Source organism: Pseudomonas sp. NPDC089752, assembly GCF_044748725.1.
Taxonomy (GTDB): Bacteria; Pseudomonadota; Gammaproteobacteria; order Pseudomonadales; family Pseudomonadaceae; genus Aquipseudomonas.
Window position 1 is genome coordinate 1 of sequence record NZ_JBIVGP010000003.1, and the last position, 111,658, is coordinate 111,658.

Genomic DNA, 111,658 nt, shown 5'->3' on the forward strand with positions numbered 1-111,658 from the left:
GGAAACATCGATTCCCAAGAAGGAAGCCATCACCAAAACCTCCTAAACTCAACACAGTGAGAGGACTTTGGCTTGGCCCACGCTTGTGATTCGAGGTCAGAGCCGCATCCAACTGTTCGGGCTCTTGCCAAAGTGGAACGGTGAATGACAGCTTGTGCTCCCACTCGTGCTCGTGGCACCTGCGGCACTCAGCTTGTCATTCACCGCTCTCACTCCAGATTCTAATCCCCCTTCAAGACACAAGCGGCTTCAGCCGCGAACACCGGCGAAGCCGGTGCCATCCACCGCGGCGTTTGCTTCGCGGCTAAAGCCGCTCCCACTGGGTAAGCGGCTATTGAATTTTTGGTTATTAATAAATAGCTTCTTATTCCTTTACGAATATAACCCTCTCCCTATACTTGTCTCCAAGCACGCATACTTACCGGAGGCGTCCCCATGCGCAATGAGTCGATTCGTTACCTGATTGTGCCGGGCTGGCAAGGATCGCCAGACAACCATTGGCAGAGTCACTGGCAGCGCACCCTGCCCAACAGCGCCCGGGTCGAACAGCACGACTGGCTCACCCCACAGCGCCAGGACTGGGTCCAAGCGCTGGAGCAGGCCATCGCCGCTGATGATTCGCCGGTGATTCTGATCGCCCACAGCCTGGGCTGCATCACCGTCGCCCATTGGGCCGAGCAGGCCAACCCGACTTTGCTGCGTCGTGTACGCGGAGCGTTGCTGGTAGCGCCAGCGGACGTCGAGCGGCCAACCTGCGCGCCCGCCCTGCGCAACTTCGCGCCAATCCCGCTGCAGGCATTGCCATTCCCCAGCCAGGTGGTCAGCTCCGACAACGACCCGGCAGTGAGCGTGCCGCGCGCGCTGTACCTCGCTCAGGCCTGGGGCGCCGAAGCGGGTTTGCTGAGCAACGCCGGGCACATCAACGTCAAGTCCGGGCATGAACGCTGGGAGCAGGGTTTCGCCTACCTGTATCGCCTGCAAAGCCGGGTCGAGCAGCGCGCACTGCGCCGCGCCTGATCGGCCCTACTGTTTACCGTTAGCCTGACGCCCGGCCGCTGGAGGCCTGGGGCGGGAGTTCGTCATGACCTTGCAAAACCCATTCGGCCAGCCGTTGCTGACCTTCCCTGAACTGGACAAGAGCCCCTTGAGCATCCGAGCCAAGGCGCTGGTGTTCATCGACCCACGCTCGCAGCAGTTGCGCCAGGCCCTGGAACGGCTGGCGCCGCAGCCGCTGCCGGTGCTGATCCGCGGCGAGACCGGCACCGGCAAGGAGCTGCTGGCCCGGCAAATTCACCGCGCCAGCGACCGTAGCGGGTTGTTCGTCTCGGTCAACTGCGCGGCCATCAGCCCCACCTACGCCGATGCCGAGCTGTTCGGCTACAGCGCCGGCACCCACGGCGGTACCGCCAGCAGCCGCGCCGGCTGGTTCGGCTCGGCCAATGGCGGCACGTTGTACCTGGACGAAATCGCCGACCTGCCGCTGGAAATCCAGGGCAAGCTGCTGGCCGCGCTGGAAAACCGCGAAGTCACCCGAGTCGGCGCCCAGCAGCCGCAACCGGTGGATGTGCGCCTGGTGGCCGCCACCAGCATCGACCTGGCGCGGGTAGTCAAGGCCGGCAGGTTCAACGAGCGCTTGTACCAGTACCTGCGCGAAGGCGCACTGGAGCTGCCACCGCTGCGCGAACGGCGCGGCGATATTCTGCCTCTGGCCGAATACTTCGTCGGCATCTACACCGCTCGCCTGCAGCGCCCGGTGCCACTCATCAGCGAGGCGGCCCAGCAGGTGCTGGAAGCCCACGCCTGGCCCGGCAATACCCGCGAGCTCGAGAACATCATCCACTTCGCGCTGCTGGTCAACGACAGTGAAGAGATCCTGCCGGAGGATCTCGACCTGCCGGACCCCGCGCGCTAGACATCGCTCATAAGCAAAGCCGGTGGTGGCATTTTGTTTTTGGAATAAGTAGCTAATTAAAAGGTATTGTTGCGGAATAAAAAATCTCGGTATCTTCCGCTTCACGCCCGCTGATGAAACGGTTGGGCACCGACTTCGCCATCGCCGATGGCCAGAAACAGAACAAGGACCACCATGAAGAAGACCCTGCTGACCACCGCCCTGGCCGCCGCCCTGTCGTTCTCCGGCCTGGCTGCCGCCGCCGAGAAACTGGTGGTTGCCGCGACCCCGGTGCCCCACGCCGAAATCCTCGAGCTGATCAAGCCGACCCTGGCCAAAGAAGGCGTGGACCTGCAGATCAAGGTCTTCACCGACTACGTGCAGCCGAACGTGCAAGTTGATCAAAAACGCCTGGACGCCAACTACTTCCAGACCCTGCCGTACCTGAAGAGCTTCAACGAAGGCAAAGGCACCCACCTGGAAACCGTGATCGGCGTTCACGTCGAACCGTTCGGTGGCTACTCGAAGAAGATCAAGAACCTGTCCGAGCTCAAGGACGGCGCCACCGTTGCCATCCCGAACGAAGGCAGCAACAGCGGCCGCGCCCTGATCCTGCTGCAGAAGGCCGGCCTGATCACGCTGAAAGACCCGAAAAACGCCCTGGCCACGCCGAAAGACATCGCCGAGAACCCGAAGAACCTGAAGTTCCGCGAGCTGGAATCGGCCATGCTGGCGCGTGTCATCGACCAGGTCGACCTGGACATGATCAACACCAACTACGCACTGGAAGCGGGCCTGAACCCGGCCAAGGACGCGCTGGTAATCGAGGGCAGCGACTCGCCGTACGTGAACTTCCTGGTGGCCCGCCCGGACAACAAGGACAGCGAGGCTATCCAGAAGCTGGCCAAAGCGCTGACCAGCCCTGAAGTGAAAGAATTCATCGCCAAGAAGTACAGCGGTGCGGTTCTGCCGGCGTTCTGATTCTTCACGCTATGAAAAACGCCGACGCATTTGCGTCGGCGTTTTTGTTTGTGGCCGATAGTGGCTGATGTATGCGAATCCCAGTGGGAGCGGCTTCAGCCGCGAACACCGGCGAAGCCGGTGCCATCCACCGCGTCGCTTGCTTCGCGGCTAAAGCCGCTCCCACTTGGCTAATGTGCTGGCACCAGCCTGAGCGTGCTCTGCGCCGGAATCACCCCCATCTGCGCCCGCTGATAGCGCCCCTCGATGTACCCCGCGGCCTGATCCGAGTAGTGCTTGTCGAACGGCACCCCACTCTGTCCGACCGGGTTGCTGGTCAGCGCCTGCCCGGCATCGGCGAAGTCGATCAGCCGCCGTGTCGAAGGCCCATACGTCACCGGCCATGGCGCCGGACCAATCTTCGCCGACAGGTTGTTGGGCACCTCATGCGTCCCCGGTGCGGCAAACGGCCCGACATTGAAAATCAGGTTCAGCGGCATCTTCACACCCAGCGGATGGTTGTGTGTCAGGGTATGGGCCTTGCCCCATTGCCAGCTGGCCGGGTCTTTACCAAAGGTCTCGTCCAGGTGCCTGAGGGTCTGCTGCCAGGCGATGCGCACGACGGCGGCGCGGTCGGTACGTTCATTGGCGCCGCGGGTGCTCCACCACGGCGATTCGGCGTCGGCGGCCAAGCGTGGCAGCGCGGCGTCGATGGCGCGGGTGCTGATCAGTATCGGGAACCAGGTGTCGCCGAGTTCGTCATGTAATGCGGCATACGCCAGCTGATAGAGGAATTGGTTGAACAGTGTGGCGCTGGTCGAGTCCAGCGGGTAGTCACCGCGCCAGGCCGCCAGTTGCTCGACCAGCTCTTTTTCCTCATCGCCCTGGGCGATGCTGCGCAAGGTCGCCAGTAACGGCGCCAGAGTGCGTGGGCCGTAATCGTTGGCAGTGTCCAGTTGCAGCGCTTGGCTGTTGTCGATGTCCCACGTCACGTCCGGGTTGGCCAGGTGGCGGTCCAGCTGTCGGCCCCGGTCCGGCAGGTTGTAGTAGCCCGGGACCGGCACCACGGCGGGCGGCTGGTAGTTGGCCGAAACGATGTAGCCGCTGGCCGGGTTTTCCTGTTGCGGGTTGACGCTGAAGGGGTAGAAGCCCAGCTTGTCGGCTTGTGCGCTTGAGCCATCGAGGATGAACGTCGGGTTGACGCCATCCGGGCGTATCGGCAGTTGCGCGGCAGCCCACCAGCCAATATCGCCCCTGGCATTGGCCCAGACGAAATTGAGCCCCGGTGCCTGAACCTTGGCCGCCGCCTCGCGCATTTTCGCCAGGGTGTCGGCGCGGTTGAGCTGGTAGAAACCTTCGAGGATCGGGTTTTCGGTTTCCAGAAACGCCCACCACATGGCGATCGGCGCTGCGCCAGCAGTTGCGCCCAGCACTTCATTGACGATCGGGCCGTGGGGTGAGCGACGCAGTTCGACGGTGACCGGCTGCTCGCCTTTGACGGCGATCTGCTGCTGAGTCCTTTCCAGTGTTCGCCATTGGCCATCGACCATGACCTGATCGCTGTTGGCCGGGTTGGTCTTTTCCGCGATCAGATCGACATCGTCGTTCTGGAACATGGTCAGGCTCCAGCCGAAGTCGCGGTTGTGGCCGAGCAGCGCGAACGGGTTGAGTGCCTGGAAATAGCCATACAGGTTGAACCCCGGCGCTGACAGTTCGGCCTCGTACCAGACCGCTGGCACCGCAAAGCTGATGTGCGGGTCACCGGCCAGTAACGGCTTGCCGCTGCGGGTGCGGCTGCCGGCCACGGCCCAGGCGTTGCTGCCCTCGAACTGCGGAATGCCGGCATCGCCAAGTGCTTCGTGGCTGAGCCGGGCGAGGGCTTCCAGGCTTTGCCAGTCAGCTGTGGCCAGCGGTGTGCCCAATGCGCCGTCTGGCTGCCAGTCGAGGTCAAAGATTTTCAGGTATTGCGGGCCGAGCTGGTCGCGAATGTAGGTGAGCGCAGGCTCGGTACGGAATGCAGCGGCAAAACTGTAGGCCAGGTAGCCGGCGATGCTCAGGGTGTCTTCAGCCGTGAACGGCCTGGGCGCGATGCCGAGCAGGTCGAACTCCATGGGTTTGGGGTGGCTGGCCTGCCAGTTGTTGACGCCATCAAGGTAGGCTTGCAGGGCTTGCCAAGCGGCTGATTGGCGGTCCAGGCGCTGCACCATCGACGCCGCCTGGTCGCGGATGCGCAGGCTACGGAACAGGGTGTCGGTGGGCAGCAACTTTTTGCCCAGCACCTCGGCCAGTTCGCCACGCGCCAAGCGGCGCATGATCTCCATCTGGAACAGTCGGTCCTGGGCATGCACATAGCCCAGGGCGCGGTACAGGTCCGCTTCGTTCTGCGCCTGCAGGTGCGGCACGCCGCGGGCGTCATAACGCACGCTTACCGGGGCCTGCAGGCCGGCCATCGCTACCTCGCCGTCGCGTTGCGGCAGTTTACCGTGCACGTACCAGTAACCGGCGCCGGCGGCCACGGCTATCACCACGGCCAACAGGGTCAGGCTGCGCTTCATCGTGACTCCTTGTGCAATCGAGCGGAAACTGTGGTCCGATCATCGACGGATTCGCGCACAGAGCATAGTCCCCCGATAGGAGTTTCCATGTCCCTCAGCGAAAAACAGAAAATGCTCACAGGCCAGCTCTATCACGCCAGTTGCCCCGAGCTGCAGGCCGAGCAGATCGCCAACAAGCACTGGATGCACCGTTACAACACCAGCGTCGAGCTGCTCAACGACGCGCGCAACGGTCTGCTCGCCGAACACTTCGGCCATGTTGGCGAAGGCACGGTGATCCGCCCGCCGTTCTTCTGCGATTACGGCTACAACATCAGCGTCGGCCGCAACACCTTCATGAACTTCAACTGCGTGATCCTCGACGTGGTGCCGGTGCGCATCGGCGACGACTGCCAGATCGGCCCGGCGGTGCAGATCTATACCGCCGACCACCCGCTCGACCCCGAGCAGCGGCGCAGCGGGCTGGAAAGCGGGCGGCCGGTGACTATCGGCAACAATGTGTGGATCGGCGGTGCAGCGATCATCCTGCCGGGGGTGACCATTGGCGATAACGCGGTGGTCGGCGCTGGCAGCGTGGTAACCCGCGATGTGCCGGCGGGCGCGGTGGTGGTGGGAAATCCGGCGCGGGTTCGTCAGCCGGCCCAGGGGCAGTAGCAGCCGACGGCCAGGGTGTTCGACGCGGTGACCTGCCGACCATCGAGCAGCGCCTTGAGGATCGGTTCGACGAAGCTGTTGCTGGCGTTGCACACCGCGCCTTCGCTGTAGGGGCCGAAGTAGGCCAGATTCCCCTGGCGATCCCAGATTGCCACGGCGGGGGAGGCGGGCAGTTGTTCGCTGCCAGGTAAGTGGGCGATGGGCTGAAGGCTGGCGAGGTTGGCCGGCAACTGGCCGTGGCTGCCGGGCTTTTGAACCACGTGGAAGGTCACGTCGTTGCCTGCGAAGTGGCTCACCAACTCGCCCAGGTGCTGCTGGTTGCCGACGTTGCAGGGGCAGGCCGGGTCCCAGAAGTGCACCACGCGGATCGGGCCGGGGCCCGCGAGTTCGACGGGCAGGCGCAGCTGGCTGCCGTCGAACAGCGTGGCCTGGTTGTCGAACGGGCGCAGGTAGCGTGATTGGAAGCTGTCGTAGGCCCACCAGAGCACGGCGGCGCCGATCAGCAGTGCCAGAATGGCCGGGGTCGATTTCAAAATGCCGCGCTGCATGGAATTTCCACATTGCTGGATGCGGCGCAAATCCCTTGTGGGAGCGGGCTTGCCCCGCGAATGCGCCAGATCGGATGAAGATGTAGCCGTGACTGACGCGTTCGCGGGGCAAGCCCGCTCCCACAGGGATCTGCGTCGTTCGGCAGCGATATTTCCAAGCTTGCCACGATGGGGCCAAGAGCTGAATATCACAGGTCAATACTCGCTTCGCTGTGGATATACCCGATGCCTGCTGCTCTTCACCCCGACCGCCTGCGCCCAAGCCTTGCGCCGTTCAGCGCTCGCCAGCCGTTGTCTGCCTTGGCGCAGGACTATCAGCGCTTCTATGGCCTGAACCTGCCCGTACAGAGCTGGCTGGGTGGGTTCCAGGCAGCGGGGTTCGATTTGGTCGGGCAAGCCTGGCTACCGGCGCAGCCGATGGCGACGCTGTTTCTACTGCATGGTTACTACGACCACATGGGCCTGTATCGGCACGTGATCGAGTGGGCGTTGAATCAGGGTTATGCGGTCATCAGTTGCGACCTGCCGGGGCACGGGCTGTCCAGCGGCGAGCGGGCCAGCATCACGGATTTTGCGTTGTACCAGCAGGTGCTGGAGGCCTTGTTCGAGCAGGCGCGCCACCTTGAGCTGCCGCGCCCGTGGCACCTGTGCGGGCAGAGCACGGGCGGGGCGATTGCGGTGGATCACTTGCTGCACCAGGGCGCGCAAAGCCCGATCGATGGCCAGGTGATTCTCCTGGCGCCGCTGGTGCGGCCACGGGCCTGGCGCTGGTCGAAATTCAGTTATCGGGTGTTGCGCCACTTCGTCAATGGCATCGAGCGGCGCTTCAGTGAGAACAGCAACGACCCGACCTTCTTGCCGTTTCTGCAATCCGACCCGCTGCAACCCCGGCGCCTGCCGACCGCCTGGGTCGGTGCGCTGATGGCGTGGGTCAAGCGCATTGAAGCCGCCCCGTGCAGCACGCGGCAGCCGTTGATTGTGCAAGGTGAAGCTGACGGCACAGTGGATTGGCCCTACAACCTCAAGGTGCTCAAGGCCAAGTTCAGCGAGCCGCAGATCCTGATGCTGCCCGAGGCCCGTCACCATTTGGCCAACGAGCTGCCGAGCATCCGTCAGCGTTACTTCGACTTCATCGACCAGCGGCTGGGCTGATCACTTGAGGTTGGCGCCGCTCTGGCCGACCGCCAGCCCCGCACGCACGGCGGCGACTGCGGCCTGGTAGTAGGCCTTGCCTTCCGGCGATTCGGCGAACGTGGCGAATTCTTCGAGTTCGGCGTCGGACAGGTCGCGGTAGACATACAGCAACGTATTGTTGAGGTCTTCGCCGATCTGATTCATCAGCCGCTGGCGCTGGCCATCGAGCAGGCCCTGTGCCTGGCCGCCACCGAACAGGCCGGGGATCATCGAGCTGAGGCTGTCGGCGGCCACCCCGGCAATCGCCAGGCTGACTTCGGCACCGGCTTCGCGGGCCGGCAGTGCCTGGGCCAGGTGGCCGATGATCAGCAGGCGGTTGTCGCTGGCCTGGATTTTCGGCAGGCCCTTGGCGTTCTTGGCCAGTTGGTCCTTGCGCGTGGCCAGCAGTTCGGCGGCGACGATCTTGCGGCCCAGCGGTGACTGGAAGAAGGCCAGCGCTGGCGCCGGGTTGGGCAACGCGCTGCGCAGTTGCGCCTGGGCACGGCGGTCCATGCCCTCGGCCTGGAAGCGCTGATTGCTGTTGTTGACCAGCGCCTGGTAAACCGTAGGCGGCAGGCTGTTACGGTAGCGCTGCTGGGCGGCGCTCACGGCATCGTTGAAGTGGGCGCGCTGGTCGGGCCAGCCGGCGGCCTTGTACAGCTGATCGAGGCTGTCTGCCCAGACAGGCATGGTGCAGATCATCAGCAGAAGCAGGGAAAACAGACGGCGCATTCAGGACTCCTGTCGGCAGTGGGCTATTGTCCTTGGCTCGGCGCCGGTTTGTCGAGACGGGCGCGTGATTCTCGGCCAAGTGGCGCTGTGCGAGTGCAGGGCTTATGGATATGATGCGCGCCATGCACATCTCCCTTGAACACCCGATGCTAGCGGCCGTCGTCGACGATCTGGCAACCCATGGTTGGTCGCAGCAGGCTCTGTTCGTGCCTGGCGAACTGGTGCGCGCGCTGGCGACCGAATGTCGGCGGCGTGATGCCGAAGGCCAGCTCAACCCGGCCGGGGTCGGGCGTGGCGTGGCGCAGGAGGTGCGCGAGGCGATCCGTGGCGACCAGATCGAGTGGATCGACCCTGGCCAGGCCGAGGCCTGCGACCGCTACCTGGACGTCATGGACCAGCTGCGCCTGGCCATCAACCAGGGGTTGTTCCTTGGCCTCGAAGACTTCGAATGCCATTTCGCTCTGTATCCACCCGGTGCGTTCTATCGCCGGCACCTGGACCGCTTCCGCGACGACGACCGGCGTATGGTTTCCGCTGTGCTGTACCTCAATGAGAACTGGCAGCCGCAGGATGGCGGCCAGTTGCGCATGTTCCTGGCGGATGATGTGGTGCACGACGTGCAGCCCGTGGCCGGCACCCTGGTGATCTTCCTTTCGGGCGAGGTGCCCCACGAAGTGCTGCCCGCCGGGCGTGAGCGGCTATCGTTGACCGGCTGGTTCCGGCGTCGTGGCAGTGACCTGTTCTGAGAGGCCCACTCTGCTGGTCAGCGCCGGCCTCTTCGCGGGGCAAGCCCGCTCCCACAGATAGGTTAGGGTTCACAATATTGTGGGAGCGGGCTTGCCCCGCGAAAGGGCCGGTACGGGCAATAAATCAACTACTGCCCGGCAGCCGTCTGCGGCACACCCTTGAACCACTTCTGTTCAAGCTCAGCCGTGCGGCCGCTGTCCTTGAGCCGCTGCAGCGCGTTGTTCACCGCACTCTCGAATGCCGGGTTGTCTTTCTGGAACGGAATCACCAGTTTCTTCTCACCAATTGGCAGGCTCACATCGAGCGGGCCATCATTGGCTGGCGATTCGGTCGACGGCGTCAGGGCGACATCGTACTTGCCGCTTTCCACACCCGGCAGCACTTCTGCGGCCGGCGCTTCGACGAACTCCGCCCGCAGGTCCAGCTCGCGGGCCAGCTCCTGGCCGAGTTCGATTTCAAAACCGGTCAGGCGCTCATTTTCCTTGAACGAGTACGGCGCGTTATCGGCCTGCACGGCAATGCGCAGTTCGCCCCGGTCGGCTATTTCGTCTATCAGCTCGGCTTGAGCCAATGGCGTGATGAGTACTGCCAGCAGTACGCCTATGGTCGAACGCATGTAATGCCCCTTTTTTTGGCAAATGAATAACTTTCGCCACGACTTTCTTCCTCGCCGTGGTCGAGCGCAGCCTATGACCTTGAAGCCTTGGCGAGGTTTAACCCTAACTGAAATATTTCTCTTTGTGGGCTATGGTGAACTACCGCCGCCGTAGGATTTTTCTGGTGGTGGCTTTTAAGTGAATCACAGGAGAAGTGAATGAACAGCCTATTTTCGCGTGCTGCCGTTGCCGGTCTGCTGATGGGGGCCTCGGTATTGGCCAGCGCTGCGGATGCACTGAAGAGCCAGGAGCCGCCCAAGGATGCCAAGGTCTTCATCGTTTCCCCCGCCGACGGTGCCACGGTCGACAAGACCTTCACCGTCAAGTTTGGTATCGAGGGCATGGATCTCAAACCAGCGGGTGACCAGACCCCGCACACCGGCCATCACCACCTGCTGGTGGATGTCGACAAGGAACCCGTGGCGGATATGCCGCTGCCCACCAGCCTGATGCCGGAAGCCGGCACCGCACTGCCGGCCGGCCCGCAGGTGCTGCATTTTGGCAAGGCGCAGACCGAAGCTACCATCACCCTGACGCCGGGCAAGCACACCCTGCAACTGGTGCTGGGTGACCAGTATCACGTGCCGTTCAAGCCGAGCGTCGAGTCGAAAAAGGTCACTGTTACTGTGAAGTAGGTGCTGAACCCTTCGCGGGCAAGCCCGCTCCCACAGGGAAAGCACAAGCTTCAAGGGCTGTGCAGTACCTGTGGGAGCGGGCTTGCCCGCGAAGCAGACGAAACCGATTTCGCTGACAAAAAAAGGGAGGCCACCAGGGCCTCCCTTTTTCATCCAGCGATCAAGCTCAGAACAGTACGCGCGAGCGGATGGTGCCCTTGACGTGCTGCAGCTTCTCTTGCGCCAGGTCCGAATACTCGGCATCGACATCGATGACCACGTAACCCACTTTCTCGTTGGTCTGCAGGAACTGACCAGAGATGTTGATCCCGTTCTCGGCGAAGACTTTGTTGATCTCGCTGAGCACGCCCGGGATGTTTTCGTGAATGTGCAGCAGGCGGTGCTTGCCTGGGTGCGCCGGCAGCGCCACTTCCGGGAAGTTGACCGAGGACACCGAGGTACCGTTGTCGCTGTACTTGACCAGTTTCTCGGCGACTTCCAGGCCGATGTTGGCTTGGGCCTCGGCGGTCGAGCCGCCGATGTGCGGGGTCAGGATCACGTTGTCCAGGCCGCGCAGCGGGCTTTCGAACTCTTCGTCGTTGGAGCGCGGCTCGACCGGGAACACGTCGATGGCGGCGCCGATCAGGTGCTTGTCCTTGATCGCGGCGGCCAGGTGGTCCAGCTCGACCACGGTGCCACGGGCGGCGTTGATCAGGATCGCGCCCTTCTTCATCGCACGGATTTCTTTCTCGCCGATCATCCACTGGGTGGACGGCAGCTCAGGCACGTGCAGCGAGACGATGTCGGCCAGGCCCAGCAGCTCGTTGAGGCTGGTGACCTGCACGGCGTTGCCCAGCGGCAGCTTGGTCAGCGGGTCGTAGAAGTAGACCTGCATGCCGAGGTTTTCAGCCAGTACCGACAGCTGGGTGCCGATCGAGCCGTAGCCGACGATGCCCAGCTTCTTGCCACGGATCTCGAACGAGTTGGCCGCGCTCTTGATCCAGCCGCCACGGTGGCAGGAAGCGTTTTTCTCAGGGATGCCGCGCAGCAGCAGGATGGCTTCGGCCAGCACCAGCTCGGCCACCGAACGGGTGTTCGAGTACGGTGCGTTGAACACGGCGATACCGCGTTCACGGGCAGCTTCCAGGTCGACCTGGTTGGTGCCGATGCAGAAGCAGCCCACGGCGACCAGTTTCTTGGCGCAGTCGAAGATCTCTTCGGTCAGCTGGGTACGCGAACGGATGCCGATGAAGTGGGCATCAGCGATCTTTTCCTTAAGCTCGGCTTCGGGCAACGAACCAGTGAGGTATTCGATGTTGGTGTAGCCGGCAGCCTTGAGGGTATCGACCGCGTTCTGGTGCACACCTTCAAGAAGAAGGAACCGGATCTTGCTCTTGTCGAGAGAAGTCTTGCTCATCTGCGTAAACCTGTATCCCGGAGAAAAAATGGCGAGGAGTGATGCTAGGCGCAGCGCGGGCCTTAGCATGAACAGCGGGAGGGCTATGCTAGCATACGCGACACAATCTGAGCTTATCCCGACAGGTGAAGCGTGCTCAGGGTGACTATGAATAAGTCGAGAGTTCCAGCGATGACCTTACCCGCTGCAATTGATGAACTGATGACCCTTGTCGACCCTGGCAAGGTCCTGACTGACGCCGCTTCCCTGGAAGCTTTTGGCAAGGACTGGACCAAGCACTACCCGCCCGCCCCCAGCGCCATCGTGTTGCCCAAGAGCGTAGAACAGGTTCAGGCAATCGTCGCCTGGGCCAACCGCCATCAGGTCGCGCTGGTGCCCTCCGGTGGCCGTACCGGGCTTTCCGGCGGCGCTGTGGCAGCCAATGGCGAGGTGGTGGTCGCTTTCGACTACATGAATCAGATTCTCGACTTCAACGCCTTCGACCGCACCGTGGTCTGCCAGCCAGGGGTGATCACCCGCCAGTTGCAGGCGTTCGCCGAAGAGCAGGGCCTTTATTACCCGGTGGATTTCGCTTCCAGTGGCTCCAGCCAGATTGGCGGCAATATCGGCACCAATGCCGGTGGCATCAAGGTGATTCGCTACGGCATGACCCGCAACTGGGTGGCCGGCCTCAAAGTGGTCACCGGCAAGGGTGAACTGCTCGAGTTGAACAAGGACTTGATCAAGAACGCCACCGGGTACGACCTGCGCCAGTTGTTCATCGGCGCCGAAGGCACTCTGGGCTTCGTGGTCGAGGCGACCATGCGCCTGGACCGCGCCCCGCGCAATCTCACTGCGATGGTGCTGGGTACCCCTGACTTCGACTCGATCATGCCGGTGCTGCATGCCTTCCAGGGCAACCTCGACCTGACCGCGTTCGAGTTCTTCTCCGACAAGGGCCTGGCCAAGATCATGGCCCGCGGCGACGTGCCTGCGCCGTTCGCCACCGACTGCCCGTTCTATGCCTTGCTGGAATTCGAGGCCAGCACCGAAGAGGTGGCCAACGAAGCGCTGGCCACCTTCGAGCACTGCGTCGAGCAAGGTTGGGTGCTTGACGGGGTGATGAGCCAGAGCGAAACCCAGCTGAAAAACCTGTGGAAACTGCGCGAGTACCTGTCGGAAACCATCTCGCACTGGACGCCGTACAAGAACGACATCTCGGTCACGGTTTCCAAGGTGCCCGCCTTCCTGCGCGACATCGATGCCATCGTCAACCAGCATTACCCCGACTACGAGGTGGTCTGGTACGGCCACATCGGCGACGGCAACCTGCACCTGAACATTCTCAAGCCCGAGCACATGAGCAAGGACGACTTCTTCGCCTCGTGCACCAAGGTCAACAAATGGGTGTTCGAGATCGTCCAGCGCTACAACGGCTCGATCTCCGCCGAGCATGGCGTGGGCATGACCAAGCGCGACTACCTGGGCTACAGCCGCTCGCCGGATGAAATTGCCTGCATGAAGGCAATAAAGGCCGTCTTCGACCCTAACGGCATCATGAATCCGGGTAAGATCTTCGCTCCTGAATAAAAAGCAGTCAGAAGGAGTCGGCCATGAGTTACCAGCACCAGTACGTAGACGGCACGCGCATCCACTTCCCGCTGGGCAAGGTGGTGTGCATCGGCCGCAACTATGCCGAGCATGCCAAGGAACTGGACAACCCCATTCCGACCGAGCCGCTGCTGTTCATCAAGCCGGGCAGCTGCGTGGTGCCGCTGGAAGGTGGATTCAAGATCCCAACTGACCGTGGCTCGGTGCATTACGAGGCGGAAATCGCCGTGCTGCTGGGCAAGTCACTGTCCGCGCATGCTTCGGAAGAAGAAGTGCTCGACGCCATTTCCGGTTACGCGCCGGCGTTGGATCTGACCCTGCGCGACCTGCAGTCCAAGCTCAAGGAAAAAGGTTTGCCGTGGGAACTCTGCAAAAGCTTCGACGGTGCTTGTGTGTTACCACCGTTCGTTTCGGCTTCCGCGTTCGAAGACGTGACTGATATCCCGGTGCGCCTGACTATCAATGGTGAGGTTCGCCAGGATGGCAACAGCGCGATGATGCTCAACCCGATCGTGCCGATCATTCAGCACATGGCCAAATGTTTTTCGCTGCAGGCGGGGGATGTGATCCTGACCGGTACGCCGGCCGGCGTTGGGCCGTTCAATGTGGGTGATGAGCTGGTGCTGGAGCTGCCGGGTGTGAGCCGCTTCGAGAGCCGGGTGCTTTGATCTGAGACCGCGTCGCCTGCATCGCGGATGAATCCGCTCCTACCAGCGACTGCGCCGTCCCTGTAGGAGCGGATTCATCCGCGATGCGGACGACGCGGTTTACCGTTTTTTTCACAACCCATCCGGATAATGCGCAAACCCTAGCCTATTTCCCCAGGAATACCCCGCATGTCCAGCGCCTCCGCCTCCCCCAAAATCAAGCGCCGCTTTTACCGGCGCTGGCCCTTCGCCCTGGCCGCAGCTGCGGTGATCGGCTACGGCGTGGCGGTGGCGATGCACTGGGATGACCGTGGCCTGCTATGGCTCAAGGAAGGTTTCGAAAGCACCGCCGAGCGCAGCGAAAGCGTCTGGCTGCCGGACTATCAGGTCGATATCGATGCCAAGCCGTTGCCGGGCATGGATGACGACGAAGCCTCGGACATAGCGTTCAACCCGCAAACCCGCACGCTGTTCGTGGTCATGGGCAAGAACCCGTTCCTGGTCGAGCTGAGCCTCGATGGCGAGGTGCTGCGGCAAATCCCCCTGGAGGGCTGGAACAACCCCGAAGGTGTCGCCGTGCTCGAAGATGGTCAACTGGCCATCACCGATGAGCGCCTCCACGACCTGACCGTGGTCAAAGTGGATGCCCAGACCCAATCGCTGAAGCACGCGGATTTCCCGAGCCACGACCTGGGCCCCTCGGTAAAGAGCAACAAAGGCTTCGAAGCCATCGCCTGGGACCCGATGCGCCAGCGCCTGGTGATCGGCGAGGAACGGCCGCCAAAGCTGTACACCTGGAACACCGATGGCCGCACCCCGCTCAAGGGTGACAAGCAATTGCTGGCCAGCGACGAACTCGACCTGCGCAATCTGTCGGCCCTGGGTGTCGACCCGCGCACTGGCCACTTGCTGGTGCTGTCGGCCGATTCGAACATGCTGCTGGAGCTCGACGAGCAAGGCCAGCAGGTCAGCTTCATGACCTTGCTGGGCGGTTTCAACGGCCTCAAGGACACCATTCCGCGCGCTGAAGGGGTGGCCATGGACGACCAGGGCAATCTGTACATGGTCAGCGAGCCGGCGCTGTTCTATCGCTTCAAGAAGAACTGACTGCAGCATCAGACTATTCTGATGCTGGCATTAAGCTTTACTTCAGTTGAACGTGGTTAGATTCGCCATCCTCAAATCGAGTCTGCCTTTTATGCTTCGCACTGTTCGTCTGCCCCTGGTTCTGGCTGTCCTTGGCCTGCTCGCCGTGCTCGTCCTGGGTGCGGCCGAGCGGCATTTCCGCTTGGCCGAGCGTGGCTGGTTCAACCTCAAGACCTGGTGGCAGCCGGCTGAGCTGAGCATGGGCCTGGAGCGCTACCAGGTGGTGATCGAAGCACAGCCCATCGAAGGGCTGGACGATGATGTTTCCGCACTGACCTACGACCCCGACCGTAAAACGTTGTTTACGGTGACCAACAAGCGTTCCGAGTTGATCGAGTTGTCCCTCGACGGTCGCATTCTGCGCCGTGTGCCGCTGACCGGCTTCGGTGATCCGGAGGCGGTGGAATACGTAGGACCGAACAGCTATGTGATCACCGATGAGCGCACTCAACGGCTGATCCGCGTGCGTCTTGAGGACGACACGATGTTCCTTGATGCCAACGATGCCGAACAACTGAGCCTGGGGATCGGCCTGAACGGCAACAAGGGCTTTGAAGGCCTGGCCTTTGATTCGGCGGGCAAGCGCCTGTTCGTGGCCAAGGAGCGCGACCCGATGGTGATCTACGAGATTCACGGTTTCCCCCACGATAACCCGGAGCAGCCTTATGCCGTGCACGTGGTGCAGGACCGCAAGCGCGATGCGCGGCTGTTCGTGAGGGATTTGTCGAGCCTGCAGTTCGATGAGCGCAGTGGGCATCTGCTGGCGCTGTCGGATGAATCGCGGCTGGTGCTGGAGCTCGATGTGAAGGGCAAACCACTGAGCACGATGTCATTGCGCAAGGGGTATCAGGGCTTGAAACAGACGGTGCCGCAGGCGGAAGGGATTGCGATGGACGAGGCGGGGACGATCTATCTGGTCAGTGAGCCGAACCTGTTTTATGTGTTCAAGCAGCCGGCTGAATGATTGCGGCTGAGGGCCTCTTCGCGGGGCAAGCCCGCTCCCACAAATGATCGGCGTTGGCAGAACCATTGTGGGAGCGGGCTTGCCCCGCGAATGACATCACTCGGCTTTCAGGCTCTTCACACCTTCCGAAGTGCCCAGCAGCAGCAAGTCCGCCGGCCGCGCCGCGAACAGGCCATTGGTGACCACGCCGACGATCGCATTGATCTGCGCTTCCAGCTCCACTGGGTTGGTGATCTGCAGGTTGTGCACGTCGAGGATCACGTTGCCGTTATCGGTCACCACGCCCTCGCGATAGACCGGGTCGCCGCCCAGCTTCACCAGTTGGCGCGCCACATGGCTGCGGGCCATCGGGATGACCTCGACCGGCAGCGGGAAGGCGCCCAGCACCGGCACCAGCTTGCTGCCATCGGCGATGCAGATGAAGGTCTTGGCCACCGCCGCGACGATCTTCTCGCGGGTCAGCGCCGCGCCGCCGCCCTTGATCAGGTTCAGGTGCGCGTCGCTCTCGTCGGCGCCGTCGACATAGAACTCCAGCTCGCTGACGCTGTTCAGCTCGTAGACCGGGATGCCATGGCCTTTCAGACGCTGGGCAGTGGCCTCGGAGCTGGCGACCGCGCCATCGAACGCGGTCTTGTGCTGGGCCAGGGCGTCGATGAAGAAGTTGGCGGTCGAACCGGTGCCGACGCCGACGACGCTCTTTTCATCCAGCTTGGGCAGAATGAAGTCGACAGCGGCCTGGGCGACGGCCTGTTTGAGTTGGTCCTGGGTCATGCGGGCTCCGAAAAGGGGCAGGGCGGTTTGCAATGTGGCCTAGTATAACGGCTCGCATACAGGCTAGGGCGGCTTTGCTGTGGTCGCCCGACGTAGCGCTGGGGTAGACTCGCAGGCCTTGTCCCGCGGCCAGTGATGCTTTCCCGATGCTCGAACAGTACGTCAAGAAGATCCTCACCTCGCGCGTCTACGACGTCGCTGTCGAAACCCCGCTGCAGGCCGCTGGGCAGCTGAGCAAGCGCCTGGGCAATCAGATTCTGCTCAAACGTGAAGACCTGCAGCCGGTGTTCTCTTTCAAGATCCGCGGGGCGTACAACAAGCTGGCGCAACTGAGCCCGGAAGAACTGGCCCGCGGCGTGGTTACCGCCTCCGCCGGCAACCACGCCCAGGGCCTGGCCCTGGCCGCGCGTGAAATGGGCATCAAGGCCACTATCGTGATGCCCAAGACCACCCCGGAGATCAAGGTCGAAGGCGTGCGTTCGCGCGGCGGCAAAGTGGTTCTGCATGGCGATTCGTTCCCCGAGGCGCTGGCCTACTCGCTGAAGCTGGTCGACGAGAAGGGCTTCGTTTATGTCCACCCTTACGACGATCCCCACACCATCGCAGGCCAAGGCACCGTGGCCATGGAAATCCTGCGCCAGCACCCGGGCCAGCTGGACGCGATCTTCGTGCCGGTGGGCGGTGGTGGCCTGATCGCCGGCATCGCGGCTTATGTGAAATACCTGCGCCCGGAAATCAAGGTGATCGGCGTAGAACCGGATGATTCCAACTGCCTGCAGGCAGCGATGGCCGCCGGCGAGCGTGTGGTATTGCCGCAGGTCGGGCTGTTTGCCGATGGCGTGGCGGTGGCGCAGATCGGCCAGCATACCTTCGACATCTGCCGCTTGCATGTGGATGAAGTGGTGACCGTCAGCACTGACGAGATTTGTGCGGCGATCAAGGATATCTACGACGATACCCGCTCGATCACCGAACCTGCCGGTGCGTTGGGTGTGGCCGGTATCAAGAAGTATGTGGAACTCTACGGCGTGAGCGATCAGACCCTGGTCGCCATCGACTCGGGCGCCAACGTCAACTTTGACCGCCTGCGCCACGTCGCCGAGCGTGCCGAGCTGGGTGAGAAGCGAGAAGCGATCATCGCCGTGACCATTCCCGAGCGCCCGGGCAGCTTCAAGGCCTTCTGCGAGGCCATCGGCAAACGCCAGATCACCGAATTCAACTACCGCAAGCACACTTCCGACGAGGCCCACATCTTCGTCGGTGTGCAGACGCATCCTGAGAACGACCCGCGGGCCGCGCTGGTGCAGAATCTCATCGAGCAGGGTTTCCCGGTTACCGACCTGACCGACAACGAACTGGCCAAGCTGCATATCCGCCATATGGTCGGCGGCCATTCGGCCGGTGCCAGCGACGAGATGGTGCTGCGCTTCGAATTCCCGGAGCGGCCGGGCGCGCTGTTCAACTTCCTCAACAAGCTGGGCGGGCGCTGGAACATCTCGATGTTCCACTACCGCAACCATGGCGCGGCCGACGGGCGCGTGGTGGCCGGGTTGCAGGTGCCGGAGGAGGAGCGGCACCTGGTGCCGGCGGCGCTGGCCAAGATTGGCTATCCGTACTGGGACGAAACCGACAACCCGGCCTACAAGCTGTTCCTGGGTTGAGCGGCTAAGCTTGGCTAACTACCCCAAGGACGTGAAGACATGGAACACCTGACCACCCTCAAGGCCTTGCACGTCATCGCCACCGTGCTGCTGCTTCTGGGCGCGCTGGGCCTGGCGATCTGGACCGTCCGCGCCCGTCGCCGGGGCGATGCCGACGCCTACGGCAAGCTGCTGCGTCGGCCACTGGTGTTCGTCTGGCTGTTGATGGGTTTGTGCCTGGTGAGCATGCCGTTCACCGGCTGGTGGCTGGTGCACCTGGTGGGTTGGCCGCTGGGGCAGACCTGGGTGCTGGCCTCCAGCGTCATATATACCTTCGGCGCGTTTGCCGTGTGGTGGCTGCTGGTGCGGCTGAACAGGCTGCGCAAGGCCGAAACGGTGGGGTTGCGGTTTACCTTGGCCCTGGCAGTGTTCAGCGGTGTTTGCTTCCTGTCCATTGCCGGATTGATGGGCGCCAAGCCGGTCTGACAGCCTTGCCGGCCTCTTCGCGGGGCAAGCCCGCTCCCACAATGGTCCTACCAACCCCGAACACTGTGAGAGCGGGCTTGCCCCGCGAAGAGGCCGGCGCAGCAATACATCAATCCCTGAGTGAAACCACCGGCCAGCCACGCCGCTCGGCCTCGGCCTGCAGTTTCGGATCCGGATCCACCGCCACCGCGTGCGTCACCCGCTCCAGCAACGGCAAATCATTCATCGAATCGCTATAGAAATAGCTGTCTTCCAGATCGAAGCCGTTCTCCAGCATCCAGCGCTCCAGCCTCGTCACCTTGCCTTCACGGAAACACGGTATATCGGTACTGCGCCCGGTGTAGCGGCCATCCTGCATTTCGCACTCGGTCGCCAGCAGCACGCGCACGCCCAGGCGGCGGGCAATGGGCGCTGTGACGAAGCGGTTGGTGGCGGTGATGATCACCAGTTGGTCGCCGGCATCGCGGTGCTGCTGCAGCAAGGCCAGGGCCTTGGGCAGGATGATCGGCTCGATGCAGTCGCGCATGAATTCGCCGTGCCACTGGTCGAGCTGAGCGGGTTCGGTGGCCGCGAGGATTTCCATGGAGAAGGCCAGGTAGGCCTGCAGGTCCAGGGTGCCGTTCAGGTAATCCTGGTAGAAGGCGTCGTTGCGTTGTTTGTAGGCGATCGGGTCGAGAATGCCCCGCTCGCACAAATAATCACCCCAGGCGTGGTCGCTGTCGCCACCGAGGAGGGTATTGTCCAGGTCGAATAAAGCCAGGCGCATCGTGGTCACTCGCATCAGCTACTGGGTAGGCCCGCAGAATACGGAGTTTTCACCTCGCTGCACATAAGCTTGGCGGGCGCGTTGCTGCGCTCGCAGGCTTTGTGGAACAATGCGGTGACATGCGTTTGCGAGGTTGCTGCCGTGATCGACCCGGATGGTTTTCGCCCCAATGTCGGGATCATTCTCACGAATGATGCCGGGCAGGTGCTATGGGCTCGGCGGATCAACCAGGATGCCTGGCAATTCCCGCAGGGTGGCATCAACCCTGACGAGACGCCGGAAGATGCCCTGTACCGCGAGCTGAACGAAGAAGTTGGCCTTGAACGCGATGATGTGGAAATTCTTGCCTGCACCCGCGGCTGGTTGCGTTATCGTTTACCCCAGCGACTGGTCCGTACCCACAGCCAACCGCTGTGCATCGGCCAGAAGCAAAAGTGGTTTTTGCTGCGCCTGGTGAGCAATGAGCAACGGGTGCGGATGGACCTGACCGGCAAGCCTGAATTCGACGGCTGGCGCTGGGTCAGCTATTGGTACCCGTTGGGCCAGGTGGTGACCTTCAAGCGTGAAGTGTATCGCCGCGCCCTGAAAGAGCTTGCACCGCGTCTATTGACGCGCGACTGACGACGGAGTTCGACCCCGAGCCATGCTCAATACGCTGCGCAAGATCGTCCAGGAAGTGAACTCCGCCAAAGATCTCAAGACGGCGTTGGGCATCATCGTCTTGCGCGTGAAGGAAGCCATGGGCAGCCAGGTCTGCTCGGTCTACCTGCTCGACCCGGAAACCAACCGCTTCGTGCTGATGGCCAGCGAAGGCCTGAACAAGCGCTCCATCGGCAAGGTCAGCATGGCCCCCAACGAGGGCCTGGTCGGTCTGGTCGGTACCCGGGAAGAGCCGCTGAACCTGGAAAACGCCGCCGACCACCCGCGTTACCGCTACTTCGCCGAAACCGGTGAAGAGAAATTCGCCTCTTTCCTCGGTGCACCGATCATCCACCATCGCCGCGTGGTGGGTGTGCTGGTCATCCAGCAGAAAGAGCGCCGCCAGTTCGACGAAGGTGAAGAAGCCTTCCTGGTCACCATGAGCGCCCAGCTCGCCGGGGTTATCGCCCATGCCGAGGCTACCGGCTCCATCCGTGGCCTGGGGCGTCAGGGCAAGGGCATCCAGGAAGCGCGCTTCGTCGGTGTGCCGGGCTCGCCAGGTGCCGCCGTCGGGCGCGCCGTGGTGATGCTGCCACCGGCTGACCTGGAGGTGGTGCCGGACAAGACCGTCGAGGACATCGACGCTGAACTGAAACTGTTCAACAACGCCCTCGAAGGCGTGCGCGCCGACATGCGCAAGCTGTCGGCCAAGCTGGCCACCCAGCTGCGCCCGGAAGAGCGCGCGCTGTTCGACGTGTACTTGATGATGCTCGAAGACGCCGCCCTCGGCGGTGAAGTGACCGAGGTCATCAAGACCGGCCAGTGGGCACAGGGCGCCCTGCGTCAGGTGGTCGGCGAACACGTCAACCGCTTCGAACTGATGGACGACGACTACCTGCGCGAGCGCGCCTCGGACGTCAAGGATCTTGGTCGCCGCCTGCTGGCCTACCTTCAGGAAGCCCGTTCTCAGTCGCTGGTGTATGCCGACAACACCATCCTGGTCAGCGAGGAGCTGACCCCGGCGATGCTTGGCGAAGTTCCGGAAGGCAAGCTGGTCGGCCTGGTCTCGGTGCTGGGCTCGGGCAACTCCCACGTCGCCATCCTGGCCAGGGCCATGGGCATCCCGACGGTCATGGGCCTGGTGGATCTTCCGTATTCCAAGGTCGATGGCATTGAACTGATCGTCGACGGCTACAAGGGTGAGGTGTTCACCAACCCCAGCGATGTGCTGCGCAAGCAGTACAGCGAGGTGGTCGAAGAGGAACGCCAGCTGGCCCAAGGCCTCGATGCGCTGCGCGAGCTGCCTTGCGTGACCCCGGACGGCCACCGCATGCCGTTGTGGGTCAACACCGGCCTGCTTGCCGACGTGGCCCGTGCCCAGCAACGTGGCGCCGAGGGTGTAGGCCTGTACCGCACTGAAGTACCGTTCATGATCCAGCAGCGTTTTCCCAGCGAAAAGGAACAGCTGGCGATCTATCGCGAGCAATTGGCGTCGTTCCACCCGCTGCCGGTGACCATGCGTACCCTGGATATCGGCGGCGACAAGGCCCTGTCCTACTTCCCGATCAAGGAAGAAAACCCGTTCCTGGGCTGGCGCGGCATCCGCGTCACCCTCGACCACCCGGAAATCTTCCTGGTCCAGACCCGCGCCATGCTCAAGGCCAGCGAAGGCCTGAACAACCTGCGCATCCTGTTGCCGATGATTTCGGGTATCCACGAACTGGAAGAGGCCCTGCACCTGATCCACCGTGCCTGGGGCGAAGTGCGCGACGAAGGCACCGATGTGCCGATGCCCCCGGTGGGCGTGATGGTCGAAATCCCGGCGGCGGTGTACCAGACCAAGGAGCTGGCGCGGCAGGTGGACTTCCTGTCGGTCGGCTCCAACGACCTGACCCAGTACCTGTTGGCCGTAGACCGCAACAACCCGCGGGTCGCCGACCTCTACGACTACCTGCACCCGGCGGTGCTGCAGGCCTTGAACACCGTGGTGCGCGACGCCCATGGCGAAGGCAAGCCGGTGAGCATCTGTGGCGAGATGGCCGGTGACCCGGCGGCGGCAATCCTGTTGATGGCCATGGGCTTCGACAGCTTGTCGATGAACGCCACCAACCTGCCGAAAGTGAAGTGGATGCTGCGCCAGGTCAACATGAGCAAGGCCAAGGAGCTGCTGGCCGACGCCCTGAGCCATGACAACCCGCAGGTGATCCACAGCTCGTTGCAGCTGGCGCTGAAGAACCTTGGCCTGGCGCGGATGATCGGGCCTGGGGCCAACAAGACCCTCTGATATCTGTACCGGCCTATTCGCGGGGCAAGCCCGCTCCCACAATGGTTCTGCCAACGCCGATCATTGTGGGAGCGGGCTTGCCCGCGAAGAGGCCGGAACAATCACCATCAAATCAGTAGCTCGATCTCTCCTAAATGTCCACCAAACGGCCCGAAACTGCGCTCAATCAGCCGTCTTTTCCCCTGATCGTCCACAATCAGCACCGTACTGGCCCGTGTCCCATAGTTCTGACTGGCAATGAACACGCTCGACAGCAGCTTCTCCGTCGCCAACCCCACACCCGTTTCCGGCAATTCACTCTCAGGGGCCGTCTCACCATCGGCCAGCAACGCCAATAGCTGCTGCGGATCCGCTGAATCCAGCAACCCCTCCAGCCCACTGCGCGCCTTCACCAGTTTCGGCCAAGGCGTATCCAGCCCTGCATTGGAAACCCCGTACACCCCAGCCCCCAGCAAGCGTGGCGCCGCTTCGCGGGCGTGCAGATAACCCAGTTGGCCCGCATCACCCACCAGCAGATTGAACCCCGAATACTGTTTGCTGCGGCTGGCGACCTCGTCCAGGTAGGCCTCGACCCCAAGCTCTCCTTGCAGGTAGGCCGCCACCAGCTCGCCGCGCGAGCGCGGCCCTAGTGCTTGCCCAGGGTCACGAATATTGGTCAGCGCGGCAAACCGCCCCTGCGGCCCCACACCCAGCCACGTACCACCGGCCTCCAGGTCGCGCCCGGCATGCACCCCAGGCGCATCTTCCCAGGCCGCCAGGGCCTGGGTGGGCCGGGCATAGAACTCGTCGCGGTTGGCCGCCACGATCAGCGGCAGGGCGTGCCCCGGCCGCCAGGCGAATACGATCAGGCACATCGGTTGGGCCTCTGTGTTTTTCGTCACTGTACCCACTGCGGCGGCGGTGATCCATCCTGTCACAGAGTTCACTAGAGCCTCGTGCCCAGCTTCCGTTACCATGCCGGATTGTTTTTCTCGGGGACGACGAATGGAGTTCGCACTCTATCTGCTGTTGGGCGCCTGCGCCGGCGTGCTGGCCGGGCTGTTCGGCGTGGGCGGGGGCATCATCATCGTGCCGGTGCTGGTGTTCAGCTTCACCTTGCAGGGCTTCGACGCATCCGTACTGACCCACCTGGCAGTCGGCACATCGCTGGCCACCATCGTCTTCACCTCGATCAACGCCGTGCTCGAACACCACCGCAAGGGCGCGGTGCAGTGGCCCATTTTCGCCTGGATGACCGTCGGCATCCTGCTCGGCGCCCTGGTAGGTGCCAAGACCGCTTCGCTGATTCAGGGCCCGCAGTTGCAGAAGATCATCGGCGTGTTCGCGCTGATCATAGCCGTACAGATGGCCCTGGACTTCAAACCCAAGGCCAGCCGTGGCATCCCCGGCAAACCGGTGCTGATCGGCGCGGGTGGGGTAATCGGCTGGGCGTCGGCGATCTTTGGCATCGGCGGTGGCTCGTTGACCGTACCGTTCCTGACCTGGCGCAGCCTGCCGATGCAGCAGGCGGTGGCCACGTCCTCGGCCTGCGGCCTGCCGATTGCCGTGGCCAGCGCGTTGAGCTTCATGTGGTTGGGCTGGCACGAAGAACACTTGCCGGCGCACAGCGTGGGCTATGTCTATCTGCCAGCGCTGGTCGGCATTGCCGTGACCAGCATGTTTTTCGCCCGCTTCGGCGCGCGCCTGGCGCACAAGCTGTCGCCGCGCCTGCTCAAGCGTCTGTTCGCCGCGCTGCTGTTCTGCGTCGGCCTGAGCTTCCTGATTTGAAACGAGAGGAATATCCATGCTGCCTTACCCGCAGATAGACCCCGTGGCCGTGGCCCTCGGGCCGCTGAAAATCCACTGGTACGGCCTGATGTACCTGATCGGCATCGGCGGCGCCTGGCTGCTCGCTTCGCGCCGACTCAACCGCTTCGACCCCACCTGGTCGCGCGAGAAGCTCTCCGACCTGGTGTTCTGGCTGTCGATGGGGGTGATCGTCGGCGGGCGCCTGGGTTACGTGCTGTTCTACGACCTGCATGCCTACCTGGCCAACCCGACGCTGATTTTCGAGGTGTGGAAGGGCGGCATGTCGTTCCACGGCGGCTTCATCGGCGTGATGCTGGCGGCGCTGTGGTTTGGCAAGCGCAACAACAAGTCGTTCTTCGAACTGATGGACTTCGTCGCCCCGTTGGTGCCGATCGGCCTGGGTGCCGGGCGCATCGGCAACTTCATCAATGCCGAGTTGTGGGGCAAGCCCACCGACCTGCCATGGGCGATGATCTTCCCGCCGTTCAGCGACCCGGCACAGCTGCCACGGCACCCGTCGCAGCTGTACCAGTTCGCGTTGGAAGGCGTGGCGCTGTTCGTCATCCTCTGGCTGTTCTCGCGCAAGCCGCGGCCAACCATGGCGGTGTCGGGCATGTTCTCGCTGTTTTACGGCATCTTCCGCTTTGCCGTGGAGTTTGTCCGGGTGCCGGATGCGCAACTGGGTTACATCGCCTTCGGCTGGCTGACCCAAGGCCAGTTGCTGTGCATTCCGATGATAGTCGGTGGCCTCGTTCTGATCTGGTGGGCTTATAATCGCAAGCCTACGGCGAAACCCGCCTGATTAATCCCACGGCAGGGGCGATCCCCTGCCGTTTTTGTTACAGGTAAGCCATGAAACAGTATCTGGACCTGGTCCGCGACGTTATCGAAAACGGCACGCTGCAGGGCAACCGCACCGGCATCCGCACCATCAGCCTGCCAGGCGCCATGCTGCGCTTCGACCTGCAGAAGGGCTTTCCAGCCATCACCACGCGCAAGCTGGCGTTCAAGTCTGCCATCGGCGAGATGGTCGGCTTCCTGCGTGGCGTGAAAAACGCCGGTGAGTTCCGCGAGCTTGGCTGCAAGGTCTGGGACCAGAACGCCAACGAAAATGCCCAGTGGCTGGCCAACCCGTTCCGCCAGGGCCATGACGACCTCGGCGAGATCTACGGTGTGCAATGGCGCCAGTGGCCGGGTTACAAGCGCATCCCGCTGAACAACCCGGCGGCGATCGAGATGGCCGAGAAAGCCGGCTTCCGTCAGATTGCCAAGGACGAGGAAGACGGCCAGGCGTTCGTCATCCTGTACAAGGCCATCGACCAGGTGCGTCAGTGCCTGGACACCATCGCCAACGACCCGGGCAGCCGGCGCATCCTGTTCCATGGCTGGAACTGCGCCCAGCTGGACGAAATGGCGCTGCCGCCTTGCCATTTGCTGTACCAGTTCCACCCGAATGTCGAGACGAAGGAGCTTTCCCTGACCCTCTACATCCGTTCCAACGACCTGGGCCTGGGCACACCGTTCAACCTTACCGAAGGCGCAGCGCTGCTGTCGCTGTTCGCCCGCCTGACCGGTTATACGCCGCGCTGGTTCACCTACTTCATCGGCGATGCCCATGTGTACGAAAACCACCTGGACATGCTCAACGAGCAACTCAAGCGCGAGCCGCTGGAAGCGCCGAAGCTGGTAATCAGTGACCGCGTGCCGGAGTTCGCCAAGACCGGCAAGTACGAACCGGAGTGGCTGGAGAAGATCGAGCCGAGCGACTTCAGCCTCGAAGGGTATGAGCACCATGCGCCGATGACGGCGCCGATGGCGGTCTGATCTCAAGCCTTCCAATCACCGGGCTGTAATTCTTCCCTACAGTCCGGTTGGCTTTTCCTACATCACCAATCTTCGCGCTCCCACATCCCGTTCGGAGCCATATGCTATCGCCACCTTGTTGACTCAGGGACAATTATCCGGCCTGACAGCAAGCGCCACGCCGCTTGCTGTCGGCGGTGATGGCGAGCATTTTTCAAACAGCAACCGCTCGGCGTCCCCCTCCCTTCGATAAAAAAAACGAGGTATCGATATGTACCCACAAGTCGAAACGACCCAAGCCCCACTGGAAATGACCCTGGAAGAAACCCTCGATGTACGAGGCGCTGGTACCTGGGCTGACGTTGGCCAGGCGATCGGCCAAGTGATCGACACGGCCATTGCGGTGGTCGCAACCGTCAGCTGAGGCCTCGACGCCTTCACTGGGGGGAGTGGCGCCGCTCCCTTCCTCACGCTGCCTCGAGGGGCAATTGCCATGTTGGAACTGGGAAGGGTCGCCCAGCGTGCGCCAGTGCGCAGTCTGGTCTTCGGATGGCTGCTGTGCCTGTTTTTTTTTATGCTCGTCATCCTGTTGCTGGTGGGTGAATATGCGCGCAAAGAAGAGGTCCAGGGCCGTATCCTGACCCGCGATGTGGTGCGCATTGCCAGTGAAGGCAGTGTGCATGTCCAGGAGGTGCTGGTAACGGCCGGGCAAGCGGTACACAAGGATCAACCCCTGCTGCGGATTCGCCCGCAGGAGCCTGAGAATTTCAGCGAAGCCAATGGCCAGACCACCGCCGCGCAAAGCGCCGAGCGCCTGGACAGTTTGTTGGCCGACACCCACAGCGACGAGCAGCATGCCCGTGAGCTCTACCAGTCTCAAAGCCAGTCCCTGGCGCTGCAAATCGAACAACTGCAGGCTGACCTCGCGCTGAACGAGCAGATCGAACAGTCGATTCGCCGCCGCGTCGGCATTGCCGCAGGCCTGCAGCGGCGACATGAGCGTCTGGCACGTGAGGGGGCGGTGTCCGAGGCTGCGCTGAATGAAGCAATCGTGCGTCACGAAACCGCTCAGCAGAACCTGGCCAGCAATCAGCAGGCCAATGTGGCGGCGCGCCAACGCTTGCTGGAATTGCAGCAGCGCAGCCGCGACGCCGGCCACCAGCTCACCCTGCGCCTCGGCGAAATTGCCCGCCAACGTCACGAACTGCTGGAGCGGCGGGAAGCTGTTAGCAAACGCCAGCAGTACGTGTTGCTGTCGCCGGTGGAAGGTATCGTCGATGGCGTCTCGGTGTTCGCTGGCAGCCGGGCCCAAGCCGGCCAGCCGATGATGCTCTTGCGAATCGACCAGCCCGAACGCCCTGCACCAACGGTGATGCTCGATATCAGCCCGTCGAGCATCGGTTTCGCAAGCCCGGGGACGCCGGTGATCGTGAGGCTCGACGCATTCCCCTATGAGCGCTACGGCGTGGTGAAAGGGCAAATCGTGCACAGTACCGCCAGCACCTACCGAGATCCGCAACTCGGGGCTGCGGCCAATGCGCAGGGTGAGGCCATGTACCTGGTGGAGGTTGCCCTTGATTTCAGCGATCCGCGCACACGCATCCGCGAAGAGTGGCTCAAGGACGGCATGACCCTGCGCGGTTCGTTGCACCTGCAGTCGCTCAGCCTGATCGAATGGCTTTTCTTGCCACTGCTCAAGGGTAGCCAGCGTAATCCCGACTTTCTCCAGGCGGTGGCGACATGACCCTGTTCGGCGATGCCATGGGGCGCGCCAAGCGTTGGATTCGCCCAAGGGTGCCGATCATTCTTCAGGACGAGATGGCCGAGTGTGGCCTGGCCGCCATTGCCATGATCGCCAGTTACCACGGCCAGGCCACCACGTTGCGGCAGATGCGCCAACGTTGCACGGTGGCGCGCGATGGCATGTCGTTGTTCCAGATCATCAAGGTGTGCGAGGCCTCGGGGTTCGCTTGCCGGCCGCTCAAGGTGATGCTCGACGGCCTGCGCCAGGTACGCGCGCCGTCTATCCTGTTCTGGAACAAGATGCACTTCGTGGTGCTGGAAGCGGTGGACGGGCGCGGCCTGCATATCGTCGATCCTGCCTTGGGGCGGCGCTTCTACACCTGGGAAGAAGCGCTGCCGCTGTTCAGCGGCGTGGCCCTGGAGCTGGTGCCGGGCCTGCAGTTCACCTTGCGCCGCAAAAGCCCCACACGCCAGGCCCTGGGCCTTGGCAGTGTGCTGGCCGCCAACCCCTGGCTGCTGCGTTACCTGATCCCCATGGGCCTGCTGGCCATCGTCATGTACCTGGGTGCGATTGCCGCGCCGAAGCTGTTCTCGTTGACCATCGATGAGGTCGTGGCCAAGAACGATGCTGATTTTCTGTTCTTGATCCTCTATGTGTTCGGCGCCGTATTTCTGCTCAAGTCCGCAGCCGCCTGGGTGCGCGCGTGGCTGGACGCGCAACTGCGCGTCGCCCTCAGCCAGGACCTGGGTATCGGCGTGGTGGCGTGGCTGTTACGCCTGCCGGTGGACTACTTCGAGCGGCGTGCGCCAGGGGATATCTTGCGTCGCACCCAAGTCAGCGACCGCGCCTACATTCAGTTCACCGCTGGCTGGATGGATTTGGCGATCGACGCATTCTTCGGTCTTGCCTTCCTCGGTCTGATGGCACTGATCAATCTGCAACTGGCGGCACTGTCACTTGGGCTTTGCGCGCTGTTTTTCCTGTTTCGCCTGCTGACCCTGCCGATGATGGAGCGGACTCACAAAGCCTCGATCGAAGCCGAAACCGCCAGAAATGTCACCCTGCTCGGCACACTCGGCGCCGTGGAGTCGATGAAGCTCTACCGCTATGAAGGCGCCAAACTGGCCTGCTGGAGTAACCAGCACGTCGAGACCGAAGCCGCCCGCGCCCGCGTGCAGCGCCTGCAGGCCATGAATGGCGTGGTCCATGAAGGCCTGTCCCACGGCCACTCATTGCTGGTCAGTGCCTTGGGGGCTTTTGCCGTGCTGCAGGGTGAAAACAGCATCGGCGACCTGTTCGCCTTCGTGCTCTATAAAGACATGTTCATGGGCTGCACGCTCAAGGTGCTCGACCGATATGCCAACCTGCGCCTGTTGCGGGTGGAGCTGAGCCGGGTGGAGGATATCGTCGACGAACAACCCGAGGTGCTGGACGACAATCTGTATCAGGCGCGAGCCGACCAAGCCGCGCCGATACTACGAAGCCTTCAGGTGCGTGGCGGGGTGTTCCGCTACAGCAGTTTCGAGCGTCCGGTATTCGCCGATGTCGACCTGCACCTGGCGGCCGGCAGCAAGGTCGCCATCTTCGGGCCCTCCGGGTGCGGCAAGAGCACCCTGCTCAAGGTGCTGGCGGGCTTCTATCGGCTCGATGGCGGGCAATTCGAAGTCAATGGTATTGCACTGCAGCGGTTCGGCCTGCAGCGCTTTCGGCAGCAGTTGGCCTATGTCACGGCCCATGACGAAATCATCAGCGCCAGCGTGACCGACAACATCACCCTCGACAGCGACCGTGTCGACGCGGCCTGGTTGCAATCCTGCGTAGAACAGGCTGGCCTGCTGACGGCAGTGCAAGGCTTGGCCAATGGCTTCAATACCAAGTTGGGGCCGGCAGGCGTGCAGCTCTCCACCGGCCAGAAACAACGGTTGTTGATCGCCCGTGCGCTGTACCGGCGCCCGCAGATGTTGCTGCTGGACGAACCTACGTCGCACCTGGATGCCGATGCCCGTGACCGCATCATCGCCACCCTTGAGCAGTTGACCACGCTTTGCGTGATCGTGACTCACGATCCGGAAGTCGCCAAGGCCTGCGATCGCGTGTTGCGCATGCACGCTGGGCAGTTGCGATCGATACCGGCGGGAGAGTCGTATGGCTGAGCCTGCGCGTGTTGGCTGGCGCATGCGCTATTGGCTGTTACGCATGAGCGCCAGGGCCTATCTGGCTCACGGGGTGGCGCGATGCCTGGCATGGATTGCGCGCTTTGTGCCGTTGGGCTGGCTGTTTCGGGTGCTTCCCGCGCTGCTGCAGCGGTTGCCGGCGGCTTGGCGCGGCAAGGACTACAGCCTGTGCCGACAGAACCTCGAAGCCTTGGGCTACGCGCGACCGCAGGCGCAGGCCCTGGCCTGCCGTTATGGTGTGTTGCAGTTGCAGCGGGCCGTGCACGAGCGGCTGTACCCCCGCCGCCAACCACAGGCGCTCAGGGCCTGGGTGAACGGCATCCCCGAGGTCGATCCGCTGGGTTGGCCTGCCGCGAGCCGGCCGGCGCTGTATCTGCTGCTGCACACGGGCGAGTACTGGATGGCGGTGACCAGTGTCATGGCTCGTGAAGCTTCGCCGACACGCTTCGTGATCCCGATCTGGAACTTCGCCGATGCCTACACCCAGGCTTCGCTGCGCCAACTCGAGGGCCTGGGGCATCGCGTGGAGGTGCTCGACGCCGCCCATCCAACCACGGCGCTGACCATGGCCCGTGCACTGAAACGCGGGGAGCGGGTCATTCTGTTCTGCGACCTGCCGGTCAGCATGGGGGCCTTGCGCTTTGGTGAGCCGCTGCCGGGGAGGCTGTTCGAGCGTTGCGCGCAGTTCGTCAAAGGGCCGCTGTTCCTGGCGGCGAAGCTGCAGTGCGATGCCTTGATGGTTGGGCATCGGGCGCAGTTGGGTGGGAGAGGGCAGGTGCGGATTCTGACCCGTGTTCGTGCGGCGCCACTGGCGATCATGCAGCGACAGTGGATGGCAGCGCTCGAGCGGTTCATCGGCGCGGCGCCTGAGCAATGGCTGTATTTGCCCCGACTCGAAGCCTACTACCAGCGCCAGCGGTCGGCGGGGGAACAGCGTGGCACGGCAGGCTTGGACGGCAGACGATGAGAGGTCCGAAGGCTTGGGGAGTGGCTACCTGCCTGGCTTTGGCCGGCTGTTCTTTCGTGCCCACCTATGAGCGGCCTCAGGCTCCCGTCGCGCAACAGTGGCGCGACCAACCCGCGCAACCCGCTGCCGCGCTGTTGCCCGACTGGCAGCAGATGTTCAACGACCAGCACCTGCGCGAGTTGATAGCCCAGGCGCTGGAGCATAATCGAAGCCTGCGAATCGCGGTGCAGCGGATCGACGAAGCCCGGGCTCTGCTCGGTATGGCCAGTGCCGAGCTGTGGCCGGCCTTGGGCGTGCAGGGGGCGACCCAGCGCAGGCAATTGTCGGCGCTGGATTCGCCAACGGGCGAGCGGCAGATCGTTGAGCAGGGTCGCTTCAGTCTGGGCATCGGCATCACCGCTTACGAGCTGGATATCTGGGGACGTGTCAGGGCGCTGCGCGAGAGTGCGGGTCAGCAGCTGCTGGCGACCGAAGAGGATGCCCGAGCCGTGCAGATCGGGCTGGTGGCCGAGGTGGCCGCAGCCTATTACGAAACGCTGGCTTACGTGAATCTGCGCGAGCGTGATGGCCAGTTGCTTACCGCTGGCGAGCGGTCGCTGGCCTTGATCGAGCGGCGGCGTGGGCAGGGATTGGCCAGTGAACTGGAAGTACGTCAAGCCCAGGCATTGGTATTGGGTGTGGCGGGCTCGCAGGCGAATGCCGAGCGGGCGCTGGTGCTGGCGCTCAACCGCCTGGAGTTGCTCACAGGTGCGAGGGTGGCACCCGCCCGGTTGCAGCCGGCAGCGCTGGAAGCCGAGCAGGTATTGGCGCCGGTTGTGGCGGGGCTTCCCTCGGACTTGCTGACCCAGCGTCCAGACATTCGCGCCGCCGAGGCCCGGCTGAAAGCCTACAACGCCAATATCGGCGCCGCGCGGGCGGCCTATCTGCCACGTATTTCCCTGACCGGGCTGCTGGGGTTGAGCAGTCCGCAGCTGAACCAGTTGTTCCGGGGCGGGGCGCGGGCCTGGTCGTTTGTGCCCGATGTGGCGTTGCCGGTGTTCGACTTCAGGCGTCGGGGGTCACAACTGGCCTTGGCCAAGGCCCAACGGGATATTGCCGTAAGCGAATATGAACAGGCCATCCAACAGGGCTTTCGGGAGGTGGCCGATGCCTTGGGGTCCGCTGAGCCGCTGCGCCGTGAGCTGGAGGCGCAGCGTTTGCTGGTGGCGAATGAACGGCGACGGGTGGAGCTGGCAACGTTGCTGTACGAAGACGGCCTGAACAGCTACCTGGAAGTGCTGGATGCACAACGCAGCCTTAGCGCGGCGCAACAAGGCTTTATCCGCGCGCAGTTGGCGGGGCTGGGTAATCGCCTGTCGCTGTACAAGGCACTCGGGGGCGGCTGGAGCTGAAACCTAATGCCCGTGGCTGCGGGCTACGTGAGAGGGCTCGGTTTCAGGTAACGATACCGCCCCGTTCACCTCCAATTGCTGCAATATCGCACATTCGGCCCCTTGTGCATTGCAACGCTGTCGCAGCTCCACCAGCTGCGCCTGCAACGCCACCAGCCCATCGATCCGCGCCTGTACATGCTCGATATGCTCGTCGATCAACGCATTGACGCTGCCGCACGACCCATCAGGGCTGTCCCGCAGGCGCAGCAGGCTGCGGATTTCGTCGAGGGTCATGTCCAGGGTGCGGCAGTTGCGGATGAACGTCAGTCGCTCGACATGGGCCTGGGTGTATAGCCGGTAATTGCCGTCGGTGCGCGCGGGCTCTGGCAGCAGCTGCTCACGCTCGTAATAGCGGATGGTTTCCACGGCGCAGTCGGTGGCCTTGGCCAGCTCTCCAATCTTCATGGCGAAATCTCCAGCAAGTGGCTTGACCCTATAGTGGCTACAGGGTGTTCACTTGGCAACAGGCCACTTTAAGGACGACCCCATGAACCAGCCTGTCAGCCACGAACACCCTCATGCCCACGGCCACAGCTGCTGCGGCGCCGCTGCCGCGCCGGGCCTCGTGCAATTGAGCGAAAAAGCCAGTGACAATGCCCGCCTCAGCCGCTTCCGCATCCAGGCCATGAATTGCCCCACCGAGCAGACGCTGATCCAGGACAAGCTAGGCAAGCTGGCCGGTATCGAGCAGTTGGAGTTCAACCTGATCAATCGCGTGCTCGGCGTGCGTCATACCCTGGCCGGCACTGTCGAGATCGAAAAAGCCATTGAAAGCCTGGGCATGAAGGCCGAGCCTCTGGCCGATGAAGGTGACGTCGCAGCGCTGCAGGCCACCAAGACCCGGTGGTGGCCGCTGGCGCTGTCAGGCGTTGCGGCGATCGCTGCCGAAATCGTCCATTTCAGCGCGCTGGCGCCCGAGTGGGTGGTGGCGCTACTGGCGCTGGCGGCAATTTTGGGTTGTGGCCTGGGCACCTACAAGAAGGGCTGGATTGCCCTGAAGAACCGCAACCTGAACATCAACGCCCTGATGAGCATCGCGGTGACCGGCGCGGTGCTGATCGGCCAGTGGCCGGAAGCGGCAATGGTCATGGTGCTGTTTACCATTGCCGAGCTGATCGAAGCGCGTTCCCTGGACCGTGCCCGCAATGCCATCAGCGGCCTGATGCAACTCACGCCGGACATGGCCACGGTGCGCCAGGCCGATGGCCAGTGGCGCGAGGTCGAGGTGCGCGACGTGGCGATTGGCGCTCATGTACGGGTGCGCCCCGGTGAGCGGATTGGCCTGGATGGCGAAGTGACAAGCGGGCAATCCAGCGTCGATCAGGCGCCGATCACCGGGGAAAGCCTGCCTGTCGAGAAAGCTGCAGGCGACAAACTGTTCGCCGGCACCATAAACCAGGCCGGGGCACTTGAATACCGCGTCACGGCAGCTGCCGGCCAATCCACCCTGGCACGCATCATCAAGGCCGTCGAAGAGGCGCAGGGCGCCCGTGCGCCTACTCAGCGTTTCGTCGACACCTTCTCGCGGGTCTACACCCCTGTGGTGTTCGCCCTGGCCCTGGCCGTGGCGATCATCCCGCCGCTGTTCATGGCCGGTGCGTGGTTCGACTGGGTCTACCGCGCCTTGGTGCTGTTGGTAGTAGCGTGCCCCTGCGCACTGGTGATCTCCACTCCTGTGACCATCGTCAGTGGCCTGGCCGCCGCAGCGCGCAAAGGCATCCTGATCAAAGGTGGCGTCTACCTGGAGGGCGGCCGCAAGCTCGATGTCCTCGCGCTGGACAAGACCGGCACGATTACCCACGGCAAGCCGGTGCAGACCGATGTCATGGTGCTCGACCCGTTGTTCGAAGGTCGTGCTCAAGCCCTGGCTGCCAGCCTGGCGGCGCGCTCCGACCACCCGGTATCCGGTGCCATTGCCCAGTTCGCCAAGGCACAAAACCTCCCGTTGAGTGACGTCAGCCAATTCGCCGCCATTGCTGGGCGCGGTGTTCGCGGCGACATCGATGGCCAAACCTTCCACCTGGGCAACCATCGCCTGGTCGAAGAATTGGGCCTGTGCTCGCCGCAACTTGAAGCGCAACTGGACGCGCTGGAGCGAGAGGGCAAAACGGTTGTGCTGCTGCTCGACCGCTCTGGCCCGTTGGCGCTGTTCGCCGTGGCCGACACGGTCAAGGACAGCAGCCGCCAGGCCATCGCCGAACTGCATGCACTGGGTATCAAGACCGTCATGCTCACCGGCGACAATCCGCATACCGCCCAGGCCATCGCTGCCCAAGTCGGCATCGACCGCGCCGAAGGCAACCTGTTGCCAGCCGACAAGCTGGCCAGCATCGAGCAGTTGTACGCTCAGGGGCACCGGGTGGGCATGGTTGGTGACGGCATCAACGATGCCCCGGCCCTGGCCCGCGCCGAGATCGGCTTCGCCATGGCCGCTGCCGGTACCGACACCGCCATCGAGACCGCCGACGTGGCGCTGATGGATGACGACTTGCGCAAAATCCCGGCGTTCGTCAGGCTGTCGCGCCAAAGTGCGGCGATCCTGACGCAGAACATTGTTCTGGCGTTGGGCATCAAGGCAATATTTTTGGCGATCACCTTTGCCGGCATGGCCACCTTGTGGATGGCAGTGTTCGCCGACATGGGCGTCAGCCTGCTGGTGGTGTTCAACGGTCTGCGCCTGTTGCGCAAATGAGGTCCTGCAATGCTGAGTGCCGAGCTCAAAGCCTTCTACATGGTGGCCCGCCTGGGCAGCATCACCCTGGCGGCGAAGAAGCTCGGGCTCAGCCAACCAACGGTGACCACGCAGATTCGTAACCTGGAGAGCCAGTACGCGGTGGAGCTGTTCTACCGTGGCGGCCGGCGGCTGGTGCTGAGCGAGGAGGGCGTGCGCCTGCTGCCGATGGTCAAGGCGTTGCTGCAGCAGGAGGCCGACATCGAGTTCGAACTGCGCAACAGCGGCCAGCAGCAGGGCAGCCTGCGCATTGCCGCCACCGCGCCGTACTACATTCTCGACTTGATCAAGATTTTCCGCGAACGCCTGCCGCAGGTGGAAGTGGCGGTCGAGATCGGCAACTCGCAGCAGGTGCTGGAGATGCTCGAAGACTACCGCGTCGATATCGCCGCCTCGTCACAGCTGCTGGAGGACGCCCGCCTGATACGCCGCGTATTGGGCACCGACCCGCTGGTGGTGGCGGTGCACCGTAATCACCCGCTGGCACAGCGCCAGGCGGTCTCGATCGACGCCGTGGCAGGGCATTGTCTGCTGATGCGCGAGCCGGGTTCTACCACCCGCAAGCTCACCGAGCAGATGATGCAGGATGCCGGGGTGAAGGCTGGGGCATTGCTGGAGATCGGCAGCCGCGAGTCGATCCGCGAGGCGGTGCTGCGCAATATCGGCATCAGTGTAATTGCCCGGCATGAAGTGCCGCACAAACCCGAGTTGCGAGTGCTGACGCTGGAGAATGCGCCGGTCATGCATGAGTATCTTTACTGCCTCAAGGAGCGGCGCCAGGCCAGGTTGCCGGCGGCCTTTCTCGGGGTGGCGCAAGAGGTGGTGGGGTCGCAGTTCTAGATTTGCAGTGGCTTCTTCGCGGGGCAAGTCGGATCGCCGCACCGCCGCTCCCACAGATACCCCACCGCCCTCAGCTACAGTGGGCTATCTGTGGGAGCGGGCTTGTCCCGCGAAGGGGCCGGCAGCCGTAAGACATTTCTGAACTTGAAACCAAATACTTCAAGATCAGCATGCTTGGGAATTATCCTACGCGCGCTGCTGAAGTGTCGCTGTTGTCGGGGAAATGCCCCAGGGATACCGTTTTCGGGTCGCTTCGGCGACCGGGTGTGAGAACCCGACTGATACAAGGCATCGTCGTTATGGCGGCCGTGCGCGGGCAGGCTTTGTCCTGGCCGAGTTTTGCCTTTGTTCCTCGGTTTCTCACCCCGTGCACGGCTGCCGCCTTCAATCCGTGAGAAAGATCCAGGTGGCAGTTTCCTTGAGCCGAACAGAGGATATTTGCCATGAAGAAAATCGTCCCCGACCCACCTCACCGCAAACCCATCACTACCCCCTTCTTCACCCATCAATCCGACATGAACCCATCCGACGCCCTGGCTCACGTCAGCGAGCTACTGCGTGGCGTCATCGAAACCATCGACGAACACTGCCGCGCCCGCGCAGGCGAACACGGCCTGAGCATGCTGAGCAATGCCATGCATGCCACCGAGATCGCGCATTCACTGGTGGAGCATGTTCATGATCGGCTCTATGGCCAAAAGGCAGAGGGATGAAGACATGACGGACCAAACCCAACCCGTTGCAACCATCGGTGCCGACTTGAGTGCTTTGGCCAAAGCGTTGATGAATGATATCGAGATGGCCAAGAACAGATTGCATTGATCGCACACCACCCTGTGGGAGCGGCTTCAGCCGCGAAACAAACGACGCGGTGAATGGCACCGGCTTTGCCGGTGGTCGCGGCTGAGCCGCTCCTACAGGGTCAGCATGGCCACTACCAAATCTGCCTATACCACTATCACCCGCTTTTGCCTAAACGCCACAGAACCTTCGCACAGCCTTCCTAGCATGGCCCCATCTGCTCGATGAGGCCTTGCCATGAACCACGCCACCCCTGGCGCACAGATGAAAGTGCGCGGTATCCACAAGCGTTTCGGCGCTTTCACGGCGCTGAACGATGTCTCCCTGGACATCGCCGCGGGCGAACTGGTCTGCCTGCTCGGCCCTTCGGGCTGCGGCAAGACCACCTTGCTGCGCTGCATCGCCGGCCTTGAGCGGCAGGACCGTGGTGAGCTGTTCATCGGCGAGCGCAACATCTCCGAGCTGCCGCCACAGGCGCGTGATTATGGCATCCTGTTCCAGTCCTACGCGCTGTTCCCCAACCTCACCGTCGAAGCCAACATCGCCTACGGTCTGACCGGCAGCGGCCGGGAAGCAAGCCGCCAGCGTGTGGGCGAGATGCTTGAACTGGTCGGCTTGACCGGCAGTGAAAAGAAATACCCCGGCCAGCTCTCCGGCGGCCAGCAGCAGCGCGTGGCCCTGGCCCGTGCGCTGGCCCCGTCGCCTTCGTTATTGTTGCTGGATGAGCCGATGTCGGCACTGGATGCGCGAGTACGTGAGCACCTGTGCACCGAGCTGCGTCAGTTGCAACGCCAACTGGGCATTACCACGCTGATGGTTACCCACAACCAGGACGAGGCCATGCTCATGGCCGACCGCATCGCCGTGATGAACAACGGCCAGGTCGAGCAGTACGCCACGCCGCAGGAAATCTACGACCAGCCCGCCACGCCGTTCGTCGCCGAATTCGTCGGCCAGGGCAACTGGCTGCCGTTCCAGCGCACTGGCGACAGCCACGCCCAGGTCGGCGGCATGAACATGCGCCTGGCATCCGGCTCGCCGCGTGCCAGCAGTGGCCGCCTGTTCTGCCGCCCGGAGGCAATCACCGTCAACCCGGTGGTGCATGAGGAAAACCTGTTCCCGGCCAAGGTCCGCGAGATCACCTTCCTCGGCAACCGCTGCCGCATGAGCTTCGAGCTCATGGCCTTGCCGGGCCACGCCCTGCTCGCCGAGCTGGCGCCCGAAGCCATGCCGCGCCTGGGGTCGCAGGATATCTGGGTGGCATTGCCGCCGCAGAGCCTGCAGGTGTTTGCCTGAGATGGCCGCGTCAATGTCCCTGCCGCTCACCCAGGCCAAGCGAGGCGATGTCGCCTTGGGTGACCGCCTGTTCGTCGTCGGTGGCAAGAGCCTGCTGCTGATCCTGCTGCTGCTGGCGGTGCTGATGCCATTGCTGGCGATCTTCTGGCGTGGCTTCAGTGGCGATGCTGGCCAGGGTGGTGGCCTGATTGCCGCTCGTGAGCTTTTCGCCAGCGAGAATTTCCACTGGCTGCTCGGCAACAGCTTGTCGGTGGCCTTCACCGTTGCCGCGATCGTGATCCCGCTGGCCTACCTGTTCGCCTATGCCCTGCAACGCACGCTGATCCCGGCCAAGGGCCTGTGGCGGGGCATCTCGCTGCTGCCGTTGCTGGCGCCGTCGATGCTGCCCGCCATTGCCCTGGTGTATCTGTTCGGCAATCAGGGCCTGCTGCGCGGGCTGCTCAGCGACAACATCTATGGCTTCTGGGGCATTGTCCTGGGCGAGGCCATCTACACCTTCCCGCACGCGCTGATGATCCTGCTGTCGGCCTTGTCGCTGGCCGATGCGCGGCTGTTCGACGCCGCCTCCAGCATGGGCGCCGGGCCATGGCGGGCGTTTCGCAGTATCACCTGGCCGGCCACGCGTCAGGCGGTATTCGCGGCGTTCTGCCTGGTGTTCACCCTGACCATCACCGATTTCGGCGTGCCAGTAGTCGTCGGCGGTGACTATCAGGTGCTGGCGTTGGAAGCCTACAAGGCGGTCGTCGGCCAGCAGCAATTCGGCCGGGGCGCGCTGATCGGCATGGTGCTGCTGGTGCCGGCGTTGCTCAGCTTCGCGGTCGACGCCTGGCTGCGCCGCCGTCAGGGCGAATCCATGAGCGGCCGCGCCCAGGTGTTCGAGCCCAAGCCGTCACGTGGCCGCGATGCCTGCTACCTGGCCATCGTACTGCTGGTGTGCGTGGCGCTGGTGGGAGTGATCGGCATGGCGGTGTACTCGTCGCTGGTGACCTTCTGGCCCTACAACATGACCCTGTCGTTCAAGCACTACATGTTCGAGGACACCGCCGGTGGGGGCTGGTTGGCCTACCGCAACAGCGTGACCATGGCCCTCGGCACCGCGCTGATCGGCAGCATCGTGATCTTCGCCGGTGCCTACCTGATGGAGAAAACCTCTGGCCAGCGCCTGCTCAACCAGGCACTGCGCCTGCTCAGCTTCATCCCCATGGCGGTGCCTGGGCTGGTGCTGGGCCTGGGTTACGTCTTCTTCTTCAACCTCAACGGCAACCCACTGCATGTGTTCTATGGTGGCATGGGGCTGCTGGTGGTGTGCACCATCGCCCACTACCTGACCACCGCGCAGATGACCGCCACCACCGCGCTGCGCCAGCTCGATGGCGAGTTCGAGGCTGCCGCGCTGTCGCTCAAGGCACCGCTGTACAAGCACTTCGTGCGGGTCACTGTGCCGATCTGCCTGCCTGCACTGCTGGACATCATCCGCTACCTGTTCGTCTCGGCGATGACCACCGTTTCGGCGGCGATCTTCCTCTACAGCCCCGACACCATCCTCGCCGCCGTCGCCGTGCTGAACATGGACGATGCCGGCAACGTCGGCGGCGCTGCCGCCATGTCGACCTTGATTCTGCTGACCAGCGCCGCTGCATCGCTGCTGCTGGCCGGTGCTTCCCGCGGCCTGCTGCGCCGCTCCCAGGCCTGGCGCCAGCGCGCGCCAAGCCATTGACCGACTGCCCACTCTGATAGGAACCGCATCATGTTCAAGCCCCTTGCACTTGCCGCTGCCGTATCCGCCGTATTCAGCCTGCAGGCCTCGGCCGCCAGCACGCAGCTGACCGTCTACACCGCCCTGGAAGCAGAGCAGCTCAAGGCTTACAAACAGGCCTTCGAAAAGGCCAACCCGGACATCGAGATCAAGTGGGTGCGGGACTCCACCGGTATCATCACCGCCAAGCTGCTGGCCGAAAAAGACCGCCCGCAAGCCGATGCAGTGTGGGGCCTGGCGGCGTCCAGCCTGGCCATTCTCGACCAGAACGGCATGCTCGAAGCCTATGCGCCGAAGGACCTGGGCAAGATCTCCGCCAACTACCGCGATGCCGCCAACCCGCCAGCCTGGGTCGGCATGGACGTGTGGGCCGCGACCATCTGCTTCAACACCATCGAAGCCGAGAAGCAGGGCCTGAGCAAGCCGATCAGCTGGCAGGACCTGACCAAGCCGGAATACAAAGGCAAGATCGTCATGCCCAACCCGGCGTCGTCCGGTACTGGCTTCCTTGATGTGTCCGCCTGGCTGCAGACCTTTGGCGAGCCACAGGGCTGGGCCTATATGGATGCCCTGCACCAGAACATCGGCCAGTACGTTCATTCCGGCTCCAAGCCGTGCAAGCTGGCGGCGGCGGGTGAGTTCCCGATCGGCATTTCGTTCGAATACCCTGCCGTGCAGCTCAAGCGTCAGGGCGCGCCATTGGACATCGTCTTGCCGAAAGAAGGGCTAGGCTGGGAGATCGAGGCGACCGCACTGATCAAAGGCTCGCCCAAGGCTGACGCCGCCAAACGCCTGGCCGACTTCTCGGCCAGCCCGGCGGCGATGGAGCTGTACAAGGAAAACTTCGCCGTGCTCGCCGCCCCCGGGATTGCCAAACCCCAGACCGAACTGCCGGCTGACTATGAACAGCGCCTGATCAAGAACGACTTTGCCTGGGCCTCGAAGAACCGCGACCAGATCCTGGCCGAGTGGCGCAAGCGCTATGACGGCAAGTCGGAGAAGGTGGCGCAGCAGTAAATGAACAAGTGGGAGCGGCTTCAGCCGCGAACACCGGCGAAGCCGGTGCCATCCACCGCGTTGTTCGCTTCGCGGCTAAAGCCGCTCCCACAGGTCAAATCCCACACCGAGAAGAAAACCGATGCTCAACCCCAAGCAGACCATCGACAACGTCTTCGCCCTCTACCAGCAGCACGGCAGTGACGACTACATCGGCGAAGCCATCACCCAGTTGGAGCACATGTCCCAGGCCGCGCAACTGGCCATGGCCGAAGGCTTCGACGACGAAGTGGTGCTGGCCGCGTTCTTTCACGATATCGGCCACCTGTGTGGCGGTGACGGTGACATGGGTGGTTACGGTGTGGTCAGCCACGAGCGTATCGGGGCTGAATACCTGCGACGCTGCGGCTTTGGCGAGCGCATGGCGCGGCTGGTGGAGTATCACGTCGAGGCCAAGCGCTACCTGACGTTGCGCCAGCCGGGGTATTACGAACGGTTGAGCGAGGCCAGCCGGCGCACGTTGGAATATCAGGGGGGCGTGATGACTGAAGCGCAAGCGGATGCTTTCGAGGGCGACCCGCTGTTCAGCGTGAGCTTGCGCATGCGGGAGTGGGATGAGCAGGCCAAGGAGGTGGGGGTGCCGGTGATTGATATGGCGGTGTTGAAAGGGAAGGCGTTGGCACTGCTCTGAATGGTTGATCGCTTTTACCGGCCTCTTCGCGGGCAAGCCCGCTCCCACAGAATCTCCGCCGTACTCAGGTTCAGCGGGGTTCCTGTGGGAGCGGGCTTGCCCGCGAAGAGGCCCGAATAGACACCCTCAAATCTGCAGCACCAGCGCCTCCAACTGCTCCTGCCGCTCAGCTTGATTCACCCGCGCCCCAGGGTTTAGCGTCGACCACTGCGGATGCGCCCGCGCCTTGTTCAAGGCCTCGGGCAGCTTACCGTCGCGCCAGGCCTTTTCATCCAGTTCTCCCAGGTGAATGCTGTTCTGCGCCGCATGCCCGCGGCTATCCAGCGCCGCCATCAACTGCTGCTGACGTAGGGCGAGCAAGCGCAGCACAGTGTCGTCCACGGTCAGCTCGCGCTGGCCCTTCAACTTGCCCATCAACCGTGAGCCATAGTTGCGCGCGGTCTGAAGCGCCCCCCCGGCAATGGCGCCGGCCAGGGCGGCAGCGCCGAGGGTCAGGCCACCGACCAGCAAGTCGACACCTGCGCCCGCTGCCGCACCCGCCGCCACGCCGCTGCCCAGGCGCACGCCGAGCAACTTCAACGTCTCGGGATTGAACAAGTCATCGCCCCAGCGCCCATCCAGCAACGGCAAGTCCCCGGCATTGGCATCCTCACGACGAAACGCATAGAGCTTGAGCAACGCTTCGACACAGCGCTGCTCACGCTGGCGCACATCCTGACGCAGCGCCTCGATGGCCTTGGCCTCTGCCGCAGGTTCGGCTTCAACGCTGCGCCTGCAAGCGGCGCAATCGAGCAGCAGTTCGGCAATCAAGCGCTTGCCGCTGAGCTGGCGAGCCCGGCGCTGCGCCTGCTGGTCGTCGATCAACCGTTGCAGCGCCGGGCGGGCGTCTTCCAGTAGCAAAGCCAGGCTTTCGTACAATCGGCGCTCGCCGTCTTCCGGGGGCGCCACGCTGTCGAACCGCACCAGCGCATGCAGGCCCAGGCGGGCCAGGGCGTCGCGCCATTCCGGCTCGCGGTGCTGGCTGCTGGCGACGAAGTTGAGCACCGGCAGCAGGGGTTTGCCACAGCTGGCCAGCACTTCAAGTTCGTCCCGGTACTTGGCCAGCACCGGTTCACGGGCGTCGATCACATACAGGCCGGCATTGCTGGCCAGCAACTGGCGCAGCACCTTGGCCTCCTGCTCGAAGCGCTGGCGCGCCTCGCTGCCCTGCAGAAAGCGCTCCAGGCGCGCCGGGCCGTCGAGGCGCTCGCCCGGACGCTCCAGACGCTCCAGATAATCGAGCAGGGCGATCGCATCTTCCAGGCCGGGGGTGTCGTAGAGCTCCAGCAGCGCTTCCCCGTCCACCGACAGCCGCGCGCCTTCCACGTGGCGGGTGGTACTCGGGCGATGGGATACTTCGCCGAAGCCGACATCCCGTGTGAGGGTGCGCAGCAGCGAGGTCTTGCCGACGTTGGTGTGGCCGACCACGGCCAGTTTCAGCGGCTCAGTCATGGCCATGCTCCAGCCAGGTCAGCGGTGAGGTGTCGGCGTGGGGCAGGCCGAGGCGGTCGAGGGCTTCATGCCAGTCGCCCAGGCGCTCGGCGTCCAGGGCCTGACCGGGGGCTGCCTGCAGCAGCCAGATCCGTGTGGCCCCGGCATTGCGCGCCAGCTCGGCGAGCAGCGCGAGGCTGCCACGGTCCGGCGAACGGCGGGGGTCGCAGGCGATGGCCAAGCGTGCCGGCGGGAAGCGGCTGAGCTGCTCAAGCAGGCGGTTGCGCGACTCGCGGCTGTCGAGCACACCGGCGTCGGTCACACCCTTGCTCAGGGCAGGCGGCCACGGGCGCTGGTCGTCCAGTTCCAGCCCGACCAGCAAGGCGCCGCTGCTACCGCTTTCGAGCTGGCCGGCCTGGAATTGTGGCAGTGATTGAGGGGCCACGTCCTGCACGCCGATGCGCTCGCTGCGGGGCATCAGTGCTTCGCGCAGTTGCGCGTAGCCCGGCAGGCTGAGGTCCAGGGCCAGACGTTGGCGGCCCTGGCGCCAGCGCCACAGGCACAGCCCCGCCAAGAGCAGGCGCGGCAGCAGGCCATACACCAGCACCACGCCGAGCAGCCAGCTGGCCCAGGCCTGGCGGGCGATGTCCAGGGCGGGCAGGGTGTCGCCGCTGAGGCGGATCATGCTTTCGTCCGGTACGGCGAAGCCGAGCAGCGAGGGCAGGGCGCCGAGGGCCTGGGTCAGGTGCACGAAGGGTTCGGCGGCGAGCAGCGTGGTCTCCCAGACGAAGCCATAGCGCCGGGTGGCGAGCAGTGCCAGCAACAACGCCAGCGCGCTGAGCATGGCCAGCGCCCACAGGCTGTGGACCAGCAGGCCGAGCAGCCAGCGGTTCAGGCGCTGGCGTTGCAGCAGTACCAGCAGTGCGGGTGCGAGGTGCGCGGCCTTGGCGTCGCGGGCGAAGCGTTCGCTCAGCCACAACCACAGACGCCCGAGGTTGGCGGCATGTTCGCCGCTCAAGGCCAGGCCGGCGGCCCATCCCAGCAGCATCAGCAGGTTCAACCCGAGCAGGCTGCCCAGGGCCCAGAATACGTTGACCGGGCGTTGCCCATCGCCAAGGGCGGCAAAGCCCAGGCCGGCGCCGCTGACCACGGCCAGCAGCAACAACGCCAGCAGCGCCAGGCGTGCGCCTTGTTTCCAGTGTTGCAGGGCGGTGGTGATACCGTCGCGCTCGGCCAGGAACATTGCGCGCGCTTCGATGCGCGCGGCCAGGTCGCCGCCCTGCTGGCGGGCGTGGCGGTTGGCTTCCTGGTCTTCCAGGGGGCCGGCGTGTTCTTCGCGCAGGCGTATCGCTTCGGTGAGCCAGCGCTTGTCCAGTGGAGTCGGTCCAGTCACAAGGTCTTCCATTGCACGGTTCAGGGCAGAAGCATAACCCACCACGGGTTTGCTATCCTCGTCGGCATGACTACCTCACTCCCCCTCAGCCTGATCGCGGCACTCGCCGAGAACCGCGTGATCGGCATCGACAACTCCATGCCCTGGCATCTGCCGGGGGACTTCAAGTACTTCAAGGCCACCACCCTGGGCAAGCCGATCATCATGGGTCGCAAGACCTGGGATTCGCTCGGCCGGCCGCTGCCGGGGCGCCTGAACCTCGTGGTCAGCCGCCAGCCGGGCCTGGTGCTGGCCGGCGCCGAAGTGTTCGCGTCGTTGGAAGAGGCGCTGGTGCGTGCCGAACAGTGGGCGCGTGAGCAGGGCGTTGATGAGTTGATGCTGATCGGCGGCGCGCAGTTGTATGCGCAAGCGCTGGAGAAGGGCCTGGTCAGCCGCATGTACCTGACCCGGGTGGAGCTGGAGCCGCAGGGCGATGCCTGGTTCCCTGAGTTCGACAAGGGGCAGTGGCAACTGGCTTCGAGCGAGCCGCAGGCCGAGCCGGACAAGCCTGCGTATCATTTCGAGGTATGGAACAAGCTTTGACGAAACTGGGGCCGCATTTGCGGCCCTAGTGGTTTCAGGAATGGCTCAGCTCGGCATGCTCATCGCCGGCCAGCACATCCTTGTCAGTCTCTTTGAGCAGCTGACTGGTCACCACGCCCGCCGTCATCGAACCGTTCACGTTCAGCGCGGTGCGGCCCATGTCGATCAGTGGCTCGACCGAAATCAGCAGCGCCACCAGCTCCACCGGCAGGCCCATCGCCGGCAGCACGATCAACGCGGCGAAGGTTGCACCACCGCCCACGCCGGCAACGCCTGCCGAGCTCAGTGTGACGATGGCCACCAGGGTCGCGATCCACAGCGGGTCGAAGGTATCGATGCCCACGGCCGGGGCCACCATCACCGCCAACATGGCCGGGTACAGGCCGGCGCAGCCGTTCTGGCCGATGGTGGTGCCGAACGATGCGCTGAAGCTGGCGATCGACTGCGGCACGCCCAGGCGGCGGGTCTGCGCTTCGATGTTCAACGGGATGCTGGCGGCGCTGGAGCGGCTGGTGAAGGCGAAGGTCAGCACCGGCCAGACCTTGCGGAAGAAACGCAGCGGGCTGACTCCGGTGGCGGCGAGGATGATGCCGTGCACCACGAACATCAGGCCCAGGCCGATGTACGACACCACCACGAAGCTGCCGAGCTTGAGGATGTCATCCATATTGGAGCTGGCCACGACCTTGGTCATCAACGCCAGCACACCGTAGGGGGTGAGCTTCATCACCACGCGCACCAGGCGCATCACCCAGGCTTGCAGGGTGTCGATGGCCGACAGGGCGCGCTGGCCTTTTTCGGCATCGTCCTTGATCAGCTGCAACGCGGCCAGGCCGACGAACACGGCGAAGATCACCACGCTGATGATCGAGGTCGGCTTGGCCCGCGCCAGGTCGCCCACCGGGTTGCTCGGGATGAACGACAGCAGCAATTGCGGGATGTTGAGGTCGGCGACCTTTCCCGCGTAATCGCTGTGGATAACTTGCATGCGCGCGCTTTCCTGGGCCCCGGCGACCAGGCCTTCGGCGCTCAGACCGAACAGGTTGGTCAGGACGATGCCGATCAGCGCGGCGATGGCGGTGGTCAGCAGCAACGTGCCGATGCTCAGTACGCTGATGCGACCCAGCGAAGAGGCGTTGTGCAGGCGTGCCACGGCGCTGAGGATCGAGGCAAAGATCAGCGGCATGACGATCATCTGCAGCAGGCCGACGTAGCCGTTGCCGACCAGGTCTAGCCAGCCAATGGTGGCTTTTAGCACTGGGTGGCCTGCACCGTAAATGGTGTGCAGTACCAGGCCGAAACCTACGCCCAGTGCCAGGCCGAGCAAGACCTTCTTGGCCAGGCTCCAGTCGGTACGGCGGGTTTGCGCCAGGCCCAGCAGCAAGGCCAGGAACGCCAGCAGGTTGAGAGATAGCGGCAGGTTCATTGAAGCTCCAGGAAAAAGCAGAAGAGGCATCGCCTCTGTGAGCGATTGCGAACGTAAATGCTAACAGGCCGAAAACAAACGAATTTATATCTAAAAGGAATTTGCTTAGGTGATTTAGGAATAAAAAGGGGCGGGTTGGCACTCGAATTCGGATTTGCAATCACTGAGAATCGCCGTTAGCCTTGTAAATATTACAAAAACGAATCAAGGAGCTTGCATGCGTGTGGTAACCCACAAGAGGATTGTGGAGGCTTCGGCCAAATGGCCGCAGTCTGCGACAGCGCTGGAAAGCTGGTTCAAGCGAATAAGTCGCGAGGCTCCCGGCAACTTCCCACAAATGAGAGCCTTGTTTCCTGCAGTAGATCTGGTAGGTCGCTTTCATGTGTTCGATATCGGTGGTAACAAGATCAGACTGATTGCCGGGGTGTCCTACAGTACTCAGCAGGTCTACATAAAGCATGTGCTTAGCCACGGCGACTATGACAAAGACAAGTGGAAGGATTGAAGATGAATGCACTCGTACAACGCGCCGTCGACCACTGGTCCTTCGTGGCGCCCCTGCTGACACCGCCCAAGGATGAGGCCTCTTATGATGCTCTGGTCGAGGCTCTTGACGAACTTCAGGAAATCACCGGTTACGATCAAGGGCATCCGCTGGAGAGCATGGTGTACGTCATCGCCAACCTGATCAGCGACTACGATCAAAAGCACTTTCCGATTCCTGAAGCCTCAGGTGTCGAGGTGCTGCGCTCTCTTATGGTGGAGCACGGGGTGAGTCAGCGTGATCTGCCGGAGATTGGTAGCCAGTCAACCGTCTCTCAGCTGCTGTCGGGCAAGCGAAAGCTCAACGTCCGTCAGATCCGGGCGCTGGCCGAGCGCTTCGGCGTCAATCCTCAGGTGTTCCTTGGCTGAAAAAAAACCGGCGCTCAATGCGCCGGTTTTTCATTCACACTGTCAAGGCCTCACAGCCCTTCCAGCATTTCCTTATTGCGCACAGCACCTTTGTCAGCACTGGTCGCCAGCAGGGCGTAGGCCTTCAGCGCGGTGGTCACCTTGCGTGGGCGCACTTCGGCCGGCTTCCAGCCCTTCTGGTCCTGCTCGACCCGGCGCGCGGCCAGCTCTTCGTCGCTGACCAGCAGATTGATCGAACGGTTGGGGATGTCGATCAGCACCTTGTCGCCGTCGCGCACCAGGCCAATGGCGCCGCCCGCAGCGGCCTCCGGCGAGGCGTGGCCGATCGACAGGCCCGAGGTGCCGCCCGAGAAGCGGCCGTCGGTGAGCAGGGCGCAGGCTTTGCCCAGGCCTTTGGATTTCAGGTACGAAGTCGGGTAGAGCATCTCTTGCATGCCCGGGCCGCCTTTCGGGCCTTCGTAACGGATGATGACGATGTCGCCGGCTTTGACTTCGTCGGCGAGGATGCCGCGCACGGCGCTGTCCTGGCTTTCGAAGATCTTCGCGTTGCCTTCGAACACGTGGATCGACTCATCGACACCGGCGGTTTTCACCACGCAGCCATCGAGGGCGATGTTGCCGTACAGCACGGCCAGGCCGCCTTCTTGCGAGTAGGCGTGCTCGAAGCTGCGGATGCAGCCGTTTTCACGGTCGTCGTCGAGGGTTTCCCAGCGGGTCGACTGGCTGAAGGCCGTCTGCGTCGGGATACCGGCAGGGCCGGCCTTGAAGAAGGTGTGCACCGCTTCGTCATCGGTCTGGGTGATGTCCCACTTGGCGATGGCTTCTTCCATGCTGGCGCTGTGCACGGTCGGCAGGTCGGTATGCAGCAGGCCGCCACGGGCCAGCGAGCCGAGGATGCTGAAGATGCCGCCGGCGCGGTGCACGTCTTCCATGTGGTACTTCTGGATGTTCGGCGCCACTTTGCACAGCTGCGGCACTTTGCGCGACAGGCGGTCGATGTCACGCAGGTCGAACGCCACCTCGCCTTCCTGGGCAGCGGCCAGCAGGTGCAGGATGGTGTTGGTCGAGCCGCCCATGGCGATGTCGAGCATCATGGCGTTCTCGAACGCCTTGAAGTTGGCGATGCTGCGCGGCAGCACCGACTCGTCGTTCTCGCCGTAGTAGCGTTTGCACAGCTCGACGATGGTGCGGCCGGCGGTGAGGAACAGCTGCTCGCGGTCGGCGTGGGTGGCCAGGGTCGAACCGTTGCCCGGCAGGGCCAGGCCCAGCGCTTCGGTCAGGCAGTTCATCGAGTTGGCGGTGAACATGCCGGAGCAGGAACCGCAGGTCGGGCAGGCGCTGCGCTCGTACTCGGCGACCTTTTCGTCGGAGGCCGACGAGTCGGCGGCGATGACCATCGCGTCGACCAGGTCCAGGCCGTGGCTGGCGAGCTTGGTCTTGCCGGCTTCCATCGGGCCGCCGGAGACGAAGATCACCGGGATGTTAAGGCGCAGGGCGGCCATCAGCATGCCGGGGGTGATCTTGTCGCAGTTGGAAATGCACACGATGGCATCGGCGCAGTGGGCGTTGACCATGTATTCCACGGCGTCGGCGATGATCTCGCGGCTCGGCAGGGAATACAGCATGCCATCGTGGCCCATGGCGATGCCGTCGTCGACCGCAATGGTGTTGAACTCTTTGGCCACGCCACCGGCGCGTTCGATCTCGCGGGCGACCAGCTGGCCCAGGTCCTTCAGGTGCACGTGGCCCGGGACGAACTGGGTGAACGAGTTGGCGATGGCGATGATCGGTTTCTTGAAATCGTCGTCCTTCATGCCGGTGGCGCGCCACAAGGCACGGGCGCCGGCCATGTTGCGGCCGTGGGTGGAAGTCTTGGAACGATAATCAGGCATGAAGCACTCCTGGCGGCTTAATCAGGTCACAAATAGGGGAGTGAGCTTCTCTTGTCCTTTGCGCCGCAGGCCGGTTGCCACTGGCACGGATGGGGTCGAAGACACTGCGGGATCGCCGCGTGCTCGACCAGAGCTCATAAACCCGCCGGGGATGACTGGCGATGAATAGCCCGATTCTACACCGCTGGCGCGGTGAGGGAATGGCGATGTGTCTGGCGGTGGCTTTAGCCGAACGATAGGAATTTTGTAAGACGCTTCCCAAATACCGCTGCAAGGGCTGACCTGCCGGCCTAGGGTGACTATGATCCGCCCGCCGCATGTGCGGTTTCACGAGATACACCCTCAATGGACCTTCCCAGTTTCAGTTCATACAGAACCTGCAAATTGGCACTGAGCGCGCCGCCGCCAGGGCTTCCGAAGGCTTGAGTCAAAGTCTGCGGGCGCTCGCGTTGGCGCCTGGAGAACGTTATGCAACAAATCTGTGCAGCATGCATGCAGTCTAAAGTCGCACCCCTGAGCACCCAGGATGTCACCGAAGACTTTCACAAAGGCGCATCCATCACCAATCATGTGGGCAACCTGAGGGATGCCACCATCAGCCTGCTGTACCGCAAGCGGGTGCTGTGGCTGGTGCTGCTGGTGTTCGGCAACCTGTTCTCGGGGGCGGGGATCGCAGCGTTCGAGGAAACCATAGCCGCGCACATCGTGCTGGTGTTCTTCCTGCCGTTGCTGGTGGACAGCGGTGGCAATGCCGGGGCGCAGTCGGCGACCTTGATGGTGCGAGGCCTGGCGACGGGTGAGGTGGTGATGCGCGACTGGTTGCGCATGCTGGGGCGTGAATGCGGTGTGGCACTGGCGTTGGGCGCAACCATGGCGTTGGCGGTGGCGTCGCTGGGGGCACTGCGCGGTGGGGCGGACGTTGCGCTGATCGTTGCCACCAGTATGGTGGTGATCGTGTTGCTGGGCAGCTTGATCGGCATGAGCCTGCCCTTCATGTTCACCAAGCTCAAGCTCGACCCGGCGACGGCCAGCGGCCCGTTGGTGACTTCGATTGCCGATGCGGCCGGGGTGCTGGTGTACTTCGGGATCGCTTCGTACGTGCTGGGTATCTGACCCTGTACACAGCCTGTGGGAGCGGCTTTAGCCGCGAAGCAAGCGACTCGGTGGATGGCACCGGCTTCGCCGGTGTTCGCGGCTGAAGCCGCTCCCACCGGGCCGAAGCTGAGGTATTGCCTGATTAGCTGTTAGGCAGCAACCGGCAGGTAATGCTCTTGATGTAGCGGGTTTCGGCGATGGCCGGGTGCACCGGGTGGTCTGGGCCCTGGCCGCCGCGTTCCAGCAGTTGCAGGTTGCGGTCCAGGTGGCGGGCGCTGGTCAGCAGAATGTTGTTCAGGTCGTCCTCGGGCAGGTGCATCGAGCACGAGGCGCTGACCAGGATGCCGTCCTTGGTCAGCATGCGCATGGCCTGTTCGTTGAGGCGACGGTAGGCCGCTTCACCGTTTTTCAGGTCCTTCTTGCGCTTGATGAAGGCGGGTGGGTCGGCAATGATCACGTCGAAGCGTTCTTCGGCCGCTTTCAGCTCGCGCAAGGCTTCGAACACATCGCCTTCGATGCAGGTGAGTTTTTCGCTGATGCCGTTGAGCGTGGCGTTACGCTCGACGCCGTCCAGGGCAAAGCCCGAGGCATCCACGCAGAACACTTCGCTGGCGCCGAATGCACCGGCCTGCACGCCCCAGCCACCGATGTAGCTGAACAGGTCGAGCACGCGCTTGCCTTTGACGTAGGGCGCCAGGCGTGCGCGGTTCATGCGGTGGTCATAGAACCAGCCGGTCTTCTGGCCTTCGCGGACCGGGGCTTCGAACTTCACGCCGTTTTCTTCCAGCGCAACCCAGTCCGGCACTTCGCCGTAGGCCGTCTCGACGTAGCGCTGCAAGCCTTCGGCATCACGCGCGGCGGAGTCGTTCTTGAACAGGATGCCGCTCGGCTTGAGCACCTGCACCAGGGCGGCGATCACGTCGTCCTTGTGCAGTTCCATGGTCGCCGAGGCCAGCTGAACCACGAGGATGTCGAAGAAACGGTCGACCACAAGGCCCGGCAGCAGGTCGGAATCGCCATAGACCAGGCGATAGCATGGCTTGTCGAACAGGCGCTCGCGCAGCGACAGGGCGACATTGAGGCGGTGCACCAGCAGCGACTTGTCCAGCGGCAGCTTGATGTCGCGCGACAGCAGGCGCGCACAGATCAGGTTGTTCGGGCTCAGCGCCACGATGCCCAGCGGCTTGCCGTTGGCGGCCTCGAGAATTGCCTGTTGGCCGGCCTGAAAGCCTTGCAGCGGAGTCGCGGTGACATCGACTTCGTTGCTGTAGACCCACAGGTGACCGGCGCGCAGGCGGCGGTCGGCATTGGCTTTGAGGCGAAGGCTGGGCAGGGACATGACGTCGCTCCGGGGAAAAAGAGCGGGAGTATACCGCGTTGGCCCCAGGAGCGCTGCAAGGCTCGTAGGAGCGGCTTGAGCCGCGAACACCGGCGTCGCAGGCTTCGCGGCTGAAGCCGCTCCCACAAGCTGTCATTAGGTTAGAATCCCCCCGTCATCAACGAGTGTGCACGCATGTCCCAAGACCTCAGCGCCGAACAGATCCAGCAAGCCTTGCAAGGCATTACCATTCCGCCGCAACCGCAGATCATGGTCGACCTGCAGTTCGAGCAGTACATGCCCGACCCGGACCTGGAAACCATCGCCAAGCTGATTTCCCAGGACCCGGGCCTGTCCGGCGCGTTGCTCAAACTGGTCAACTCACCGCATTTCGGCCTGTCCAACAAGATCGGCTCGATCCAGCGTGCGGTGAACCTGCTGGGCAGCCGTTCGATCATCAACCTGATCAACGCCCAGTCGATCAAGGGCGAGATGAGCGACGAAACCATCGTCACCCTCAACCGCTTCTGGGACACCGCCCAGGACGTGGCGATGACCTGCCTGACCCTGGCCAAGCGCACCGGCATCCAGTCTGCGGACGAGGCTTACACCCTCGGGCTGTTCCACGACTGCGGCGTGCCGCTGATGCTCAAGCGCTTCCCCGATTACATGGAGGTGCTGGAACAGGCCTACGCCAAGGCCGATGCTGAAACCCGCGTGGTCGATACCGAGAACCGCGCCTTCAACACCAACCATTCGGTGGTCGGCTACTTCACTGCCAAGTCCTGGCGCCTGCCTGAGCACATCAGTGCGGCCATCGCCAATCACCACAATGCCTTGGCGGTGTTCCGCGATGAATCGTCGGGCAATGCCCAGAGCCAGCTGAAGAACCTGCTGGCGGTGCTGAAGATGGCCGAGCACATCTGCGCGTCGTACCGGGTGCTGGGCAACCAGAGCGTCGACCATGAGTGGCAGGCGGTCGGCCCGCTGGTACTCGACTATATCGGTTTGTCGGAGTACGACTTCGAGAACCTCAAACAGAACATTCGCGAGCTGGGCGGGCACTGATTCATGCCGGAACTCCCCGAAGTCGAAACGACCCGGCGCGGTATCGCACCGCACCTGGAAGGCCAGCGCGTCAGCCGCGTGGTGGTGCGTGACCGGCGGCTGCGCTGGCCGATCCCCGAGGACCTGGATATCCGCTTGTCCGGGCAGCGTATCGTCAGTGTCGAGCGGCGCGCCAAGTACCTGCTGATCAACGCCGAGGTCGGGACCTTGATCAGCCATTTGGGCATGTCGGGCAACCTGCGCCTGATCGAACTCGGGCTACCGGCCGCCAAGCATGAGCACGTCGATATCGAGCTGGAGTCGGGGCTGATGCTGCGCTACACCGACCCGCGTCGCTTCGGCGCCATGCTCTGGAGCCTTGACCCGCTCAACCACGAACTGCTGCTGCGCCTGGGGCCTGAGCCGCTGACCGACCTGTTCGATGGTGAACGCCTGTTCCAGCTGTCGCGCGGGCGCTCGATGGCGGTCAAACCGTTCATCATGGACAACGCGGTGGTGGTGGGGGTAGGCAATATCTACGCGACCGAGGCGTTGTTCGCCGCGGGCATCGACCCGCGCCGCGAGGCGGGTGGCATTTCTCGGGCTCGTTACCTGAAGCTGGCCATCGAAATCAAACGTGTGCTGGCCGCGGCCATCGAGCAGGGCGGCACGACCCTGCGCGATTTCATCGGCGGCGACGGGCAGCCGGGGTACTTCCAGCAGGAATTGTTCGTCTACGGGCGAGGCGGGCAGCCGTGCAAGCTGTGTGGCACGGCCTTGCGCGAGGTGAAGCTGGGGCAGCGGGCGAGCGTGTTTTGCCCGCGTTGTCAGCGCTGACTTCCGGGGCTGCTGTGCAGCCCATTCGCGGGACAAGCCCGCTCCCACAGGAATGGGGTGCGCCTCATGCTGTGGGAGCGGGCTTGCCGAAACGTCGGACCGCCCGCGAAGAGGGCGGCGCCTGCCTCAGTCCTTGCCGGTGATCCGGCGGTACTTGGCCATCAGCTGTTCTTCAGTTTCCGGGTGCGCTTCATCCAGCGGGATGCAGTCGACCGGGCAGACCTGCTGGCACTGCGGTTCGTCGTAATGGCCGACGCACTGGGTGCACAGGTTCGGGTCGATCACGTAGATCTCTTCGCCTTGGGAGATGGCCTCGTTCGGGCACTCGGGTTCGCAGACGTCGCAGTTGATGCAATCGTCGGTGATGATCAGGGACATGGGGGCTCCGGCCGGGGCTCAGGGCCCGGGCATGTTCAACGCAATGGGCACAATTGTGCCGCATTCGCGCCCGCAGTGCACGCGGGCGCGACAATCAGCGCGCTGGCTTACTTCTTGAAACGTTCGGTCAGTGCCTCGGCCACCACTGGGTGGACGAACTTGGTGATGTCGCCGCCCAGGGCTGCGATTTCCCGCACCAGCGTCGAAGAAATGAACGAATAACGCTCCGAAGGGGTGAGAAACAGGCTCTCGACGTCGGGCGCCAGTTGCCGGTTCATGTTCGCCAGCTGGAATTCGTATTCGAAGTCGGACACCGCGCGCAGGCCACGCAGGAACACGTTGGCGCCCTGTTCCTTGGCGAAGTGCGCCAGCAGCGAGGAGAAGCCGATGACTTCGACATTGGGCAGGTGCTTGGTGACCTCACGGGCCAGCGCCACCCGTTGCTCCAGCGGGAACAGGGGGTTTTTCTTCGGGCTGGCGGCCACCGCGATGATCACGTGGTCGAACAGCCGCGAGGCGCGCTCTACCAAATCGCCGTGGCCTTTGGTAATGGGGTCGAAAGTACCCGGGTACAACACTCGGTTCATCGCGTCATCCTGGCTGGAGTGCGTTGGGGAGTCGGATGTTAGCGCAGCACTGGCGCTCGGCCAAGTCATGCGGCGGGCTGATGGCACTATAGACAGCACGGGCATTTGTTGTCATGCACTGTGTACCATCCGAGCGAGCAGGGCGTCGTGGAGCAGCGCACGGCGATACTCCGCTTCAGCGAATGAACAGCTTGTAGACCAGGCGCTGCAGCGCCTTGCCATACGGCGGGTAGATCAGCCGTGCGGCATTCAGGCGCTGCTTGGCCAACACCGCCTTGGCCTTGCTGAACGTCAGGAAGCCGTCGTGGCCGTGGTAGTGGCCCATGCCCGATGGGCCGATGCCGCCGAATGGCAGGTTGTCCTGGGCCACCTGCAGCAAGGTGTCGTTGAGACAGACGCCACCTGAGTGGCTGTGGTGCAGCACATGTTCTTGCTCGGCACGCTCGTAGCCGAAGTAATACAGGGCCAAGGGGCGTGGGCGCTGGTTGATGTAGGCGAGGGCGTCGTCGAGGCTGTCGTAGGGCACCACGGGTAGCAACGGGCCGAAAATTTCGTCCTGCATCACTTGCATGTCGTCGTTCACTTCCAGCAGCAGGTGCGGCGGCAGGCGCCGGCCCTGGCGCGGTTCATCCGGGTATAGGTCGATGAGCTGCGCGCCTTTGTCTCGAGCGTCGTCCAGCAACCGCTGCAGGCGTTGCAGTTGCCTCGGGTTGATGATGGCGCTGTAATCCGGATTGTCGGCGATGCGCGGGTACAGGCGGCGGACGGCGTTGCGATAGGCGTCGCTGAAGGCGTTCAGGCGTTCCCGGGGCACCAGCACGTAGTCGGGGGCGACACAGGTCTGGCCGGCGTTGAGGGTCTTGCCGAAGGCGATACGCTCGGCGGCAGTGGCCAGCGGCACACTGGCAGAGACGATGGCAGGCGATTTGCCGCCCAGCTCCAGGGTGACCGGGGTCAGGTTTTGCGCCGCCGCCAGCATGACTTGGCGACCGACGCTGGTGGCCCCGGTAAACAGCAGGTGGTCGAACGGTAACCTGGCGAAGGCCTGGCCGACCTCCACTTCGCCCAGCACCACGCTGACCAGATCGTCCGGAAACACCCGCGCAAGCATGGCTTTGAGCGCTTCACCGGTGGCAGGTGTGGCCTCGCTGAGCTTGAGCATGACCCGGTTGCCTGCAGCCAATGCACAGGTCAACGGGCCGATGGCGAGAAACAGCGGGTAGTTCCACGGCACGATGATGCCCACCACGCCCAGCGGCTGATAGACCACGCGCGCGCTGGCCGGTTGGAAGGCGAGGCCGACGGCTCGCCTGGCTGGACGCATCCAGCGCTGCAGGTGTCGTTCGGCATGGCGAATGCCTTGTACCGAAGGCAGCAGTTCCGCCAACAGGGTTTCATCGGGGCTGCGGCCGTTAAAATCTGCATCGATCGCCTCGATCAGCTTTTGCTGATCGGACAGCAGCGCCTCGCGCAGGCTTTTCAGCCATTGCCTGCGTTGCGCCGCAGGCGGCATGGAGTGTGCCGCAAAAGCCTTGCGCTGGAGGGCGAACGTGGCCGCCAGGTCGGTGTCGGAATGCACAGCAGGCATGGCAATCGGCGAGTTCACGGCGATGCTCCGTGGTGGGCTGGGATGCGCTGGAGCCTATACTCCAATCGGCACCATGGTACGACTTTTTTTCGCACCCGCGAGCCGTGCATAGAGGCGGTGTTACACCGTAAGATGAGCCATTACCCTAAGCCTGCTGACTGGGAGCTGAGCATGGCCCCGCGCATCAAGACCCGAGAGCGCATCGTGCAGAACAGCCTGGAACTGTTCAACCAGCAGGGCGAGCGCAGCGTGAGCACCAACCACATCGCCGCGCACATGGAAATTTCACCCGGCAACCTGTATTACCACTTCCCCAACAAGCAGGCGATCATCGCCGTGTTGTTCAGCCAGTACGAAGAACTGGTGGACAGCTTCCTGCGCCCGCCGCAAGGGCGCGTGCCCACGGTCGAAGACAAGCGGTTCTACCTCAAGGCACTGCTCGCCGCGATGTGGAACTACCGCTTCCTGCACCGCGACCTGGAGCACCTGCTTGACAGCGACGCGGAGCTAGCCGCCCGTTACCGGCGCTTTTCCGAACGCTGCCTGCGCCAGGGCCAGGCGATCTATCGCGGCTTCGTCGAGGCTGGAATTCTGGCCATGGCACCTGCCCAGATAGAATCGTTGACCATCAATGCCTGGATCGTCCTGACCTCGTGGGTACGGTTTCTCAGTACCACGCGCGAGCATTGCGCTCATCTGGGTGAAGAAGCCTTCATGCGCGGCGTCTATCAGGTACTGGTGCTGGAACTCGGCTTCGTCACCGCCAACGCCCGCACTGCCGTAGACGCCCTGTGCCAGGAATTCCATGTTCCGTTCAACCAGGCTCTGGAGCAGTAGCCCAGGGCCTTCGTGCCATCGATCAGGAGATTGTCATGCCCCTTGCGCAATTGATCACCCCGCAGCAGCTGGCCGAGCGTCTGGACTCGCCCAAGTTGGTGATCCTCGATTGTCGTTTTGCTCTGGAGGATGTGGATTACGGCCAACGCAGCTATGCCGAGGGGCATATTGCCGGGGCGCATTTCGCCGACCTTGAGCGCGACCTGAGCGGGCCGGTCAGCAAGGGCAAGACCGGGCGTCATCCGCTACCCGATCCGCGCAAACTGGTGGACCGCCTGCGCGATTGGGGGCTGGACAACGACAGTGAGGTAGTGCTGTACGACGACGGCCCTGGCGCATTCGCCGCGCGTGCGTGGTGGTTGTTGGCCTGGCTGGGCAAGCGTAGCGGTGTGGCCATTCTCGATGGCGGTCTCAAGGCCTGGCACGCTGCGCACCTGCCGTTGAGCCTGGATGCGCCGGCTCGACGTGAAGGCTCATTCCAAGGTGAGCCAGACGCCAGGCTGCTGATCGATGGCGAACACCTGGCCAAGCAGTTGAGCAAGCCAGAGATGACGTTGATCGATGCGCGCGCCCTGCCGCGATTCCGTGGCGAGGTGGAGCCAATCGACCCGGTGGCCGGGCATATTCCAGGCGCTCAGTGCGCCGCATTCACCGACAACCTCGGCGCCGATGGGCGTTTCCTGCCGGCCGAACAGCTCGAACAGCGCTTTGCCGAGAAGCTCGCGGGGCGGGCGCCAGAGCAGTTGGTCGCCTATTGCGGATCGGGGGTAACGGCTTGCCATAACCTGTTCGCCCTGGCGTTGGCGGGGTATCCGCTGGGGAGGCTGTATGCCGGGTCGTGGAGCGAGTGGATCAACGATTCACGGCATCAAGTCGCCACCGGTGACTGAACCGACGATTCAGGCATCCTCCATCAGCCACTGCGGAATCCGCCGCTCCAAGTAGTACCCCGGATTTCGCAGGCTGCCCTCGACAAATCCCACGTGGCCGCCGCGCTCATGCAGTTCGAAGTGAGTCAGCGGCGCCAGTTCGCTGGCGGTGGGCAGGCTGTGTCCCGACACGAACGGGTCATCGGTGGAATGGATGATCAACGTCGGTGTGCGGTTCTGTCCGAGGTAATAGCGACTGGAGGCTCGGCGATAGTAATCATGCGCATCATTGAAGCCGTTCAGCGGAGCCGTTACCTTGCCGTCGAAATCCCAGAACGTACGCAACTTGCGCAACGGCCCAAGGCGGTCCAGCGCGGCAAGCCCTTCGTGGTGACCCTGGGCGCGGAAGTGGCGTTGTTTAACCGCTACGTAGGCCATCATCTCGCGCATGAAATGCGCCTGGTAGACCTTCGAGAAGCCCTGCCCGATGCGGTCGGCGCACTGGTCCAGACGAAACGGCACCGATACCGCCACCGCAGCCTGCAGTTGGCTGGCGCTGCCACTTTCACCCAGGTATTTGAGCAGCACATTGCCACCCAATGAGTAACCTACGGCGTACAGCGGCGCCGAAGGTCGCTGAGCGCGCAGGTGCGCGACCACTTCAGCCAGGTCTTCGCTGGCGCCGGAGTGGTAGCTGCGCGCCAGCAGGTTCGGTTCACCCGAGCAGCCACGCCAATTCACGGCGACGCTGGCCCAGCCACGCGCCTGCAGTGCCTGCTGCAGGCCTTTGACATAGGGCGAATGGGACGAGCCGGTCAGGCCGTGCAATACCAGCACCAGGGGCGCATCCGGCTGGTGTGGGCCATGCCAGTCGAGGTCGAGAAAATCGCCATCGGCCAACCACAGGCGCTCGCGATTGCGCTCGAGCGCCGGCAGCTTGCGCCACAGCGGGCCCCACAGGGTCTGCAGGTGGGGGTTGGATAACCCGGTAGCCGGGCGGAAGGGAGCGGTGGGGCTGGGCATGCTGGGCGACTCGTGATGTGCCTGCCTAGAGTGCCATGAAACACCACCGCTGTATCTGCGCTATTGGTCGATTGCCGGCAGCGCGTGCTGCTCGGCCTCGGGGCCCACGCTGACGGTCACTGCATGCAAGGGGGCCAGGCGCAGTTTGAGGGCCACGTGCGCCATTTCAGGTGTAACTGCCAGAACGCGAGCGCCATAACTGGAAAGGTTGTCCGCGGGTAACCCCTGTTCAGCCTGTGTGGCGATAAGCCGTGACAATGCATGATTGGTGGCCATGCTGCGCTGCACATCACCTAGCAACGCTTGCTTGACCAGATCGAGCTCAGCTTGGGTCGGGCCCTGGTCCACAAGGTCTCCAAGTACGTTGCGCACCAGCTGTCGAGAAACCTCTGCATATTTGGAAGCCACATCCCATTCGATGTAGAGAAATGAGCCTACGCTGGTGAACGCTGAACGAATCGCGTAGGTCAGGCCATGCTTGAGTCGCATTTCCTTGTACAGGCGTGAGTCATCGCCACCGCTCCCCAGCACATCGTTGGCCAGGACCATGGACAGGTAGTCGTCATCGGTCGGTTTTGCCCCCATGGGCAGCAGCATCATCAGGGTATGGCTGTTGCCGGCGTGCTTCACGGACAGGTCAGCGCGCTTGAAGGCCGGCAGCGGTGGCGGTTCGATGGCAAGCCAGCCTTGCGGCAGCGCTTTGCAGATACGCTGGGAAATCGCCTGGGCCGCTTTTGGCGAGAGGTCGCCAACCAGAGAAATCTCAAGGTTGTTGGCCGAGTACGCTTGTTGATGGAAAAGCCTGATGTCATCCGCATCGATTGCCGCGATACTTTCATCGGTGCCGCGCGTGGGTGAGCCGTAGGGGTGTCCGCCCAGGGCCTGGTCCAAGGCCGCGCCTCTGGCGCGTTGCCTGGGTGATGCCTGCAGTTGCTTGTTGGTTTCCAGAACCTGCACCTTGAGGGCGGCGAGTTCGACGGGTTTCAGTGCAGGCTGCGCGACCATGTCGATGATCAGGTCGATCGCCTGTTCAAGCACTTCGCCGGTCAGGCAGCGCAAGGTGATGGTGGCCCTGTCGTGGGTGATGCTCTTCCTGTACACCGCGCCTAACTGCTCTATGTGTTCGGCAAACTGCGCAGCGTCCAGGCTGCTCGTGCCTTCGTCGAGCATGAACAGCGTCAGCGCGGCAAGCCCAGGCTTGTCGCCATCGAGCCGGCTACCCGCGGCAAAGCTCAGTACAAGGTCGACCATTGGCAACTCATGCGCGGCGACGATTCTTGTCTGGGCACCTTCGTCGGTCTCCCAGCTGTGTACCTTTGGGGCCTTGAGGTCGATTTGTAGCAGGTCGAGATGCTGCAGCGACAGCAAGGGTTGCACGGTGTTTTCGACGACACGCTCACGGGGTACAGAGGGTGTTTTAGCCTCGTGCAGATAAGTGATCGTCAGCCGCTCGTGCGTCAGGTATCGATCTGCCGCTCTGCGAATATCTTCGGCGGTGATGCTTTCGATCCATTGGTCCTCGTCGTCGATCATCGCGGGGTCAAGGCCGCTCACCACATACAAGCCGATGGTATCGGCCTGTTTGGCAATATTGTCACGCGCGTAAACCCGCTGCGCCAGCAAACGGGTTTTGGCGCGCTTGAGTTCGGCCTCGGTGGGTGCGTTGTGGCGTAGTTGGTCTATCTGCTGCAAGACAGCGTGCGTTGCCGATTCCGCCGTGGCATTGGTGGGGTGGGAGTGGAGTACGAGCGTCAGCAGGCTGTGGCCCCGCTGCAAATAGCCATAGTCGGCCTTCACGGCCAGCAATCGCTCCTTACCTCGGACTTCGCGCAGGTACAAACGGGAGCTGCTGCCATTGGCCAGCAACTCGGGTATCAGGCGTAGCGCGTAGGCGAGGGGCAGGTCACCAGCAGTGGCCAAGCTTGGTGTATTGAAGGCCAGGATCGCCCCTGGCGGCAGGCCCGGCAAGGCGATGGTCTGGCTGCGATGCCTGCAGCGCTGGTCGGTGGCAGGCGCCCAGCGTTCGGGCAGGCTGGCAGCGGGTATCGATGCGAAATGGCGCTCGACCAATGGGCGCAGGGTTGCCATGTCGATTGCCCCAACGATCACCAGCGAGGCGTTGTTTGGCTGATACCAGTCGTCATACCAACTGCGCACATTGGCGATGTTCAGATGCTGCAGGTCTGACAGGTGGCCGATAGTGGGCGTTGCATAGGGGCTGTGGCTGTTGGCCAGAATCTCTGCACGCTCCAGGGCAAGGCCCATGGGCGAATTGTCGACGTGCAAGCGGCGCTCGGCCTTGACCACCTCCAGCTCCCTGGCAAAAGGTTGCTCGGCGAACGTAGCGGTTACCATGGCGTCGGCCATGATCTCCAGTACCACCTCCAGGCGGCTGGCGGGCAGGGTTACCGGGAAGCACGTTGCGTCTGCCATGGTAAATGCATTCGGGTTGCCCCCCAGTTGCGTCATGACCTTCGAATAGTCGCCAGGGGCGAGTTTGCGGCTGCCCTCGAACATCAGGTGCTCGACCAGATGGCAGAGGCCGGACTGACCGGTCGGCTCCTGGCTGGACCCGACGTGATACCAAAGTTGTGCGCTAACCAGCGAAGCCCGATGGTCTTCGCGCAGGTAGACGGTCAGGCCGTTGCCGAGGGTGAGCCGTTGCAGGGCTGCAGAAGGGGTAGTGGGCATGATCGAAAGCGCTCCGTTTGGCAGGTATCGGAGCAGCTTCGATCAAAGGGAGGCATCGCCTGCGCTATTTATGTCTGCAAGCGAGTGTGAGGGGTTGGTCAGCCCCGCTGCCAGAGCGCGTAGTGGACCTGGCCGGTCTTCTTCTCGCGGTGCAGGCGCCAGTTTTGCGGTAGCTGCAAGGTGGATGGCGCCGCTTCGCTTTCGGTGTAGATCCAGGCCTGGTCGCGCAGCCAATGGTTTTGCTCAAGCAGGTTGCAGGTATCGGCCAGCAGGTCCTGGTGGAACGGCGGGTCGAGGAACACGACGTCGAATTGCTGCTTGGCCGGGCCCTGCAGGTAGCGTAAAGCGTCGGTCTGGAGGATCTGCCCGCGCGGGCAACGCAGGATTTCCAGGTTGTTCTTCAGGTTGCTGATCGCTGCGGCATTGCTGTCCAGTGCCACTGCATCCTCGGCACCCCGGGACAGCGCTTCGAGCACCAGGGCGCCGCTGCCGGTGAAGGCGTCCAGGACCCGGGCGCCTTCGATGTAGGGTGCCAGCCAGTTGAACAGGGTTTCCCGCACACGGTCGGTGGTCGGCCGCAGGCCATCGCCTTCGGGCACCGCCAAGCGGCGGCTGCGCCACTCGCCGGCGATGATGCGCAGGTGTCCCTGGCCCTTGCTCTGGCCCTGCTGGGATCTAGTCATTAATGCTCCGGTACGCCAAGCGGCTGCTCGGCGGGTTTGTCAGTGGGTGCTGGCAGCGGTTTCTGCGGCACGCTCGGGCCGACAGTGACGATGACCAGTTTGTCCGCTGCCAAGTGCTTGTTCATCGCGGCCTTGACCTGTTCGACGCTCAGCGCCTGGGACTGCTGCATGAAGTCTTCCAGCCAGGTCAATGGCAGGTTGTAGAAGCCGATGGCGCCCAGCTGGCCGACGATGCTCGCATTGCTGGCGTTGGACAACGGGAAGCTGCCAGCCAGTTCGCGTTTGGCATCGTCCAGCTCTTGCTGAGTGGGGCCAGTCTTGAGGTAGTCGGCAAGAATGCTCTGAACCAGTTTGAGCGTGCCCTCGCTGAGTTCGGCACGGGTCTGCAGGTTGATCATGAACGGGCCACGTACCTGCATCGGGCTGAATACCGAGTATACGCCGTAGGTCAGGCCGCGTTTTTCCCGGACTTCACTCATCAGGCGGGTGCCAAAGGCGCCCCCACCGAGGATCTGGTTACCCAGCGACAGGGCTGGCCAGTCCGGGTCCTGGCGGTCGATACCCAGCTCGGCCAGCATCAGGTGGGTCTGCTTGGACGGGAAATCGATGTGCGTGACGCCCGCTTTCGGCTCGACCGGTTGGCTTGGCTTCGCCAGCGCCGCGCCTTTGGGCAGGGCGGCGGAGACTTGAGCGGCGACGGCCTCGGCCTCTGCGCGACTGAGGTCGCCAACCAGTGCGATCACCGCATTGCCGGCCGCATAGGCCTTGGCGTGGAAGGTGCGCAGCTGGTCCGCGGTGATTCCCGGGATGCTGTCGGCACTGCCATCACTGGGCTGGCCATAGGGGTGATCGCCGTAGAGTTTGGCGAACAGGGCCTTGCCGGCGATTTTGCCGGGGTTCTGCTTCTCGTATTCGAAACCGGCCAGCAGCTGGTTCTTGATGCGTTTCAGTGCATCCTCCGGGAAGGTCGGCTGGCCGGCCACTTCAGCGAACAGCTTGAGCGCCGGATCGCGCTTGTCCTTCGCGCTCAGGCTGCGCAACGAGGCCACGGCCATGTCACGGTAGGAGCCATTGCCGAAGTCCGCGCCGAGGCCCTCGAAGCCTTCTGCGATGGCCGTGACGTCCTTGCCGGCCACGCCCTCGTTGAGCATGGCGTTGGTCAGAGTGGCCAGGCCGGGGGTATTGCCGTCCTGGCTGCTGCCGGCGGCGAACGTCACGCGCAGGTCGAACATCGGCAGCTCGCGGGCTTCGACGAACAATACGCGCGCGCCTTCGGCGGTGGTCCAGTTCTGGATGTTCAGCTGGCGTCGGCTCGGCGCCTTGGTATCCAGGTCGGCCAGCGATTGCAAGGTGTTGGCCGGCCGGGCCGCAGTGCCATCGGCTTCGGAATGGGCTGGGCGGGCGAGGACGGCGGCCACGGCCACCACCAGCGCGATGAGGCCTGCGCCGATCAGGGTGTAGCGGGGTGCGCTGCGATCACTCATGAGCGGACTCCTCAGGCAGTACATGGGCAACGCTCAGGCGTTCGCGGGTGAAATAGGTGCGCGCGGCGTTCTGGATGTCGTCGGGGGTCACGCGCTTGAGCTCGTCCAGTTCGCTGTCGATCAGCTTCCAGGACAGGCCAACCGTTTCCAGCTGGCCGATGGTGGTGGCCTGGCTGCTGATGGAGTCGCGATCGTAGACCAGCCCGGCGATCACTTGGGCGCGTACACGCTCGAGTTCTTCGGCGCTGGGTGGGGTGGTCTTGAGTTCGTCGAGCAGTTGCCAGACGCCTTTCTCGACCTCGGCGAGGGTTTTCTGCTTCTGCACGTTCGGCGTGGCCGAGACCATGAACAGGCTGTCACCGCGGGTGAAGGCGTTGTAGCTGGACGAGGCGCCGGCCACCAGCTCCTGGCCACGTTCCAGGCGCGCTGGCAGACGAGCGCTGTAGCCGCCGTCGAGCAGGGCCGAAATCAGCCGCAGGGCGTGCACGGTGCGTGGGTCCTTGGCGGTGGCAAGGCCAGGTACGTTGAAACCGTAGATCAGGCTGGGCAGCTGGGTGCGCACGTGCAAGGTCAGCTTGCGCAGGCCAGGTTCGGCCAGTTCCAGTGGCAGCTTGGCCGGCGGTACGGCGCGTTTGGGGATGGGGCCGAAGTACTTCTGCGCCAGGCCTTTGACCTCATCGGCGGTGACATCGCCGACCACCACCAAGGTGGCGTTGTTCGGTGCATACCAGGACTCGTACCAGTGGCGCAGCTCTTCGACCTTCATGCGTTCGAGGTCGGCCATCCAGCCGATGGTCGGCGTGTGGTAGCCGCTGGCCGGGTAGGCCATGGCGCGGAACAGTTCCAAGGCCTTGGGGCCGGGCTGATCGTCGGTGCGCAGGCGGCGCTCTTCCTTGATCACTTCGATTTCGCGGCTGAACTCGTCGGCCGGCAGGCGCAGGCTGGCCAGGCGGTCGGCTTCAAGCTCCAGAGCCACCGGCAGGCGGTCGCGGGCCAGCTCCTGATAATAGGCGGTGTAGTCGTCGCTGGTGAAGGCGTTCTCTTCCGCGCCCAGATCGCGCAGGATGCGCGAGGCTTCGCCAGGGCCGAGTTTGGCGCTGCCCTTGAACATCATGTGCTCCAGAGCGTGGGAAAGCCCGGTCTGGCCCGGGGTCTCGTAGCTGGAGCCGACCTTGTACCAGATCTGCGAAACCACCACCGGCGCACGGTGGTCCTCGCGTACGACCACCTTCAAGCCGTTGTCGAGGATGAATTCGTGGGTGGGTTGCACATCGGCGGCAAAGGCCGCGAGCGGCAGGCACAGCGTGCCAAGCAACAGGCCAGCGGCGCGGCGGGCTAGAGCATTCATAAGGTGTTCAACCTGTTCTGCGGCCCGCTGGGTTTAGCGTCGGCGGGCCAGGAGGTGCTAGGATACTGATCCGGTTGCCTGGCGACCATGCCTGTCGCCGTTCTGGCCTGCAGGTCTACATGACAAAACATTGCGCATGAACCAGCCGGATTCAAAATAGTCTGTTCTGCGTTTAGAGAATTCCCGATGTGCCGCTGCTGGCCCATCGCTACCCTGAGATAGCCGTCTTCCATGTTTGGTTCCAACGACGACAAAAAAGCGCCGGCCGAGGCTGGCGAGAAAAAAGGCCTGTTCAGCTGGTTTCGCAAGAAGCCGCAGCAACCTGTCGCCGAACAGCCACAAGCCCCCGATGCGCAGGCTGCAGAGCCGGTAGCGCCGCCGCCCGCCGTCGAGCAGCCTGAGGCTGCTCCGGTCGAACCGGTGGTCGCCGAAGCTGCTGCACCTGCTGCTGAGGCCGCTCGGCCCGTTGACCACGTGCCTGAGCCCGACCCACTTCTTGAGCCCGCCCCGGTCCCTGTGGGAGCGAGCTTGCTCGCGAATGCGGAGCCGGCCGCCGCACAGGTCGATAGCCCTGCCCCGGTCGTCGAGCCGCCGGTCAGCAACCTGGTGCTGCCCGTTGCCGAAGAGCCTGTCGCCCTGGTCCCGGATCTGGAGCCAAAAGCCCCACCAGCGATTCCAGAGCGCCCGGCCCCAGAACCGATCCCCCCGGTGGTCGAAGCCCCAGTCGCGGTGCCAGCGCCTGTCGCGCCTGAGCCAGCCCCTGCCGCTGCCGCTGCCGCGCCCGCCGTCACTGAACAAGCCAAACCCGGCTTCTTCGCCCGCCTCAAGCAGGGCCTGTCGAAGACCAGCGCCAGCATCGGCGAAGGTATGGCCAGCCTGTTCATGGGCAAGAAGGTCATCGACGACGACCTGCTCGACGAGATCGAAACCCGCCTGCTGACCGCCGACGTCGGCGTGGAAGCGACCTCGACCATCGTCCAGAACCTGACCCAGAAGGTCGCCCGCAAACAGCTGGCCGACGCCGATGCCCTGTACAAGTCGCTGCAGGAAGAACTGGCCGCGCTGCTGCGCCCGGTCGAGCGTCCGCTGAAAATCGAGTCGCAGAACAAGCCTTACGTGATCCTCGTGGTCGGCGTGAACGGCGCCGGCAAGACCACCACCATCGGCAAGCTGGCCAAGAAGCTGCAGCTCGAGGGCAAGAAGGTCATGCTGGCCGCTGGCGACACCTTCCGCGCCGCCGCCGTCGAGCAGCTGCAGGTGTGGGGCGAGCGTAACCAGATCCCGGTGATCGCCCAGCACACCGGTGCCGACTCCGCCTCGGTGATCTTCGATGCCGTGCAGGCTGCCAAGGCCCGCGGCGCCGATGTGCTGATCGCCGATACCGCTGGTCGCCTGCACACCAAAGACAACCTGATGGAAGAGCTGAAAAAGGTTCGCCGGGTCATGGGCAAGCTCGACGTCGAGGCGCCGCACGAGGTGCTGCTGGTGCTCGATGCCGGTACCGGTCAGAACGCCATCAGCCAGGCCAAGTACTTCAACCAGAGCGTCGAGTTGACCGGCCTGGCCCTGACCAAGCTGGACGGCACCGCCAAGGGCGGGGTGATCTTCGCCCTGGCCAAGCAGTTCAACATCCCGATCCGCTTCATTGGTGTCGGCGAAGGTATCGACGACCTGCGCACCTTTGAAGCCGAGCCCTTCGTCAAAGCGCTGTTTGCCGAGCGAGAGCACCCATGATCCGATTCGAACAGGTTGCCAAGCGCTACCCCAACGGCCATGTCGGCTTGCATGAGCTGAGTTTCCGGGCGCGCCGGGGCGAATTCCTGTTCGTCACCGGCCATTCCGGCGCAGGCAAGAGCACCTTGCTGCGCCTGCTGCTGGCCATGGAGCGCCCGACCAGCGGCAAATTGATGCTGGCGGGGCAGGACCTCGGGCAGATTAGCACCGCGCAGATCCCGTTCCTGCGTCGGCAGATCGGTGTGGTGTTCCAGAACCACCAATTGCTGTTCGATCGTACCGTTTTCAACAATATTGCCCTGCCGCTGCAAATTCTCGGCCTGTCCAAGGCCGAGATCGGCAAACGTGTGGATTCGGCGCTGGAGCGTGTGTCGCTGGCCGACAAAGGCGAGCTGTTCCCGGCCGACCTGTCCACCGGCCAGCAACAGCGGGTCGGCATTGCCCGCGCCATCGTCCACCAGCCCGCCTTGCTGCTGGCCGACGAACCGACCGGTAACCTCGACCCGCGTCTGGCCGCGGAAATCATGGGTGTGTTCGAAGACATCAACCGCCTGGGCACCACAGTACTGATCGCCAGCCACGACTTGGCACTGATTGCGCGCATGCGCCATCGCATGCTGACGCTGCAGCGTGGCCGATTGATCGGTGATGGGGAGGCCGGGCAATGAGCACTACACCTACACGCAAGGTTTCCGAGCGCGTTGCGCCCAAAGCCCCTGACGCGGACCTGAAGAAAAAACCCGGCGGGCATGACGACGACGGCCCGGATTTCCGCACGCTGTTCAATGCCTGGCTGGAGAGCCACCGTGCCAGCCTGGCAGACAGCCTGCGCCGCTTGGGCAAGCAGCCGATTGGCAGCTTCTTCACCTGCCTGGTGATGGCCGTGGCCCTGAGCATGCCCATGGGCCTGTCGCTGCTGCTGAAGAATGTCGAGGTGCTAGGCGGCTCCTGGCAGCGTGCTGCGCAGATTTCGCTGTATTTGAAGCTCGATGCCGGCAGCAAGGAAGGCGAGGCGCTGCGCGAAGAGATCAAAGGCATGCCCGGCGTCGCCGATGCCCTTTACATCAGCCCGGGCCAGGCGCTCGAGGAGTTCCAGCAACAGTCCGGCCTGGGTGAGGCCCTGCGTGAGCTGCCCGATAATCCGCTGCCTGGCGTGGTGGTGGTGACACCCACCGAAGTCGACAAGCCAGCCCTGGAAGCATTGCGTCAGCGCCTGGCCGAATTGCCTCGAGTAGAGAATGCCCAGCTCGATCTGGTGTGGGTGGAGCGCCTGGCGGCGATCCTCAAGCTCGGCGATCGTTTCGTCTTTGGCCTGGCGGTCATGCTGATTTCTGCCTTGCTGTTAGTAATCGGTAACACAATTCGTCTACATATTGAAAACCGCCGTGTCGAGATCGAAGTGATCAAGCTGGTAGGCGGCACAGACAGCTATGTACGCCGGCCCTTCCTGTACATGGGGGCCTTGTACGGCCTGGGCGCGGGGTTGCTGGCATGGGGTATCCTGGCCTTCGGTCTGAACTGGCTGAACGAGGCCGTGGTAGGGCTGTCCGGGCTGTATGGCAGTGACTTCGCCCTGGGCGGGGTGCCAGCTTCCGATGGTCTGTCCCTCTTGATCGGGGCGGTACTGTTGGGGTATATCGGTGCATGGATCGCGGTCGCTCGCCACTTGAACGAGCTGGCGCCTCGATAGTTTTTCTGTGCCAGCATTGACAATTTTTCATTTTCGGAACTTGTACCTTGGTTCCAGGTCAATGTTGGCAGTGCCCACAAGGCACGAGTCTGGTAAGTCGGAGGTTCTTGAATGACCACATCGTTGCAACCTGCCTATGCCCTGGTACCCGGTGCGAACCTGGAAGCCTACGTGCACACGGTCAACAGCATTCCGCTGCTGACTGTCGAGCAGGAGCGTGATCTGGCCGAGCGTCTCTATTATGAGCAGGATCTTGAGGCCGCTCGGCAAATGGTGATGGCCCACCTGCGTTTCGTTGTGCATATCGCCCGCAGTTATGCAGGCTACGGCCTGGCCCAGGCCGACCTGATCCAGGAAGGCAACGTCGGCCTGATGAAGGCAGTCAAGCGCTTCAACCCGGAAATGGGTGTGCGCCTGGTTTCGTTCGCCGTGCACTGGATCAAGGCTGAAATCCACGAATTCATCCTGCGCAACTGGCGCATCGTCAAAGTGGCCACCACCAAGGCCCAGCGCAAGCTGTTCTTCAACCTGCGCAGCCAGAAGAAGCGTCTGGCCTGGTTGAACAACGACGAAGTACACCGCGTGGCGGAAAGCCTGGGTGTCGAGCCGCGTGAAGTGCGCGAGATGGAAAGCCGCCTGAGCGGGCAGGACATGGCGTTCGACCCGGCTGCCGAAGCGGACGATGACAGCGCCTTCCAGTCGCCTGCGCATTACCTGGAAGACCATCGCTACGACCCTGCCGTGCAACTTGAGGACGCCGACTGGAGCGACAACTCCACCAGCAACCTGCATGAAGCCCTGCAGGGCCTGGACGAGCGCAGCCGCGACATCCTTTACCAGCGCTGGTTGGCCGAGGAAAAAGCGACACTGCATGAGCTGGCGGACAAATACAGCGTCTCGGCCGAGCGTATTCGTCAGTTGGAGAAGAATGCGATGAACAAGGTCAAGGCGTTGATTGCAGCCTGATCGAGTTTGGATGCATTGAAAAAGCCGCTTGCCCTGAATGGGTGAGCGGCTTTTTTGTTTGTGCTGGCTTTCCGGCCCTCTTCGCGGGGCGTCCCGGCTTGCTCCGCGAAGAGGCCATCAAGGCCGACGCGAAGCATCCAGCTGCATCAGGTAGCTCGGCCCACCCAGCTGGCTCATCTGCCGGCGAATCCACCCCGCGCGGCTGGCCACATAGGCACTCGGCCGGCTGGCACTCCATTTGATCGGGCTGGGCAGCACTGCCGCCAACTGAGCGGCCTGCTGGCGGTTCAGGCGGCTGGCGTCGATGCCGAAGTGATAGCGCGCCGCAGCCTGGGCGCCAAACACGCCTTTGCCCCACTCGGCGCTGTTCAGATAGACCTCGAGGATCCGCTCCTTCGACCAGAACAGCTCGATCAGCGCGGTGAACCACGCCTCCAACCCCTTGCGCAACCAGCTGCGCCCCGACCACAGGAACAGGTTCTTGGCGACTTGCTGGGTGAGGGTGCTGGCGCCCCGAATGTTGCCACCGCGCTCGTTATACGCCAGCGCCGCCTGGATGGCCGGGATGTCGAAGCCCCAATGGTTGGCGAACTTCTGGTCCTCGCCAGCGATGACCGCGACCTTGAGCTCGTCGGAGATGTTCTCCCATGGCTCCCAGTCGCGCTGCAGGTCGATCGGCTCGCCACTGAACCACGACTGCACCTTGCGCTCGGCCATCAACGCCGTGCCGGGCGGCGGCACCCAGCGGAACACCAGCACCACGACGATGCTGCCGGCAGCGAACCAGAGCAGGGCGCGGGCGAGGCGACGGATAAGGGATGACAGCATGGCGATGGCTTGGCCGGACCGTTGGAACGGGCCATTATACAGACCCGATACAAGGAGTCGTCCCATGCTTCGCAGCTTCCTGATGCTCGCCGCGTTTTTCGGCTTCACCGGTGTCGCCCTCGGCGCCTTCGCCGCCCACGGGCTGAAAAACCGCCTCAGCGCCGATTACCTGGCGATCTTTCATACCGGCGTGACCTATCAGCTGGTGCATGCCCTGGCGATTTTCGGCGTGGCGCTGCTCGCCGCTCACCTGCCAGGGCGCCTGGTGGGCTGGGCCGGCGGTCTGTTCGCCCTGGGCATCGTTTTGTTCTCCGGTAGCCTGTACCTGCTGACCCTGAGCGGGTTGGGCAAGCTCGGCATCATCACCCCCATCGGCGGCCTGTGTTTCCTTACCGGGTGGCTGTGCCTGGGCCTGGCAGCCTGGCGCCTGGGCTGACCAAGCGGTCCACTATCGCGACTAATGGCGTGCACCGGCCTTGGGTTAAAGCGTTGATCAGCGCTAGAATGCGGGCCCGAAAAGCACAATGGTGGCCGTGCGCATGCGCATTCAACTGAACGGTGAGCCTTACGAATTGCCCGCTGGCGAAAGCGTCGCGGCCCTGCTGACCCGCCTGGAACTGACCGGGCGCCGGGTGGCGGTGGAACTCAACCTGGATATCGTGCCGCGCAGCCAGCACGACAGCACTCAGCTGAACGACGGCGACCAGGTCGAAGTGGTTCACGCCATCGGTGGCGGCTGATTTCGGCCCGGCGATTCACCTGCAAGCCTTGCAACCTTTTCCCGAGGAACTTTGATGAGCAACGTTCGTAGCGACAAGCCCTTTATCCTGGCCGGGCGTACCTTCCAGTCGCGCCTGCTGGTCGGCACTGGCAAGTACCGTGACATGGAGGAAACCCGCCTGGCCACAGAGGCCTCGGGTGCCGAGATCGTCACCGTCGCCGTGCGCCGCACCAACCTTGGCCAGAATGCGGGCGAGCCGAACCTGCTCGACGTGCTGTCGCCAGACAAGTACACCATCCTGCCGAACACCGCCGGCTGCTTTGACGCGGTGGAAGCGGTGCGCACCTGCCGCCTGGCGCGCGAACTGCTCGACGGTCGCAAGTCCCACGAAGAAAGAACGCTGGTCAAGCTGGAAGTCCTCGCCGACCAGAAGACCCTGTTCCCGAACGTGATCGAAACCCTCAAGGCCGCTGAAGTGCTGGTCAAGGACGGTTTCGACGTAATGGTCTACACCAGCGACGATCCGATCATCGCCCGTCAGCTGGCCGAAGCCGGCTGTATCGCGGTCATGCCGCTGGCTGGCCTGATCGGCACCGGCCTGGGTATCTGCAACCCGTACAACCTGCAGATCATCCTGGAAGAATCCAAGGTGCCGGTGCTGGTCGATGCCGGCGTGGGTACCGCTTCCGACGCCACCATCGCCATGGAAATGGGCTGTGAAGCCGTGCTGATGAACTCGGCCATCGCCCACGCCCAGCAGCCTGTGCTGATGGCCGAAGCCATGAAACACGCAATTCTCGCCGGGCGCATGGCCTACCTCGCCGGGCGCATGCCGAAGAAACTGTATGCCAGCGCCTCTTCGCCGCTGGATGGTCTGATCAAGTAAGAGCCCCTGATGACTGAATCGCACGATACGCCGAGCACCACCGACGGCGAAGCCCGCCCACACCGCCGCATCAAGAGTTTCGTGATGCGCGCCGGGCGCATGACCGAAGGCCAGCAGCGTGGCTTGGACCAGGGTGGCCCGCTGTACATCCTGCCGCTGGCCGACAGCCCGGTGGACTACGACCAGGTGTTCGGCCGCTCGGCGCCGCGCACCCTGGAGATCGGCTTCGGCATGGGCCATTCCCTGCTGGAAATGGCCGCTGCCGCCCCTGAGCAGGATTTCATCGGTGTCGAAGTGCACCGTCCGGGTGTCGGTGCGCTGCTCAACGGCGTGCTGACCCAGGGCCTGAAGAACCTGCGGGTGTACGACTGCGACGCCATTGAAGTGCTCAACCGCTGCGTAGCCGACAACAGCCTCGACCGCTTGATGCTGTTCTTCCCTGACCCATGGCACAAGGCGCGTCACCACAAGCGCCGCATCGTGCAGTTGGAGTTTGCCGAGCTGGTACGGCGCAAGCTGAAACCAGGTGGCGTGTTCCACATGGCGACCGACTGGGAGCCGTATGCCGAGTACATGCTGGAAGTGATGAGTGCTGCGCCGGGGTATCGCAACCGTGCTGAAGACGGTACCTATGTGCCGCGCCCGGAAGAACGCCCGATCACCAAGTTCGAACGCCGCGGCGAGCGGTTGGGGCATGGGGTGTGGGATTTGAAGTTCGAGAAGGTGGATTGATTGGCTGTCTGAGCCCATCGCAGTAGTGAGGCCTGCAAGTTGTGCAGGCAAAAAAAACCGCCTTGAGAAAGGCGGTTTTTTTGTTGAGGCGATAAGGCTGAGAACCTTTCGCTTCGGACTTTCACTGAAAGATCCACACGTAAAAAGATCATAAGCACCATCAGGTGAAGCGTCAACGTTCCGAAACATGTGGCATTACGTGTGTCAGCGCTGTTAACAGTCTCAACGCGGCGATCACAGTATCATTGCGCCGCTCACGTGTGGAACTGTGCAGTGATGGGGGTGGGTAGGTGAAAAATTCTGCTTTCCGGCCCCTTCGACATGGCTTGAGAACCGTGCCGGTGGCTGTATTCGAAGGGCCATTAGCCCGGCCACTTCACTGAAAGATTCACACGATTTTTCGAAGGCATCGAAGTACCGGTTAGATGCTGGAAGATTGGCCCGCCAACACGGAGGCCAAGGCATATGAAGCGTTTGCTTGATGCGCTGAGCCGCGTCTGGAAGCTCATCCGGATCTTGTTTGTACTCAAGTCCGCGAGAGACTTCATGCGTGATCACTTCGACGACTCCCTCTAAGGGATAGCCGAGTGGTAAAGCTGCCCTGGTTTTCCGGGGCAGCTTTTAGCAATCTCATCCCCGCCGATCGGCCACCACGCCAATCAACACCAGCACCACCAACAACACCGGCGCCAACGCATAGTTGTTGAACTGCCCCAGCCCCTTCACCACCCATGGCGTGGCATAGATCAGCGCCGCACCACTGCCGATCATCACCAGCAGGGCCATGAACGGCACCCGCAGCGCACCCGCCAAGCCACCAAGACGTTGCTCGACCCAACCCTTGATATCGGTGCCAAACAACACTAGCAGGCAACCTACCAGGGCCAGGGAAATCTCAGACAGGTTGCTACGGCTCCAGCGGGAAACCGTCGCCAGCAGATCGAGTACCAGATCCATGGGTCATCCTTAGGTCAAGAAATACTGCAGCAGGTCATTGAGGAACAATTGGCCGCGTGGCGTAGCCACCAGTCGATCCGGTTCGACCTGCAAAAGGCCTTTTTGTTCGGCAGCGCGCCTTGCCTCGGCCAGTTGCGTCAGTGGCAGGCCGGTACGTTGGCTGAACAGCTCGGCTTCCACGCCATCGGTAAGGCGCAACGCATTCATCAGGAATTCGAACGGCAGCTCTTCGACCGGCAGCAGCTTCTCGCCCGCCTTGAACGGCTTGGCCAGGTTCAGGTAGTCCTTGGGCAGCCGGGTTTTCCAGGTGCGCAGAATGCGGCCATCGGCAAAGGTCAGCTTGCCGTGGGCGCCGGCACCGATGCCGATGAAATCACCAAAGCGCCAGTAGTTGAGGTTGTGCCTGGCGGCGCGGTCAGTCTGGGCATAGGCCGACACTTCGTATTGCCTGAAGCCGTTCGCGGCCATCAGCGCCTGGCCGGCCTCCTGGATGTCCCAGAGGATGTCGTCTTCAGGCAGCTCCGGCGGCTGGTTCCAGAACACCGTGTTCGGCTCCACGGTCAGCTGGTACCAGGACAGGTGTGTCGGCCCCAGGTCGATGGCCTGGCGCAGGTCGGCCAGCGCGTCGTCAAGCGATTGGTCGGGCAGGCCGTGCATCAGGTCCATGTTGAAGTTGTCGAAGCCGGCCGCACGCGCCATGCCGGCGGCGCGAATCGCCTCGTCACCGTTGTGGATGCGGCCCAGTGCTTCGAGCTTTGCCGGCTGGAAGCTCTGCACACCGATCGACAGGCGATTGATGCCCGTTTGCCGATAAGCCTTGAACTTGTCCTGCTCGAACGTTCCGGGGTTGGCTTCGAGGGTGATCTCGATATCCGGGGCAAACGCAATGCGCTGCTCCACACCACGAAGTAGCCTGCCGAGCGCATTGGCGCTGAACAGGCTGGGGGTGCCTCCGCCGAAGAAGATCGACGAAATAGGCCGGCCCTGCACCGCGGCCAGCTCCTGGTCGAGGTCGGTCAGCAGGGCATCGACGTAGGCTTCTTCCGGCAGCTCAGGACCGGCAGCGTGGGAGTTGAAGTCACAATAAGGGCACTTGCGCACGCACCACGGAATGTGGATATACAGCGCCAGCGGCGGCAGGCTGGTGAGCTTCACCGCGCTGGTTTCGGACAACGTGGCGATCATGCCAGGCCCAGACGTTGACGCAGCAAGGCCATGGCGCGGGCGCGGTGGCTGAGCTGGTTCTTATCCACAGGGGCGAGGTCGGCACTGGAGCAGCTGCGCTCAGGCACCCAGAACAGTGGGTCGTAGCCGAAACCATGCTCGCCACTGGCCGCGAACAGGATGCGCCCGTGCCACAGGCCTTCACAGAGGATCGGCAGCGGATCGTCGGCATGGCGCACCAGTGCAAGAACGCAGACGAACTGCGCGCCGCGCTGGTCTTCCGGTACGTCCTTCAACGCTTCGAGCAGCTTGGCGTTGTTCGCCGCATCGCCCTTGCCGTCGGCATAACGCGCCGAGTAGATGCCCGGCGCGCCGCCGAGGAAGTCCACCGCCAGGCCAGAATCGTCGGCCAGCGCCGGCAGGCCGGAAATACGCGCGGCGTTGCGCGCCTTGAGGATGGCGTTCTCGACGAACGACAGGCCGGTTTCTTCTGGCTCTACCTGGCTGAACTCACCGATCGAGCGCAGTTGCACGGACTCGCCGAGCATGGCCTGGAGTTCCTTGAGTTTGCCGGCGTTGTGGCTGGCCAATACGAGTTGCTGAAGATTCATCATTCGCCTGGGAACACTTCCTGGTTGAAGCTGAGTTTATGGCTGACCCCGCCGGTTTCGACATTCAGGTCGAAGGTCAGTGTCTCGGCCTGTTCGATCTTGAATTGGGCGATGTAGTACACCGCCCCTTGGTCGGTAATCTGCTTGAACGACAGCGGGTTGCTGCGCCCGGTGAGGTCCTGCACCGTGCCGCTGACCACCGCCATGGCCGGTTTGCCGGCCTTGAGCACGGCAACGTTGAGCACCCCCTGGTTCTTGCTGCGGGTCAGCCCAGTCGCGGCAGCGATGTTCGGTTGCAACAGGCTCGAGGTGAAGGCGCTGTAGTGCACCGTCACGTCGCCGAAAACCTCCTTGCGCTCGGGCTTGGCGGCATCGGCAGCCAGTACCGGCAGGGCCAGGCACAGGCTGAACAGGAACAGGGCTAGGCGACGCATGGTGCGATCCTCTGCTGGGCGTCAGACCGCCAGTTGGTGCTCCGCAAGGCCTGGGCTGCTGACGCGATAAATGCCGATTTCACCTAGAAGATTAGGCCAAAGCCGGCCGCCCCACCCATTGCGGTGCAAGTGGTCGACGGCCAGGCGGTCGAGCACCTTGGCGCGGCGTTCGTGGCACAGCTCCTCGAAGTCGGCAAAGGTGCAGAAGTGAATGTTCGGCGTGTTGTACCAGGTATACGGCATGAAGTCCGAAACCGGCATGCGGCCTTTGGTCGCCAGGTACCAACGGCAGCGCCAGTGGCCGAAATTGGGGAAGGTGATGATGCACTGGCGGCCCACCCGCAGCATCTCGTCGAGGATGCGGTCGGGGTACTCCACGGCCTGCAGGGCCTGGGTCATGATCACCACATCGAAGCTGTTGCTGGCGAAGTTGCCCAGGCCTTTGTCGAGGTCTTGCTCGATGACATTGACGCCTTTGGCCACACAGGCGGCGATGTTGTCGGCGTCGATCTCCAGGCCGTAGCCGGTGACTTGCTTGCGATCACGCAGCGAAGCCAGCAGCTCGCCGCTGCCGCAGCCCAGGTCGAGGACCCGGCTGCCGGCGGGAATCCAGTCGTGGATGATTTCCAGATCGGCTCTCATGCTGTCCTCAGATGGCGATGCGGTTCATGTAGTTCGCGAAAGCCTGCATGTAGCGAGGCGTGGGGATCAGGAAGGCATCGTGCCCATAGGGCGAGTCGATCTCCAGGTAACAGACGTTCTTGCGTGCGGCCATCAGGGCATCGACGATTTCGCGCGAGCGGGCCGGCGAGAAGCGCCAGTCGGTGGTGAACGACATGATGCAGTAGTCCGCCGTGACGTCGGCCAGGGTCGCAGCCAGGTCGCCGCCATTGGCCGCGGCCGGGTCGAAGTAGTCCAGCGCCTTGGTCATCAGCAGGTAGGTGTTGGCGTCGAAGCGGCCGGAGAACTCCTCGCCCTGGTAGCGCAGGTAGCTCTCGACCTGGAATTCGACGCTGTGGAAGTCGTAGTTGAGCTTGTCGCTCTTGAGCTCGCGGCCGAATTTCTCGCCCATCGAGTCGTCGGACAGGTAGGTGATATGCCCGACCATGCGCGCCAGCATCAGGCCGCGCTTGGGGATGACGCCCTGGTCCTGGAACGAGCCGCCGTGGAACTCGGGGTCGGTGAGGATCGCCTGGCGCGCCACTTCGTTGAAGGCGATGTTCTGCGCCGAGAGCTTGGGGGCCGAGGCGATGTCGACGCAATGGCGCACGCGGTCCGGGTAGGTCATGGTCCATTGCAGCGCCTGCATGCCGCCGAGGCTGCCGCCGACGATGGCGGCCCACTGGCCGATGCCCAGCCGATCAGCCAGGCGTGCCTGGCTGTGCACCCAGTCAACCACGGTCAAAACCGGGAAATCGGCGCCATAGGGCTTGCCGGTGGCCGGGTTGACGCTGCTGGGGCCAGTGCTGCCGTTGCAGCCGCCGAGGTTGTTCAGGCTGACCACGAAGAAGCGGTTGGTATCGATCGGCTTGCCTGGGCCGATGCAGCTGTCCCACCAGCCGGGCTTGCGGTCGGTGGTGGCATGGTAGCCGGCAGCATGGTGATGGCCAGACAGGGCATGGCAGATCAGCACGGCATTGCTCGCGCTGGCGTTCAGGGTGCCATAGGTCTCGTAGACCAGCTCGTAGCTGGCCAGCGAGCGGCCGCAGGCCAGGGCCAGCGGTTCATCGAATTGGGCGGTTTGCGGTGTAACCAGACCGACGGAATCTTCGGGAAGGACAGTGGACATCGACCCTGCTCACGCTTGACGGAGGCGTAAGTCTAAAGAGCGCTACCCCCAGCGGCAAGCAAAGGCTTGCCGCCAGGCGCATGCGGGGTCAGATCATGCGGAACAGTTCTTGCGGCATGCCAGCGTAGGCGGCCAGCGGAGGCATGACGAACGACTGGATCACCTGGATCGCCAGGAAGGCGAAGATCGGCGAAATGTCCATGCCGCCCAGGTTCGGCACGATGCGGCGGAAGGGCGCCAGTACCGGTTCGCTGATCTGGTAGGCCAGTTCGGCCGCCGGGTTGTGGCTGTTCGGCGCGACCCACGAAACGATCACCATGACGATCATCGCTACCCAGAAGATCTTCAGGAACAGTGCGGTGATGCCAATGATCGCCCACATCAGCAGGTGCAAGACATCACCGAAGGTGCCATAAGTGACCATCAGCACGAAGCCCATCAGCAGCGCCTGGATGACCACCGCCAGCAGCAGCGACGAGGTATCCAGACCGCCGACGCTGGGAATGATGCGGCGGATCGGCTTGAGCAGTGGCTGGGTGGCGCGTACTGCGAACTGGCACAGCGGATTGTAGAAGTTGGCTTTCACCAGCTGCAGCACGAAGCGCAGCAGGACGATCACCAGGTACAGGCTGACCAGGGTTTGCACCACGAAGATCGTGGCGCCGGACAGTGCATTCATCTGGAACTCCTTATTTGCCCAATTGCTCGGCCAGCTCGGCGGAACGCGTCGCCGCTGCTGCCAGTGCTTTCTCGACGATGGCTTCGAAGCCGCTGGCCTGGAACGACTTGATCGCCGCTTCGGTGGTGCCGGCCGGGGAGGTCACGCGGCGACGCAGCTCGGCGGCATCGACATCGCTGGCCACGGCCATGTGCGCGGCGCCCAGTGCGGTCTGCAGGGTCAGCTGCGAAGCGGTCTCGCGTGGCAGGCCCAGTTTCTCACCGGCGGCGGTCATGGCTTCGATCAACAGGAAGAAGTACGCAGGGCCGCTGCCGGAAACGGCGGTGACGGCATCGAGCTGTTGCTCCTGCTCCAACCACAGCGCGGTGCCGACAGCCGACAGCAGCTGCTCGGCCTGCTCGCGCTGGGTGCGGGACACTTCTGCAGTGGCATACAGGCCGCTGACGCCCTGGCGCAGCAGTGCCGGGGTGTTGGGCATGCAGCGCACCACTGGGCGAGCGCCAAGCCAGGCCTGCAGGCTGGCACAGGTGATGCCAGCGGCGATGGAGACGATCAGTTGGCCATCCTGCAGATTCGGCTGCAGGGCCTCGCAGACGGCCTTCATCACCTGCGGCTTGACTGCCAGGACGATCACGTCGGCCTCGGCAATGGCCTGGGCGTTGTCTTCGAACACCTCGATACCGTGCTCGGCCTGGACCCGTGCTCGGGTTTCGGCGCCTGGATCGCTGGCGCGAATCTGCGTGGCGTCCAGGCCCTGGGCGCGCAGGCCGCCGATCAGGCTGGCAGCCATGTTGCCGGCGCCGATGAAGGCAATACGTGTCTTGCTCATGTCAGGTCCTTGAGGGAAAGAGTGAGTAAAGCATGGATTCAGACGGGCCCGTAGTTGCGGGCGCCGAACAGGGCGGTGCCGATACGTACCCAGGTCGCGCCTTGCGCAATCGCGGCTTCCAGGTCGTGGCTCATGCCCATGGACAAGGTGTCCAAACCAAGATTCAGGCCCTCCTGCAACTGGCGCAGGGTGGCGAAGGCGGCCTCTTGTTCAGCGCGATCTTCGCTGGGTTCCGGGATCGCCATCAGCCCACGCAGGCGCAGGTTGGGCAGCGCCGCCACGGCATGGGCCAGCGCGGGCAGGTCGGCTGGGGCACAGCCTGACTTGCTGTCCTCGCCGCTGACATTCACCTGCAGGCAGATGTTCAGTGGGGGCAGGCCTTGGGGGCGCTGCTCGGACAAGCGTTGGGCGATTTTCAGGCGGTCCACGGAATGCACCCAGTCGAAATGCTCGGCAATGGCTTTGGTCTTGTTCGACTGAATGGGGCCGATGAAGTGCCAGATCAAGGGCAGGTCGCGCAGTTCGTCCTGTTTGCCCAGGGCTTCCTGCAGGTAGTTCTCGCCGACATCGCATACGCCTGCGGCATGGATTTCACGGATGGCACTGGCTGGTTTGGTCTTGCTTACCGCCAGCAGCTGAACGCTGGCCGGATCGCGTCCGACGGCTTGGGCCGCACTGTGGATGCGGGCGGCGAGGGCGGAAAGGTTGTCTGCTATGGTGGACATGGATCGATGCCGTCGGCTCTGGGGTCTGCGGCATTCTACCTGCTTGATGGCTATTGGGGAGTCTCATGGACGTGACCGACCTGTTGGCCCGGGCCAGTGATGCAGGAGCGAGTGACCTGCACCTGGCCGCGGGCGATATACCGATGCTGCGCGTGGATGGCGAGTTGCGCCGCATGGACCTGCCGAGCGTGGTGCCGGCCGCATTGACCGAATGCCTGGCGCCGCTGCTTGATGACGGTCAGCGCCAGCAGTGGGCGCTGGGGGACGAGCAGGATCTGGCGTTGGAGCTGCCGTCGCTTGGCCGCTTTCGACTGAATCTGTTTCGTCAGTTGAATGGCCCGGCAGCAAGCTTGCGCTTGATCCCGAAACGTATCGCGACACTTGATGAACTCGACCTCGAAGAAGTGTTTCGAGCTGTTGCGCAGTGCACAGATGGCCTGATTCTGGTCGGCGGACCGACCGGCAGTGGCAAGTCCAGCACCTTGGCGACGTTGATCGACCAGCTTAATCGGCAGCGATCTGCGCACATCATCACGCTTGAAGACCCTGTTGAAGTTATCCACAAAAGCCAGCGTAGCCTGATCAACCAGCGCGAGATCGGTCGGCATTGCCGCGACTTTGCTCAAGGGTTACGCAGTGCCCTTCGCCAAGACCCGGATGTGATCATGATTGGCGAATTACGTGATCTTGAGACGATTCGCCTGGCGTTGCGGGCGGCGGAAACCGGGCATCTGGTGCTGGCGACGGTGCACACCCGCTCGGCTGCGGGCAGCATTGACCGGCTGGTGGAAGTGTTTGCCGCGGAGGAAAAGCCAGTGGTGCGGGCGATGTTGGCGGAGTCGCTGCGCATGGTGGTGGTACAGGTGCTGGTCAAGCGGGTGGACGGCGGGCGGGTGGCGGCGAGGGAGGTGCTGATGGCGACGCCTGCGGTGCGTAATTTGATTCGCGAGGGGCGGATGGCGCAGTTGTGTTCGGTGATGCAGACCGGGGCAGCGGAAGGGATGCGGACGATGGAGGGGGCACTGCGGGGTTTGCGGGATAAGGGGCTGATCGGGCCTGTGTAATGCTGTCGCCGGCCTGTGGGAGCGGGCTTGCCCCGCGAATCAGGGCAGAGCCCTGGCCATTCACATGGCTGACTGGGCTGGCCTCTTCGCGGGGCAAGCCCGCTCCCACAGGCCTGTGTGGTCAGCGCTTGGCCAGGGCCAGTTGCTGCTGTTCCTTAGGTAATACCCGCTTGGCTACAACATAGTGTTTTTGCCAATAAGGCTTGCTCAGGTTGTCGATGCTCACCCGCTTGCCGCGGCGCGGCGCATGGATGAAGCGGTCGTTGCCCAGGTAGATGGCAACGTGGTTGACCCGGCGGCTCTTGATGTTGAAGAAAATCAAATCGCCTGGCTTGAGGTCGCTTTTGGCTACCTTCACGCCGTGGCCCTGGGCCATGGCATTGGAGGTGCGCGGCAGGTCGACATCGGCCACGTCGTTGAACGCGTATTTGACCAGCCCGCTGCAGTCGAAGCCTTTTTTCGGGCTGCTACCGCCCCAAACATAAGGAGTACCGAGCACATTGACGGCACGGCTGAGCACATCGCTGCTCTGCTTCGGCGACATGGCCGCGACAGGCAGGTTGTGAGCCTTGGCCGAGTTGCTGGAGCGAGCGCGCAGCGTGCTGTGCTTGCTGGGCGCGCGTTTCACCGTGGCATTGGTGGTGTAGCCGGTGAAACCATTTGGAAGACGTTGCTCACGGTTGGTGGCGTGGGCGGCCAGGGGCAATAATAGGCAGAGGGTCAGCCATGTCTTGAACAAAGGCGGCATAGATGAAGCTCTTGTGAAGTTTTGATTTTGGTTTTGAGTGTTGGCGCGCAACTTTATAACAGCTTTTTGATCAATTTTTGATCCGTTGGTCGATTGTCATGTTGCCGTACGTCGGCCTGCCACGCAAAAGTCACATTTGTTTTTAGAAAATTTTTGGATAAGCCACAGGGGCTACGAATGAACAGTTATGAACAGGGTGCACCGATTCACGACACCCACAGCAAGGTCATCGGCTATCTGCTGTGGATTTTCGGCTTCACCGGGTCGCACCGTTTTTACTACGGCAAGCCGATCACCGGCACCATCTGGTTCTTCACCCTGGGGCTGCTCGGCATCGGCTGGCTGATCGACCTGTTCCTGATCCCGGCGATGGACAGGGAGGCTGATTTGCGCTTTCAGTCAGGGCGCATCGACTACAACATCGCCTGGATCCTGCTGACCTTCCTCGGCATCTTTGGCGTACACCGCCTGTATCAGGGCAAGTGGATCACCGCGATCATCTACTTCTTCACCGGTGGGCTGTTTCTGGTCGGCGTGCTGTACGACTTCTGGACGCTGAACGGGCAGGTGTCGGAAGCCAACGCCCGGCGCCGTTAAGGCACAAAAAAGGCCTTGTCGCGCTGAGCGGCAAGGCCTTTTCGTTACTGGCGGGTTTGTCGCTGCTGCAGCAGCAGGTTGCTGAACCCTGCCCCCGCCAGCTGCTTCTGCGCCCCGGTCAGCTGTTCACGGTTGCTGAACGGGCCAACCAGCACGCGGTACCAGGTTTCTTCCTTGACCGTGCCCGACTCCACCTTCACCGCCTGGCCGAGCAGGATGATCTGCGCGCGTACCTTGTCGGCATCGGCCTGCTTGCGGAACGAACCGGCCTGAAGGAAGAACAGCGTGGTCGCCGCAGGCTTGATCACCGGGGGCGCCGGTGGTGGCGTCTGCCCCAGCAGTGCGGCCTGGGCCCGTGCGGTGTCGATCTTCGCCGCTTCCGCTGGCGTCACCGGAGTCACCGGTTGCGCAGGCACTGGCGGTGTTTTCTCCGGCACGGCCTCTGGCGGCACGATCACTTCCGACTCCGGCAACAGGGTGTAGAAGTCGTACTTCGGCTTCACCGGTTGCTGGGTGGCGGCAGGCGTCGATTTACCGGCTTCGGCAACCTTCTCCTGCTTCTGTTGCTCAGGCTTGGTGCGCTTGATATCGCCACCACCGGGTTCGAGCTTCATCAGGAAGACGATGAACGCGCCGACGGTCAGGCCGACCGCCAACCACACCCAGCCGGGGATCGGCTGTTTGGCCGGTGCCTGGGTGCGGCTGGCGCCGCGCTTGGGTGCTGGTTTTTTCTTGGCTGCCAACTTACATGCGCTCCAGGGTTTCCAGGCCGAGCAGTTCCAGACCTTGTTTGAGGGTGCGACCGGTGAGGGCAGCCAGGCGCAGACGGCTCTGCTGCTGTTCCGGGGTTTCGGCGGCGAGGATCGGGCAGTTCTCGTAGAAGCTGGAGAACAGGCCGGCCAGGTCGTACAGGTAGGTGCAGAGCACGTGTGGCGTGCCCTTGTCGGCGACGTTGTTGAGGATTTCGCCGAACTGCGCCAGGCGGGCAGCCAGATCCTGTTCGTGGGCGGCCTGCAGGACGATGTTGCCTTCGACCTCGTCGAAGCCCTTGCCCAGCTTGCGGAACACACCGGCTACGCGGGTGTAGGCATACAGCAGATAAGGTGCGGTGTTGCCTTCGAAGTTGAGCATCAGCTCGAAGTTGAAGCTGTAGTCGCTGGTGCGGTGCTTGGACAGGTCGGCGTATTTCACTGCGCCGATACCGACTACTTCAGCGATCTTGCGCAGCTCGTCTTCGGCCAGGCTCGGGTTTTTCTCCTTGACCAGCGCGTAAGCGCGCTCCTTGGCCTCGGTGAGCAGGTCGATCAGCTTCACGGTGCCGCCGTCACGGGTCTTGAACGGGCGGCCATCGGCGCCGTTCATGGTGCCGAAGCCCATGTGCTCCATCTGCATCGGGTGGCCGACGAAGCCTGCGCGGCGCGCCACTTCGAATACCTGGTTGAAGTGCAGGGCCTGGCGCTGGTCGACGAAGTACAGCGCGCGGTCGGCCTGCAGCACATTGCTGCGGTAGCGCACGGCTGCAAGGTCAGTGGTGGCGTACAGGTAGCCGCCATCGGCCTTCTGCACGATCACCGGCAGTGGCTCGCCTTCGCTGTTCTTGAATTCTTCCAGGAATACGCACTGCGCGCCCTGGTCTTCGACCAGCAGGCCCTTGGCCTTGAGGTCGGCCACCACGTTGGCCAGGTCGGCGTTGTAGGCGCTTTCGCCCATCACGTCGGCCATGGTCAGCTTGACGTTGAGCAGCTCGTAGGTCTTCTGGCAGTGCGACAGCGAGATGTCCTTGAAGCGCGTCCACAGCGCCAGGCACTCAGGGTCGCCGGCCTGCAGCTTGACCACCAGGCCGCGGGCGCGGGTGGCGAACTCTTCCGATTCGTCGAAGCGTTTTTTCGCCGCGCGGTAGAAGTTTTCCAGGTCCGACAGCTCGTCGCTGGTGATCGGGTTTTCCTGCAGGTAGGCCATCAGCATGCCGAACTGGGTGCCCCAGTCGCCGACGTGGTTCTGGCGGATGACGTTGTCACCGAGGAACTCCAGCACGCGCGCGACGCTGTCGCCGATGATGGTCGAGCGCAGGTGGCCAACGTGCATCTCTTTGGCCAGGTTCGGTGCCGACATGTCGATCACGACTTTCTCGCACGGGCCGGCCTTGCGTACGCCCAGGTGATCATCGGCCAGCGCCGCGTCCAGGCGATTGGCCAGGGCGTCGGTGTTCTGAAAGAAGTTCAGGAAGCCGGGGCCGGCGATCTCGACCTTGCTGATGTCGCTGCTCGACGGCAGGGCGTCGATCAGTTTTTCGGCCAGGTCCCGCGGTTTCATGCCGGCCGGCTTGGCCAGCATCATGGCGATGTTGCTGGCGAAGTCGCCGTGGGTCTTGTCGCGGGCGTTTTCCACCTGGATCGCCGGCGACAGCCCTTCAGGCAGCACACCGTCGGTGACGAGTTGGGTGAGGGCTTGCTGGATCAGCTGGCGAATGGTGTCTTTCATGGGGATCTCTTTTCGACCGCTAGCGCGGTGGAGCGCCTGGGTGCGCAGGTGGAAAAACTGGGCATTATCCGTTGCCGGGGCCGGGTTGCCAACCTTTGAGCGTGCAGCTCAATAAAGGTCGACGGGGTCGACATCCAGCGACCAACGTACTTGCCGCCCGCTTGGCAGCTGCTCCAACACTAGCAACCAGGCACTGATCAGTCGATGCAAGGGCGCCCGGGTATTGGCCTGGATCAACAGTTGGGCACGGAAGCGCCCGGCCTTGCGTTCCATCGGAGCGGGCACTGGCCCCAACAGTTCAATACCGGGCAAGCGTTGCTCGGCTACCAGGCGCTCCGCCGCGCTGCAGGCTTCGTCGAGGAAGCCTTCGGCCTGCCCCGGTTTGTGCGCCTCGGCACGCAACAGGGCGAGATGGGAGTAGGGCGGCAGGCCGGCGGCGCGGCGCTCGTCCAGGGCCTGTTCGGCGAACGCGAAGTAGCCTTGCTCGGTCAGTTGCACCAGTAGCGGGTGGTCGGCAAGGTGGGTCTGGATCACCACCTTGCCGGGCTCTTCGGCCCGCCCTGCGCGTCCGGCCACTTGCACGATGAGCTGGGCCATGCGCTCGGTGGCGCGGAAATCGCCGGAGAACAGCCCGCCGTCGGCATCCAGGATGGCGACCAGAGTCACCCGCGGGAAGTGGTGCCCCTTGGCCAGCATCTGAGTGCCGACCAGGATGCTCGGCTGGCCGCGCTGGATGGTGGTGAACAGGTTGTGCATGGCGTCCTTGCGCGCGGTGCTGTCGCGGTCCACGCGCAAGATCGGGTAATCGGGGAACAGCACTTTCAGGCGTTCCTCGGCGCGCTCGGTGCCAGCCCCCACCGCACGCAGGTCGACGTGGCTGCACTTCGGGCACTGGTGCGGCAGGCGCTCGTCGTAGCCGCAGTGGTGGCAGCGCAGCACGCCGGAGCGTTGGTGCACGGTCATGCGCGCATCGCAGCGTGGGCACTCCGAGAGCCAGCCGCAGTCGTGGCACAGCAAGGTCGGTGCGAAGCCGCGACGGTTGAGGAACACCAGCACCTGCTGGCCGGCCTCCAGAGTCTGGCGGATTGCCTGTTGCAGCGGGCCGCTGATGCCGCTGTCCAGCGGCAGGCTCTTCACATCCAGGCGTATCATCCGCGGCGGGCGTGCGCCGCCGGCGCGCTGGTTCATGCGCAGCAGGCGGTAGCGGCCGGTCAGGGCGTTGTGCAGGGTTTCCAGCGAGGGCGTGGCCGAGCCGAGCAGGATCGGGATGTTTTCCTGATGGGCGCGCACCAGCGCCAGGTCTCGGGCGTGATAGCGCAGGCCTTCCTGCTGTTTATAAGAGCCGTCGTGTTCTTCGTCGATGATGATCAGGCCGGGGTTCTTCATCGGCGTGAACAGTGCCGAGCGCGTGCCGATGATGATATCGGCCTCGCCATCGCGCGCCGCCAGCCAGGCGTCGAGGCGTTCGCGGTCATTGACCGCCGAGTGCAACAGGGCGATGCGAGCGTTGAAGCGCTGCTCGAAGCGCGCCAGGGTCTGTGGGCCCAGGTTGATCTCGGGGATCAGCACCAGCGCCTGCTTGCCAGCCTCCAAGGTTTCGCGGATCAACTGCAGGTAGACCTCGGTCTTGCCGCTGCCAGTGACGCCGGCCAGGAGGAAGGCGTTGAAGCTGTCGAAGCCCTCGCGCACAGCATCGAAGGCCTCGCGTTGTTCGTCGTTGAGCGGCAATTCCGGTTGGGCCAGCCAGTGCTCATGGCGTTGTGCCGGCAGATGGCGGCGTGTTTCCAGGCGAACCAGGTCCTTGGCCAGCAGCAGGTCGAGGCTGTCCTTGTTCAGGTTGAGCTTGCTCAGCAGGCTGTGGGCCACGCCGTGAGGATGCTGGGCCAGGGTCTTGAGCGCGTCGCGTTGGCGCGGTGCGCGGGCGATGCGCGGGTCTTCGAGGCGAGCATCGGGGGCGACGTGCCAGAAGCGCTCCTGGCGCATTTCGGCCGGTTCGCCCTGGCGCAGCAGTGTGGGCAATGCCCAGCTCAGGGTGTCGCCGAGGCTGTGCTGATAGTACTGGGCGGTCCACAGGCACAGCTTGAACAATGCTGGCGGCACTGGCGAAATCGGGTCCAGCAGGTCGCTGGCCGGTTTAAGCTTATCGGCCGGCACCTCGCTCTGGTCGCACACCTCGACCAGCACGCCAATCATTTCGCGGCGGCCGAACGGCACGCGAATGCGCATGCCTGGGGTGAGCACCTGGCGCGCCATGCTCGCCGGTGCCCGATAGTCGAACAGGCGACGCAGCGGGGATGGCAGGGCAAGGCGCAGGATGACGTCGGACACGCGGAAGGTCTCGCAGGGCGTTTCAAAGACTGGCGAGCCTAGCAGACGACGGTCGGTGCAAGCGACAACTTGCGTTGACGCCAAGCTCTGGTATTATTCGCCGCCTAATTACGTGCGGTATTCAACAATGGGTGTTGGGTGGCGGCACGCAGCTTGAGGAAGTGACCATGAAAGCCGATATTCATCCGAACTACGAAGCTGTTGCAGTCACCTGCAGCTGCGGCAACAAATTCGAAACCCGTTCGACCCTGGGCAGCACCCTGGCGATCGACGTTTGCAACCTCTGCCACCCGTTCTACACCGGTAAGCAGAAAGTCCTGGACACCGGTGGTCGCGTACAGAAGTTCGCCGATCGCTTCGGTATGTTCGGTACCAAGAAGTAATCATGCGCACGGCGAATCCTTCGGGCTTCGCATTGTTGCTGAAAAAGGCGCCCCTCGTGGGCGCCTTTTTTGTGGGCGCAATCTGGCAAACCTCGGCCTGGGCATTTTGCCCGCTACCGGACCGGCCGCAGCAGGTGGCGGTGCGTCAGGTGGTCGATGGCGACACGCTGCGCCTGACCGACGGCCGCAGCGTGCGCATGATCGGCATCAACGCGCCGGAAATCGGGCGCAAGGGGCGCACCAGCGAGCCCTATGCCGAAGCTGCCAAGCGGCGCCTGCAGGCCTTGGTCAAAGCCAGTGATGGGCGTGTGGGGCTGGTGCAGGGTGTCGAGGCCAAGGACAAGTACGGGCGCACACTGGCCCATGTTTACGCCCGCAATGGCGACAATCTTGAAGCGCAGTTGCTCAGCGAGGGGTTCGGCTATCGCGTGGCTGTGGCGCCGAATGTGCGCCTGGTGGCCTGCCAGCAAGCGGCCGAGCAGTCGGCGCGCAAGGCGCGCATTGGCCTCTGGCGCAGTACCCCGGCGCTGCGCGCCGATGAGCTCAGGCAATCAGGCTTTGCGCTGATCGAGGGCAGGATCCAGGGCATTTCACGCAACCGGGGTGGCGTCTGGCTGGAGCTGGAAACCGGTGTGGTGCTGCAGGTTCCCGCTCGTCTGCAACGCAACTTCCCCGCCAGCTTCTTCGATAACCTCAAGGGACGCCAGGTCGAGGCGCGCGGTTGGGTGCTGGATCGTTCCCGCAGGGGTGGGCTGAAACCGGGGCAGCGACGCTGGGTGTTGCCATTGACCGATCCGAGCATGTTGGAGCGCATCTCAGGCTGAAAAGATGTAGACATTTCGCTATTGGATTGTACACACTGATGGCTCCAATGCCCCCGTGTGTTATAGCGTAAAGTCGTAGGCTAAAGGCCTTGACACAAGTGACCGGCCAGTCTTGTAGCTCCCCGGCTCTTTGCGTATCCTCGGCGGTCCGTCAGAACAGTAAATAGCGGAATGCCCACCATGTCAGACCTGAAAACCGCCGCTCTCGAATATCACGCTCAACCTCGTCCGGGGAAACTGAGCGTCGAGCTCTCCAAGCCCACCGCCACCGCCCGCGATCTCGCCCTGGCCTACAGCCCAGGCGTTGCAGAACCGGTACGTGAAATTGGCCGTGATCCTGAGCTGGCCTACAAATACACCGGCAAGGGCAACCTCGTCGCAGTGATTTCCGATGGCACCGCCATCCTCGGTCTGGGTGACCTCGGCCCACTGGCTTCCAAGCCGGTCATGGAAGGCAAGGGCGTTCTGTTCAAGCGTTTCGCCGGTATCGACGTGTTCGACATCGAAGTCGAGTCGGAAAGCCCACAAGCTTTCATCGACACCGTTCGCCGCATCTCGATCACCTTCGGTGGCATCAACCTCGAAGACATCAAGGCACCTGAGTGCTTCGAAATTGAACGCACCCTGATCGAGCAGTGCGACATTCCGGTCTTCCACGACGACCAGCACGGCACCGCGATCGTGACCGCGGCCGGCATGATCAACGCCCTGGAAATCGCCGGCAAGAAGCTCGAAGACGCCAAGATCGTCTGCCTGGGCGCCGGCGCTGCCGCGATCTCCTGCATGAAGCTGCTGGTCAGCATGGGTGCCAAGGTCGAGAACATCTTCATGATCGACCGCAGCGGCGTGATCCACGCTGGCCGCGACGACCTGAACCAGTACAAGGCCCAGTTCGCCCACGCCACCGACAAGCGTACCCTGGCTGATGCCCTGAACGGTGCTGACGTGTTCGTTGGCCTGTCCGGCCCGAACCTGCTGAGCCCGGAAGGCCTGAAGTCGATGGCGGCCAACCCGATCGTGTTCGCCTGCTCGAACCCGGATCCGGAAATCTCGCCAGAGCTGGCTCACGCCACCCGCAGCGATGTGATCATGGCTACCGGTCGTTCCGACTACCCGAACCAGGTCAACAACGTACTGGGCTTCCCGTTCATCTTCCGTGGTGCCCTGGACGTTCGCGCCAAGCGCATCAACGAAGAGATGAAAATCGCCGCCGCCATCGCCCTGAAAGACCTGGCCAAGCTGCCAGTGCCGAAGGAGGTCTGCGAAGCCTACGGCGTTGAAGGCCTGGAATTCGGTCGTGAGTACATCATTCCGAAGCCGCTGGACGCGCGCCTGATCACCGTCGTTTCCGATGCCGTGGCCAAGGCTGCCATCGAATCTGGCGTGGCCACCCTGCCGTATCCGAAGCACTACCCGCTCAAGAGCGTGGATGAAGTGTTCAACGGCTGATTGAAGGCCTGGTGACACAAAAAAGCCCCGGCTCGTTAGAGTCGGGGCTTTTTATTTGCCTGGGCCGGCCATGTGGGAGCAACCGTCTTCCACAAAGCGTAAAAAAAGCTGCGCGATCCCAGTGGGAGCGGCTTCAGCCGCGAACACGGGCGAAGCCCGTGCCATGCACCGCGGTGCCTGCTTCGCGGATAAATCCGCTCCTACCGGCGAAATGCCTCAGGCGGCATGCAATCCGTGTGGGAGTGGCTGTCCGGTGTCCCGGCTTGCCCCGCGAAGAGGCCAGTGCCGATCCTCGGTCAGAACAGATCCATCGGCGCCGCTTCATCCGCCGGCAGCGGGCTGCCTGGTGCCGCACCATTGCCCAGCTCATCCACCGACGGTGGCGAATCTTCGGCCTTGAACAGCTCGAAGTAGGCGTTTGGCGTGCTTGGCGAGGCCGCACGGCCGCTGACCGGATCTACTCGCAGGCTAAGAATGCCTTCAGGCTCGGCAGGTGCGTGAGCCGGCTTGTCCTTCAGCGCCGCCCCCATGAAACTCATCCAGATCGGCAGCGCCGCAGTGCCGCCGTATTCACGGCGTCCCAGGGTCTCCGGTTGATCGAAACCGACCCAGACCGTGGTGACGTAATCGGCGTTGTACCCGGAGAACCAGGCATCCTTGGACTCGTTGGTGGTGCCGGTCTTGCCCGCCAGGTCGGTGCGGCCCAGGGCCAGCGCCCGGCGCCCGGTGCCGCGTTTGATCACATCCTGCAGCATGCTGGTGAGGATGTAGGTGGTGCGGCCATCGATGATCTGCTCGGCAATGACCGGTGCCTGCGGTGCGGGCGCTATCTGGCCAAAGGCGGACGGCGCCTCGCCCGGCATGGCCGCCGTACTGATCGGCTGCTCTGGCGCGGCAAGGCCTGCCTGGTCTTCGGCGCCTTGCGGTACGCGTGCCGGGTTGGCGGTGAACAGCGTTTCGCCGCTGCGGCTCTCGATGCGGTCGATCAGGTAAGGGCTGATCTTGTAACCGCCGTTGGCGAAGGTGCTCCAGCCGGTGGCGATCTCCATCGGCGTCAGCGTCGCGGTACCCAGCGCCAGCGACAGGTTGCGCGGCAGGTCCTGCTTGTTGAAGCCGAATTTGGCGATGTAGTCGATGGTACGGCCTACGCCCATGGCCTGCAGCAGGCGGATCGAGACCAGGTTGCGCGACTTGTACAGCGCTTCGCGCATGCGAATCGGTCCGAGGAAGGTGTTGGTGTCATTCTTCGGTCGCCATTCCTTGTCCAGATACTCGTCGACGAACACGATCGGGGCGTCGTTGACCAGGCTGGAGGCGGTATAGCCGCTGTCCAATGCAGCGCTGTAGATGAACGGCTTGAAGCTTGAGCCGGGCTGGCGCTTGGCCTGCATCGCACGGTTGTAGTTGCTCTGTTCGAACGAGAAGCCACCGACCAGCGCGCGAATGGCGCCGTTGTATGGGTCCAGGGTTACCAATGCGCTCTGGGCGCCAGGAACCTGGCTGAACTTGAGCTTGCCGTCATCCAGGCGCTGCAGGCGCACCAGATCGCCGACCTGAGCGACGTCTGACGGCGATTGCGGAGCGCGGCCTTGAGCGTTGGTGTTGATGAACGGGCGCGCCCATTTCATGGTGTCCCAGGCGACATCTTCTACCTTGCCACCTCGGGTCAGCACTTTCAGGCCGGTCTTCTCTACAAGGGTAACGATGGCCGGCTCGAGCCCGCCCAGCGTGCGCTGCTTGTTCAACTCCTGCAGCCAGGCCGCTTGGGTCTTGCCCGGGAAGCGTGATTCCGGGCCCCTGTAGCCGTGGCGCTCGTCGTAGTCCGACAAGCCATTGAGCACTGCCTTGTTGGCCATTTCCTGCATGTCGCTCGGCACCGTGGTGGTGACGCGGAAACCTTCGGTGTAGGCCTCGCTGCCATAGCGCCCGACCATTTCGGCGCGCGCCATCTCGGCGATGTACGGCGCACTCACTTCAGGCGCAGGCACGTGGTAGCTGGCATTGAGCGGCTCGGCCAGGGCGGTCTGGTAACTCGCCTCGTCAATCTTGCCGAGCTTGTACATGCGGCCGAGGATCCAGTCACGGCGCTCTTTCGCGCGCACCGGGTTGGCCAGCGGGTTGAAGCGCGATGGTGCCTTGGGCAGGCCGGCGATCATCGCCATCTGCGCCAGGCTCACGTCACGAATCGACTTGCCGTAGTACACCTGCGCAGCGGCATCGATGCCGTAGGCGCGGTTGCCCAGGTAGATCTTGTTCACGTACAGCTCGAGGATCTCATCCTTGGTCAGCTCACGTTCGATCTGCAGGGCCAGCAGGATTTCGTTGGTTTTGCGCGAAAAGCTGCGCTCGCTGGTGAGGAAGAAGTTCTTCGCCACCTGCATGGTGATGGTGCTGCCGCCGGTCTGGATATGACCGGTTTTGACCAGCTGGGTCGCGGCGCGCATCAGGCTGCTCGGATCGACCCCGTAGTGGTTGAGGAAATTGTCGTCCTCAGCTGACAGAAGCGCCTGAATGAACTGTGGGGGGATGTCTGCAAAACGGATCGGCGAGCGGCGCATTTCGCCAAACTCGGCAATGAGTTTGCCATCGCTGCTGTACACCCTCAGGGGTATCTGCAACTGGATGCTTCTGAGCGAATCGACCGACGGCAGGTTGGGGCTAAGATACAGAAACGCACCGCTCACACCGAGTACGAGCGCGCAGATGACTGCGACGAAAGACCACCAGAAGAACTTCAGCAGGCGTATCAAGGCTTTTGGGTGTCCAGGTTGAGGGGTGAGTTGAGCACGGAGCCGGCGGACGAAAAAAACGCTGGGCATTATAAGCATTTTTCGCCCTGCCGGGTGACCGGCCGGGCGGCCCGCTGCACCGTTTGGCTGTCTCAGGGGGCGGTGCGAGTTAACGGTTATCACAAGGAAGTCGCGATGCTTGGACGCATGGGCAAGGATGCCGGTTCACTGCTGGGGGTGGAGATTGCCTCCGATTCTGTACGAATTGTGCAGCTACGCCGGCGCAAAGGGCGCTATGAGCGGGTTGCCTGGTGGGTTGAACAATTCGAACCATCTGCCGCTGCAGACTGGTGGCAGACCCCTGATCGCGTGCTCGGCGCGCTTCACAATGCTTATCGTCGCTGCGGCAGTCGTCAGCGCCGAGCCGCTGTGGCATTGCCCGCCACGCAGGTGATCTGCAAGGTGTGCCAATGGCCGAAACAGCAGCCAGCAGCCGAGATGGAAACGCAGCTGCTGGCTGATGCCGATCAGTTGTTCCCGTTCCCTTTGGAAGACCTGGTGATGGATTTTCAGGTGCTGGGGGCTTCAGCGGGCCAGGTCAACGCTCAGGACCTTTTGGTGGCGGCCACCAGACAGTCTGTTCTGCAGCCCATCGAGACGATATTCGATGAGGTAGGGCTGGAGCTGGTGGCCGTGGAGGTCGATAGCATCGCTTTGCGACGACTCCTGCCGCAACCTCTGGCAAGCGGCGCGGCGCTGCTGCGGCTGGAACCCGCCAGTGCGACCTTGCATTACTGGTCGCAAGATGTGCTGCCCCAACGGCGCGAAGTGCCTCTGCAGCGGCTGGATGAATCGTTGGTCGATGGCCTGCAGCTGGAAGAGTTGGTAGTGGCCAGCACCCTGCCGCTCGAACAAGGCGCACTAAAAGTGCTGAGTGAACGTTTGAACATGCCGTGTCGCCTCCTTTCCCCGGTGAATGGCCTTGAATGTCATGACAGCGGTATGACCTTGGCATGCGCTCTGGCGCTGGGGGAGCTTCTCTGATGCTGCGCATAAACCTGCGGCCGTGGCGTGAGCAGCAACGCTCGGCGGCGCTGAGGCGCTTGCGCTTTCAGGTGGTTGGCGGTGTGTTCGTGGGGCTTTGCGTGGTGCTGGTGATGGACCAGCTGGCGCGGCAGCGGGCCCAGCAACAGGCCGTGGCCAACAGCAGCCGGCAAGTCGCCATTGAGCGCCTGGATGCGCAGCTGGCGGAGCTTGAAAGTGCCCGGCAGACGCTCGAGTCGGTGCGCGACCAAACGGATGCACTGGCCGCTTTGCACGCTGATCGGGCGCTCATGACACCGCTGTTCGCCGGTCTCGAGCGGTCATTGCCCGAGGGTGTACAGGTGGACGAGCTCAAGCTCGAGGGCGCCCGGCTGCACATCACAGGGGTCGCCGTTTCCGGGACTGTGCTGGCGCAGTTCATGCGTGATTTTGGACTCTCTGGCGTGGTGCTTGATCTGGAACTCAAATGGATGAAGAGTTTGCCTGCCGGCGATAAGTTTCTGCTGCTCGCGCGCACCTCGGCGGCCAGGTCATGAACCTGCTTTACCGCCTGGATTGGCAGGCTTTCGTCGTTCGCTCACGCTTCTTGCACAGTGTCCTGCCGGTTGTGGCCGCTTGCCTCGTACTTGCGCTGGGCAGCCTGATTCGCTGGTCTGAGTGGCGGCAGCTGCAGCAGGTGGAACAGGTAAGGCACAAGGCGTTGAGCGAGCAGCAGCAGGCCAGCTCCGCGCAGGTATCGGCGCGCGCGGGTATCCGCGAGGCCTTGGTTCAGGCCACGTTGCGTTTGCAGGAAGCTCGCTGGCGACTGGCAGCAGGCGAAGATCTCAGCGATTTGCTCGATCAGTTGTCTGCTTCGGGGCATGCGCACGGGCTGCACTTCGAACAGCTCGATGTACTTGATGAGGTAAAACAGCCAGGTTTTCGGCAAACACCCCTGGATTTGCAGGTGGTTGGCCGTTATGCGGCGTTACGCATGTGGCTGGATGAGTGGCTTGGCCAGCTTCGCCTGCTGAGTGCCGGGGACCTGCAGATAACCAGAATCATGGAGAGGCCTGGCTTGCTGCGTTTGCGCCTGAGGGTGAATGCCTATCAGGCAGATGGGCCTGTGCCGGAGCCAAGCTCACTGGCCCTGCTGCCCGCACGTGACGAGGTTTTACCACCCGCGATCGATCCCTTTTCATCCTGGTCTGGCCGCATTGTCCGTGAAGGGCTGGCAGGGGTTCCGCTGGCTCATCTGGAGATGGTCGGCAGTTTGTCGCGGGGCATGGCGTTCGAAGCGCTGCTGTCATCTGCCGGGCGCTTGTACCGTGTGCGTCCGGGTGATCGCTTGGGTCGCGATGAGGGCGTGGTGGTCCATGTCGACGAGCAGCGGGTCGAGGTGCGGGAGCGGCTGTTCGTGGGCGGCAGGTGGCGCGAACGCGGGGTGACACTGACGCTCAGGAAGGGCGTGGACAGGGAGGTCAAGGAGGACGATGAAAGGGTTGATGATGTGGCTGATGGTAACGATGTTGCCGATGCCATTGCTGGCGGCAACACCATACCGAGGTGAGCCGATCTCGCTGAACTTCCAGGACGTGGCAGTGCGCTCGGTGCTGCAGGTACTGGCCGATTACGCGGGGGTCAATCTGGTCGCCAGCGACACGGTACAGGGCAACGTGACGCTGCGCCTGCAGGACGTACCCTGGGATCAGGCCCTGGAGCTGGTGTTGCACAGCAAAGGGTTGGCCCGGCGCCAGGAGGGCAACGTCCTGCTGGTGGCGCCAGCGGCGGAGTTGGCCGAGCAATCCATTGGCGCGCGCCTTGGGCAGGAGCTGGATGCCCAATTGCAGCCATTGCGGCGAGAGTTGTTGCCGATCCACCACGCCGAAGCCTCCGAGCTTGCCGAGTTGCTGCTGGCGACACTGGCCGACGATGGCATCCTGACCGGGCGCGGCAGTTTGAGTGTCGATGCCCGCACCAACACTCTGGTGGCGCATCAGCCGGCGGACCGCCTCGCCGAGTTGCGGCAGTTGGTGGCGCAACTGGACGTCCCGGTGCGCCAGGTGGCGATCGAAGCGCGCATTGTCGAGGCTAACGTCGACTACGAAAAAAGCCTCGGCGTGCGCTGGGGGCAGCGGCTGTATGGCGAAGCGCCGCAATTGGGCAAGGACGTTTTCGTCGACCTGGGGGTGGAGCGGGCCGGCTCCAGCATTGGCCTGGGTCTGCTTCGCAAGGGCGTGTTGCTGGACCTGGAACTCAGCGCCATGGAGAAGACCGGCAATGGAGAAATCATTTCCCAGCCCAAGGTAGTTACCGCCGACAAGGAAACCGCTCGGATACTGAAGGGCACCGAGGTGCCGTACCAGGAGACGACCAGAAGCGGTGCCACATCGGTGGCATTTCGCGAGGCGTCGCTATCGTTGGAGGTTACCCCGCAGATCACACCAGACGGCAAGGTCATCATGGCGGTCAAGGTGACCAAGGATGAGCCCGACTACGTCAATGCCTTGAATGATGTGCCGCCGATCCGCAAGAACGAAGTCAATGCCAAGGTGCGCATAGCCGATGGTGAAACCATCGTAATTGGCGGTGTGTACTCGACCACGCAAAACAATGTGGTCGACAAGGTGCCATTTTTCGGCGATCTGCCGTATGTTGGGCGGCTGTTTCGACGCGATGCATTACAAGAGAAAAAATCCGAGCTGCTGGTCTTCCTGACTCCGCGTATCATGAGTGACCAGGCGATTGCTGTGAGTCGTTGATTCTGTGCGAAATTTGATACTTGTAGGGCCCATGGGCGCTGGAAAGAGCACCATCGGACGCCTGTTGGCCAAAGAGCTGCGCCTGCTGTTCAAAGATTCCGACAAGGAAATCGAACTGCGAACCGGCGCCAACATCCCGTGGATCTTCGATAAGGAAGGCGAGCCGGGCTTTCGTGACCGTGAGGAGGCGATGATCGCCGAGCTCTGCGAGCTCGATGGCGTGGTCGTTGCCACCGGTGGCGGCGCGGTGATGCGCGAGGCCAACCGCAAAGCTCTGCACAAGGGCGGCCGGGTGATCTACCTGCATGCCTCGGTGGAACAGCAGGTAGGACGTACCGCGCGTGATCGCAACCGGCCATTGCTGCGTACCGCCAATCCGGAGGCGACGTTGCGCAACTTGCTGGAAACCCGTGACCCGCTTTATCGCGAGATCGCCGACCTGGTGGTGGAAACCGACGAACGGCCGCCGCGTATGGTAGTGCTCGATATTCTCGAGCGCTTGCAGCAGTTGCCGCCCCGCTAAGCCGGGACTATTCTCGGCCAGCGCTGAGGCGAGGTTCAACGTTACCGCGTGGGTCGATCAGCCGGCGCCGCGCCCTAGTACATTGTGGGGATACATGCAGACACTAAAGGTCGACCTGGGCGAGCGCAGCTACCCGATCTACATTGGCGAAGGCTTGCTGGACCAGCCAGAACTGCTGGCGCCGCATATTGCCGGCCGGCAGGTGGCCATCGTTTCCAACGAGACCGTCGCGCCCTTGTATCTCGAACGCCTGAGCAAGACCCTCGGTGCCTACTCGGTGCTGCCGGTGATCCTGCCGGACGGCGAAGCCTACAAGAACTGGGAAACCCTGCAGCTGATCTTCGATGGCCTGCTCACCGCCCGCCATGATCGCCGTACCACCGTGGTGGCCCTCGGCGGCGGTGTGATCGGTGACATGGCCGGCTTCGCCGCTGCCTGCTACCAGCGCGGTGTCGATTTCATTCAGGTGCCAACTACCCTGTTGTCCCAGGTGGATTCCTCGGTCGGTGGCAAGACCGGCATTAACCACCCACTGGGCAAGAACATGGTCGGTGCCTTCTATCAGCCCAATGCGGTGCTGATCGACACTACCAGTCTCAAGACCCTGCCCGATCGCGAGCTGTCGGCGGGCCTGGCCGAAGTGATCAAGTACGGCCTGATCTGCGACAAGCCCTTCCTCGGTTGGCTCGAAGACAATATCAAGGCGCTGCGTGCCCTGGAGCCTGCAGCCTTGACCGAGGCGATCCGTCGCTCGTGCGCGGCCAAGGCCGCCGTGGTTGGCGCCGATGAGCGCGAGTCCGGCGTGCGTGCCACGCTCAACCTGGGGCATACCTTCGGGCATGCCATCGAAACCCACATGGGCTACGGTGTCTGGTTGCACGGCGAAGCCGTGGCAGCGGGCACGGTAATGGCTCTGGAAATGTCGATGCGCCTGGGCTGGATCGACCAGTCCGAGCGTGATCGCGCAATCCGCCTGCTGCAGGATGCAGGTTTGCCGGTGGTGCCACCACAGGAAATGACCCCGGCGCATTTCATGGAGCATATGGCGGTCGACAAGAAAGTGATCGATGGGCGCCTGCGCCTGGTGCTGCTGCGCCAGATGGGCGAAGCCGTGGTCACCGACGACTATCCGAAAGAGATTCTTCAGGCCACGTTGTCGGCGGATTACCGCGCGATCGTGGCCCAGCTTTGAGGTTGTGACAGCGCAATGACCAGTTTGCATGCCGATGAGGCGTTTCTCGACCACTACCAGTTGAGCCACGATCCGTTCGCGCCGCGTGTGCCCGGCTTCAAGTTCTTCCCTGCCCAGCGCAAGCCTGTGCTCGGCCAGCTGCATCACCTGGCACGCTACAGCCAGTTGATGCTGGTGGTTACCGGGCCTGTAGGCAGTGGCAAGACCCTGCTGCGCCAGGCCCTGGTGGCCAGCACCAACAAACAGTCGGTGCAAAGCGTTGTGGTTTCGGCCCGCGGCGCCAGCGATGCCGCCAGTGTGCTGGGCCAGGTGGCCCAGTCGCTGGAAGTGGCCCAGCCTGAGGTGCAGGCGATTCTGTCCAAGGTGGTGCAGCTTGCCCTGACCGGGCAGGAAGTGTACTTGCTGGTGGACGATGCGGAACAACTTGACGAGTCGGCACTCCAAGCGTTGCTGGAGCTGGCGGCAGGTGTCCCGGAAGGGCGCCCGCACGTGTTCCTGTTCGGTGAGCCGTCACTGATCGCCGGGTTGGACGAGATTCACGTCGAGGAAGAGCGCTTCCACGTCATCGAGCTCGCCCCCTACAGCGAAGAAGAGACCCGCGAGTACCTGGAACAGCGCCTGGAAGGCGCCGGCCGGGGCATCGAAGTGTTCACCCGTGAACAGCTCGTCGATATCCATGAAAACTCCGACGGTTGGCCTGGCAACATCAACCAGGTCGCCCGCGATACCTTGATCGAAGCCATGATCGCCAGCCGTACCACGGCCAAGCGACCAACCATGGGGTTCAAAATGCCTAAGAAACACGTGCTCGCGCTGTCCGCTGTGGTCGTGGTCGCTGTTGCTGCCGCGGTGCTGATGCCGAAGAAAGGTGACAAGGCGCCGACCGACGCGCCAGCCGCCCAGGCGCAGTTGCCACTGGGCGATGGCAACTCGAAAGACCCGGCCATCGAATTCTCTGGCTCGTCGCAGCCGATGCCATTGCCCCTGGTTGGCCAGTCGCAGCCGGTAATGCGCGAGCCGCTGGCTCAGGCTGCTGGCATGGGTGAGGGCGAGGAAGGTAGCCCGGCAGGCGACACCGCGCTGCAGCCAGGCAATCCGCCGACCGTGACCACCATCGCGCCACCCCAGGGGGCGACGGCTGGCCCGGCGCCGAGCATGGCCCAGGCCACCACCAACACCGCTCCGGCGCAGCCGGTAGCGCCTGCGCCGAAACCCGTCGCAACCCAGCCGGCCAAGCCGGTTGCACCTGCCAAGCCGGCCCCGGCGCCAGCTCAGGTGGCCACCGCCAAGCCGGCTGAAAAACCAGCCACTGGTGGTAGCAACGGAGGTTGGTACTCGGGCCAGAAACCTGGCAATTATGTGGTACAAATTCTCGGCACCAGCTCCGAGGCGTCGGCCCAGGCTTTCGTCAAGGCGCAGGGTGGCGACTATCGCTACTTCAAGAAAAGCCTGCAGGGCAAGCCGCTGTACGTGGTCACTTACGGCAGCTTCGCCAACCGTGATGCAGCGGTTGCGGCAATCAAGAACTTGCCAGCGAAGGTCCAGGCTGGTAAACCTTGGCCACGTACCGTCGCCAGCGTCCAACAAGAGCTGGCCACGGCTCGCTGATTACCTTCCGGGCGGCACCACCCCGCTGCCCAGTTGCTGAGCGAACACTGACTTTCGTCTAGCCTGCTGCGCCCGAGCGCGGCAGGCTTTTCTGTCCCAGGCTGCCGGCCACAAGCCCACCTTGCAGTCATGGCTGAAACGCTTCAGACTCGAGCCAAGCCGCTATCACGGCGCATGGCGAAAAACATTCAAAATTGCGACATAAATTTTCAATGGTGAGACATGAAAATTTGTGAGTATCGCTGTCGCTGTGCAACAATGGTTTTCCATGGCCACCGCAAAAAAGCTGGCATTTGATCGGCGTGGATGGTAAGTGGTTGTTAAAAAAGAGATTTGCCTCCGGTTGAGAGGTGAACCTGGTGAGAAAGTGTCTATGAAAACAGGTCTGTACCATCCCGAAGAATTCAAGGACAACTGTGGTTTTGGCCTGATCGCCCATATGACGGGCGAACCGAGCCACCACCTTCTGCAAACCGCCATGCAGGCACTGACTTGCATGACCCACCGCGGCGGCATCAACGCCGACGGCAAGACCGGTGACGGTTGCGGTCTGCTCATGCAGAAGCCCGATCAATTCCTGCGCGCCATGGCTCAGGAACACTTCGCCGTCGAGCTGCCCAAGCAGTACGCCGTCGGCATGGTGTTCTTCAACCAGGACCCGGTAAAAGCCGAAGCCGCTCGCGCCAACATGGACCGCGAAATCCTGGCTGCCGGCCTGAGCCTGGTTGGCTGGCGCAAAGTGCCGATCGACACCAGCGTGCTCGGTCGCCTGGCGCTGGAGCGCCTGCCGCAGATCGAACAGGTGTTCATTGGCGGTGAAGGCCTGAGCGATCAGGAATTCGCCATCAAGCTGTTCAGTGCCCGTCGCCGTTCGTCCGTGGCCAACGCCCACGACACCGACCACTACATCTGCAGCTTCTCGCACAAGACCATCATCTACAAAGGCCTGATGATGCCGCGCGATCTCGCGGCGTTCTATCCGGACCTGGATGACGAGCGCCTGCAAACCGCGATTTGCGTGTTCCACCAGCGCTTCTCCACCAACACCCTGCCGAAATGGCCGCTGGCGCAGCCGTTCCGCTTCCTCGCCCACAACGGCGAGATCAACACCATCACCGGCAACCGCAACTGGGCCATGGCCCGTCGCACCAAGTTCGCCAACGACCAGATCCCCGACCTCGAAGAGCTCGGCCCGCTGGTCAACCGCGTCGGTTCCGACTCTTCGAGCATGGACAACATGCTGGAACTGATGGTCACCGGCGGCATCGACCTGTTCCGCGGCGTGCGCATGCTGGTACCGCCAGCCTGGCAGAACGTCGAGACCATGGACGCCGACCTGCGTGCCTTCTACGAATACAACTCCATGCACATGGAGCCGTGGGACGGCCCGGCCGGTATCGTCATGACCGAAGGCCGCCACGCGGTGTGCCTGCTCGACCGCAACGGCCTGCGCCCGGCGCGCTGGGTGACCACCACCAATGGCTATATCACCATCGCCTCGGAAATCGGCGTGTGGGGCTACAAGCCTGAAGAAGTTCTTGCCAAAGGCCGTGTCGGCCCGGGCCAGATCCTCGCCGTCGACACCGAAACCGGTCATATCCTCGACACCGACGCCATCGACAACCGCCTGAAGTCGCGCCATCCGTACAAGCGCTGGCTGCGTCAGCACGCCCTGCGCATCCAGGCGACGCTGACCGACGACCAGGGCGCTGCCAGCTACGACAGCGACCAGCTCAAGCAATACATGAAGATGTTCCAGGTCACCTTCGAGGAGCGTGACCAGGTGCTGCGCCCACTCGGCGAGCAGGGCCAGGAAGCGGTCGGCTCGATGGGTGACGACACGCCGATGGCAGTGCTCTCGCAGCGCGTGCGTTCGCCGTACGACTTCTTCCGTCAGCAGTTCGCTCAGGTGACCAACCCGCCGATCGACCCGCTGCGCGAAGCGATCGTCATGTCCCTGGAAATCTGCCTGGGCGCCGAGCGCAACATCTTCCAGGAATCCCCTGAGCACGCCTCGCGGGTAATCCTCAGCTCGCCGGTCATCTCGCCCGCCAAGTGGCGTTCGCTGATGAACCTGGAGCGCGAAGGCTTCGACCGCCAGCTGATCGACCTCAACTACGAGGAAAGCATCGGCCTGGAAGCGGCCATCCGCAACATCGCCGACCAGGCCGAAGAAGCGGTGCGCGCCGGCAAGACCCAGCTGGTGCTCAGCGACCGCTATATCGCTCCGGGCAAGCTGCCGGTACACGCCTCGTTCGCCGTTGGCGCGGTGCATCACCGCCTGACCGAGAAGGGCCTGCGTTGCGACAGCAACATCCTGGTCGAAACCGCCACCGCGCGTGACCCGCACCACTTCGCCGTGCTGCTGGGCTTCGGCGCCTCGGCCGTGTACCCGTACCTGGCCTATGAAGTACTGGCCGACCTGATCCGCACCGGCGAAGTGCTGGGCGACCTGGACGAAGTCTTCAAGTACTACCGCAAAGGCATCTCCAAGGGCCTGTTGAAGATTCTCTCGAAGATGGGCATCTCCACCGTTGCCTCGTACCGTGGCGCCCAGCTGTTCGAAGCCGTGGGCCTGGCCGAGGAAGTGGTTGGCCTGAGCTTCAAAGGCGTGTCCAGCCGCATCAAGGGCGCACGCTTCGTCGACCTCGAAGGCGACCAGAAGCTGCTCGCCGCCGAGGCCTGGAGCGCGCGCAAGCCGATCCAGCAAGGTGGCCTGCTGAAGTTCGTCCACGGTGGCGAATACCACGCCTACAACCCGGATGTGGTCAACACCTTGCAGGCTGCCGTGCAGCAGGGCGACTATGCCAAGTTCAAGCAATACACCACGCTGGTCGACCAGCGCCCGGTGTCGATGATCCGCGACCTGCTGAAAGTGAAAGTGGCCGACGAGGCGCTGCCGCTGGAGCAGATCGAGCCGCTGGAGGCCATCCTCAAGCGCTTCGACTCCGCCGGTATCTCGCTGGGCGCACTGTCGCCAGAGGCTCACGAAGCCCTGGCCGAGGCGATGAACCGCCTGGGCGCGCGCTCCAACTCCGGTGAGGGCGGTGAAGACCCGTCGCGCTACGGCACCATCCGCAGCTCGAAGATCAAGCAGGTGGCCACCGGCCGCTTTGGCGTCACCCCGGAATACCTGGTCAACGCCGAAGTGCTGCAGATCAAGGTGGCCCAGGGCGCCAAGCCGGGCGAAGGCGGCCAGCTGCCAGGCGGCAAGGTCAATGGCCTGATCGCCAAGCTGCGCTATGCGGTACCAGGCGTGACCCTGATCTCGCCACCGCCGCACCACGACATCTACTCGATCGAAGACCTGGCCCAGCTGATCTACGACCTCAAGCAGGTCAACCCGCAGGCGCTGGTATCGGTCAAGCTGGTTGCCGAGGCCGGCGTAGGCACCATCGCCGCTGGCGTGGCCAAGGCCTATGCCGACCTGATCACCATCTCCGGTTACGACGGCGGCACCGGCGCTTCGCCGCTGACGTCGATCAAGTACGCTGGCGCCCCGTGGGAACTGGGCCTGGCCGAAACCCACCAGACCCTGCGCGGCAACGACCTGCGCGGCAAGGTTCGGGTGCAGACCGACGGCGGCCTGAAAACCGGCCTGGATGTGATCAAGGCGGCCATTCTCGGCGCCGAAAGCTTCGGCTTCGGCACCGCGCCGATGATCGCCCTGGGCTGCAAGTACCTGCGCATCTGCCACCTGAACAACTGCGCCACTGGCGTAGCCACGCAGAACGACAAACTGCGCAAGGATCACTACATCGGCACCGTCGACATGGTGATCAACTTCTTCACCTTCGTCGCTGAAGAAACCCGTGAGTGGCTGGCCAAGCTGGGCGTGCGCAGCCTGGGCGAGCTGATCGGCCGTACCGACCTGCTCGACGTGCTGCCGGGCGACACCGAGCGCCAGCAGTACCTCGACCTGTCGCCGCTGCTGGGCAGCTCGCACATCCCGGCGGACAAGCCGCAGTTCTGTGAAGTGGACAAGAACCCGCCGTTCGACAAGGGCGAGCTGGCCGAGAAGATGGTCGAGATGGCCCTGCCGGCCATCCGTGACCAGGCCGGTGGCGAGTTCAGCCTCGACATCTGCAACTGCGACCGTTCCATCGGTGCGCGCATCTCCGGCGAAATCGCCAAGCTGTACGGTAACCAGGGCATGGCCGCCAAGCCGGTTACCTTCCGCTTCAAAGGTACCGCTGGCCAGAGCTTCGGCGTGTGGAACGCCGGTGGCCTGAACCTGCACCTGGAAGGCGACGCCAACGACTACGTCGGCAAAGGCATGACTGGTGGCAAGGTCACCATCGTGCCGCCTGCCGGCAGCCCGTTCGAAACCCAGCACAGCGCCATCGTCGGCAACACCTGCCTGTATGGCGCCACCGGCGGCAAACTGTTCGCCGCTGGCACAGCGGGCGAGCGCTTCGCTGTGCGTAACTCCGGCGCCCACGCTGTTGTCGAGGGTACTGGCGATCACTGCTGTGAATACATGACCGGTGGCTTTGTCTGCGTTCTGGGCAAGACCGGTTACAACTTCGGTTCTGGCATGACTGGCGGTTTCGCCTACGTGCTCGACATGGACAACAGCTTCGTCGACAAGCTCAACCACGAACTGGTGGAAATCCAGCGGATCAGTGGTGAAGCGATGGAAGCCTACCGCAGCCACCTGGCGCGGGTCCTTGGCGAATACGTGGAAGAAACCGGCAGCGAGTGGGGGCGTGAGCTCTCGGAGAACCTGGACGACTATGTGCGGCGCTTCTGGCTGGTCAAGCCGAAGGCGGCCAACCTCAAGCAACTGCTGTCCAGCACCCGTGCCAACCCGCAGTAAAAACAGCTGCAAGTGACGGGCCCCGTACGCGGGGGCCGTCGTGCTCAAGTGATCGTCTTGCAGCTTGCAGCCTGAGGCTGGCAACTGCGGTAAAGAGGTTTTGAAAAATGGCTGAACGTCTGAGTAACGACTTCCAGTTCATCGAAGTGGGCCGCAAGGACCCGAAGAAAAAGCTGCTGCGCCAGCGCAAGAAAGAGTTCGTGGAAATCTACGAACCGTTCAAGCCTGCCCAGTCCGTGGAGCAGGCGCACCGCTGCCTGGGCTGCGGTAACCCGTACTGCGAGTGGAAGTGCCCGGTGCACAACTTCATCCCCAACTGGTTGAAGCTGGTCTCCGAAGGCAACATCCTGGCCGCCGCCGAGCTGTCGCACCAGACCAACACCCTGCCAGAAGTGTGCGGCCGGGTGTGCCCGCAGGACCGTCTGTGCGAGGGTGCCTGCACCCTGAACGACGGCTTCGGCGCCGTGACCATCGGCTCGGTGGAGAAGTACATCACCGACACCGCGTTCGCCATGGGCTGGCGCCCGGACATGTCCAAGGTCAAACCGACCGGCAAGCGCGTCGCCATCATTGGCGCAGGCCCGGCGGGCCTGGGCTGCGCCGATGTGCTGGTGCGTGCCGGCGTGACCCCGGTGGTGTTCGACAAGAACCCCGAGATCGGTGGCCTGCTGACCTTCGGCATCCCCGAGTTCAAGCTGGAAAAGACCGTGCTGAGCAACCGCCGCGAAGTCTTCACCGGCATGGGCATCGAGTTCCGCCTGAACACCGAGGTGGGCACCGACATCACCATGGAACAACTGCTCGCCGAGTACGACGCGGTGTTCATGGGCATGGGCACCTACACCTACATGAAGGGCGGTTTCCCAGGCGAGGACCTGCCGGGTGTGCATGACGCGCTGGACTTCCTGATCGCCAACGTCAATCGCAACCTGGGCTTCGAGAAGTCGCCGGAAGATTTCGTCGACATGCAGGGCAAGAAAGTCGTGGTGCTGGGCGGTGGCGACACCGCGATGGACTGCAACCGCACCTCGATCCGCCAGGGCGCCAAGGCCGTGACCTGTGCCTATCGCCGTGACGAGGCGAACATGCCGGGCTCGCGCAAGGAGGTGAAGAACGCCAAGGAAGAAGGCGTGAAGTTCCTCTACAACCGCCAGCCGATCGCCATTGTCGGTGAGGACAAGGTCGAAGGCGTGAAAGTGGTCGAGACCCGCCTTGGCGAGCCGGACGCCCGTGGCCGCCGCAGCCCCGAGCCAATCCCGGGCTCCGAAGAGATCCTGCCGGCCGATGCCGTGGTGATCGCCTTCGGCTTCCGTCCAAGCCCGGCGCCGTGGTTCGAGCAGCATGGTATCCAGATGGACAGCCAGGGCCGCGTGGTGGCACCGGAGCAGGGCAAGTTCAAGCACCAGACCAGCAACCCGAAGATCTTTGCCGGTGGTGACATGGTGCGCGGTTCGGACCTGGTGGTGACTGCCATTTTCGAAGGCCGCACCGCTGCTGAAGGGATCCTGGACTACCTCGAAGTCTGATCCATCGCATTCGCGGGGCAAGCCCGCTCCCACAGAGATCGGCGCCGATCTCTGTGGGAGCGGGCTTGTCCCGCGAAGATTTTTGTATACAAAATCGCTTGATCTACGGCACCCAATAGACAAAACGCATGGTATCGACCGTGCCTTTTGCGCTGGCGTCTGAGAAAATGCCCGCACTTTTTTGCTGGATGCCGACATGACTGCCCTGAAGAACGATCGTTTCCTGCGTGCACTGCTCAAGCAACCCGTAGACGTCACCCCTGTCTGGATGATGCGCCAAGCCGGCCGCTACCTGCCGGAATACCGCGCCAGCCGTGCCAAGGCCGGCGACTTCATGAGCCTGTGCATGAACCCGCAGTTCGCCTGCGAGGTCACGATGCAGCCGCTGGACCGCTACCCGCTGGACGCGGCGATCCTGTTCTCCGACATCCTCACCATCCCCGACGCCATGGGCCTTGGCCTGTACTTCGAAACCGGCGAAGGGCCGCGTTTCAAGAAGGTCATCAGCACCCCGGCCGATATCGAAGCCCTGCCGATCCCCGATCCGCAAAAAGACCTCGGCTACGTCATGGACGCGGTCAGCACCATCCGCCGCGAACTCAACGGCCGTGTGCCGCTGATCGGCTTCTCCGGTAGCCCGTGGACCCTGGCTACGTACATGGTCGAAGGCGGCTCGTCGAAAGACTTCCGCAAGACCAAGGCGATGGCCTACGACAACCCGCAAGCCCTGCACTTGTTGCTGGACAAGCTGGCCCAGTCGGTCACCAGCTACCTCAACGGCCAGATCCTGGCCGGCGCCCAGGCCGTGCAGATCTTTGACACCTGGGGTGGCAACCTGTCGGCGGCCGCCTACCAGGAATTCTCCCTGGCCTACATGCGCAAGATCGTCAGCGGCCTGATCCGCGAGCACGAGGGCCGCAAGGTGCCAGTGATCCTGTTCACCAAGAACGGCGGCCTGTGGCTGGAAAGCATCGCCGAAGCGGGTGCCGATGCGCTGGGCCTGGACTGGACCTGCGAAATTGGTGATGCCCGCCGCCGGGTCGGCGACAAGGTGGCGCTGCAGGGCAACATGGACCCGACCGTGCTCTACGCCAAGCCCGAGGCCATCCGCCAGGAAGTGGCGCGTATTCTGGCGAGCTACGGCAAAGGCACCGGCCACGTGTTCAACCTCGGCCATGGCATCACCCCGGAAGTCGACCCGGAACATGCAGGCGTGTTCATCAATGCTGTGCACGAGCTGTCGGCGCAGTATCACCAGTGATGTGATGCAGCAAACAGGAAACCGGCCTCAGGGCCGGTTTTTTGTTGGATTAAGTTTGAATTCAGCGATCGTCGTTAATCTGGTCCCATCAAAACCGGAACAGGACCCGATCCTCATGAAAACTCGCTATCTCGCATTGATCCTTGCCCCTTTCATCAGCACCGCTGCCCTGGCCGCCGGCTATACCGGGCCGGGCGCCCAGTCGGTGACCACCGTTGCCGCCGCCAACGACGCAGCCGATGACACCCCGGTGGTGCTGCAGGGGTATGTGATCAAGAAGACCAACAACGACGACAAGTACGAGTTCAAGGACAACACCGGCACCATCACCGTCGAGATCGACGATGAAGACCTGCCACCGACGCCGTTCAACGACAAGACCAAGGTCAAGCTGACCGGTGAGGTGGAGAAGCACCTGATGAGCCGTGAGGTGGATGTGGATATCGTTGAGATCATCAACTGATCCGAAGGCCTCTTCGCGGGGCAAGGCCGCTCCCACAAGTTATGTGCTGAATACAATACTTGTGGGAGCGGGCTTGCCCCGCGAATGCTTCACACCGATTTCGGCGCCAGCTTGCTCAACCGCAACGCCACCAGCAACGCCACCGCCAGCAGGCTGCCGATGAACAGCCCGATCCCATTCCATCCCCATTCATGCCAGAACACCCCGCCCGCCGTCCCCGCCACACTCGACCCCGCGTAATAGCAGAACAGGTATAACGAAGAAGCCTGCCCCTTGGCCTTCAACGCCCGGCGGCCAATCCAGCTGCTGGCCACCGAATGCGCGCCGAAGAAACCGAAGGTGAACACCAGCATGCCGAGAATCACCAGTACCAGTGGTGCGGCCAGGGTCATCAACAGGCCGGCCGCCATGACCACGATGCTGGCCCAGAACACCCGGCGTCGGCCCAGCTTGTCGGCCAGCGCACCAACCTGCGCCGAGCTGTAGATACCTGACAGATAGACCACCGACAGCAAGCCGACGAGCGCCTGGTTCATGTGGTATGGCTCGGCCAGCAGACGGTAGCCGATGTAGTTGAACAGGGTGACGAAGGCGCCCATCAGCAGGAAGGCTTCAAGGAACAACCACGGCAGGCCTGCATCCTTGAAATGCATGACGAAGCCATCCAGCAGATTGCGCGGGTTCATCGACTGCGTGCGGAAATTGCGCGATTCGGGCAACACCTTCCAGAACACCAGGGCCGCAACCAGGGCCAGGCCGCCGATGGTCAGCATCGCCGTGTGCCAGCTGACGAAGTCGATCAATACGCCAGTGATCAACCGCCCGCTCATGCCGCCGATGGCGTTGCCGCCAATGTACAAACCCATGGCCAGGCCAATGTGCTGCGGGTGGATTTCTTCGCTCAGGTAGGTCATCGCCACCGCCGCCAGGCCGCTCAGCGACAGGCCGACCAGCGCCCGGGTGGCGAGCACCCCTTCCCAGGTCGGCATCACCGCGCTGACCATGGTCGACAAGGCGGCGCAGACCAGCGCGAAGACCATCACCGGCTTGCGCCCGATACGGTCGGAAATCGGCCCGGTGATCAGCAAGCCGAACGCCAGCATGGCAGTCGACACTGACAGCACCAGGCTGCTCTGCGCGGCGTTGATCGAGAACTCCTGCGACAGCAGCGGCATCATCGGTTGCACGCAGTACAGCAGGGCGAAGGTGGCGAAACCGCCGCTGAACAGGGCCAGCACGGTCTTCATGAAGGCCGGCGTGCCTTTTTCGATCCATATGTCGTTCAGCGGGGCAGGTTCGGGCTCGGCGGGGAGGGGCGATACAGCAGTTTTCACGGGCGGGTACCTCTGGCGCAATGAAAAAAGCATATAGCTGGCTAATGATTAGATCCAATATATTGTTCGACCTATTTAAGACGTTCTACGACCTGTTCTGGAGCCCGATATGGAACTGCGCCACCTGCGGTATTTCATCGCCGTTGCCGAAGAGCTGCACTTTGGCCGTGCGGCCCAGCAGCTGGGCATCTCTCAGCCACCCCTGAGCCAGCAGATCCAGGCCTTGGAACAGGAGCTGGGTGCACGCCTGTTCGAACGGACCAATCGTCGGGTCGAACTCAGCGAGGCCGGGCGGCTGTTTCTGGAAGAAGCTCGCCAGGTGCTGGCGCAGGTGGAGAAAGCCGCCGATGTGGCGCGCCGTGCGCAATTGGGCGAGCTGGGTGAGATGAAGATCGGTTTTACCTCGTCGGCGCCGTTCACCTCGAAAATCCCCAAGGCGATTCATGCGTTTCGCCAGCGCTTTCCGGCCGTGCACCTGAACCTCAAGGAGATGAGCAGCCGCGATGTCGCCGAGGGCGTGTTCGACGAGTCCATCGAGGTCGGGCTGATGCGGCCCATGCCGCTGCCGGATGGCCTGGTGGCCACCGAGCTGTTCCGCGAGCCGCTGGTGGCGGTGATCAATGCATCGCACCCGTTGGCCGAGGGCACCGAGCACGGTGTGCACATGGCCGCATTGGCCCATGAGCCGTTCGTGTTCTTCCCGCGCAGTTACGGTAGCGGACTGTATGCGCAGTTGCTGGGGCTGGCGCGGCAGGCCGGGTTCAGCCCGCATTTCGCCCAGGAAGCGGGCGAGGCCATGACCATCATCGGGCTGGTGTCGGCGGGATTGGGTGTGTCGGTGCTACCGGCCTCGTTCCAGCGCATGCGCATCGAAGGCGTGGTCTACCGCACCTTGCTGGATGAAGGGGCGACCTCGGCCGTGTGGCTGGTGCAGCGCGAGCGAGGCAGCTCAGCGATGGCCAAGGCCTTCGCCGAGCTGGTGACCGGCCAGGAGTACCTCTAATGCGCCAAGATCCCTGTGGGAGCGGCTTCAGCCGCGATCACCGGCGAAGCCGGTGCCATCCACGGTGTCAGTCCACCCGCGCCAAGTCACCCTTGATCGCCACCCCGGCAATCACCGCGCCGGCATGGCACTCGTACGTCGCAGCATCCTTACGCTCGTTTTTCTTGTAGTAGCTGGCAATGTTGGTCACCGCATTGGCGCTCACCTTCTTCGCAGCGTCCTGCATGGTCAGCAGAGCCGATTGCAGGGCCCATTCGCAGGCCGCTTCATCGCTTTTGTTGAAGGCGTTGGTCTTCTTGTTGGTGACCGCATTGGGGCTGATCACATTGACCTTGCCGCGCGGCTGCACGCCGGCCAGGTAGAATTTCACCGACCCGTCGAGCTTCTTCTCGGCCAGCATCTGCTGCACGACTTTTTCAAACGGCAGGTACAGCGCGGTATCACGGGCCTGGCTGATGCCCGGCACGGCGGCCAGCAGCAGAGCGGTGGCGGCGGTAAGGTTCTTGAAACGCATCGGTTCTTCCTTGGTTTGAGTTGATGTTGCCAGTCAGTGCCAGCGGCGGAAGATCAACGAGGTGTTGACCCCACCGAAGGCGAAGTTGTTGTTCATCACGTATTGATGATTCATGGCGCGGAATTCGCCGCGCAGGTAGTCCAACTCGCCGCAGCGCGGATCGACCCGATCGAGGTTGAGCGTGTGTACGTAGCGGTCGCTATTGAGCATCTCGATGCTGAACCATGATTCCAATGCCCCGCAGGCCCCGAGGGTATGGCCGAGGAAGCTCTTCTGCGAGCTGATCGGCATACGCGGGCCGAACAGGCTGCTGGTGGCCAGGGTCTCGGCGATATCGCCCTGCTCGGTGGCAGTGCCATGGCCATTGACGTAGCCGATCGCCTCGGGCGGCAGGTCTGCGTCTTCCAGGGCCAACTCCATGGCACGGCGCATGGTCAGCTGCTCAGGGCGGGTGGTGTGCTGGCCGTCGGCATTGCTGCCGAAGCCGACGATCTCGGCGTGGATCTTCGCCCCACGGGCCAGGGCATGTTCCAGCTCTTCGAGCACCAGCATGCCGCCGCCCTCGCCGATCACCAGGCCGTCGCGGCCGCTGTCATAGGGGCGTGGGCTCAGGTGCGGGGTGTCGTTCTTCAGGCTGGTGGCGTACAGCGCGTCGAATACCATTGCCTCGGTCGGGCACAGCTCTTCAGCCCCGCCGGCGAGCATCAGCGGCAGGCGGCCGAACTTGATCGCTTCATAGGCGTAGCCGATGCCCTGGCTGCCGCTGGTGCAGGCGCTGGAAGTGGGGATCAGGCGCCCGGTGAGGCCAAAGAAGATGCTGATATTGGCGGCGGTGGTGTGCGGCATCATGCGCACATAGGAGTTGGCGTTCAGGCCATCAGCCACCGAATTGAGCAGCATGTTGCCGAATGCCTTGATCTCG

103 protein-coding genes (1 of these 103 cut by a window edge) are annotated in these 111,658 nt (G+C 63.1%); 63 read left to right on the forward strand and 40 right to left on the reverse strand.

What is annotated here, in order from left to right; genetic code table 11:
- Positions 1-435 precede the first annotated feature (435 nt).
- The 3 genes from ACIPZF_RS05350 (at position 436) to ACIPZF_RS05360 (ending at position 2,872) form a co-directional block, all read left to right on the forward strand.
- On the forward strand, positions 436-1,017 hold the full coding sequence (locus ACIPZF_RS05350) for an alpha/beta hydrolase (protein WP_400796121.1): 582 nt from the start codon (positions 436-438) through the stop codon (positions 1,015-1,017).
- Positions 1,018-1,081: 64 nt separating this feature from the next.
- Positions 1,082-1,912: a sigma 54-interacting transcriptional regulator gene (locus ACIPZF_RS05355; RefSeq protein ID WP_400796123.1), complete on the forward strand. Its 831-nt coding sequence runs from the start codon at positions 1,082-1,084 to the stop codon at positions 1,910-1,912.
- A 174-nt stretch (positions 1,913-2,086) separates the two neighbouring features.
- Positions 2,087-2,872 (forward strand): MetQ/NlpA family ABC transporter substrate-binding protein, encoded by a 786-nt coding sequence (locus ACIPZF_RS05360; RefSeq protein WP_400796126.1) that lies wholly within the window; start codon positions 2,087-2,089, stop codon positions 2,870-2,872.
- A 170-nt stretch (positions 2,873-3,042) separates the two neighbouring features.
- Here ACIPZF_RS05360 and ACIPZF_RS05365 read toward each other — a convergent pair whose 3' ends face one another.
- On the reverse strand, positions 3,043-5,406 hold the full coding sequence (locus ACIPZF_RS05365; RefSeq protein ID WP_400796129.1) for a penicillin acylase family protein: 2,364 nt from the start codon (positions 5,404-5,406) through the stop codon (positions 3,043-3,045).
- Between the two features lie 87 nt (positions 5,407-5,493).
- Between ACIPZF_RS05365 and ACIPZF_RS05370 the strand changes: the two genes are divergently transcribed.
- Positions 5,494-6,060 (forward strand): sugar O-acetyltransferase, encoded by a 567-nt coding sequence (locus tag ACIPZF_RS05370; RefSeq protein WP_400796132.1) that lies wholly within the window; start codon positions 5,494-5,496, stop codon positions 6,058-6,060.
- Here ACIPZF_RS05370 and ACIPZF_RS05375 read toward each other — a convergent pair.
- On the reverse strand, positions 6,039-6,608 hold the full coding sequence (locus ACIPZF_RS05375) for a DUF6436 domain-containing protein (protein WP_400796135.1): 570 nt from the start codon (positions 6,606-6,608) through the stop codon (positions 6,039-6,041). The genes ACIPZF_RS05370 and ACIPZF_RS05375 overlap by 22 nt on opposite strands.
- Before the next feature lie 225 nt (positions 6,609-6,833).
- Between ACIPZF_RS05375 and ACIPZF_RS05380 the strand changes: the two genes are divergently transcribed.
- On the forward strand, positions 6,834-7,760 hold the full coding sequence (locus ACIPZF_RS05380; RefSeq protein WP_400796138.1) for an alpha/beta hydrolase: 927 nt from the start codon (positions 6,834-6,836) through the stop codon (positions 7,758-7,760).
- Here ACIPZF_RS05380 and ACIPZF_RS05385 read toward each other — a convergent pair whose 3' ends face one another.
- Positions 7,761-8,513: a DUF2059 domain-containing protein gene (locus tag ACIPZF_RS05385; protein ID WP_400796141.1), complete on the reverse strand. Its 753-nt coding sequence runs from the start codon at positions 8,511-8,513 to the stop codon at positions 7,761-7,763.
- A 110-nt stretch (positions 8,514-8,623) separates the two neighbouring features.
- Between ACIPZF_RS05385 and ACIPZF_RS05390 the strand changes: the two genes are divergently transcribed.
- Positions 8,624-9,259 (forward strand): 2OG-Fe(II) oxygenase, encoded by a 636-nt coding sequence (locus ACIPZF_RS05390; protein WP_400797102.1) that lies wholly within the window; start codon positions 8,624-8,626, stop codon positions 9,257-9,259.
- Between the two features lie 128 nt (positions 9,260-9,387).
- On the opposite strand, the gene ACIPZF_RS05395 is transcribed toward ACIPZF_RS05390, so the two are convergent.
- Positions 9,388-9,876, reverse strand: coding sequence for a transporter substrate-binding domain-containing protein (locus ACIPZF_RS05395; RefSeq protein ID WP_400796144.1), 489 nt, complete (start codon positions 9,874-9,876; stop codon positions 9,388-9,390).
- Between the two features lie 198 nt (positions 9,877-10,074).
- Between ACIPZF_RS05395 and ACIPZF_RS05400 the strand changes: the two genes are divergently transcribed.
- Positions 10,075-10,551: a DUF4399 domain-containing protein gene (locus tag ACIPZF_RS05400; RefSeq protein ID WP_400796147.1), complete on the forward strand. Its 477-nt coding sequence runs from the start codon at positions 10,075-10,077 to the stop codon at positions 10,549-10,551.
- Positions 10,552-10,717: 166 nt separating this feature from the next.
- On the opposite strand, the gene serA is transcribed toward ACIPZF_RS05400, so the two are convergent.
- Complete coding sequence (gene serA, locus ACIPZF_RS05405) at positions 10,718-11,947, reverse strand: phosphoglycerate dehydrogenase (RefSeq protein ID WP_400796149.1); 1,230 nt, start codon at positions 11,945-11,947, stop codon at positions 10,718-10,720.
- A gap of 171 nt (positions 11,948-12,118) precedes the next feature.
- On the opposite strand from serA, the gene ACIPZF_RS05410 reads away from it, so the two are divergent.
- The 4 genes from ACIPZF_RS05410 (at position 12,119) to ACIPZF_RS05425 (ending at position 16,294) form a co-directional block, all read left to right on the forward strand.
- Positions 12,119-13,516 (forward strand): FAD-binding oxidoreductase, encoded by a 1,398-nt coding sequence (locus tag ACIPZF_RS05410; protein ID WP_400796152.1) that lies wholly within the window; start codon positions 12,119-12,121, stop codon positions 13,514-13,516.
- A 23-nt stretch (positions 13,517-13,539) separates the two neighbouring features.
- Complete coding sequence (locus ACIPZF_RS05415) at positions 13,540-14,205, forward strand: fumarylacetoacetate hydrolase family protein (protein ID WP_400796155.1); 666 nt, start codon at positions 13,540-13,542, stop codon at positions 14,203-14,205.
- Positions 14,206-14,364: 159 nt separating this feature from the next.
- Positions 14,365-15,291 (forward strand): SdiA-regulated domain-containing protein, encoded by a 927-nt coding sequence (locus ACIPZF_RS05420; RefSeq protein ID WP_400797104.1) that lies wholly within the window; start codon positions 14,365-14,367, stop codon positions 15,289-15,291.
- Positions 15,292-15,382: 91 nt separating this feature from the next.
- Positions 15,383-16,294 (forward strand): SdiA-regulated domain-containing protein, encoded by a 912-nt coding sequence (locus ACIPZF_RS05425; RefSeq protein WP_400796158.1) that lies wholly within the window; start codon positions 15,383-15,385, stop codon positions 16,292-16,294.
- 96 nt (positions 16,295-16,390) lie between these two features.
- Here the strand turns inward: ACIPZF_RS05425 and rpiA are convergent, their stop codons facing one another.
- Positions 16,391-17,065 carry a ribose-5-phosphate isomerase RpiA gene (gene rpiA / locus ACIPZF_RS05430; protein ID WP_012274697.1) on the reverse strand — a complete coding sequence of 225 codons (675 nt, stop codon included), beginning with the start codon at positions 17,063-17,065 and terminating at the stop codon, positions 16,391-16,393.
- A gap of 146 nt (positions 17,066-17,211) precedes the next feature.
- Here rpiA and ilvA point away from each other — a divergent pair, with 146 nt between their 5' ends.
- Both ilvA and ACIPZF_RS05440 read left to right on the forward strand, forming a co-directional pair.
- Positions 17,212-18,726: a threonine ammonia-lyase, biosynthetic gene (gene ilvA / locus ACIPZF_RS05435; RefSeq protein WP_400796160.1), complete on the forward strand. Its 1,515-nt coding sequence runs from the start codon at positions 17,212-17,214 to the stop codon at positions 18,724-18,726.
- A 39-nt stretch (positions 18,727-18,765) separates the two neighbouring features.
- Positions 18,766-19,191, forward strand: coding sequence for a DUF2269 domain-containing protein (locus ACIPZF_RS05440; protein WP_400796163.1), 426 nt, complete (start codon positions 18,766-18,768; stop codon positions 19,189-19,191).
- Positions 19,192-19,300: 109 nt separating this feature from the next.
- On the opposite strand, the gene ACIPZF_RS05445 is transcribed toward ACIPZF_RS05440, so the two are convergent.
- Positions 19,301-19,957 (reverse strand): HAD family hydrolase, encoded by a 657-nt coding sequence (locus ACIPZF_RS05445; protein WP_400796166.1) that lies wholly within the window; start codon positions 19,955-19,957, stop codon positions 19,301-19,303.
- Between the two features lie 141 nt (positions 19,958-20,098).
- On the opposite strand from ACIPZF_RS05445, the gene ACIPZF_RS05450 reads away from it, so the two are divergent.
- Both ACIPZF_RS05450 and ptsP read left to right on the forward strand, forming a co-directional pair.
- Positions 20,099-20,578, forward strand: coding sequence for an RNA pyrophosphohydrolase (locus ACIPZF_RS05450; protein WP_003249017.1), 480 nt, complete (start codon positions 20,099-20,101; stop codon positions 20,576-20,578).
- A 22-nt stretch (positions 20,579-20,600) separates the two neighbouring features.
- Positions 20,601-22,880, forward strand: a complete 2,280-nt coding sequence (gene ptsP / locus ACIPZF_RS05455; protein ID WP_400796169.1) for a phosphoenolpyruvate--protein phosphotransferase — start codon at positions 20,601-20,603, stop codon at positions 22,878-22,880.
- A 107-nt stretch (positions 22,881-22,987) separates the two neighbouring features.
- Here the strand turns inward: ptsP and ACIPZF_RS05460 are convergent, their stop codons facing one another.
- Positions 22,988-23,734: an NRDE family protein gene (locus ACIPZF_RS05460; protein ID WP_400796171.1), complete on the reverse strand. Its 747-nt coding sequence runs from the start codon at positions 23,732-23,734 to the stop codon at positions 22,988-22,990.
- Between the two features lie 130 nt (positions 23,735-23,864).
- Here ACIPZF_RS05460 and ACIPZF_RS05465 point away from each other — a divergent pair, with 130 nt between their 5' ends.
- From ACIPZF_RS05465 to ACIPZF_RS05500, 8 genes are all read left to right on the forward strand, one after another.
- Positions 23,865-24,647: a sulfite exporter TauE/SafE family protein gene (locus tag ACIPZF_RS05465; RefSeq protein WP_400796173.1), complete on the forward strand. Its 783-nt coding sequence runs from the start codon at positions 23,865-23,867 to the stop codon at positions 24,645-24,647.
- Between the two features lie 16 nt (positions 24,648-24,663).
- Positions 24,664-25,470, forward strand: coding sequence for a prolipoprotein diacylglyceryl transferase (lgt, locus tag ACIPZF_RS05470; protein ID WP_400796176.1), 807 nt, complete (start codon positions 24,664-24,666; stop codon positions 25,468-25,470).
- 50 nt (positions 25,471-25,520) lie between these two features.
- Complete coding sequence (locus ACIPZF_RS05475) at positions 25,521-26,492, forward strand: thymidylate synthase (protein ID WP_400796179.1); 972 nt, start codon at positions 25,521-25,523, stop codon at positions 26,490-26,492.
- A 250-nt stretch (positions 26,493-26,742) separates the two neighbouring features.
- The gene (locus ACIPZF_RS05480; RefSeq protein ID WP_400796182.1) at positions 26,743-26,895 is read left to right on the forward strand and encodes a hypothetical protein; all 153 of its coding nucleotides are present in this window, start codon (positions 26,743-26,745) and stop codon (positions 26,893-26,895) included.
- Between the two features lie 150 nt (positions 26,896-27,045).
- The gene (locus ACIPZF_RS05485) at positions 27,046-28,215 is read left to right on the forward strand and encodes an HlyD family secretion protein (protein ID WP_400796184.1); all 1,170 of its coding nucleotides are present in this window, start codon (positions 27,046-27,048) and stop codon (positions 28,213-28,215) included.
- The gene (locus ACIPZF_RS05490; RefSeq protein ID WP_400796187.1) at positions 28,212-30,368 is read left to right on the forward strand and encodes a peptidase domain-containing ABC transporter; all 2,157 of its coding nucleotides are present in this window, start codon (positions 28,212-28,214) and stop codon (positions 30,366-30,368) included. The genes ACIPZF_RS05485 and ACIPZF_RS05490 overlap by 4 nt, the downstream gene beginning before the upstream one ends.
- Entirely contained in the window at positions 30,361-31,356 is a 996-nt protein-coding gene (locus tag ACIPZF_RS05495; protein ID WP_400796190.1) for a hypothetical protein, read from the forward strand. Before ACIPZF_RS05490 ends, ACIPZF_RS05495 begins: the two co-directional genes overlap by 8 nt.
- Before the next feature lie 20 nt (positions 31,357-31,376).
- On the forward strand, positions 31,377-32,747 hold the full coding sequence (locus ACIPZF_RS05500; protein ID WP_400796193.1) for an efflux transporter outer membrane subunit: 1,371 nt from the start codon (positions 31,377-31,379) through the stop codon (positions 32,745-32,747).
- A gap of 3 nt (positions 32,748-32,750) precedes the next feature.
- On the opposite strand, the gene cadR is transcribed toward ACIPZF_RS05500, so the two are convergent.
- Positions 32,751-33,194 carry a cadmium resistance transcriptional regulator CadR gene (gene cadR, locus ACIPZF_RS05505; protein ID WP_400796196.1) on the reverse strand — a complete coding sequence of 148 codons (444 nt, stop codon included), beginning with the start codon at positions 33,192-33,194 and terminating at the stop codon, positions 32,751-32,753.
- Between the two features lie 82 nt (positions 33,195-33,276).
- Here cadR and ACIPZF_RS05510 point away from each other — a divergent pair, with 82 nt between their 5' ends.
- From ACIPZF_RS05510 to ACIPZF_RS05540, 7 genes are all read left to right on the forward strand, one after another.
- Positions 33,277-35,481, forward strand: coding sequence for a heavy metal translocating P-type ATPase (locus ACIPZF_RS05510; protein ID WP_400796198.1), 2,205 nt, complete (start codon positions 33,277-33,279; stop codon positions 35,479-35,481).
- A gap of 9 nt (positions 35,482-35,490) precedes the next feature.
- Positions 35,491-36,360 (forward strand): LysR family transcriptional regulator, encoded by an 870-nt coding sequence (locus ACIPZF_RS05515; RefSeq protein WP_400796201.1) that lies wholly within the window; start codon positions 35,491-35,493, stop codon positions 36,358-36,360.
- Between the two features lie 443 nt (positions 36,361-36,803).
- Complete coding sequence (locus ACIPZF_RS05520; RefSeq protein WP_400796203.1) at positions 36,804-37,073, forward strand: hypothetical protein; 270 nt, start codon at positions 36,804-36,806, stop codon at positions 37,071-37,073.
- A 325-nt stretch (positions 37,074-37,398) separates the two neighbouring features.
- Complete coding sequence (locus ACIPZF_RS05525; protein ID WP_400796204.1) at positions 37,399-38,457, forward strand: putative 2-aminoethylphosphonate ABC transporter ATP-binding protein; 1,059 nt, start codon at positions 37,399-37,401, stop codon at positions 38,455-38,457.
- Between the two features lies 1 nt (position 38,458).
- Positions 38,459-40,174 (forward strand): putative 2-aminoethylphosphonate ABC transporter permease subunit, encoded by a 1,716-nt coding sequence (locus tag ACIPZF_RS05530; protein WP_400796207.1) that lies wholly within the window; start codon positions 38,459-38,461, stop codon positions 40,172-40,174.
- A 30-nt stretch (positions 40,175-40,204) separates the two neighbouring features.
- On the forward strand, positions 40,205-41,230 hold the full coding sequence (locus ACIPZF_RS05535) for a putative 2-aminoethylphosphonate ABC transporter substrate-binding protein (protein WP_400796210.1): 1,026 nt from the start codon (positions 40,205-40,207) through the stop codon (positions 41,228-41,230).
- A gap of 121 nt (positions 41,231-41,351) precedes the next feature.
- Positions 41,352-41,900 (forward strand): phosphonate degradation HD-domain oxygenase, encoded by a 549-nt coding sequence (locus ACIPZF_RS05540; protein WP_400796212.1) that lies wholly within the window; start codon positions 41,352-41,354, stop codon positions 41,898-41,900.
- A 126-nt stretch (positions 41,901-42,026) separates the two neighbouring features.
- Here ACIPZF_RS05540 and ACIPZF_RS05545 read toward each other — a convergent pair whose 3' ends face one another.
- Positions 42,027-43,391, reverse strand: coding sequence for a GTPase/DUF3482 domain-containing protein (locus ACIPZF_RS05545; RefSeq protein ID WP_400796215.1), 1,365 nt, complete (start codon positions 43,389-43,391; stop codon positions 42,027-42,029).
- The gene (locus ACIPZF_RS05550; RefSeq protein ID WP_400796218.1) at positions 43,384-44,775 is read right to left on the reverse strand and encodes a DUF2868 domain-containing protein; all 1,392 of its coding nucleotides are present in this window, start codon (positions 44,773-44,775) and stop codon (positions 43,384-43,386) included. Before ACIPZF_RS05550 ends, ACIPZF_RS05545 begins: the two co-directional genes overlap by 8 nt.
- A gap of 54 nt (positions 44,776-44,829) precedes the next feature.
- Here ACIPZF_RS05550 and ACIPZF_RS05555 point away from each other — a divergent pair, with 54 nt between their 5' ends.
- Positions 44,830-45,345, forward strand: a complete 516-nt coding sequence (locus ACIPZF_RS05555) for a dihydrofolate reductase (RefSeq protein ID WP_400796221.1) — start codon at positions 44,830-44,832, stop codon at positions 45,343-45,345.
- Between the two features lie 34 nt (positions 45,346-45,379).
- Here ACIPZF_RS05555 and ACIPZF_RS05560 read toward each other — a convergent pair whose 3' ends face one another.
- On the reverse strand, positions 45,380-46,771 hold the full coding sequence (locus ACIPZF_RS05560) for an L-cystine transporter (RefSeq protein ID WP_400796224.1): 1,392 nt from the start codon (positions 46,769-46,771) through the stop codon (positions 45,380-45,382).
- A gap of 217 nt (positions 46,772-46,988) precedes the next feature.
- Here ACIPZF_RS05560 and ACIPZF_RS05565 point away from each other — a divergent pair, with 217 nt between their 5' ends.
- Positions 46,989-47,276 (forward strand): type II toxin-antitoxin system HigB family toxin, encoded by a 288-nt coding sequence (locus ACIPZF_RS05565; protein ID WP_400796227.1) that lies wholly within the window; start codon positions 46,989-46,991, stop codon positions 47,274-47,276.
- 2 nt (positions 47,277-47,278) lie between these two features.
- Positions 47,279-47,683, forward strand: coding sequence for a type II toxin-antitoxin system HigA family antitoxin (locus ACIPZF_RS05570; protein ID WP_400796229.1), 405 nt, complete (start codon positions 47,279-47,281; stop codon positions 47,681-47,683).
- Between the two features lie 50 nt (positions 47,684-47,733).
- On the opposite strand, the gene ilvD is transcribed toward ACIPZF_RS05570, so the two are convergent.
- Positions 47,734-49,575, reverse strand: a complete 1,842-nt coding sequence (gene ilvD / locus ACIPZF_RS05575) for a dihydroxy-acid dehydratase (protein ID WP_400796232.1) — start codon at positions 49,573-49,575, stop codon at positions 47,734-47,736.
- A 492-nt stretch (positions 49,576-50,067) separates the two neighbouring features.
- On the opposite strand from ilvD, the gene ACIPZF_RS05580 reads away from it, so the two are divergent.
- Positions 50,068-50,688 carry a magnesium transporter gene (locus ACIPZF_RS05580; protein WP_400796235.1) on the forward strand — a complete coding sequence of 207 codons (621 nt, stop codon included), beginning with the start codon at positions 50,068-50,070 and terminating at the stop codon, positions 50,686-50,688.
- Positions 50,689-50,812: 124 nt separating this feature from the next.
- Here ACIPZF_RS05580 and ACIPZF_RS05585 read toward each other — a convergent pair whose 3' ends face one another.
- A complete protein-coding gene (locus tag ACIPZF_RS05585; protein ID WP_400796238.1) occupies positions 50,813-52,009 on the reverse strand; it encodes a class I SAM-dependent rRNA methyltransferase in 1,197 nt (398 codons plus the stop codon).
- 228 nt (positions 52,010-52,237) lie between these two features.
- Here ACIPZF_RS05585 and ACIPZF_RS05590 point away from each other — a divergent pair, with 228 nt between their 5' ends.
- Both ACIPZF_RS05590 and mutM read left to right on the forward strand, forming a co-directional pair.
- Complete coding sequence (locus tag ACIPZF_RS05590) at positions 52,238-53,056, forward strand: HDOD domain-containing protein (RefSeq protein WP_400797105.1); 819 nt, start codon at positions 52,238-52,240, stop codon at positions 53,054-53,056.
- Between the two features lie 3 nt (positions 53,057-53,059).
- Positions 53,060-53,872, forward strand: coding sequence for a bifunctional DNA-formamidopyrimidine glycosylase/DNA-(apurinic or apyrimidinic site) lyase (gene mutM / locus ACIPZF_RS05595; protein ID WP_400796241.1), 813 nt, complete (start codon positions 53,060-53,062; stop codon positions 53,870-53,872).
- A 126-nt stretch (positions 53,873-53,998) separates the two neighbouring features.
- Here the strand turns inward: mutM and ACIPZF_RS05600 are convergent, their stop codons facing one another.
- From ACIPZF_RS05600 to ACIPZF_RS05610, 3 genes are all read right to left on the reverse strand, one after another.
- Entirely contained in the window at positions 53,999-54,250 is a 252-nt protein-coding gene (locus ACIPZF_RS05600; RefSeq protein ID WP_016489663.1) for a YfhL family 4Fe-4S dicluster ferredoxin, read from the reverse strand.
- A gap of 107 nt (positions 54,251-54,357) precedes the next feature.
- On the reverse strand, positions 54,358-54,837 hold the full coding sequence (gene coaD, locus ACIPZF_RS05605; RefSeq protein WP_119146559.1) for a pantetheine-phosphate adenylyltransferase: 480 nt from the start codon (positions 54,835-54,837) through the stop codon (positions 54,358-54,360).
- 175 nt (positions 54,838-55,012) lie between these two features.
- Positions 55,013-56,443 (reverse strand): coniferyl aldehyde dehydrogenase, encoded by a 1,431-nt coding sequence (locus ACIPZF_RS05610; protein WP_400796245.1) that lies wholly within the window; start codon positions 56,441-56,443, stop codon positions 55,013-55,015.
- Positions 56,444-56,596: 153 nt separating this feature from the next.
- Here ACIPZF_RS05610 and ACIPZF_RS05615 point away from each other — a divergent pair, with 153 nt between their 5' ends.
- Together ACIPZF_RS05615 and ACIPZF_RS05620 are read left to right on the forward strand one after the other, a co-directional pair.
- Complete coding sequence (locus tag ACIPZF_RS05615; RefSeq protein WP_400797108.1) at positions 56,597-57,262, forward strand: TetR/AcrR family transcriptional regulator; 666 nt, start codon at positions 56,597-56,599, stop codon at positions 57,260-57,262.
- Between the two features lie 35 nt (positions 57,263-57,297).
- Positions 57,298-58,152 carry a sulfurtransferase gene (locus ACIPZF_RS05620; RefSeq protein ID WP_400796247.1) on the forward strand — a complete coding sequence of 285 codons (855 nt, stop codon included), beginning with the start codon at positions 57,298-57,300 and terminating at the stop codon, positions 58,150-58,152.
- Between the two features lie 9 nt (positions 58,153-58,161).
- Here ACIPZF_RS05620 and ACIPZF_RS05625 read toward each other — a convergent pair whose 3' ends face one another.
- The 5 genes from ACIPZF_RS05625 to ACIPZF_RS05645 form a co-directional block, all read right to left on the reverse strand.
- Positions 58,162-59,154, reverse strand: a complete 993-nt coding sequence (locus ACIPZF_RS05625; protein WP_400796250.1) for a hydrolase — start codon at positions 59,152-59,154, stop codon at positions 58,162-58,164.
- Between the two features lie 60 nt (positions 59,155-59,214).
- Positions 59,215-61,845, reverse strand: a complete 2,631-nt coding sequence (locus tag ACIPZF_RS05630) for a M16 family metallopeptidase (RefSeq protein ID WP_400796252.1) — start codon at positions 61,843-61,845, stop codon at positions 59,215-59,217.
- 98 nt (positions 61,846-61,943) lie between these two features.
- Positions 61,944-62,528, reverse strand: coding sequence for a 16S rRNA (guanine(966)-N(2))-methyltransferase RsmD (gene rsmD / locus ACIPZF_RS05635; protein WP_400796255.1), 585 nt, complete (start codon positions 62,526-62,528; stop codon positions 61,944-61,946).
- On the reverse strand, positions 62,528-64,012 hold the full coding sequence (locus tag ACIPZF_RS05640; protein WP_400796258.1) for a M16 family metallopeptidase: 1,485 nt from the start codon (positions 64,010-64,012) through the stop codon (positions 62,528-62,530). Before ACIPZF_RS05640 ends, rsmD begins: the two co-directional genes overlap by 1 nt.
- Positions 64,005-65,360 (reverse strand): M16 family metallopeptidase, encoded by a 1,356-nt coding sequence (locus tag ACIPZF_RS05645; protein ID WP_400796261.1) that lies wholly within the window; start codon positions 65,358-65,360, stop codon positions 64,005-64,007. Before ACIPZF_RS05645 ends, ACIPZF_RS05640 begins: the two co-directional genes overlap by 8 nt.
- A 231-nt stretch (positions 65,361-65,591) precedes the next feature.
- Between ACIPZF_RS05645 and ftsY the strand changes: the two genes are divergently transcribed.
- The 4 genes from ftsY to rpoH all read left to right on the forward strand — a co-directional run bounded on the left by ftsY (position 65,592) and on the right by rpoH (position 69,750).
- A complete protein-coding gene (gene ftsY, locus ACIPZF_RS05650; RefSeq protein ID WP_400796263.1) occupies positions 65,592-67,094 on the forward strand; it encodes a signal recognition particle-docking protein FtsY in 1,503 nt (500 codons plus the stop codon).
- Complete coding sequence (gene ftsE / locus ACIPZF_RS05655; protein ID WP_400796266.1) at positions 67,091-67,762, forward strand: cell division ATP-binding protein FtsE; 672 nt, start codon at positions 67,091-67,093, stop codon at positions 67,760-67,762. Before ftsY ends, ftsE begins: the two co-directional genes overlap by 4 nt.
- Positions 67,759-68,784, forward strand: coding sequence for a permease-like cell division protein FtsX (gene ftsX / locus ACIPZF_RS05660; RefSeq protein WP_400796269.1), 1,026 nt, complete (start codon positions 67,759-67,761; stop codon positions 68,782-68,784). Before ftsE ends, ftsX begins: the two co-directional genes overlap by 4 nt.
- 111 nt (positions 68,785-68,895) lie before the next feature.
- A complete protein-coding gene (gene rpoH, locus ACIPZF_RS05665; RefSeq protein WP_012312302.1) occupies positions 68,896-69,750 on the forward strand; it encodes an RNA polymerase sigma factor RpoH in 855 nt (284 codons plus the stop codon).
- 117 nt (positions 69,751-69,867) lie between these two features.
- Here rpoH and mtgA read toward each other — a convergent pair whose 3' ends face one another.
- On the reverse strand, positions 69,868-70,578 hold the full coding sequence (gene mtgA, locus ACIPZF_RS05670) for a monofunctional biosynthetic peptidoglycan transglycosylase (RefSeq protein WP_400797110.1): 711 nt from the start codon (positions 70,576-70,578) through the stop codon (positions 69,868-69,870).
- Between the two features lie 64 nt (positions 70,579-70,642).
- On the opposite strand from mtgA, the gene ACIPZF_RS05675 reads away from it, so the two are divergent.
- The 4 genes from ACIPZF_RS05675 to trmB all read left to right on the forward strand — a co-directional run bounded on the left by ACIPZF_RS05675 (position 70,643) and on the right by trmB (position 72,917).
- Positions 70,643-71,014, forward strand: a complete 372-nt coding sequence (locus tag ACIPZF_RS05675; protein ID WP_400796272.1) for a DUF423 domain-containing protein — start codon at positions 70,643-70,645, stop codon at positions 71,012-71,014.
- A 103-nt stretch (positions 71,015-71,117) separates the two neighbouring features.
- Positions 71,118-71,318, forward strand: coding sequence for a sulfur carrier protein ThiS (gene thiS / locus ACIPZF_RS05680; RefSeq protein ID WP_012312305.1), 201 nt, complete (start codon positions 71,118-71,120; stop codon positions 71,316-71,318).
- Between the two features lie 54 nt (positions 71,319-71,372).
- Positions 71,373-72,185 (forward strand): thiazole synthase, encoded by an 813-nt coding sequence (locus ACIPZF_RS05685; RefSeq protein ID WP_400796275.1) that lies wholly within the window; start codon positions 71,373-71,375, stop codon positions 72,183-72,185.
- Positions 72,186-72,194: 9 nt separating this feature from the next.
- On the forward strand, positions 72,195-72,917 hold the full coding sequence (trmB, locus tag ACIPZF_RS05690; protein WP_400796278.1) for a tRNA (guanosine(46)-N7)-methyltransferase TrmB: 723 nt from the start codon (positions 72,195-72,197) through the stop codon (positions 72,915-72,917).
- A gap of 630 nt (positions 72,918-73,547) precedes the next feature.
- On the opposite strand, the gene ACIPZF_RS05695 is transcribed toward trmB, so the two are convergent.
- The 9 genes from ACIPZF_RS05695 to ACIPZF_RS05735 form a co-directional block, all read right to left on the reverse strand.
- The gene (locus ACIPZF_RS05695) at positions 73,548-73,874 is read right to left on the reverse strand and encodes a DUF3392 family protein (protein WP_023378203.1); all 327 of its coding nucleotides are present in this window, start codon (positions 73,872-73,874) and stop codon (positions 73,548-73,550) included.
- A gap of 9 nt (positions 73,875-73,883) precedes the next feature.
- Complete coding sequence (gene hemW, locus ACIPZF_RS05700; RefSeq protein ID WP_400796282.1) at positions 73,884-75,059, reverse strand: radical SAM family heme chaperone HemW; 1,176 nt, start codon at positions 75,057-75,059, stop codon at positions 73,884-73,886.
- Positions 75,056-75,652: an RdgB/HAM1 family non-canonical purine NTP pyrophosphatase gene (gene rdgB, locus ACIPZF_RS05705; RefSeq protein WP_400796285.1), complete on the reverse strand. Its 597-nt coding sequence runs from the start codon at positions 75,650-75,652 to the stop codon at positions 75,056-75,058. Before rdgB ends, hemW begins: the two co-directional genes overlap by 4 nt.
- Positions 75,649-76,083 (reverse strand): DUF4426 domain-containing protein, encoded by a 435-nt coding sequence (locus ACIPZF_RS05710; RefSeq protein WP_400796288.1) that lies wholly within the window; start codon positions 76,081-76,083, stop codon positions 75,649-75,651. Before ACIPZF_RS05710 ends, rdgB begins: the two co-directional genes overlap by 4 nt.
- A gap of 21 nt (positions 76,084-76,104) precedes the next feature.
- Entirely contained in the window at positions 76,105-76,725 is a 621-nt protein-coding gene (metW, locus tag ACIPZF_RS05715; protein ID WP_400796290.1) for a methionine biosynthesis protein MetW, read from the reverse strand.
- Between the two features lie 7 nt (positions 76,726-76,732).
- A complete protein-coding gene (locus tag ACIPZF_RS05720; RefSeq protein ID WP_400796293.1) occupies positions 76,733-77,872 on the reverse strand; it encodes a homoserine O-acetyltransferase in 1,140 nt (379 codons plus the stop codon).
- An 88-nt stretch (positions 77,873-77,960) separates the two neighbouring features.
- Positions 77,961-78,551 carry a YggT family protein gene (locus ACIPZF_RS05725; RefSeq protein WP_400796296.1) on the reverse strand — a complete coding sequence of 197 codons (591 nt, stop codon included), beginning with the start codon at positions 78,549-78,551 and terminating at the stop codon, positions 77,961-77,963.
- Between the two features lie 10 nt (positions 78,552-78,561).
- A complete protein-coding gene (gene proC / locus ACIPZF_RS05730; protein ID WP_400796299.1) occupies positions 78,562-79,380 on the reverse strand; it encodes a pyrroline-5-carboxylate reductase in 819 nt (272 codons plus the stop codon).
- Between the two features lie 38 nt (positions 79,381-79,418).
- Complete coding sequence (locus ACIPZF_RS05735) at positions 79,419-80,105, reverse strand: YggS family pyridoxal phosphate-dependent enzyme (RefSeq protein WP_400796302.1); 687 nt, start codon at positions 80,103-80,105, stop codon at positions 79,419-79,421.
- A gap of 65 nt (positions 80,106-80,170) precedes the next feature.
- Here ACIPZF_RS05735 and ACIPZF_RS05740 point away from each other — a divergent pair, with 65 nt between their 5' ends.
- Positions 80,171-81,169 carry a type IV pilus twitching motility protein PilT gene (locus tag ACIPZF_RS05740; RefSeq protein ID WP_400796304.1) on the forward strand — a complete coding sequence of 333 codons (999 nt, stop codon included), beginning with the start codon at positions 80,171-80,173 and terminating at the stop codon, positions 81,167-81,169.
- Between the two features lie 121 nt (positions 81,170-81,290).
- On the opposite strand, the gene ACIPZF_RS05745 is transcribed toward ACIPZF_RS05740, so the two are convergent.
- Positions 81,291-81,917, reverse strand: coding sequence for a C40 family peptidase (locus ACIPZF_RS05745; RefSeq protein ID WP_400796307.1), 627 nt, complete (start codon positions 81,915-81,917; stop codon positions 81,291-81,293).
- A gap of 177 nt (positions 81,918-82,094) precedes the next feature.
- On the opposite strand from ACIPZF_RS05745, the gene ACIPZF_RS05750 reads away from it, so the two are divergent.
- Complete coding sequence (locus ACIPZF_RS05750; protein ID WP_400796309.1) at positions 82,095-82,514, forward strand: TM2 domain-containing protein; 420 nt, start codon at positions 82,095-82,097, stop codon at positions 82,512-82,514.
- 44 nt (positions 82,515-82,558) lie between these two features.
- On the opposite strand, the gene ACIPZF_RS05755 is transcribed toward ACIPZF_RS05750, so the two are convergent.
- The 3 genes from ACIPZF_RS05755 to ACIPZF_RS05765 form a co-directional block, all read right to left on the reverse strand.
- Positions 82,559-83,257, reverse strand: a complete 699-nt coding sequence (locus tag ACIPZF_RS05755) for an SPOR domain-containing protein (protein ID WP_400796312.1) — start codon at positions 83,255-83,257, stop codon at positions 82,559-82,561.
- A 1-nt stretch (position 83,258) separates the two neighbouring features.
- On the reverse strand, positions 83,259-84,995 hold the full coding sequence (argS, locus tag ACIPZF_RS05760) for an arginine--tRNA ligase (protein WP_400796315.1): 1,737 nt from the start codon (positions 84,993-84,995) through the stop codon (positions 83,259-83,261).
- 108 nt (positions 84,996-85,103) lie between these two features.
- Complete coding sequence (locus tag ACIPZF_RS05765) at positions 85,104-87,323, reverse strand: primosomal protein N' (protein ID WP_400796317.1); 2,220 nt, start codon at positions 87,321-87,323, stop codon at positions 85,104-85,106.
- Positions 87,324-87,490: 167 nt separating this feature from the next.
- Between ACIPZF_RS05765 and rpmE the strand changes: the two genes are divergently transcribed.
- The 3 genes from rpmE to ACIPZF_RS05780 all read left to right on the forward strand — a co-directional run bounded on the left by rpmE (position 87,491) and on the right by ACIPZF_RS05780 (position 89,979).
- Positions 87,491-87,706 carry a 50S ribosomal protein L31 gene (rpmE, locus tag ACIPZF_RS05770; RefSeq protein WP_134691348.1) on the forward strand — a complete coding sequence of 72 codons (216 nt, stop codon included), beginning with the start codon at positions 87,491-87,493 and terminating at the stop codon, positions 87,704-87,706.
- A gap of 2 nt (positions 87,707-87,708) precedes the next feature.
- Positions 87,709-88,530, forward strand: coding sequence for a thermonuclease family protein (locus tag ACIPZF_RS05775; RefSeq protein WP_400796320.1), 822 nt, complete (start codon positions 87,709-87,711; stop codon positions 88,528-88,530).
- Positions 88,531-88,710: 180 nt separating this feature from the next.
- Positions 88,711-89,979, forward strand: a complete 1,269-nt coding sequence (locus tag ACIPZF_RS05780; RefSeq protein ID WP_400796322.1) for a malic enzyme-like NAD(P)-binding protein — start codon at positions 88,711-88,713, stop codon at positions 89,977-89,979.
- Between the two features lie 296 nt (positions 89,980-90,275).
- Here the strand turns inward: ACIPZF_RS05780 and ACIPZF_RS05785 are convergent, their stop codons facing one another.
- Positions 90,276-92,729: a penicillin-binding protein 1A gene (locus tag ACIPZF_RS05785; RefSeq protein ID WP_400796325.1), complete on the reverse strand. Its 2,454-nt coding sequence runs from the start codon at positions 92,727-92,729 to the stop codon at positions 90,276-90,278.
- Positions 92,730-92,903: 174 nt separating this feature from the next.
- Between ACIPZF_RS05785 and pilM the strand changes: the two genes are divergently transcribed.
- The 11 genes from pilM to ACIPZF_RS05840 all read left to right on the forward strand — a co-directional run bounded on the left by pilM (position 92,904) and on the right by ACIPZF_RS05840 (position 107,885).
- A complete protein-coding gene (gene pilM, locus ACIPZF_RS05790; protein ID WP_400796328.1) occupies positions 92,904-93,752 on the forward strand; it encodes a type IV pilus biogenesis protein PilM in 849 nt (282 codons plus the stop codon).
- The gene (locus ACIPZF_RS05795) at positions 93,752-94,288 is read left to right on the forward strand and encodes a PilN domain-containing protein (protein ID WP_400796331.1); all 537 of its coding nucleotides are present in this window, start codon (positions 93,752-93,754) and stop codon (positions 94,286-94,288) included. The genes pilM and ACIPZF_RS05795 overlap by 1 nt, the downstream gene beginning before the upstream one ends.
- Positions 94,285-95,301, forward strand: coding sequence for a pilus assembly protein PilP (locus tag ACIPZF_RS05800; RefSeq protein WP_400796334.1), 1,017 nt, complete (start codon positions 94,285-94,287; stop codon positions 95,299-95,301). The genes ACIPZF_RS05795 and ACIPZF_RS05800 overlap by 4 nt, the downstream gene beginning before the upstream one ends.
- Entirely contained in the window at positions 95,225-96,493 is a 1,269-nt protein-coding gene (locus ACIPZF_RS05805; RefSeq protein ID WP_400796337.1) for a type IV pilus secretin PilQ, read from the forward strand. Before ACIPZF_RS05800 ends, ACIPZF_RS05805 begins: the two co-directional genes overlap by 77 nt.
- A gap of 4 nt (positions 96,494-96,497) precedes the next feature.
- Positions 96,498-97,016: a shikimate kinase AroK gene (gene aroK / locus ACIPZF_RS05810; protein ID WP_400796340.1), complete on the forward strand. Its 519-nt coding sequence runs from the start codon at positions 96,498-96,500 to the stop codon at positions 97,014-97,016.
- 94 nt (positions 97,017-97,110) lie between these two features.
- Positions 97,111-98,208 (forward strand): 3-dehydroquinate synthase, encoded by a 1,098-nt coding sequence (gene aroB, locus ACIPZF_RS05815; RefSeq protein WP_400796343.1) that lies wholly within the window; start codon positions 97,111-97,113, stop codon positions 98,206-98,208.
- A 15-nt stretch (positions 98,209-98,223) separates the two neighbouring features.
- Complete coding sequence (locus ACIPZF_RS05820) at positions 98,224-99,816, forward strand: SPOR domain-containing protein (RefSeq protein ID WP_400796346.1); 1,593 nt, start codon at positions 98,224-98,226, stop codon at positions 99,814-99,816.
- 373 nt (positions 99,817-100,189) lie between these two features.
- Positions 100,190-104,635, forward strand: coding sequence for a glutamate synthase large subunit (gene gltB, locus ACIPZF_RS05825; protein ID WP_400796348.1), 4,446 nt, complete (start codon positions 100,190-100,192; stop codon positions 104,633-104,635).
- Positions 104,636-104,742: 107 nt separating this feature from the next.
- Positions 104,743-106,161 (forward strand): FAD-dependent oxidoreductase, encoded by a 1,419-nt coding sequence (locus ACIPZF_RS05830; RefSeq protein WP_400796351.1) that lies wholly within the window; start codon positions 104,743-104,745, stop codon positions 106,159-106,161.
- A 196-nt stretch (positions 106,162-106,357) separates the two neighbouring features.
- A complete protein-coding gene (gene hemE / locus ACIPZF_RS05835; protein WP_400796354.1) occupies positions 106,358-107,422 on the forward strand; it encodes a uroporphyrinogen decarboxylase in 1,065 nt (354 codons plus the stop codon).
- Positions 107,423-107,537: 115 nt separating this feature from the next.
- Positions 107,538-107,885 carry a YgiW/YdeI family stress tolerance OB fold protein gene (locus ACIPZF_RS05840; RefSeq protein WP_400796357.1) on the forward strand — a complete coding sequence of 116 codons (348 nt, stop codon included), beginning with the start codon at positions 107,538-107,540 and terminating at the stop codon, positions 107,883-107,885.
- A gap of 89 nt (positions 107,886-107,974) precedes the next feature.
- On the opposite strand, the gene ACIPZF_RS05845 is transcribed toward ACIPZF_RS05840, so the two are convergent.
- A complete protein-coding gene (locus tag ACIPZF_RS05845; protein WP_400797112.1) occupies positions 107,975-109,132 on the reverse strand; it encodes an MFS transporter in 1,158 nt (385 codons plus the stop codon).
- Between the two features lie 196 nt (positions 109,133-109,328).
- On the opposite strand from ACIPZF_RS05845, the gene ACIPZF_RS05850 reads away from it, so the two are divergent.
- Positions 109,329-110,222, forward strand: coding sequence for a LysR substrate-binding domain-containing protein (locus ACIPZF_RS05850; protein WP_400796360.1), 894 nt, complete (start codon positions 109,329-109,331; stop codon positions 110,220-110,222).
- A gap of 67 nt (positions 110,223-110,289) precedes the next feature.
- Here the strand turns inward: ACIPZF_RS05850 and ACIPZF_RS05855 are convergent, their stop codons facing one another.
- Both ACIPZF_RS05855 and ACIPZF_RS05860 read right to left on the reverse strand, forming a co-directional pair.
- Positions 110,290-110,736: an excinuclease gene (locus ACIPZF_RS05855; RefSeq protein WP_400796363.1), complete on the reverse strand. Its 447-nt coding sequence runs from the start codon at positions 110,734-110,736 to the stop codon at positions 110,290-110,292.
- A 33-nt stretch (positions 110,737-110,769) separates the two neighbouring features.
- Positions 110,770-111,658, reverse strand: the 3' portion of a protein-coding gene (locus tag ACIPZF_RS05860) for a beta-ketoacyl-ACP synthase (protein WP_400796366.1). The gene runs 338 nt beyond the window's last position; the window shows 889 of its 1,227 coding nt (coding positions 339-1,227); its start codon lies off the right edge, out of view; the stop codon is at positions 110,770-110,772.

Excerpts from the sequence above, each read along its gene's own strand:
- ACIPZF_RS05840 (WP_400796357.1), top strand. The coding sequence starts at position 107,538 with ATGAAAACTCGCTATCTCGCATTGATCCTTGCCCCTTTCATCAGCACC.
- ACIPZF_RS05530 (WP_400796207.1), top strand. The coding sequence starts at position 38,459 with ATGGCCGCGTCAATGTCCCTGCCGCTCACCCAGGCCAAGCGAGGCGAT.
- ACIPZF_RS05845 (WP_400797112.1), bottom strand. The coding sequence starts at position 109,132 with ATGAAGACCGTGCTGGCCCTGTTCAGCGGCGGTTTCGCCACCTTCGCC.
- ACIPZF_RS05805 (WP_400796337.1), top strand. The coding sequence starts at position 95,225 with ATGAAAGGGTTGATGATGTGGCTGATGGTAACGATGTTGCCGATGCCA.
- ACIPZF_RS05600 (WP_016489663.1), bottom strand. The coding sequence starts at position 54,250 with ATGTCCCTGATCATCACCGACGATTGCATCAACTGCGACGTCTGCGAA.
- cadR (WP_400796196.1), bottom strand. The coding sequence starts at position 33,194 with ATGAAGATTGGAGAGCTGGCCAAGGCCACCGACTGCGCCGTGGAAACC.
- ACIPZF_RS05855 (WP_400796363.1), bottom strand. The coding sequence starts at position 110,736 with ATGCGTTTCAAGAACCTTACCGCCGCCACCGCTCTGCTGCTGGCCGCC.
- ACIPZF_RS05555 (WP_400796221.1), top strand. The coding sequence starts at position 44,830 with ATGACTACCTCACTCCCCCTCAGCCTGATCGCGGCACTCGCCGAGAAC.
- thiS (WP_012312305.1), top strand. The coding sequence starts at position 71,118 with ATGCGCATTCAACTGAACGGTGAGCCTTACGAATTGCCCGCTGGCGAA.
- aroB (WP_400796343.1), top strand. The coding sequence starts at position 97,111 with ATGCAGACACTAAAGGTCGACCTGGGCGAGCGCAGCTACCCGATCTAC.
- trmB (WP_400796278.1), top strand. The coding sequence starts at position 72,195 with ATGACTGAATCGCACGATACGCCGAGCACCACCGACGGCGAAGCCCGC.
- ACIPZF_RS05685 (WP_400796275.1), top strand. The coding sequence starts at position 71,373 with ATGAGCAACGTTCGTAGCGACAAGCCCTTTATCCTGGCCGGGCGTACC.
- ACIPZF_RS05745 (WP_400796307.1), bottom strand. The coding sequence starts at position 81,917 with ATGCCGCCTTTGTTCAAGACATGGCTGACCCTCTGCCTATTATTGCCC.
- ACIPZF_RS05735 (WP_400796302.1), bottom strand. The coding sequence starts at position 80,105 with ATGTCCACCATAGCAGACAACCTTTCCGCCCTCGCCGCCCGCATCCAC.
- proC (WP_400796299.1), bottom strand. The coding sequence starts at position 79,380 with ATGAGCAAGACACGTATTGCCTTCATCGGCGCCGGCAACATGGCTGCC.
- ilvA (WP_400796160.1), top strand. The coding sequence starts at position 17,212 with ATGCTCGAACAGTACGTCAAGAAGATCCTCACCTCGCGCGTCTACGAC.
- ACIPZF_RS05355 (WP_400796123.1), top strand. The coding sequence starts at position 1,082 with ATGACCTTGCAAAACCCATTCGGCCAGCCGTTGCTGACCTTCCCTGAA.
- ACIPZF_RS05445 (WP_400796166.1), bottom strand. The coding sequence starts at position 19,957 with ATGCGCCTGGCTTTATTCGACCTGGACAATACCCTCCTCGGTGGCGAC.
- mtgA (WP_400797110.1), bottom strand. The coding sequence starts at position 70,578 with ATGCTGTCATCCCTTATCCGTCGCCTCGCCCGCGCCCTGCTCTGGTTC.
- ACIPZF_RS05400 (WP_400796147.1), top strand. The coding sequence starts at position 10,075 with ATGAACAGCCTATTTTCGCGTGCTGCCGTTGCCGGTCTGCTGATGGGG.
- ACIPZF_RS05645 (WP_400796261.1), bottom strand. The coding sequence starts at position 65,360 with ATGAATGCTCTAGCCCGCCGCGCCGCTGGCCTGTTGCTTGGCACGCTG.
- argS (WP_400796315.1), bottom strand. The coding sequence starts at position 84,995 with ATGAAAGACACCATTCGCCAGCTGATCCAGCAAGCCCTCACCCAACTC.
- rpoH (WP_012312302.1), top strand. The coding sequence starts at position 68,896 with ATGACCACATCGTTGCAACCTGCCTATGCCCTGGTACCCGGTGCGAAC.
- ACIPZF_RS05520 (WP_400796203.1), top strand. The coding sequence starts at position 36,804 with ATGAAGAAAATCGTCCCCGACCCACCTCACCGCAAACCCATCACTACC.
- ACIPZF_RS05565 (WP_400796227.1), top strand. The coding sequence starts at position 46,989 with ATGCGTGTGGTAACCCACAAGAGGATTGTGGAGGCTTCGGCCAAATGG.
- ACIPZF_RS05720 (WP_400796293.1), bottom strand. The coding sequence starts at position 77,872 with ATGTCCACTGTCCTTCCCGAAGATTCCGTCGGTCTGGTTACACCGCAA.
- ACIPZF_RS05585 (WP_400796238.1), bottom strand. The coding sequence starts at position 52,009 with ATGTCCCTGCCCAGCCTTCGCCTCAAAGCCAATGCCGACCGCCGCCTG.
- rpiA (WP_012274697.1), bottom strand. The coding sequence starts at position 17,065 with ATGACCCAGGACCAACTCAAACAGGCCGTCGCCCAGGCCGCTGTCGAC.
- ftsY (WP_400796263.1), top strand. The coding sequence starts at position 65,592 with ATGTTTGGTTCCAACGACGACAAAAAAGCGCCGGCCGAGGCTGGCGAG.
- ACIPZF_RS05410 (WP_400796152.1), top strand. The coding sequence starts at position 12,119 with ATGACCTTACCCGCTGCAATTGATGAACTGATGACCCTTGTCGACCCT.
- ACIPZF_RS05830 (WP_400796351.1), top strand. The coding sequence starts at position 104,743 with ATGGCTGAACGTCTGAGTAACGACTTCCAGTTCATCGAAGTGGGCCGC.
- ACIPZF_RS05425 (WP_400796158.1), top strand. The coding sequence starts at position 15,383 with ATGCTTCGCACTGTTCGTCTGCCCCTGGTTCTGGCTGTCCTTGGCCTG.
- ACIPZF_RS05540 (WP_400796212.1), top strand. The coding sequence starts at position 41,352 with ATGCTCAACCCCAAGCAGACCATCGACAACGTCTTCGCCCTCTACCAG.
- ACIPZF_RS05615 (WP_400797108.1), top strand. The coding sequence starts at position 56,597 with ATGGCCCCGCGCATCAAGACCCGAGAGCGCATCGTGCAGAACAGCCTG.
- ACIPZF_RS05515 (WP_400796201.1), top strand. The coding sequence starts at position 35,491 with ATGCTGAGTGCCGAGCTCAAAGCCTTCTACATGGTGGCCCGCCTGGGC.
- ACIPZF_RS05725 (WP_400796296.1), bottom strand. The coding sequence starts at position 78,551 with ATGAATGCACTGTCCGGCGCCACGATCTTCGTGGTGCAAACCCTGGTC.
- ACIPZF_RS05750 (WP_400796309.1), top strand. The coding sequence starts at position 82,095 with ATGAACAGTTATGAACAGGGTGCACCGATTCACGACACCCACAGCAAG.
- ACIPZF_RS05385 (WP_400796141.1), bottom strand. The coding sequence starts at position 8,513 with ATGCGCCGTCTGTTTTCCCTGCTTCTGCTGATGATCTGCACCATGCCT.
- ACIPZF_RS05630 (WP_400796252.1), bottom strand. The coding sequence starts at position 61,845 with ATGCCCACTACCCCTTCTGCAGCCCTGCAACGGCTCACCCTCGGCAAC.
- ACIPZF_RS05460 (WP_400796171.1), bottom strand. The coding sequence starts at position 23,734 with ATGTGCCTGATCGTATTCGCCTGGCGGCCGGGGCACGCCCTGCCGCTG.
- ACIPZF_RS05415 (WP_400796155.1), top strand. The coding sequence starts at position 13,540 with ATGAGTTACCAGCACCAGTACGTAGACGGCACGCGCATCCACTTCCCG.
- ACIPZF_RS05485 (WP_400796184.1), top strand. The coding sequence starts at position 27,046 with ATGCTCGTCATCCTGTTGCTGGTGGGTGAATATGCGCGCAAAGAAGAG.
- ACIPZF_RS05800 (WP_400796334.1), top strand. The coding sequence starts at position 94,285 with ATGAACCTGCTTTACCGCCTGGATTGGCAGGCTTTCGTCGTTCGCTCA.
- hemW (WP_400796282.1), bottom strand. The coding sequence starts at position 75,059 with ATGATCGCCACGTTGTCCGAAACCAGCGCGGTGAAGCTCACCAGCCTG.
- ACIPZF_RS05740 (WP_400796304.1), top strand. The coding sequence starts at position 80,171 with ATGGACGTGACCGACCTGTTGGCCCGGGCCAGTGATGCAGGAGCGAGT.
- ACIPZF_RS05820 (WP_400796346.1), top strand. The coding sequence starts at position 98,224 with ATGACCAGTTTGCATGCCGATGAGGCGTTTCTCGACCACTACCAGTTG.
- ACIPZF_RS05570 (WP_400796229.1), top strand. The coding sequence starts at position 47,279 with ATGAATGCACTCGTACAACGCGCCGTCGACCACTGGTCCTTCGTGGCG.
- ACIPZF_RS05640 (WP_400796258.1), bottom strand. The coding sequence starts at position 64,012 with ATGAGTGATCGCAGCGCACCCCGCTACACCCTGATCGGCGCAGGCCTC.
- ACIPZF_RS05395 (WP_400796144.1), bottom strand. The coding sequence starts at position 9,876 with ATGCGTTCGACCATAGGCGTACTGCTGGCAGTACTCATCACGCCATTG.
- ACIPZF_RS05375 (WP_400796135.1), bottom strand. The coding sequence starts at position 6,608 with ATGCAGCGCGGCATTTTGAAATCGACCCCGGCCATTCTGGCACTGCTG.
- coaD (WP_119146559.1), bottom strand. The coding sequence starts at position 54,837 with ATGAACCGAGTGTTGTACCCGGGTACTTTCGACCCCATTACCAAAGGC.
- rdgB (WP_400796285.1), bottom strand. The coding sequence starts at position 75,652 with ATGATGAATCTTCAGCAACTCGTATTGGCCAGCCACAACGCCGGCAAA.
- ACIPZF_RS05390 (WP_400797102.1), top strand. The coding sequence starts at position 8,624 with ATGATGCGCGCCATGCACATCTCCCTTGAACACCCGATGCTAGCGGCC.
- ftsE (WP_400796266.1), top strand. The coding sequence starts at position 67,091 with ATGATCCGATTCGAACAGGTTGCCAAGCGCTACCCCAACGGCCATGTC.
- ACIPZF_RS05775 (WP_400796320.1), top strand. The coding sequence starts at position 87,709 with ATGCGCACGGCGAATCCTTCGGGCTTCGCATTGTTGCTGAAAAAGGCG.
- ptsP (WP_400796169.1), top strand. The coding sequence starts at position 20,601 with ATGCTCAATACGCTGCGCAAGATCGTCCAGGAAGTGAACTCCGCCAAA.
- ACIPZF_RS05550 (WP_400796218.1), bottom strand. The coding sequence starts at position 44,775 with ATGGAAGACCTTGTGACTGGACCGACTCCACTGGACAAGCGCTGGCTC.
- hemE (WP_400796354.1), top strand. The coding sequence starts at position 106,358 with ATGACTGCCCTGAAGAACGATCGTTTCCTGCGTGCACTGCTCAAGCAA.
- ACIPZF_RS05360 (WP_400796126.1), top strand. The coding sequence starts at position 2,087 with ATGAAGAAGACCCTGCTGACCACCGCCCTGGCCGCCGCCCTGTCGTTC.
- ACIPZF_RS05525 (WP_400796204.1), top strand. The coding sequence starts at position 37,399 with ATGAACCACGCCACCCCTGGCGCACAGATGAAAGTGCGCGGTATCCAC.
- ACIPZF_RS05580 (WP_400796235.1), top strand. The coding sequence starts at position 50,068 with ATGCAGTCTAAAGTCGCACCCCTGAGCACCCAGGATGTCACCGAAGAC.
- ACIPZF_RS05480 (WP_400796182.1), top strand. The coding sequence starts at position 26,743 with ATGTACCCACAAGTCGAAACGACCCAAGCCCCACTGGAAATGACCCTG.
- ACIPZF_RS05475 (WP_400796179.1), top strand. The coding sequence starts at position 25,521 with ATGAAACAGTATCTGGACCTGGTCCGCGACGTTATCGAAAACGGCACG.
- mutM (WP_400796241.1), top strand. The coding sequence starts at position 53,060 with ATGCCGGAACTCCCCGAAGTCGAAACGACCCGGCGCGGTATCGCACCG.
- ACIPZF_RS05625 (WP_400796250.1), bottom strand. The coding sequence starts at position 59,154 with ATGCCCAGCCCCACCGCTCCCTTCCGCCCGGCTACCGGGTTATCCAAC.
- ACIPZF_RS05560 (WP_400796224.1), bottom strand. The coding sequence starts at position 46,771 with ATGAACCTGCCGCTATCTCTCAACCTGCTGGCGTTCCTGGCCTTGCTG.
- ACIPZF_RS05535 (WP_400796210.1), top strand. The coding sequence starts at position 40,205 with ATGTTCAAGCCCCTTGCACTTGCCGCTGCCGTATCCGCCGTATTCAGC.
- ACIPZF_RS05510 (WP_400796198.1), top strand. The coding sequence starts at position 33,277 with ATGAACCAGCCTGTCAGCCACGAACACCCTCATGCCCACGGCCACAGC.
- rsmD (WP_400796255.1), bottom strand. The coding sequence starts at position 62,528 with ATGACTAGATCCCAGCAGGGCCAGAGCAAGGGCCAGGGACACCTGCGC.
- ACIPZF_RS05490 (WP_400796187.1), top strand. The coding sequence starts at position 28,212 with ATGACCCTGTTCGGCGATGCCATGGGGCGCGCCAAGCGTTGGATTCGC.
- ACIPZF_RS05495 (WP_400796190.1), top strand. The coding sequence starts at position 30,361 with ATGGCTGAGCCTGCGCGTGTTGGCTGGCGCATGCGCTATTGGCTGTTA.
- ACIPZF_RS05620 (WP_400796247.1), top strand. The coding sequence starts at position 57,298 with ATGCCCCTTGCGCAATTGATCACCCCGCAGCAGCTGGCCGAGCGTCTG.
- ACIPZF_RS05850 (WP_400796360.1), top strand. The coding sequence starts at position 109,329 with ATGGAACTGCGCCACCTGCGGTATTTCATCGCCGTTGCCGAAGAGCTG.
- ACIPZF_RS05365 (WP_400796129.1), bottom strand. The coding sequence starts at position 5,406 with ATGAAGCGCAGCCTGACCCTGTTGGCCGTGGTGATAGCCGTGGCCGCC.
- ACIPZF_RS05465 (WP_400796173.1), top strand. The coding sequence starts at position 23,865 with ATGGAGTTCGCACTCTATCTGCTGTTGGGCGCCTGCGCCGGCGTGCTG.
- lgt (WP_400796176.1), top strand. The coding sequence starts at position 24,664 with ATGCTGCCTTACCCGCAGATAGACCCCGTGGCCGTGGCCCTCGGGCCG.
- ACIPZF_RS05440 (WP_400796163.1), top strand. The coding sequence starts at position 18,766 with ATGGAACACCTGACCACCCTCAAGGCCTTGCACGTCATCGCCACCGTG.
- ACIPZF_RS05545 (WP_400796215.1), bottom strand. The coding sequence starts at position 43,391 with ATGACTGAGCCGCTGAAACTGGCCGTGGTCGGCCACACCAACGTCGGC.
- ACIPZF_RS05710 (WP_400796288.1), bottom strand. The coding sequence starts at position 76,083 with ATGCGTCGCCTAGCCCTGTTCCTGTTCAGCCTGTGCCTGGCCCTGCCG.
- ACIPZF_RS05675 (WP_400796272.1), top strand. The coding sequence starts at position 70,643 with ATGCTTCGCAGCTTCCTGATGCTCGCCGCGTTTTTCGGCTTCACCGGT.
- ACIPZF_RS05795 (WP_400796331.1), top strand. The coding sequence starts at position 93,752 with ATGCTGCGCATAAACCTGCGGCCGTGGCGTGAGCAGCAACGCTCGGCG.
- ACIPZF_RS05780 (WP_400796322.1), top strand. The coding sequence starts at position 88,711 with ATGTCAGACCTGAAAACCGCCGCTCTCGAATATCACGCTCAACCTCGT.
- ACIPZF_RS05370 (WP_400796132.1), top strand. The coding sequence starts at position 5,494 with ATGTCCCTCAGCGAAAAACAGAAAATGCTCACAGGCCAGCTCTATCAC.
- ACIPZF_RS05695 (WP_023378203.1), bottom strand. The coding sequence starts at position 73,874 with ATGGATCTGGTACTCGATCTGCTGGCGACGGTTTCCCGCTGGAGCCGT.
- serA (WP_400796149.1), bottom strand. The coding sequence starts at position 11,947 with ATGAGCAAGACTTCTCTCGACAAGAGCAAGATCCGGTTCCTTCTTCTT.
- ilvD (WP_400796232.1), bottom strand. The coding sequence starts at position 49,575 with ATGCCTGATTATCGTTCCAAGACTTCCACCCACGGCCGCAACATGGCC.
- pilM (WP_400796328.1), top strand. The coding sequence starts at position 92,904 with ATGCTTGGACGCATGGGCAAGGATGCCGGTTCACTGCTGGGGGTGGAG.
- ftsX (WP_400796269.1), top strand. The coding sequence starts at position 67,759 with ATGAGCACTACACCTACACGCAAGGTTTCCGAGCGCGTTGCGCCCAAA.
- ACIPZF_RS05350 (WP_400796121.1), top strand. The coding sequence starts at position 436 with ATGCGCAATGAGTCGATTCGTTACCTGATTGTGCCGGGCTGGCAAGGA.
- ACIPZF_RS05380 (WP_400796138.1), top strand. The coding sequence starts at position 6,834 with ATGCCTGCTGCTCTTCACCCCGACCGCCTGCGCCCAAGCCTTGCGCCG.
- gltB (WP_400796348.1), top strand. The coding sequence starts at position 100,190 with ATGAAAACAGGTCTGTACCATCCCGAAGAATTCAAGGACAACTGTGGT.
- metW (WP_400796290.1), bottom strand. The coding sequence starts at position 76,725 with ATGAGAGCCGATCTGGAAATCATCCACGACTGGATTCCCGCCGGCAGC.
- rpmE (WP_134691348.1), top strand. The coding sequence starts at position 87,491 with ATGAAAGCCGATATTCATCCGAACTACGAAGCTGTTGCAGTCACCTGC.